The 112320-nt window shown below is 62.6% G+C and carries 107 protein-coding genes, 5 tRNA genes, 2 pseudogenes and 1 other annotated feature (2 of these 115 cut by a window edge); of the genes and pseudogenes, 49 read left to right on the forward strand and 65 right to left on the reverse strand.

What is annotated here, in order from left to right; translation table 11 throughout:
- The 5 genes from EL255_RS09700 to EL255_RS09725 all read left to right on the forward strand — a co-directional run.
- Positions 1 to 661 carry the 3' portion of an aldo/keto reductase gene (locus EL255_RS09700; RefSeq protein WP_042653767.1) on the forward strand. 323 nt of this gene lie to the left of the window's left edge, so the window shows 661 of its 984 coding nt (coding positions 324-984); its start codon lies off the left edge, out of view; the stop codon is at positions 659 to 661.
- 102 nt (positions 662 to 763) lie between these two features.
- Positions 764 to 1792, forward strand: coding sequence for an MBL fold metallo-hydrolase (locus tag EL255_RS09705; RefSeq protein WP_042653704.1), 1029 nt, complete (start codon positions 764 to 766; stop codon positions 1790 to 1792).
- Positions 1793 to 1819: 27 nt separating this feature from the next.
- Complete coding sequence (locus tag EL255_RS09710) at positions 1820 to 2290, forward strand: (R)-mandelonitrile lyase (RefSeq protein WP_042653705.1); 471 nt, start codon at positions 1820 to 1822, stop codon at positions 2288 to 2290.
- Positions 2291 to 2631: 341 nt separating this feature from the next.
- Positions 2632 to 3693 (forward strand): alpha/beta hydrolase, encoded by a 1062-nt coding sequence (locus tag EL255_RS09720; protein ID WP_042653706.1) that lies wholly within the window; start codon positions 2632 to 2634, stop codon positions 3691 to 3693.
- A 128-nt stretch (positions 3694 to 3821) separates the two neighbouring features.
- Positions 3822 to 4673, forward strand: coding sequence for an aldo/keto reductase (locus EL255_RS09725; RefSeq protein ID WP_042653707.1), 852 nt, complete (start codon positions 3822 to 3824; stop codon positions 4671 to 4673).
- Positions 4674 to 5562: 889 nt separating this feature from the next.
- On the opposite strand, the gene EL255_RS09735 is transcribed toward EL255_RS09725, so the two are convergent.
- Positions 5563 to 6051 (reverse strand): tetratricopeptide repeat protein, encoded by a 489-nt coding sequence (locus tag EL255_RS09735; protein ID WP_170176004.1) that lies wholly within the window; start codon positions 6049 to 6051, stop codon positions 5563 to 5565.
- A 472-nt stretch (positions 6052 to 6523) separates the two neighbouring features.
- Here EL255_RS09735 and EL255_RS09740 point away from each other — a divergent pair, with 472 nt between their 5' ends.
- Entirely contained in the window at positions 6524 to 7096 is a 573-nt protein-coding gene (locus EL255_RS09740) for an NADPH-dependent FMN reductase (protein WP_042653708.1), read from the forward strand.
- Between the two features lie 234 nt (positions 7097 to 7330).
- Here EL255_RS09740 and EL255_RS09745 read toward each other — a convergent pair whose 3' ends face one another.
- The gene (locus EL255_RS09745; protein WP_042653709.1) at positions 7331 to 7990 is read right to left on the reverse strand and encodes a beta-class carbonic anhydrase; all 660 of its coding nucleotides are present in this window, start codon (positions 7988 to 7990) and stop codon (positions 7331 to 7333) included.
- A 363-nt stretch (positions 7991 to 8353) separates the two neighbouring features.
- On the opposite strand from EL255_RS09745, the gene EL255_RS09750 reads away from it, so the two are divergent.
- Both EL255_RS09750 and EL255_RS09755 read left to right on the forward strand, forming a co-directional pair.
- The gene (locus EL255_RS09750) at positions 8354 to 9739 is read left to right on the forward strand and encodes an FAD-binding oxidoreductase (RefSeq protein ID WP_042653710.1); all 1386 of its coding nucleotides are present in this window, start codon (positions 8354 to 8356) and stop codon (positions 9737 to 9739) included.
- A gap of 76 nt (positions 9740 to 9815) precedes the next feature.
- Positions 9816 to 10202 (forward strand): cupin domain-containing protein, encoded by a 387-nt coding sequence (locus tag EL255_RS09755; protein WP_042653711.1) that lies wholly within the window; start codon positions 9816 to 9818, stop codon positions 10200 to 10202.
- 112 nt (positions 10203 to 10314) lie between these two features.
- Here the strand turns inward: EL255_RS09755 and EL255_RS09760 are convergent, their stop codons facing one another.
- Positions 10315 to 11208 carry a LysR family transcriptional regulator gene (locus EL255_RS09760; RefSeq protein WP_042653712.1) on the reverse strand — a complete coding sequence of 298 codons (894 nt, stop codon included), beginning with the start codon at positions 11206 to 11208 and terminating at the stop codon, positions 10315 to 10317.
- 160 nt (positions 11209 to 11368) lie between these two features.
- Between EL255_RS09760 and fdhD the strand changes: the two genes are divergently transcribed.
- The 3 genes from fdhD to EL255_RS09775 all read left to right on the forward strand — a co-directional run bounded on the left by fdhD (position 11369) and on the right by EL255_RS09775 (position 15835).
- On the forward strand, positions 11369 to 12154 hold the full coding sequence (fdhD, locus tag EL255_RS09765) for a formate dehydrogenase accessory sulfurtransferase FdhD (protein WP_042653713.1): 786 nt from the start codon (positions 11369 to 11371) through the stop codon (positions 12152 to 12154).
- Positions 12138 to 14429: an FdhF/YdeP family oxidoreductase gene (locus tag EL255_RS09770; protein ID WP_042653714.1), complete on the forward strand. Its 2292-nt coding sequence runs from the start codon at positions 12138 to 12140 to the stop codon at positions 14427 to 14429. Before fdhD ends, EL255_RS09770 begins: the two co-directional genes overlap by 17 nt.
- A 275-nt stretch (positions 14430 to 14704) precedes the next feature.
- On the forward strand, positions 14705 to 15835 hold the full coding sequence (locus tag EL255_RS09775; RefSeq protein ID WP_232018934.1) for a BamA/TamA family outer membrane protein: 1131 nt from the start codon (positions 14705 to 14707) through the stop codon (positions 15833 to 15835).
- A gap of 16 nt (positions 15836 to 15851) precedes the next feature.
- Here EL255_RS09775 and EL255_RS09780 read toward each other — a convergent pair whose 3' ends face one another.
- Together EL255_RS09780 and EL255_RS09785 are read right to left on the reverse strand one after the other, a co-directional pair.
- A complete protein-coding gene (locus tag EL255_RS09780; protein ID WP_042653715.1) occupies positions 15852 to 17429 on the reverse strand; it encodes a sensor domain-containing diguanylate cyclase in 1578 nt (525 codons plus the stop codon).
- A 229-nt stretch (positions 17430 to 17658) separates the two neighbouring features.
- Entirely contained in the window at positions 17659 to 18561 is a 903-nt protein-coding gene (locus tag EL255_RS09785; RefSeq protein ID WP_042653716.1) for a LysR family transcriptional regulator, read from the reverse strand.
- A 166-nt stretch (positions 18562 to 18727) separates the two neighbouring features.
- Here EL255_RS09785 and EL255_RS09790 point away from each other — a divergent pair, with 166 nt between their 5' ends.
- On the forward strand, positions 18728 to 20164 hold the full coding sequence (locus tag EL255_RS09790; RefSeq protein ID WP_042653717.1) for a glycoside hydrolase family 1 protein: 1437 nt from the start codon (positions 18728 to 18730) through the stop codon (positions 20162 to 20164).
- 158 nt (positions 20165 to 20322) lie between these two features.
- Here the strand turns inward: EL255_RS09790 and EL255_RS09795 are convergent, their stop codons facing one another.
- The gene (locus EL255_RS09795) at positions 20323 to 21081 is read right to left on the reverse strand and encodes an SDR family NAD(P)-dependent oxidoreductase (protein ID WP_042653718.1); all 759 of its coding nucleotides are present in this window, start codon (positions 21079 to 21081) and stop codon (positions 20323 to 20325) included.
- Between the two features lie 127 nt (positions 21082 to 21208).
- On the opposite strand from EL255_RS09795, the gene EL255_RS09800 reads away from it, so the two are divergent.
- Positions 21209 to 22132, forward strand: a complete 924-nt coding sequence (locus EL255_RS09800) for a LysR family transcriptional regulator (RefSeq protein WP_042653719.1) — start codon at positions 21209 to 21211, stop codon at positions 22130 to 22132.
- Here the strand turns inward: EL255_RS09800 and EL255_RS09805 are convergent.
- The gene (locus EL255_RS09805; protein WP_042653720.1) at positions 22112 to 23122 is read right to left on the reverse strand and encodes a helix-turn-helix domain-containing protein; all 1011 of its coding nucleotides are present in this window, start codon (positions 23120 to 23122) and stop codon (positions 22112 to 22114) included. The two genes, EL255_RS09800 and EL255_RS09805, sit on opposite strands and share 21 nt — an antisense overlap.
- 228 nt (positions 23123 to 23350) lie before the next feature.
- Between EL255_RS09805 and EL255_RS09810 the strand changes: the two genes are divergently transcribed.
- The 3 genes from EL255_RS09810 (at position 23351) to EL255_RS09820 (ending at position 27441) form a co-directional block, all read left to right on the forward strand.
- Positions 23351 to 25375: a glycoside hydrolase family 3 protein gene (locus tag EL255_RS09810; protein WP_042653721.1), complete on the forward strand. Its 2025-nt coding sequence runs from the start codon at positions 23351 to 23353 to the stop codon at positions 25373 to 25375.
- Positions 25376 to 25572: 197 nt separating this feature from the next.
- Entirely contained in the window at positions 25573 to 26418 is an 846-nt protein-coding gene (gene nfo / locus EL255_RS09815) for a deoxyribonuclease IV (RefSeq protein WP_042653722.1), read from the forward strand.
- 21 nt (positions 26419 to 26439) lie between these two features.
- Entirely contained in the window at positions 26440 to 27441 is a 1002-nt protein-coding gene (locus tag EL255_RS09820) for a Gfo/Idh/MocA family protein (RefSeq protein ID WP_042653723.1), read from the forward strand.
- A 69-nt stretch (positions 27442 to 27510) separates the two neighbouring features.
- On the opposite strand, the gene EL255_RS09825 is transcribed toward EL255_RS09820, so the two are convergent.
- Entirely contained in the window at positions 27511 to 28425 is a 915-nt protein-coding gene (locus EL255_RS09825) for a LysR substrate-binding domain-containing protein (protein ID WP_042653724.1), read from the reverse strand.
- Positions 28426 to 28529: 104 nt separating this feature from the next.
- On the opposite strand from EL255_RS09825, the gene EL255_RS09830 reads away from it, so the two are divergent.
- The 4 genes from EL255_RS09830 to EL255_RS09845 all read left to right on the forward strand — a co-directional run bounded on the left by EL255_RS09830 (position 28530) and on the right by EL255_RS09845 (position 32991).
- Positions 28530 to 29519: a TDT family transporter gene (locus EL255_RS09830; RefSeq protein WP_042653770.1), complete on the forward strand. Its 990-nt coding sequence runs from the start codon at positions 28530 to 28532 to the stop codon at positions 29517 to 29519.
- Positions 29520 to 29784: 265 nt separating this feature from the next.
- On the forward strand, positions 29785 to 30774 hold the full coding sequence (gene lpxM / locus EL255_RS09835) for a lauroyl-Kdo(2)-lipid IV(A) myristoyltransferase (RefSeq protein WP_042653725.1): 990 nt from the start codon (positions 29785 to 29787) through the stop codon (positions 30772 to 30774).
- A 152-nt stretch (positions 30775 to 30926) separates the two neighbouring features.
- Positions 30927 to 31922, forward strand: a complete 996-nt coding sequence (locus EL255_RS09840) for an LpxL/LpxP family acyltransferase (protein ID WP_042653726.1) — start codon at positions 30927 to 30929, stop codon at positions 31920 to 31922.
- Between the two features lie 208 nt (positions 31923 to 32130).
- The gene (locus EL255_RS09845) at positions 32131 to 32991 is read left to right on the forward strand and encodes a PA4780 family RIO1-like protein kinase (RefSeq protein WP_042653727.1); all 861 of its coding nucleotides are present in this window, start codon (positions 32131 to 32133) and stop codon (positions 32989 to 32991) included.
- Between the two features lie 164 nt (positions 32992 to 33155).
- Here the strand turns inward: EL255_RS09845 and EL255_RS09850 are convergent, their stop codons facing one another.
- The 3 genes from EL255_RS09850 to EL255_RS09860 all read right to left on the reverse strand — a co-directional run bounded on the left by EL255_RS09850 (position 33156) and on the right by EL255_RS09860 (position 35369).
- Positions 33156 to 33464, reverse strand: a complete 309-nt coding sequence (locus EL255_RS09850; RefSeq protein ID WP_033131953.1) for a hypothetical protein — start codon at positions 33462 to 33464, stop codon at positions 33156 to 33158.
- A 133-nt stretch (positions 33465 to 33597) separates the two neighbouring features.
- Positions 33598 to 34476 carry a pirin family protein gene (locus EL255_RS09855; protein ID WP_042653728.1) on the reverse strand — a complete coding sequence of 293 codons (879 nt, stop codon included), beginning with the start codon at positions 34474 to 34476 and terminating at the stop codon, positions 33598 to 33600.
- A gap of 80 nt (positions 34477 to 34556) precedes the next feature.
- Positions 34557 to 35369, reverse strand: coding sequence for a hypothetical protein (locus EL255_RS09860; protein ID WP_048823134.1), 813 nt, complete (start codon positions 35367 to 35369; stop codon positions 34557 to 34559).
- Positions 35370 to 35557: 188 nt separating this feature from the next.
- Between EL255_RS09860 and EL255_RS09865 the strand changes: the two genes are divergently transcribed.
- Positions 35558 to 37969 carry a DNA polymerase II gene (locus EL255_RS09865; RefSeq protein WP_042653729.1) on the forward strand — a complete coding sequence of 804 codons (2412 nt, stop codon included), beginning with the start codon at positions 35558 to 35560 and terminating at the stop codon, positions 37967 to 37969.
- A 126-nt stretch (positions 37970 to 38095) separates the two neighbouring features.
- On the opposite strand, the gene EL255_RS09870 is transcribed toward EL255_RS09865, so the two are convergent.
- The 7 genes from EL255_RS09870 to EL255_RS09900 form a co-directional block, all read right to left on the reverse strand.
- Positions 38096 to 38172: transfer RNA gene (locus EL255_RS09870), tRNA-Val, on the reverse strand.
- Positions 38173 to 38207: 35 nt separating this feature from the next.
- Positions 38208 to 38284: transfer RNA gene (locus tag EL255_RS09875), tRNA-Val, on the reverse strand.
- A 64-nt stretch (positions 38285 to 38348) separates the two neighbouring features.
- Positions 38349 to 38425, reverse strand: a tRNA-Val gene (locus tag EL255_RS09880).
- An 18-nt stretch (positions 38426 to 38443) separates the two neighbouring features.
- Positions 38444 to 38520: transfer RNA gene (locus EL255_RS09885), tRNA-Val, on the reverse strand.
- A 13-nt stretch (positions 38521 to 38533) separates the two neighbouring features.
- Positions 38534 to 38610: transfer RNA gene (locus EL255_RS09890), tRNA-Val, on the reverse strand.
- A 183-nt stretch (positions 38611 to 38793) separates the two neighbouring features.
- Entirely contained in the window at positions 38794 to 40173 is a 1380-nt protein-coding gene (locus EL255_RS09895; RefSeq protein ID WP_042653730.1) for an MATE family efflux transporter, read from the reverse strand.
- Positions 40174 to 40325: 152 nt separating this feature from the next.
- Positions 40326 to 40532 (reverse strand): YaeP family protein, encoded by a 207-nt coding sequence (locus EL255_RS09900; RefSeq protein WP_042653731.1) that lies wholly within the window; start codon positions 40530 to 40532, stop codon positions 40326 to 40328.
- A gap of 137 nt (positions 40533 to 40669) precedes the next feature.
- Between EL255_RS09900 and EL255_RS09905 the strand changes: the two genes are divergently transcribed.
- Entirely contained in the window at positions 40670 to 41287 is a 618-nt protein-coding gene (locus tag EL255_RS09905; protein WP_042653732.1) for a riboflavin synthase, read from the forward strand.
- Between the two features lie 648 nt (positions 41288 to 41935).
- Here EL255_RS09905 and EL255_RS09910 read toward each other — a convergent pair.
- The 4 genes from EL255_RS09910 to EL255_RS09925 all read right to left on the reverse strand — a co-directional run bounded on the left by EL255_RS09910 (position 41936) and on the right by EL255_RS09925 (position 45689).
- Positions 41936 to 42139 (reverse strand): CPXCG motif-containing cysteine-rich protein, encoded by a 204-nt coding sequence (locus tag EL255_RS09910; protein WP_017412080.1) that lies wholly within the window; start codon positions 42137 to 42139, stop codon positions 41936 to 41938.
- Between the two features lie 644 nt (positions 42140 to 42783).
- Positions 42784 to 43443 (reverse strand): hexitol phosphatase HxpB, encoded by a 660-nt coding sequence (hxpB, locus tag EL255_RS09915; RefSeq protein ID WP_042653736.1) that lies wholly within the window; start codon positions 43441 to 43443, stop codon positions 42784 to 42786.
- Between the two features lie 105 nt (positions 43444 to 43548).
- Entirely contained in the window at positions 43549 to 44727 is a 1179-nt protein-coding gene (gene purT / locus EL255_RS09920; RefSeq protein WP_042653737.1) for a formate-dependent phosphoribosylglycinamide formyltransferase, read from the reverse strand.
- 71 nt (positions 44728 to 44798) lie between these two features.
- Positions 44799 to 45689: a DMT family transporter gene (locus tag EL255_RS09925; RefSeq protein ID WP_042653772.1), complete on the reverse strand. Its 891-nt coding sequence runs from the start codon at positions 45687 to 45689 to the stop codon at positions 44799 to 44801.
- Positions 45690 to 45914: 225 nt separating this feature from the next.
- On the opposite strand from EL255_RS09925, the gene EL255_RS09930 reads away from it, so the two are divergent.
- Positions 45915 to 46502, forward strand: coding sequence for an FMN-dependent NADH-azoreductase (locus tag EL255_RS09930; RefSeq protein ID WP_042653738.1), 588 nt, complete (start codon positions 45915 to 45917; stop codon positions 46500 to 46502).
- A 103-nt stretch (positions 46503 to 46605) separates the two neighbouring features.
- Here the strand turns inward: EL255_RS09930 and EL255_RS09935 are convergent, their stop codons facing one another.
- The 4 genes from EL255_RS09935 to EL255_RS09950 form a co-directional block, all read right to left on the reverse strand.
- Positions 46606 to 46782 (reverse strand): hypothetical protein, encoded by a 177-nt coding sequence (locus EL255_RS09935; protein ID WP_126623314.1) that lies wholly within the window; start codon positions 46780 to 46782, stop codon positions 46606 to 46608.
- A 159-nt stretch (positions 46783 to 46941) separates the two neighbouring features.
- Complete coding sequence (locus EL255_RS09940; protein ID WP_042653739.1) at positions 46942 to 47130, reverse strand: DUF4250 domain-containing protein; 189 nt, start codon at positions 47128 to 47130, stop codon at positions 46942 to 46944.
- The gene (locus tag EL255_RS09945; RefSeq protein ID WP_042653740.1) at positions 47127 to 47597 is read right to left on the reverse strand and encodes a MarR family winged helix-turn-helix transcriptional regulator; all 471 of its coding nucleotides are present in this window, start codon (positions 47595 to 47597) and stop codon (positions 47127 to 47129) included. Before EL255_RS09945 ends, EL255_RS09940 begins: the two co-directional genes overlap by 4 nt.
- 150 nt (positions 47598 to 47747) lie before the next feature.
- Positions 47748 to 48980, reverse strand: coding sequence for a UPF0149 family protein (locus EL255_RS09950; RefSeq protein ID WP_042653741.1), 1233 nt, complete (start codon positions 48978 to 48980; stop codon positions 47748 to 47750).
- 271 nt (positions 48981 to 49251) lie between these two features.
- On the opposite strand from EL255_RS09950, the gene EL255_RS09955 reads away from it, so the two are divergent.
- The 3 genes from EL255_RS09955 to EL255_RS09965 all read left to right on the forward strand — a co-directional run bounded on the left by EL255_RS09955 (position 49252) and on the right by EL255_RS09965 (position 51527).
- Complete coding sequence (locus tag EL255_RS09955; RefSeq protein ID WP_042653742.1) at positions 49252 to 50130, forward strand: CvfB family protein; 879 nt, start codon at positions 49252 to 49254, stop codon at positions 50128 to 50130.
- Positions 50131 to 50442 carry a DUF1289 domain-containing protein gene (locus tag EL255_RS09960; protein ID WP_042653743.1) on the forward strand — a complete coding sequence of 104 codons (312 nt, stop codon included), beginning with the start codon at positions 50131 to 50133 and terminating at the stop codon, positions 50440 to 50442.
- 122 nt (positions 50443 to 50564) lie between these two features.
- Positions 50565 to 51527, forward strand: coding sequence for an IS1595 family transposase (locus EL255_RS09965; protein ID WP_126623316.1), 963 nt, complete (start codon positions 50565 to 50567; stop codon positions 51525 to 51527).
- Positions 51528 to 51533: 6 nt separating this feature from the next.
- Here EL255_RS09965 and EL255_RS09970 read toward each other — a convergent pair whose 3' ends face one another.
- On the reverse strand, positions 51534 to 51857 hold the full coding sequence (locus tag EL255_RS09970) for an HI1450 family dsDNA-mimic protein (RefSeq protein ID WP_042654857.1): 324 nt from the start codon (positions 51855 to 51857) through the stop codon (positions 51534 to 51536).
- 158 nt (positions 51858 to 52015) lie between these two features.
- Here EL255_RS09970 and EL255_RS21685 point away from each other — a divergent pair, with 158 nt between their 5' ends.
- The gene (locus EL255_RS21685) at positions 52016 to 52147 is read left to right on the forward strand and encodes a hypothetical protein (protein ID WP_256351777.1); all 132 of its coding nucleotides are present in this window, start codon (positions 52016 to 52018) and stop codon (positions 52145 to 52147) included.
- Here EL255_RS21685 and mtgA read toward each other — a convergent pair.
- The 5 genes from mtgA to minC form a co-directional block, all read right to left on the reverse strand.
- Positions 52144 to 52851, reverse strand: a complete 708-nt coding sequence (mtgA, locus tag EL255_RS09975; protein WP_126623490.1) for a monofunctional biosynthetic peptidoglycan transglycosylase — start codon at positions 52849 to 52851, stop codon at positions 52144 to 52146. The genes EL255_RS21685 and mtgA overlap by 4 nt on opposite strands.
- A 53-nt stretch (positions 52852 to 52904) precedes the next feature.
- Positions 52905 to 53231 (reverse strand): HI1450 family dsDNA-mimic protein, encoded by a 327-nt coding sequence (locus EL255_RS09980; protein WP_042654855.1) that lies wholly within the window; start codon positions 53229 to 53231, stop codon positions 52905 to 52907.
- Positions 53232 to 53424: 193 nt separating this feature from the next.
- Positions 53425 to 53691, reverse strand: coding sequence for a cell division topological specificity factor MinE (gene minE, locus EL255_RS09985; protein WP_005311265.1), 267 nt, complete (start codon positions 53689 to 53691; stop codon positions 53425 to 53427).
- A gap of 2 nt (positions 53692 to 53693) precedes the next feature.
- Positions 53694 to 54506 carry a septum site-determining protein MinD gene (gene minD, locus EL255_RS09990; protein WP_042654854.1) on the reverse strand — a complete coding sequence of 271 codons (813 nt, stop codon included), beginning with the start codon at positions 54504 to 54506 and terminating at the stop codon, positions 53694 to 53696.
- An 18-nt stretch (positions 54507 to 54524) separates the two neighbouring features.
- On the reverse strand, positions 54525 to 55241 hold the full coding sequence (gene minC / locus EL255_RS09995) for a septum site-determining protein MinC (protein WP_042654853.1): 717 nt from the start codon (positions 55239 to 55241) through the stop codon (positions 54525 to 54527).
- Between the two features lie 106 nt (positions 55242 to 55347).
- Here minC and EL255_RS10000 point away from each other — a divergent pair, with 106 nt between their 5' ends.
- Complete coding sequence (locus tag EL255_RS10000) at positions 55348 to 55626, forward strand: YcgL domain-containing protein (RefSeq protein WP_042654852.1); 279 nt, start codon at positions 55348 to 55350, stop codon at positions 55624 to 55626.
- The gene (locus EL255_RS10005) at positions 55626 to 56585 is read left to right on the forward strand and encodes a lytic murein transglycosylase (protein WP_042654851.1); all 960 of its coding nucleotides are present in this window, start codon (positions 55626 to 55628) and stop codon (positions 56583 to 56585) included. Before EL255_RS10000 ends, EL255_RS10005 begins: the two co-directional genes overlap by 1 nt.
- 143 nt (positions 56586 to 56728) lie before the next feature.
- Here the strand turns inward: EL255_RS10005 and EL255_RS10010 are convergent, their stop codons facing one another.
- The 3 genes from EL255_RS10010 to ppnP form a co-directional block, all read right to left on the reverse strand.
- Positions 56729 to 58099, reverse strand: coding sequence for an L-serine ammonia-lyase (locus tag EL255_RS10010; protein WP_042654850.1), 1371 nt, complete (start codon positions 58097 to 58099; stop codon positions 56729 to 56731).
- A 286-nt stretch (positions 58100 to 58385) separates the two neighbouring features.
- The gene (locus EL255_RS10020) at positions 58386 to 59768 is read right to left on the reverse strand and encodes an L-serine ammonia-lyase (protein ID WP_042654849.1); all 1383 of its coding nucleotides are present in this window, start codon (positions 59766 to 59768) and stop codon (positions 58386 to 58388) included.
- 168 nt (positions 59769 to 59936) lie between these two features.
- Positions 59937 to 60221, reverse strand: coding sequence for a pyrimidine/purine nucleoside phosphorylase (gene ppnP / locus EL255_RS10025; protein ID WP_042654848.1), 285 nt, complete (start codon positions 60219 to 60221; stop codon positions 59937 to 59939).
- Positions 60222 to 60491: 270 nt separating this feature from the next.
- Here ppnP and EL255_RS10030 point away from each other — a divergent pair, with 270 nt between their 5' ends.
- Positions 60492 to 61730 carry a dicarboxylate/amino acid:cation symporter gene (locus tag EL255_RS10030; RefSeq protein ID WP_084228415.1) on the forward strand — a complete coding sequence of 413 codons (1239 nt, stop codon included), beginning with the start codon at positions 60492 to 60494 and terminating at the stop codon, positions 61728 to 61730.
- Between the two features lie 145 nt (positions 61731 to 61875).
- On the opposite strand, the gene EL255_RS10035 is transcribed toward EL255_RS10030, so the two are convergent.
- Positions 61876 to 62271 (reverse strand): MerR family transcriptional regulator, encoded by a 396-nt coding sequence (locus tag EL255_RS10035; protein WP_042654866.1) that lies wholly within the window; start codon positions 62269 to 62271, stop codon positions 61876 to 61878.
- Positions 62272 to 62404: 133 nt separating this feature from the next.
- On the opposite strand from EL255_RS10035, the gene EL255_RS10040 reads away from it, so the two are divergent.
- On the forward strand, positions 62405 to 63568 hold the full coding sequence (locus tag EL255_RS10040; protein ID WP_042654847.1) for a thiolase family protein: 1164 nt from the start codon (positions 62405 to 62407) through the stop codon (positions 63566 to 63568).
- Between the two features lie 448 nt (positions 63569 to 64016).
- Positions 64017 to 65321 (forward strand): outer membrane protein transport protein, encoded by a 1305-nt coding sequence (locus EL255_RS10045; RefSeq protein ID WP_042654846.1) that lies wholly within the window; start codon positions 64017 to 64019, stop codon positions 65319 to 65321.
- A gap of 95 nt (positions 65322 to 65416) precedes the next feature.
- Here the strand turns inward: EL255_RS10045 and EL255_RS10050 are convergent, their stop codons facing one another.
- From EL255_RS10050 to EL255_RS10100, 11 genes are all read right to left on the reverse strand, one after another.
- Positions 65417 to 66640 carry an EAL and HDOD domain-containing protein gene (locus EL255_RS10050; protein ID WP_042654845.1) on the reverse strand — a complete coding sequence of 408 codons (1224 nt, stop codon included), beginning with the start codon at positions 66638 to 66640 and terminating at the stop codon, positions 65417 to 65419.
- 115 nt (positions 66641 to 66755) lie between these two features.
- Positions 66756 to 68012 carry an outer membrane protein transport protein gene (locus EL255_RS10055; RefSeq protein WP_042654844.1) on the reverse strand — a complete coding sequence of 419 codons (1257 nt, stop codon included), beginning with the start codon at positions 68010 to 68012 and terminating at the stop codon, positions 66756 to 66758.
- Between the two features lie 252 nt (positions 68013 to 68264).
- A complete protein-coding gene (locus tag EL255_RS10060) occupies positions 68265 to 69548 on the reverse strand; it encodes an outer membrane protein transport protein (RefSeq protein ID WP_042654843.1) in 1284 nt (427 codons plus the stop codon).
- Positions 69549 to 69956: 408 nt separating this feature from the next.
- Positions 69957 to 70706 (reverse strand): DUF3379 domain-containing protein, encoded by a 750-nt coding sequence (locus EL255_RS10065; protein WP_042654842.1) that lies wholly within the window; start codon positions 70704 to 70706, stop codon positions 69957 to 69959.
- Positions 70699 to 71289 carry a sigma-70 family RNA polymerase sigma factor gene (locus tag EL255_RS10070; RefSeq protein ID WP_084228414.1) on the reverse strand — a complete coding sequence of 197 codons (591 nt, stop codon included), beginning with the start codon at positions 71287 to 71289 and terminating at the stop codon, positions 70699 to 70701. The genes EL255_RS10065 and EL255_RS10070 overlap by 8 nt, the downstream gene beginning before the upstream one ends.
- Positions 71290 to 71329: 40 nt before the next feature.
- On the reverse strand, positions 71330 to 72769 hold the full coding sequence (locus tag EL255_RS10075) for a BatD family protein (RefSeq protein ID WP_408608800.1): 1440 nt from the start codon (positions 72767 to 72769) through the stop codon (positions 71330 to 71332).
- A 134-nt stretch (positions 72770 to 72903) separates the two neighbouring features.
- Entirely contained in the window at positions 72904 to 74373 is a 1470-nt protein-coding gene (locus EL255_RS10080) for a VWA domain-containing protein (protein WP_042654840.1), read from the reverse strand.
- Positions 74374 to 74394: 21 nt separating this feature from the next.
- A complete protein-coding gene (locus EL255_RS10085; RefSeq protein ID WP_042654839.1) occupies positions 74395 to 75369 on the reverse strand; it encodes a VWA domain-containing protein in 975 nt (324 codons plus the stop codon).
- A complete protein-coding gene (locus EL255_RS10090) occupies positions 75366 to 75884 on the reverse strand; it encodes a DUF4381 family protein (RefSeq protein ID WP_042654838.1) in 519 nt (172 codons plus the stop codon). Before EL255_RS10090 ends, EL255_RS10085 begins: the two co-directional genes overlap by 4 nt.
- Entirely contained in the window at positions 75869 to 76753 is an 885-nt protein-coding gene (locus tag EL255_RS10095) for a DUF58 domain-containing protein (RefSeq protein ID WP_042654837.1), read from the reverse strand. Before EL255_RS10095 ends, EL255_RS10090 begins: the two co-directional genes overlap by 16 nt.
- A gap of 106 nt (positions 76754 to 76859) precedes the next feature.
- Positions 76860 to 77810, reverse strand: a complete 951-nt coding sequence (locus EL255_RS10100) for an AAA family ATPase (protein ID WP_042654836.1) — start codon at positions 77808 to 77810, stop codon at positions 76860 to 76862.
- A 181-nt stretch (positions 77811 to 77991) separates the two neighbouring features.
- Here EL255_RS10100 and fadI point away from each other — a divergent pair, with 181 nt between their 5' ends.
- From fadI to EL255_RS10125, 5 genes are all read left to right on the forward strand, one after another.
- The gene (gene fadI, locus EL255_RS10105) at positions 77992 to 79302 is read left to right on the forward strand and encodes an acetyl-CoA C-acyltransferase FadI (protein ID WP_042654835.1); all 1311 of its coding nucleotides are present in this window, start codon (positions 77992 to 77994) and stop codon (positions 79300 to 79302) included.
- The gene (fadJ, locus tag EL255_RS10110) at positions 79302 to 81449 is read left to right on the forward strand and encodes a fatty acid oxidation complex subunit alpha FadJ (protein WP_042654864.1); all 2148 of its coding nucleotides are present in this window, start codon (positions 79302 to 79304) and stop codon (positions 81447 to 81449) included. Before fadI ends, fadJ begins: the two co-directional genes overlap by 1 nt.
- Before the next feature lie 297 nt (positions 81450 to 81746).
- Complete coding sequence (locus EL255_RS10115) at positions 81747 to 81887, forward strand: TIGR02808 family protein (protein ID WP_084228413.1); 141 nt, start codon at positions 81747 to 81749, stop codon at positions 81885 to 81887.
- 180 nt (positions 81888 to 82067) lie between these two features.
- A complete protein-coding gene (locus EL255_RS10120; RefSeq protein ID WP_042654834.1) occupies positions 82068 to 82625 on the forward strand; it encodes a YaeQ family protein in 558 nt (185 codons plus the stop codon).
- A gap of 8 nt (positions 82626 to 82633) precedes the next feature.
- Entirely contained in the window at positions 82634 to 83536 is a 903-nt protein-coding gene (locus EL255_RS10125) for an AEC family transporter (protein WP_042654833.1), read from the forward strand.
- Between the two features lie 82 nt (positions 83537 to 83618).
- Here the strand turns inward: EL255_RS10125 and EL255_RS21830 are convergent.
- Positions 83619 to 83711 (reverse strand): annotated as a pseudogene (locus EL255_RS21830) (glycine zipper 2TM domain-containing protein); the annotation flags it as partial.
- 9 nt (positions 83712 to 83720) lie between these two features.
- Here EL255_RS21830 and EL255_RS21560 point away from each other — a divergent pair.
- Both EL255_RS21560 and EL255_RS21565 read left to right on the forward strand, forming a co-directional pair.
- The gene (locus EL255_RS21560; protein WP_456297959.1) at positions 83721 to 84059 is read left to right on the forward strand and encodes a phage tail tube protein; all 339 of its coding nucleotides are present in this window, start codon (positions 83721 to 83723) and stop codon (positions 84057 to 84059) included.
- Positions 84060 to 84080: 21 nt separating this feature from the next.
- On the forward strand, positions 84081 to 84221 hold the full coding sequence (locus EL255_RS21565) for a hypothetical protein (RefSeq protein WP_232018936.1): 141 nt from the start codon (positions 84081 to 84083) through the stop codon (positions 84219 to 84221).
- 64 nt (positions 84222 to 84285) lie between these two features.
- On the opposite strand, the gene EL255_RS10135 is transcribed toward EL255_RS21565, so the two are convergent.
- Together EL255_RS10135 and EL255_RS10140 are read right to left on the reverse strand one after the other, a co-directional pair.
- The gene (locus EL255_RS10135; RefSeq protein WP_042654832.1) at positions 84286 to 85290 is read right to left on the reverse strand and encodes a DUF2806 domain-containing protein; all 1005 of its coding nucleotides are present in this window, start codon (positions 85288 to 85290) and stop codon (positions 84286 to 84288) included.
- 235 nt (positions 85291 to 85525) lie between these two features.
- A complete protein-coding gene (locus EL255_RS10140) occupies positions 85526 to 86209 on the reverse strand; it encodes a hypothetical protein (protein ID WP_126623319.1) in 684 nt (227 codons plus the stop codon).
- Between the two features lie 103 nt (positions 86210 to 86312).
- Between EL255_RS10140 and EL255_RS21570 the strand changes: the two genes are divergently transcribed.
- Both EL255_RS21570 and EL255_RS21575 read left to right on the forward strand, forming a co-directional pair.
- Positions 86313 to 86738, forward strand: coding sequence for a hypothetical protein (locus tag EL255_RS21570; protein ID WP_042654831.1), 426 nt, complete (start codon positions 86313 to 86315; stop codon positions 86736 to 86738).
- Positions 86739 to 86883: 145 nt separating this feature from the next.
- Positions 86884 to 87177: a hypothetical protein gene (locus tag EL255_RS21575; protein WP_042654830.1), complete on the forward strand. Its 294-nt coding sequence runs from the start codon at positions 86884 to 86886 to the stop codon at positions 87175 to 87177.
- An 82-nt stretch (positions 87178 to 87259) separates the two neighbouring features.
- Here EL255_RS21575 and EL255_RS10150 read toward each other — a convergent pair whose 3' ends face one another.
- From EL255_RS10150 to EL255_RS10160, 3 genes are all read right to left on the reverse strand, one after another.
- Positions 87260 to 87799: a glycine zipper 2TM domain-containing protein gene (locus EL255_RS10150; RefSeq protein WP_042654829.1), complete on the reverse strand. Its 540-nt coding sequence runs from the start codon at positions 87797 to 87799 to the stop codon at positions 87260 to 87262.
- Between the two features lie 264 nt (positions 87800 to 88063).
- Positions 88064 to 88603 (reverse strand): glycine zipper 2TM domain-containing protein, encoded by a 540-nt coding sequence (locus EL255_RS10155; protein WP_042654828.1) that lies wholly within the window; start codon positions 88601 to 88603, stop codon positions 88064 to 88066.
- 256 nt (positions 88604 to 88859) lie between these two features.
- Positions 88860 to 90386, reverse strand: a complete 1527-nt coding sequence (locus EL255_RS10160; RefSeq protein ID WP_042654827.1) for a YfcC family protein — start codon at positions 90384 to 90386, stop codon at positions 88860 to 88862.
- A gap of 661 nt (positions 90387 to 91047) precedes the next feature.
- Between EL255_RS10160 and EL255_RS10165 the strand changes: the two genes are divergently transcribed.
- From EL255_RS10165 to EL255_RS10180, 4 genes and pseudogenes are all read left to right on the forward strand, one after another.
- Positions 91048 to 92670, forward strand: a complete 1623-nt coding sequence (locus EL255_RS10165) for an acyl-CoA synthetase (protein WP_042654826.1) — start codon at positions 91048 to 91050, stop codon at positions 92668 to 92670.
- Between the two features lie 141 nt (positions 92671 to 92811).
- Positions 92812 to 93399 carry a TetR/AcrR family transcriptional regulator gene (locus tag EL255_RS10170; protein ID WP_042654825.1) on the forward strand — a complete coding sequence of 196 codons (588 nt, stop codon included), beginning with the start codon at positions 92812 to 92814 and terminating at the stop codon, positions 93397 to 93399.
- Between the two features lie 101 nt (positions 93400 to 93500).
- A pseudogene (locus tag EL255_RS10175) lies at positions 93501 to 94127 on the forward strand (CatA-like O-acetyltransferase).
- 2 nt (positions 94128 to 94129) lie between these two features.
- Positions 94130 to 94768, forward strand: coding sequence for a pentapeptide repeat-containing protein (locus tag EL255_RS10180; RefSeq protein ID WP_048823231.1), 639 nt, complete (start codon positions 94130 to 94132; stop codon positions 94766 to 94768).
- Positions 94769 to 95121: 353 nt separating this feature from the next.
- On the opposite strand, the gene EL255_RS10185 is transcribed toward EL255_RS10180, so the two are convergent.
- From EL255_RS10185 to hisG, 12 genes are all read right to left on the reverse strand, one after another.
- Entirely contained in the window at positions 95122 to 95421 is a 300-nt protein-coding gene (locus EL255_RS10185; RefSeq protein ID WP_042654824.1) for a hypothetical protein, read from the reverse strand.
- 107 nt (positions 95422 to 95528) lie between these two features.
- Positions 95529 to 95819: a hypothetical protein gene (locus EL255_RS10190; protein WP_042654823.1), complete on the reverse strand. Its 291-nt coding sequence runs from the start codon at positions 95817 to 95819 to the stop codon at positions 95529 to 95531.
- A gap of 246 nt (positions 95820 to 96065) precedes the next feature.
- Positions 96066 to 96701 (reverse strand): bifunctional phosphoribosyl-AMP cyclohydrolase/phosphoribosyl-ATP diphosphatase HisIE, encoded by a 636-nt coding sequence (hisIE, locus tag EL255_RS10195; protein WP_042654822.1) that lies wholly within the window; start codon positions 96699 to 96701, stop codon positions 96066 to 96068.
- Entirely contained in the window at positions 96694 to 97467 is a 774-nt protein-coding gene (hisF, locus tag EL255_RS10200; protein ID WP_042654862.1) for an imidazole glycerol phosphate synthase subunit HisF, read from the reverse strand. Before hisF ends, hisIE begins: the two co-directional genes overlap by 8 nt.
- A gap of 199 nt (positions 97468 to 97666) precedes the next feature.
- On the reverse strand, positions 97667 to 101086 hold the full coding sequence (locus EL255_RS10205; RefSeq protein ID WP_042654821.1) for a PAS domain S-box protein: 3420 nt from the start codon (positions 101084 to 101086) through the stop codon (positions 97667 to 97669).
- A gap of 117 nt (positions 101087 to 101203) precedes the next feature.
- A complete protein-coding gene (locus EL255_RS10210; protein WP_042654820.1) occupies positions 101204 to 102313 on the reverse strand; it encodes a response regulator in 1110 nt (369 codons plus the stop codon).
- A 127-nt stretch (positions 102314 to 102440) separates the two neighbouring features.
- On the reverse strand, positions 102441 to 103190 hold the full coding sequence (hisA, locus tag EL255_RS10215; RefSeq protein WP_042654819.1) for a 1-(5-phosphoribosyl)-5-[(5-phosphoribosylamino)methylideneamino]imidazole-4-carboxamide isomerase: 750 nt from the start codon (positions 103188 to 103190) through the stop codon (positions 102441 to 102443).
- A gap of 5 nt (positions 103191 to 103195) precedes the next feature.
- Positions 103196 to 103822 carry an imidazole glycerol phosphate synthase subunit HisH gene (gene hisH / locus EL255_RS10220; protein ID WP_042654818.1) on the reverse strand — a complete coding sequence of 209 codons (627 nt, stop codon included), beginning with the start codon at positions 103820 to 103822 and terminating at the stop codon, positions 103196 to 103198.
- Between the two features lie 79 nt (positions 103823 to 103901).
- Positions 103902 to 105035, reverse strand: a complete 1134-nt coding sequence (gene hisB / locus EL255_RS10225) for a bifunctional histidinol-phosphatase/imidazoleglycerol-phosphate dehydratase HisB (RefSeq protein ID WP_042654817.1) — start codon at positions 105033 to 105035, stop codon at positions 103902 to 103904.
- Positions 105036 to 105046: 11 nt separating this feature from the next.
- Entirely contained in the window at positions 105047 to 106117 is a 1071-nt protein-coding gene (gene hisC, locus EL255_RS10230) for a histidinol-phosphate transaminase (RefSeq protein WP_042654816.1), read from the reverse strand.
- The gene (gene hisD, locus EL255_RS10235) at positions 106114 to 107439 is read right to left on the reverse strand and encodes a histidinol dehydrogenase (RefSeq protein ID WP_042654815.1); all 1326 of its coding nucleotides are present in this window, start codon (positions 107437 to 107439) and stop codon (positions 106114 to 106116) included. Before hisD ends, hisC begins: the two co-directional genes overlap by 4 nt.
- 11 nt (positions 107440 to 107450) lie before the next feature.
- A complete protein-coding gene (hisG, locus tag EL255_RS10240) occupies positions 107451 to 108347 on the reverse strand; it encodes an ATP phosphoribosyltransferase (protein WP_042654814.1) in 897 nt (298 codons plus the stop codon).
- A 24-nt stretch (positions 108348 to 108371) separates the two neighbouring features.
- Positions 108372 to 108500 (reverse strand) — a sequence feature (His leader region).
- Positions 108501 to 108685: 185 nt separating this feature from the next.
- Here hisG and EL255_RS10245 point away from each other — a divergent pair.
- The 4 genes from EL255_RS10245 to EL255_RS10260 all read left to right on the forward strand — a co-directional run.
- Complete coding sequence (locus EL255_RS10245) at positions 108686 to 108928, forward strand: hypothetical protein (protein WP_042654813.1); 243 nt, start codon at positions 108686 to 108688, stop codon at positions 108926 to 108928.
- 144 nt (positions 108929 to 109072) lie between these two features.
- Complete coding sequence (locus tag EL255_RS10250; RefSeq protein ID WP_042654812.1) at positions 109073 to 110983, forward strand: DNA repair helicase YoaA; 1911 nt, start codon at positions 109073 to 109075, stop codon at positions 110981 to 110983.
- A 179-nt stretch (positions 110984 to 111162) separates the two neighbouring features.
- Positions 111163 to 111876 carry a tRNA (adenosine(37)-N6)-threonylcarbamoyltransferase complex dimerization subunit type 1 TsaB gene (gene tsaB / locus EL255_RS10255; protein WP_042654811.1) on the forward strand — a complete coding sequence of 238 codons (714 nt, stop codon included), beginning with the start codon at positions 111163 to 111165 and terminating at the stop codon, positions 111874 to 111876.
- A 48-nt stretch (positions 111877 to 111924) separates the two neighbouring features.
- A protein-coding gene (locus tag EL255_RS10260) for a Slp family lipoprotein (protein ID WP_042654810.1) crosses the window boundary here: on the forward strand, positions 111925 to 112320 show its 5' portion. It continues 120 nt past the right edge of the window; the window shows 396 of its 516 coding nt (coding positions 1-396); the start codon lies at positions 111925 to 111927; its stop codon lies off the right edge, out of view.

The following is a 112320-nucleotide window of genomic DNA, read 5'->3' on the forward strand; positions in this document are numbered from 1 at the left end:
GCTGCGCCGCCTCAACACCGATGTGATCGATCTCTTCTACCAGCACCGCGTCGATCCCGATGTCCCCATGGAAGAGGTGGCTGGCACAGTGCGAGATCTTATCCAGGAGGGCAAGGTGCGCCACTTCGGTCTGTCCGAGGCCGGTGTCGACTCCATTCGTCGCGCCCATACCGTGCAGCCGGTGGCGGCGTTGCAGAGCGAATACTCCCTCTGGTGGCGCGAACCGGAGCAGGCCATCCTGCCGTTGCTGGAGGAATTGGGGATCGGCTTCGTCCCTTTCAGCCCCCTCGGCAAGGGCTTCCTGACCGGAGCCATCAAGCCCGATACCCGTTTCGATGACTCGGATTTTCGCAACATAGTCCCACGTTTTGCCGAGGCGGCGCGCCAGGCCAACCAGCATCTGGTCGAGGTATTGAGCGACCTTGCGGCCAGCAAGGGGGTGACGTCTGCCCAGATTGCGCTCGCCTGGCTACTGGCACAAAAGCCCTGGATCGCCCCCATTCCCGGCACCACCAAGCTGCATCGGCTCGAGGAGAACCTGGGTGCAGCTCGGGTTTCACTGAGCGCCGCCGATCTGGGAGACATCCAGCGTGCCCTGGCCGGGATCAAGGTGGAGGGGGATCGCTATCCGTCACACCTGCAGCACAACGTGGGTCGCTAAGGTCGGATCGTCAAAGGAGTCTCATGAATGCAGAACCCCTCTGTGCTCTCTCGCGCCGTCCCAAGGGGCCGGCGTTCTCTCTGGTTGCTAACAGGAGCCGTGATGGCAGGCATCTTTTCCTATGTATTGAAACCGGGCCTGCCCGCGCACCCTGACTCTTCCCAGTATCAGGCGGGTCAGTTCAGCAATGCCGTGACACTGCCGCAGCGCAGCACCTGGGAAGGGGTACGGCTCTGGTGGGATTTTCTGTTCGCCAAGCCTGATGGCACAGTGCCGGATCGCGCCATCCCGGTGCAGGCCATGAGCCGTGAGGGGCTGATGGCCGCCTCGGATAACAGTGTGTGGCGCCTCGGCCACTCCAGTCTGCTGTTCAAATTGCAGGGCAAGTTCTGGCTGACGGATCCCGTGTTCAGCGAGCGCGCCTCGCCGGTGCAATGGTTTGGCCCCAAGCGCTGGCACGCACCGCCCATCACCTTGGATGCGCTGCCCCCCATAGAGGCGGTGATCCTCTCCCATGATCACTACGACCACCTCGACCATGACGCCATCCTTGCGCTGCAAGAGAAGGTCAGCCACTTCATCACGCCGCTCGGCGTGGGGGCGCGCCTGGTTGCCTGGGGTGTCCCCCGGCACAAGGTCAGGGAGCTGGATTGGTGGCAGAAGGCCCGGGTCGGCGGCATTGAGTTCATCGCCACCCCAGCCCAGCACTTCTCCGGCCGTGGCCTTGGCGATGGCAATCAGACCCTGTGGGCCTCCTGGGTCATTCGCGGGGAGGGAGCCAATCTCTTCTTCAGCGGTGACAGCGGTTACTTCGATGGCTTCAAGGAGATCGGCAAGCGTTTCGGCCCGTTCGACGTGACCTTCCTCGAGACCGGGGCCTACGACAAGCGCTGGGAGTACGTGCACATGTTGCCGGCGCAGACGGCGCAGGCGTTTCACGATTTGCGCGGGCAGTGGCTCTATCCGATCCACAACGGCACCTTCGATCTGGCCATGCATGGGTGGGATGACCCGCTCGAGCAGATAATCCGTCTGGCCGCCGAGCAGCAAATCCCATTGACCACTCCGGTGATGGGGGAGCCCCTGAACATGCTGATCCCCCATGAGGGCAGCGCCTGGTGGCGCGATTGACACATTTTTAAAACGCAGGAGTCGACAATGAACCCAATATCCGCAACCACGCTTGCCCAGGCTGAGGCAAAGGATCAGACGATACAGGTATTTTCCCCGGGGCTGGTGCCTGCAACCCAGGGTGCCAGCGAGTTCTTCGTCGGGGATGTCTATGTGGATCAGCGCTACCAGGGCACGGCGCCAGCCGCTATCTCTGGCGGTCTGGTCAGCTTCACGCCGGGGGCGCGCACCGCCTGGCATACCCATCCTTTGGGCCAGACCCTCTACGTGGTCAGCGGGGTAGGGCGGGTGCAGATGGCAGAGGGCCCTGTCCAGGGGATCCGGCCAGGGGATCTGGTCTGGATCCCGGCTGGCGTGAAGCACTGGCATGGTGCGGCACCAGATACTCCTATGACCCACCTGGCGCTGGCTGAACGGCAGGATGGCCAGGTGGTGACCTGGCTTGCGCAGGTGAGCGAGCGTGATTATCGCGCCTCCGTCGCTGGGGACCGGAATTGAGCATGCAGGGGAATAATAGTCAGCCCGATCCCCAATCAGTGCACCTTGATACCGCTGGCGGGTAAGCGGCTCGTTCCTTTCATCACCCACGGTGGCTATGGCATCGGGGATAGCGAGGCGGTACTCGCCAGACTGGCGTCAGGTGCCCGGCGAGATGCACCACTGATCATGGAGTGCGATCAGGAGAGGCGAACGACCGAGACAGTAGCCCGGTGGCTGGAGGCCAGAGGGACTTGATCTCATCTTTGGGCGAGGCAGACAGGTCATCGTCGTGATGGCGACAGGTGACGTTCATGACGTAAACAGGATTGATGCTTGATGCCAAACAAGGGAACACAACCATGAAGAGACTCAGTAAATCATTGCTTTTTTGCATGCTGGCAGAGGTGCTTGTGGCCCCCGCTCATGCCGATCCCCTGGTTATTCAGGAGCAAGGCAGCTTTGCCGCGGGGGGCGCCGTCGTCACCGCACCCGGCAAGTTTGACCGCAAGAAACCACTGGAGCCTGCCGGTCAGACCTACCATGGGGATCACGCCAGCGTCTTCTATCAGATCCCGTCCAACCCGCACAAATATCCGATCGTCATGCTCCACGGTGCCGGTCAGTCTTCCCGTACCTGGCAGACCACGCCGGATGGCCGGGAAGGTTTCCAGACCCTGTTCCTGCGCCGGGGTTTTGCGACCTATCTGGTCGATCAACCCCGTAGAGGCAGCGCGGGTCGCAGCATGGTGGAGGGGACGGTGGCCCCCAAGCCGGATGAGCAGTTGTGGTTCAATCAGTTCCGTCTTGGCGTCTGGCCGGATTATTTCAAAGACGTCCAGTTTTCTCAGCATCAAGCGGTGCTGAACCAGTATTTCCGCCAGATGACGCCCAACACCGGGCCCTTTGATGTCAATGTCATCGCCGATGCCATGGCGGCGGTGGTGGACAAGAGTGGTCCGGCCATCCTGTTCACCCACTCTCAGGGGGGCGGACCTGGCTGGCATACCGCCATAAAAAGCAACAAGGTGAAGGCCATAGTCGCGTTCGAACCAGGCAGTGGCTTCCTCTTCCCTGAGCAGGCGTTGCCAGCCCCTATGCCGAGTGCGTTCGATACCCTGAAGGGGGAGCCGGTGGCGATGGCGCAGTTCATGAGCCTGACCAAGATCCCGGTGCTGATCCTGTATGGCGACAACATCCCAAGCCAACCGACTGCCATGCCCGCCCAGGACAGCTGGCGAGTACGGCTGGCGATGGCCCGCCAATGGCGGGATCTGGTCAACCAGCATGGAGGGGATGTCACTGTGGTTCATCTGCCCGAAATCGGCATCAAGGGCAACACCCACTTCCCCTTCTCCGATCTGAACAATGTGCAGATCGCCGATCTGGTGAGCGAGTTCCTGAAAGAGAAAGGTCTGCAATAACCACGGGAGACAGCAAGGGTGATGACGCGATTCATGAATATTGCTAATAAACCCTAGCAAGATCCCGGGTCTAATCTAGTCAATCCCCTTGCGTTATGCTGGGCACACATTATTGGAAGGATATAGTCATGCACACAGTCAGACTCAATAACGGTATCGAAATGCCCCTGCTGGGCTTTGGGGTCTTTCAGATGACAGACGCGGCAGAGTGCGAGCGTGCCGTCATCGAGGCCATCGACAGCGGCTATCGGCTGATCGATACCGCCGCCTCCTATCAGAATGAGACCCAGGTCGGGAACGGGATCAGGCAGAGCGGCATCGTGCGCCGCGAGCTCTTTGTCACCACCAAGCTCTGGTTGCAAGACGCCAGTTACGAGGGAGCCAAGGCGCAGTTCGAGCGCTCCTTGAATCGCCTGCAGCTCGATTATGTGGATCTCTATCTCATCCATCAGCCCTACGGGGATGTCCACGGTGCATGGCGGGCGATGGAAGAGTTGCTGCAAGCCGGCAAGATCCGGGCAATTGGTGTCAGCAATTTCCAGCCGGACCGGCTGGCGGATCTCATGGCGTTCAACAAGCTGGTGCCTGCCGTCAACCAGATAGAGGTGAACCCCTTCAATCAGCAGTTGCATGCCGCGCCCTGGATGCAGAGTCGACACATACAGCCACAGGCGTGGGCTCCCTTCGCAGAGGGCAGAAATGGTCTGTTCCAGCACCCGGTGCTGACCGCCATCGGCGCGAAGCGGGGAAAGAGCGTGGGGCAAGTCGTGTTGCGCTGGATCTTCCAGCGAGGCATAGCGTCGCTGGCCAAATCGGTGCGCAAGGAGAGGATGAAGGAGAACCTCGATATCCTCGACTTCGAGCTCAGTCAGGATGAGATGGTGCAGATAGCCGCGCTGGATACGGCAACCAGCGCCTTCTTCTCTCACCGCGACCCCGCCATGGTGGAATGGTTGACCCAGCGCAAGCTCGACGTCTGACAAGGGCAATCAGCAATGGCGCCGGGAGATGACAGACGGTTGGTGGCGCGGCGCGCCGCCAACCGTTTTTCCTGCTGAGGGAGCACAGTGCCCACGGTCGGGGAGGGACAGGGATCATGTCCGCTGGCGTAGTAAAATGACAACGCAAAAAAGTAAGAAACAGAGGTCGACGCCACGTTATGTCAGCTTATGGGTAAATTTTATGTCTGCTTATAGGTAAAGTCATGGATGTAAGTTGCTGATTAATAATGGTGTGTCATGTCAACTTATGGGTTAAGCGACACAATAAGTTACGACTAATAGCCCCCTTCAGACCTCTTGGTAATCCACTTTGTGTGGATGGATCAGGAGTCTTCATAGTGAATCTCTGGCTCTCTCCGCAAGGTATCTGGTACTACCGCAAGGTCACCATGCTCCCCTGTGGGCGCCGCAAGGACATCAATAAATCTCTCCGTGCTCGGGACAAACTCGCCGTACGTGAAAACGTGGCTCAGTTGCTAACCTGCGCTCGTTCTCGGGTAAAGCCTGAGTCTATCCAGCTAGAGCCTTAGTCAAACTCCCTGCCGGTGCCTCCGCAGCTACAACAACAGAGACAACCTGCGGCCCATCCTGCCCCTCAGTCAGCCCCTGTGGGACCCTCTGCTATTACATCCCCTGTACTCTCAGAACTCAGTGAGCGTTATCTGAAAGAAAAGGCTCTGTCATGGGCCCCCAAAGAACTCAGTAATCAGAAGAACTACATCGGCTACTTCATCACGGCGCTGTGGGGTAGATCTCCCACCGCGTACAGCAAGGTCGATGTGGTCAAGTTCAAGGACGAGCTACTGAACTCAGGCAAGAGCCCTACGACCATCAACAAGTATCTCCAGAAGCTATCTCTGCGGTATGGTCAGCTTTTCCGATACAGTTCGAAATAGCCAAACGCCAGTTTTTGCGCCTCTACCAGTGCGGCAGGGGCTAGTTTCTTAACCATCTTGTCACGCGATACTATGGCTGCGTGATCACCCTTGGTTGCTGCGAGAGAAAACCACGCATAAGCCTGCCTGTAGTCCTGTTCTACTCCAAAGCCATTTTTATAGAGGTATCCAAGGTGGCGTTGTGCCTCTTTGCCCCCCTGTTCGGCGGCCTTGCGATACCAGACAGCCGCCTGTCGGTAGTCCTGTGGCACCGTCTCCCCCTTCTCACACATCATGCCGACGTTTAATTGGCAGTCTGCATTGCCCAGTTCGGCCCCTTTCTGAAACCAGAAACAGGCCTTCTGCCTGTCTTGCGGCCCATCCAATCCCAGGCCAGTGTCATACGCATGTGCCAAACAGATAGCAGCAGTCACATCGCCCTGTTCAGCTAGCTCAATCAAGGTTTCAATCGCATCGTTCATCTTAAACACCTCCTGCAGCTGGCTCATCCTGCGTCAGATATCTGTACCGTATTTGGCAGATATCCGAGTGGTATGATTCAACCTCTCCCGCCATTTCAATTTAGCCCTAAAAACACCCCTTAAGAGGGCCGCATTGAGTGCGCCCCTTGTGGGTGGGCGTCTTGTTATTACTGATGGGGATAGGGTAGGGGGCTGCTGAAAATAATCCTCCATTTCGCGATGACTAGGGAGGCTGTGAACACGCATCCTCTGTGAGGAGACTGGGAGGTTTAGTTATTTTAATTCAACAAATTACAGGGTAGCGACTCAAGGTGATGTGGCGATGATCTCACGTCAGGGACTTGTCCGCGCCTTCCTTGGTTTATCGACTATCCTAGAGCATCTCCGATTTGTTCAACAGCATCAAGACTCGGCTATAGGCGAAGCATGATGGCTTGGATTCGGATGGGTTAACTCTACAAAGGAGATCTTCATGGTTAAATACAAAGTTGGTTATTTCGTCGGTAGTCTCTCCAGTACATCAATCAATCGATTGCTGGCCGAGGCGCTGGTGCGTTTGGCACCACCCGAGTTGGAGTTGATTGAGATCCCCATTCGGGACTTGCCCCTGTACAGTCAAGACTATGATGCGGACTTCCCCCCGGTGGCACGAAAATTCAAGCAGTCCATTAGCGAAGTCGATGCGGTGTTGTTCGTGACGCCGGAATTCAACCGATCCATCCCAGGTGGCCTGAAAAATGCGATCGACTGGGCCAGCCGGCCGTGGGGCCAAAATTCGTTCACACGTATGCCTTCGGCAGTAATAGGTACGTCGCCCGGTGCCATTGGCACCGCGGTCGCGCAACAGAGCTTGCGTGGAGTGCTGTGCTTTTGCAATTCGCCACTGATGAATACGCTGGAAGCCTACATTCAATTTAAACCCGGTCTAATCACCGAGGGCGGACAGGTCACGGACGATTCGACAGCTGACTTCCTGCGCAACTATATGAATGAGCTGCATGCATTCATCGTGCGGGTGCTGACCGTGTTGCCGCGCAATGCCTGAGCCGTTACCGATAATTCAGCGGCCAGGGCCAGTAGAAGTACCATTTCGTGACTGGCGCCAAGGGGATCGCGCACACCTAGGTGGAGGGCAACGTCAACAGCAATGATGCAGCCGACTTCCAGATCGACCTAGTTGGCACACATGGTGCTGACCGATAGTGACTTCATCGAGAACAAGACACCGGCCTGAGGCCGGTGTCTTGTTTATGTAGCTGTCGTATCTGCTTAGCCCAATTCAGTCGAACGAGCCCATTGGCCCGGGGTAGGCCACCTCTTCGAGCATCCCGGTATCGACATCGTAGATGAAGCCGCGCACGCTGACCGCATCCGAGCCGCTCGTCGGTATCCAGGGGTGGTTCAGGACGGCCGACATGCCGCGCCGCACATCCCAGGCGAGGCGCTCCATGTTTCGCTCATCGCGAGGAGAATCAAGCGGCTCTATTTGCCCACGGAACGCGTGGAATGCCGACGGCGTGGCAGAAGACTTCTTGCAGCTCGTGAACGCGCGGCCGGTGGCTTGGCCGAGCAGTGCCTCCGCCCTTGGGTCCCCTTCCAGACCGGCTTTGAACAGGTCGTCGGTGAAGGCGAGCATGCCGCAGCGAGTGTGATGGATCAGGATGATTTCGTCGGTGTTGAGCAGGTGATGCGAGATGATTAGGCAGCGAATGGTGTCATCACTGACCACCCCGCCGGCGTTGCGGATGATGTGGGCGTCCCCTGTCTGCAACCCGAGCAGGTCCTCCACGTCGATCCGCGCATCCATGCAGGTCACGACCACTACTCGCCTGGCCGGCTGGATCGGCTGTTTGCCCGGATAGAGAGGCTGGTGCACGGCCTCACCCTGCGCATACCTTTTGTTGTTCGCCAGATACTGATCCGTTTTTGACGTTGCCATGTTCGGCCCTCCGTTTCGCAATGACTGGGCGCCATCTTCAGGCTCCAGAGACGATGTGCTCTTTCACGGCTCGCACGGACGGGGTCAACAGTTTTGCGGGGAGGAAAGAATCTGTGCAGCTATGAGTGTAGCCAAGGCGTCTGGCCCTATTGGTAAAGGCCCTTTATCACCCAGATCCTCATGCAGGGGCGCGAACACACGGTGGCTGCCCGTGGATCGAACAGATTCGTTTAGCCACCGCTCATCTTCCTGATCGCCTCGGTTTGGGTCATGACAGTTTGCTGCCGCGCCCACCCATCAGCTGAGCACCTTTGGGAAAGGGCACCATAATCAGTTGTCAGGTGCAAACAAAAAGGTGGCGCCATGAAGCCGTTACGAAATGCCAATATCGACGAGTTCAAAGCGCACTTCCGGGGGGAGGTGCTTCTTGCTGCAGACGCGGATTACGACGAGGTGCGCCAGATCTGGAACGCCATGATCGACCGCAAGCCCGCGCTGATCGCCCGCTGCACCTCGCCCGAAGATGTCATGCAGGCCGTCGAGTTCGCGCGAAAACACGACCTCCTCGTCTCGATCCGAGGGGGTGGACACAATATCGCGGGCAATGCCGTGTGCGACGGTGGTCTGATGATCGACCTCTCATTGATGAAGAGTGTGCAAGTGGACCCGGCCACTCGCCGGGCCAGCGTCGAGCCCGGCTGCACCCTCGCCGACGTCGATGCGGCCGTACAGGCCCACGGCCTCGCCACGCCCCTGGGCATCAACTCGACCACGGGGGTGGCCGGTCTGACGCTCGGCGGCGGGTTCGGCTGGCTGAGCCGGAAGTTCGGCATGACCATCGACAACCTGCTCTCCGCGGAAGTCATCACGGCGGATGGCCGCCAGCTGCATGCCAGCGCAACGGAAAACGCGGATCTCTTTTGGGGGCTGCGGGGGGGAGGTGGCAATTTCGGTGTCGTCACCCGCTTCGAGTTCCAGCTCCATCCCGTCGGGCCGGATGTACTGAGCGGGCTCATCGTCTTTGCGTTCGATCAGGCGAAGCTCGTGTTGACGCGGTTCGCCCGTTTCACCGAGACGATGCCGGACGAGCTCAGCGTCTGGATGGTCACGCGCAAGGCGCCTCCGCTGCCCTTCCTGCCCGAAGACGTGCACGGCAAGGAGATGGTCGCGCTCGCCCTGTGCTATGCGGGCGATCCCAAAGAGGGGGAGAGGCTGATCGAACCGCTGCGCGGGTTTGGCACCGTGCTCGGCGAGCACATCGGGGTACAACCATACGTCGCCTGGCAGCAGGCATTCGATCCGCTCCTGTCGAAGGGGGCGCGCAACTACTGGAAGTCGCACAACTTCTCGCAGCTCAGCGACGGCGCGATCGACGCCATCATCGAATACGCCGGCAAGTTGCCGTCGCCCCAGTGCGAGATCTTCATCGGCACGATCGGCGGCCAGACGGCCCGCGTCGCGCCCGAGGCGATGGCCTACTCGAGCCGGGATGCCAACTATGTGATGAACGTGCACGGTCGCTGGGAGTCGGCCGGCGAGGACGAGCGCTGCATCGCCTGGGCGCGCGAGTTCTTTACCAAGTCGCAACCCTTTGCCAGCAGCGGCGCCTACATCAACTTCCTCACCCAGGACGAGACCGACCGCATCGCCTTCGCCTACGGTGCGACCTACGATCGGTTGGTGGAGATCAAGAAGAAGTACGACCCGACCAACCTCTTCCGGATGAACCAGAACATCAAACCGGTATGAGCAGCGATCATGCGCCATGCAACCTAAGCCAGAGATCGTTATTCGACCTCCACAACCACCATCGAGGAGCGTAGATATGCGTATTTCCAAGCAGGACGTACCCGTCAGAATCCAGGTGCCGGGCGCCATCGCGCGGCAACAGACCGAATTTGGCGACGCGACCGGATACGGCATGATCAGCGGCGAATACTTTTCCCTCGGCGCGGGCACGGATATAGCACCGCTGCTGCAAGGGCTGAAGGACGATCTGTGCCAGGCCCCGCACTGGGGCTATGTATTGCAGGGCGAACTGTCGGTCACCTATGGGGATGGTTCGAGCGAGGTGATCAGCGGTGGGGATCTGTTCTATTGGCCACCCGGGCACACGGTGAGGGTCGGTCAAGACGCCGAGGTCGTTCTGTTCAGTCCGCAGCACGAGCACAGTGAGGTGATCGATCACATGCTCCACAAGCTGGGCAGCTGAGTCAGTTCTCACTATTCAATCGAGAGGACCATCATCGGTGCGATGATGGTCCCTGAATTTCCCCCAGTTCCAGACCCTCCAACGCGTTCAAATGAGACAATCCCCTCAGGGATTACGACTCATCCACTTCCGCCATATCGAGAAACGCGCGCATGGCCGGGGTGACGCTCTGCTTGCGGGTGATGAAGGCGGTGGTGCCCGCCGTCGCGTCCTCCAGCGGCTGGCAGTGCACCTTGAACAGCTGGTTGGCGGTGCTGGCGATGCCGGCGCTGACCACGGCGCTGCCCAGACCATGGCTCACCGCATTGACCAGGTGGAACAGGGAGTCGGTCTCGAGCACCACCTTGAAACTCAGCTGCTGGCGGGCGGCGGCCTGCTCGAAATGGTGGCGAAACTGCATGGTCCTGCTCGGCAGGATCAGGGGGAGGGGTTGCAGATCGGCCAGTTTCAACGGGCCCTGGTTGGCGGTGCCGCCCGCCGCGGGCCGGGGGCTGAGCACCGCCATCGGATTGGGGCGGCGCAGCTGCACGTCGAGGGAGCGGCGCTGGCCGTCGGTGAGCGGCTCGTCAAAGCCGAGCCCGATGTCGGTCCGGTGCAGGTCCAGCTGCTCGAGCAGGGTGCCGTGGGTCATCACCGACAGGCGCAGAGTGACGTTGGGGTAGAGGGTATTGAAGCGCTTGATGAGCGGCATGATGTCAACGCTCGACTGCGGCACTATGCCGATGCGCAGGGCGCCACTGAGCTCGCCGCTGAACAGGCTCAGCTCCTGGCGCATCGAGTCCTGCTCCAGCAGCATCCGCTCGGCGTGGCGCAGCACCACCTCGCCGGCCTGGGTCAGCGCCACGAACTGGCTGTTGCGCACCACCAGTTCGGTGCCGAGGGATTTCTCCAGGGTAGTGATGCTGGCCGACAGGGTCGGCTGGGTGATGAAGCAGGCCTTGGCCGCCCTGGCGAAGTGGCGGTGCTGGGCCAGCTCGTAAAAGTAGCGTAACTGATTGATATTCATTGAAGCTATGCGGATGGGTACCATGAATGGGCGACAAACTTAATCAATCGAGCCTCCGTCCGCAATAGGATTGTTCTATTGGTGAATAGATTTGTTTCATTGGTTTTGCCGCCATGACTTCTCTAAACTTGGTTCTCGGATACATTTTTAAGCGTGTCGTATGGACCCTTTCAATGCATGGTTGCCCAGGCTGGACGAGCTGGTGGAAGAGGCGGCCCTGTCAGTCAATATCAACGGCATCAACCATGCCGTCATGATGGTGACCCCCGACGATCTCGATGATTTCGCCATAGGTTTCCTGTTCGGCAACGGCATCATCGCGAGCAATCAGGATGTGCACGACATCCAGACAACCTCCTCCGAGCAGGGTATGGTGCTCGATGTGACCATCGCCAACCGTTGCCTCGCCGCCCTGAGCCAGCGCAAGCGCCGCCTCACCGGCGCCACCGGCTGCGGCATCTGCGGGGTCGAGGCCATCGAACATGCCTTGCCCGCCCTGACCCCTCTAGCACCGCTGGCACCACCTGCGGCCGTGAGCCTTGCCAACTTGCGCGAGCGCATCGCCCCCTGGCAGTGCAAGGCCCGCCAGAGCGGCGCGCTCCATGCCGCGCTGGCGCTGGATGAGCAGGGTGAGATAGTGGCCTGCCGGGAAGACATAGGCCGGCACAACGCCCTGGACAAACTCATCGGCATGCAGTTGCGCCAGCCCGTGCGCGCCAGCACCCTGGTCATCACCAGCCGCTGCGGCAGCGAACTCATTCACAAGGCCGTGCAATTTGGTGCCGCTCACCTGATAAGCCTCGCATCCCCCAGCCAGCTCGCCGTGCGACTGGCCCTGAAATACAACCTGAACCTCATTCATGTGCCCAGGTTTGACGCCCCGGTCTACTATTCCCATGGCCGGCCCTCAGACCAGATCGGAGAACCCAATGTCCAGTCATATTGAGAAACCAGCCAAGGCCGGTGGATTTTCTTCTCTGCAATCCACCTTCAAGCAGGTGCTGCGCAGCCAGAAGACCCGCCAGAACATCAAGAACCTGCTGCGGGTCAACCAGACCGATGGCTTCGACTGCCCGGGCTGTGCCTGGGGTGACAACAAGCAGGGGGCCTTCCAGTTCTGCGAGAACGGCGCCAAGGCGGTGGCCTGGGAGTCGACCGGCAAGACGGTGGGGGCCGCGTTCTTTGCCGAGCATTCGGTGCGCCGCCTCGCCAGCCAGAGCGACTACTGGCTCGAATATCAGGGCCGTCTGACCGAGCCGCTGCGCTACAACCCGGCCAGCGATCACTACGAGCCGGTAAGCTGGGACCAGGCCTTCGCCATCATCGCCGCCAAGCTGCAGAGCCTGGCCAGCCCGGACGAGGTGGAGTTCTATACCTCGGGGCGGGCGAGCAACGAGGCCTCCTACCTCTATCAGCTGTTCAGTCGCCTCTATGGCACCAACAACTTCCCGGATTGCTCCAACATGTGCCACGAGGCGAGCGGCGTCGGCCTGATCCAGTCGGTCGGGGTGGGCAAGGGCACTGTGGTGCTGGAGGACTTCGACGTCGCCAAGGCGATCTTCGTGTTCGGCCAGAACCCGGGTACCAACCACCCGCGCATGATGAACGCCCTGCGCCAGGCGGCGCGCCAGGGCTGCCAGATTGTCACCTTCAACAACCTCAAAGAGGTGGCGCTGGAGCGCTTCGCCAGCCCCCAGAGCCCGGCCGAGCTGCTGACCCAGGCGGCCACCCGCATCAGCCACCAGTACCTGACCCCCAAGCTGGGCGGTGACATGGCGGCGGTGCGCGGCATGGCCAAGTACATCCTGGAGGAGGAGGGCGGACGCATCGATCTCGCCTTCATCGAGCAGCATACCGCGCACTTCGATCAGTACCTTGAGCAGGTGCGCGCCACCGACTGGGCCCAGATAGAGGCCCAGTCCGGGCTTGGCCGGGACGCCATCAGCCAGGCGGCCAGGATCTTTGCCCAGAGCGACAGCGTGATCAGCTGCTGGGCCATGGGGATCACCCAGCACAAGCACTCGGTCGACACCATCCGCGAGATCGTCAACCTGCACCTGATGTGCGGCCAGATTGGCAAACCGGGGGCGGGGCTCTGCCCGGTGCGCGGCCACAGCAACGTGCAGGGCAACCGCACCATGGGCATCAACGAGAAGCCGAATGCGGCCTTCATCGACCGCCTCGAGCGCCGTTTCTCGGGGCTCAAGCGCACGCCTGGGCACAACGTCTACGAGGCGCTCAAGGCCCTGCACGCAGGCCAGAGCAAGATGATCGTCTGCCTCGGCGGCAACCTGGCGGCGGCCGCGCCGGACACCGAGTTCACCTATGAGGCGCTGCGCAACAGCGAGCTGAACGTGCAGATCAGCACCAAGCTCAACCGCAGCCACTTGATGGTCTCCCGGGATGCGCTGATCCTGCCCTGTCTCGGTCGCACCGAGCTCGACCGGCAGCGCACCGGCATCCAGAAGATCACCGTGGAAGACACCTTCAGCATGGTGCACGCCTCGACCGGCATGAACGATCCTGTCTCCCCGCTCTGCCTGTCCGAGATCGACATAGTCGCCCGCATGGCCGAGGCGACCCTGGGGAGCGAGCGGGTCGACTGGCTGGCCCTGCGCGATGACTACGGACTGCTGCGGGATCTGATCGCCGAGACCATCGCCGGCTTTGACGACTTCAATCGCCGCATCGAGGAGCCCTGCGGCTTCCACCTCGAGAACGCGGCGGCCAAGCTGCGCTGGAATACCCGCAGCGGCCTCGCCGAGTTCAGGCCGAGCCGGTTGCCGGACTCCATCCTGCCCGACTGCACCCGCCACGCCGAGCAGATGGTGGATCAGCCGGTCTTGCTGCTGCAGAGTCTGCGCTCCCACGATCAGTACAACACCACCATCTACGGCATGGACGATCGCTATCGCGGCATCAAGGGGCGGCGCAACGTGGTGTTCATGAACGAGGCGGATGCCCGCGCGCTCGGGTTGGCCGAGGAGCAACAGGTGGACATGGCCGCCATCTGCAACGACGGGCGCGAACGGGTGGTGCGCGGCTTTAGCGTCATCTTCTACGAGATCCCGCGGGGCAACATCGCCGCCTACTACCCGGAGACCAACCCGCTGGTCGCCATCGAGAGCATAGGCGAGGGCTCCTTCACCCCGACCTCCAAGTCCATCCCGGTGCTGGTGAGCCCGACCAGGGCGCCGGCCAGCCTCGCCGTCAACCTGTAGCCTGTCGCGCCATCCCATTCGACCCCTGCCATCGGCAGGGGTTTTTTCATCTCTGGCGTTCGTGCTAACCCAGAGTGCGGCGAAGCTGTATGGCGATTGTACGGCTAACCATCTTTGGGTAGCTGGGGTCCGGGCTTGCCGATATGCTTGCCCCCCTTTCCTGGTCGCCCGTGATGAATGTCAGCGGCCGGCAACCTGAATACGGAACACGCCTGCGAAGCTGGGTGGCCCAGCGCCGCCGCAGTACCGCGCGTGACCCAGTGCGGATCCCATACATGCGTAACTCGACCTCCCCTCTGCTGGCCGGCCTGGCCCTCACCATGACCCTGGCGGCGGCCCCCGTGACCGCGGCAGAACCCGCCAACGAGGATGCGAAAGCCGGCCAGGATGGCAAGCAGGGCGAGGAGACGGCGAAGGCCGATCGTTCCCCCTGGCTGTTCGTGCCCCTGCTGAGCTCCAGCCCCAAGCTGGACACGGCGGCGGGCCTGATGGTGGGTTATCTGCACCAGTTCGATGAAGAGTCGCGTCCGTCGCTGTTCACCCTCTCGGCCAAGTACACCACCTCCGAGTCCCTGATCGCCAGCGCCTTCGCCAAGACCTCGTTCGGGGCGGATCACCACCGTATCGTCGGTGGCATCATCTCCGGCGACATCAACAACAGCTACGAGGACTACCTCGGCACCGGCCGTGCCCTCGAGACCAATGACAACTTCCGCTCCGCCTTCTTCCGTTACTTGTACCGGGTGGAGGGGGACTGGTTCGTCGGCGGCATGGCGGCGTACTCCAACTACGAGATGCAGGGTCAGGATCCGCAGTCGGATCAGATCCTCGACGAGCTGGGACTGGAGGGCTTCACCTCGGGGGGGCTCGGGCTGGTGGTGCAGCATGACTCTCGCGACAGCGACTTCAGCGCGACCAAGGGCTGGTACCTCAACGTCAACAACCTGGCCTATCGGGAGGGCTTGGGGGGAGAGCAGGACTTCGACATCTACCGGGTCGACTACCGGGGCTACTGGAGTCACGGGGAGGGTAACGTGCTCGCCTGGCGCAATCGCAACCAGTTCTCGCACGACGCGCCGAGCGGATCCTATTCCCCCATCTATCTGCGCGGCTACACCCCGGGCGAGTACTTGGCCCAGAACATGTCGGCGGTCGAGGTCGAGGAGCGCTACAAGCTGGCGGATCGCTGGACCCTCACCGCCTTCGCCGGGGTGGCCTGTCTCTACGGCGACGCCGTCAACGGTGAGTCACTGGACTGCTCCGACAGTGACAACATCTATCCCGCCTGGGGGGCGGGGGTCCAGTATCTGCTCAAGCCGGAGGCGGGCATAGTCGCCAACCTCGAGTATGCGATGGGCAAGGATGACAACTCGGGCATCTATCTGAAGATGGGTTACAGCTTCTGACGCTGGGCCCCGCCCATCAACACATTCCCACCACCACGCAATTCCTGCCTTGGTGCTTGGCTTCATAAAGCGCCTTGTCCGCACACTTGAGCACCTCCCCCAGGGTGGCGCTGGCATGTTCGGGCCAATGCGCCACGCCGAGGGAGAGGGTGACTCGTCCCACCCTGGCCATCTCATGGGCCGCTACCTTCAGCCGCAGCCGCTCGGCGATCGCCTGGGCCTGCGACAGCGAGACCCCGGGTAGCAGCAACAGAAACTCCTCACCGCCGCTGCGGAACAGGGCCGCATCCGGCCTGATCTCCTGCTGCATCAGGCCGGCCAGGGCGATGATCACCTCATCCCCGACGTCGTGACCGAAGTTGTCATTGATGGCCTTGAAGTGATCGATATCCAGTGCGATGACGGACAGGGCCCGGCGCTCGGCCTGATATTCATCCAGCATCTGCTGCATCGCCCGCCGATTGAGGAGCCCGGTCATGGGATCGGTGTGACTGTCGTTGTGCAACTTGTCGATCTTGGTATTGAGCAGGCCCAGCCCCTTGAGGATGGCCTGCTTCAACTGGGCCGCCTCGAAGTACCAGGCGCGGATGCCGGCGATGTTGGAAATCGCCTCCTGCTGATCCATCAGCCTGGCCCGGTTGGCCAGCTGGCGCAGCGGCCGGGAGATGAAGGTCGCCGAGAGCCAGATGACGAAGAGGATGAAGAGGGTGAGAGGGACCATCTGCATCAGCACGCCGGACAACTGCTCGTCGAGCCCCGCCAGGGTGGCGCTGCGCGGGCGCTGGGCGACTATGCCCCAGCTCGCGCTGGCAACCGGTGCGAAGCCGGCCAGCATGTCGGTGCCCCCGGAGTTGATCACACTCAGCGCCCCCTGCTGCCCGTTCAGCACCTCGTCGACCACCTGGTTGTCCTCGATCTTCTGGCCGATGCGCTGGGGATCCGGGTGGTAGATCAGCGTCTTCTCCCGATCGACCACATAGAGGTAGGAGCCATCCTGGTAGTAGTGCTGGCCCAGCATGCTGGAGAGGATGCTGGCCGACTGCAGGTAGATGGTGCCGGCGACGTAGCCGAGATAGCGCTGATCGGCCGCAAACACCGGGTAGGAGAGGCTGATGAGGTAGTTGCCGGAGAGCGAGACGAAGGGGTCCGAGATCAGCGGCTGCTGCAGGTTGAGGGCTTGCCGGGAGATGGGGGAGCTGAGCTTGGCCCCCTTGAGCTGCAGCGTCTCGGGGGAGACGGCGACTATGGTGGCGTCGCGGTTGACGATGACCACCGAGTTGAAGGTGTTGGTCTGCAGGCGCAGGCGGCTGACCTCCTCGTCGAGGCCCCCCAGGTCCCTGGCCTGCAGCAGCGGCGCCAGCAGGGAGGCGCTGTAGGCCAGCTGCCCCTGGGCGGATTGGAGCATGGCATCGGCGGAGGCGGCCAGCTTGGCGGCATAGACCCGGTTGGCCTCCAGGGTGCTGGCGATCAGCAGCTGTCGCTGGGCCTGGTGGACGGCGTAGAAACTGTTACCAAAGGTGGCCAGCACGCCGAGGACGGCCAGGGCCAGGATGAGGCGGTGCAAATCGAATTTCAGCAGCCAGTGAGGTGGCATGGGGGACAGGGATCCTTGTCGGGCGGCGCATCGAGCGCCGGGGTCTATGGGGAGATTCTAATGGGCTTGTCCGCCGAAAAGCTACTGCTAATCAGGCGGCGCGCCCATGGCGCTCAGCACTTTCTGGCCACCCGAGCCTCTTTCATCCCGAATCCATCCTTCCGTTCAGCCGTCGAGCTCCGCCTTGCGCAACGAGGCCGACCGCAGGCTCAGCCGGCAGGGCGCTACGCTATCGACTCTGAGCCAGGGCCATGTCTCGGCCGCGGAGCTCGGGATCCCCGAGTTCGGCCACCGTCTGCCAGAAGGCGTCGATGAGCGGGTTGTCGCCCTGGGGCGGGCGGGTGAGGCCGATGATCCAGCTCGCCTCGGGCTCCATGAGCGGCAGGGCGATCACGTCCGGGTGCTCTATGGTGGTGGAGGAGGGCACCAGGGTCCAGGCGATGCCCGCCGCCGCGGTGGCGATGCCGGCGGCGAAGTCGTTCACATACTGGATGTCGCGAAAACGCAGCCCGCTCTGGGCCAGGTAGTGCACGAATTGATCGTGGAAGGAGGGGGCTTTGTCCCGGCGCAAGATGGCCAGCGGCTTGTCCACCAGATCCGCAAAGCCGCCTATCCCGCGGTAGCTGGCGGGCAGCACGGCGACGAAATGGGCGCGCACCACCGGCAGGAAGTGCCAGCCCCTGGGGGCGGGCAGGCGGCAGAAGCCGAGATCCAGCTTGCCCTCGGCGAGCGCCATCAGCTGGTGATGGGTGGAGAGATCGTTGAGCTCGATATTCACCCGGGGGCGGGTCGCCCGAAAGCGGGCGATGGCGGCGGGCACCAGCAGCTTGGTGGCCACCCCGAAGCCGATGCGCAGGCTGCCGCCGCTGCCCGCCAGCACGTCGCGGGCGGTGCGGCCGAGCTGCTCGCTCTGCGCCACCAGGGCGCAGGCATCCGCATAGAGCGCCCGCCCGAGCAGGGTCAGCCGGGTGCTGCTGGCGTTGCGCTCGAACAGTTCGCCGCCAAACTCCGCCTCCAGCCGCCGTATCTGCTTGCTCAGGGCCGACTGGGTGATGTGCTGGCGCGCCGCCGCCTGGCCAAAGTGCAATACCTCCCCCAGGGTGACGAAGGCCTTCAGGTCTCTCAGCTCCATCGCTGCTCCTTCATTCCTGTTTGGAATGTTGAATGGTCAAAATTGTCATTGGACGGAATTTTAAAACTGTTCGATGCTTATGCCAATTCATTCGGGGTGCCTATCTGATCGGCACCCGTTCATTCGAGGTGGCCAGCGCCATCGCAAGCAGAAGGAGACACACCAGATGCATCATCCCAAGATCAATGACTTCCCCAAGGACTTCCTGTGGGGGGCCGCCTCCGCCGCCTATCAGGTAGAAGGGGCCTGGAAGGACGATGGCAAGGGCCCCTCGGTGTGGGACGTCTTCACCAAGCTGCCGGGCAAGACCTTCCAGGGCAGCAACGGCGACGTGGCGGTGGATCACTATCATCGCGTAGAGGAAGACGTGGCGCTGATGGCCGAGATGGGGCTCAAGGCCTATCGCTTCTCGGTGAGCTGGCCGCGCATCTTCCCCACCGGTCGCGGTGAAGTGAATGAGGCGGGGCTCGCCTTCTACGAGCGGCTCATCGACAGCCTGATCGCCCACGGCATCGAGCCGGTGCTGACGCTCTACCACTGGGATCTGCCCCAGGCGCTGCAGGAAGAGTACGGCGGCTGGGAAGACAGGCGCATCATCGACGACTTCGAGCGCTACTGCGTCACCCTCTATCAGCGCTTCGCCGGCAAGGTGAAGTACTGGGTTTCCCTCAACGAGCAGAACTACAACCTGACCAACGCCTACCAGCTCGGCACCCATCCGCCCGCGGTGCAGGACAGGAAGCGCTTCTTCGCCGCCAACCACATCGCGTTTCTGGCCAACGCCCGGGTCATCAAGGCGTTCCGCCAGCATGTACCCGGCGGCCTCATCGGCCCGAGCTTCGCCTATTCCCCCGCTTATCCGGCATCCTGCTCGCCCAGCGACATGCTGGCCTATGAGAATGCCGAGGAGTTCACCAACCTCTGGTGGCTGGATGCCTACTGCTTCGGTCGTTACCCCCAGGCGGCGCTCGCCTACCTGAGGGAGACCGGCGAGGCCCCCGAGATCCTGCCGGGGGATCTGGCGCTCTTGCGAGAGGGGACGCCGGATTACATCGGGGTCAATTACTACTACACCCTGACCTTCACCGACAACCCGATCGGCGGCCAGACCATGCAGCGCATCAACACCACGGGCCAGAAGGGCACCACGCCGTCGAGCGGTGTCCCCGGTCTCTACAAGACCACCCCGAACCCGCACCTTGAGACCAGCAACTGGGACTGGGCCATCGATCCCACCGGGATGCGCATCGCCCTGCGTCGGCTCTCGTCCCGCTACGGCCTGCCGCTGATGATCACCGAAAACGGCCTCGGCGAGTTTGACAAGCTGACCGCGGACGGCCGGGTGCACGACGACTACCGCATCGCCTACCTGCAGAGCCACCTGAAGGCCTGTCAGGAGGCGCTGCAGGACGGGGTCGAGCTGCTCGGCTACTGCGCCTGGTCCTTCACCGACATCCTGAGCTGGCTCAACGGCTACCAGAAGCGCTACGGCTTCGTCTATATCGAGCGGGACGAGCAGAGCAGCGGCTCCTTGCGCCGCATCAAGAAAGACAGCTTCCACTGGTATCAGTCGGTGATCGCCTCCGGCGGCAAGACGCTGTAAGGCGTCGCCCCGGCGCACGGACGGTGCCAGCCCGCTGGGCCAGTCATGCAAGCGGTCAGGTAAAACCGGGCAGACACAAAGAGGCCCCACCTTATGGTGGGGCCTCTTGTTTTTGCGCTCTCCAGGGCTCCCGAGACGATGGGGTCCGGGATGGACACTCAGATAAAGATGCCGCCCGAGACCTCGATGCGCTGGGCGTTGAGCCAGCGGTTGTCATCGGAGAGCAGGGCGGCGATCACGCCGCCGACGTCGTCGGGCTGGCCGACCCGCCCCAGCGCGGTCTGGCTCGCGATGCGCTCGTTGACCGCCTTGTTGTCGCGCACCAGGCCGCCGCCAAAGTCGGTCTCGATGGCGCCGGGGGCCACCACGTTGACGGCGATCCCCCGCGGGCCCAGCTCCAGGGCCAGATAGCGGCTCAGCACCTCGATGCCCCCCTTCATGGCCGCATAGGCGGCATAACCCGGCAGGGCGAAGCGGGTGAGACCGGTGGAGAGGTTGACGATGCGCCCGCCGTCCATGATCAGCGGCAACAACTGCTGGGTCAGGAAGAAGGTCCCCTTGAGGTGGATGTTGAGCAGGGTGTCGAACTGCTGCTCCGTGGTCTGCTCGAAGTCGGCGTGGATGCCGATGCCGGCGTTGTTGACCAGGAAGTTGAAGCGCTCGCGCTGCCACTCCCGTTGCAGCAGCTGGCGCACCTCGTCCGCAAAGGCCGTGAAGGAGGCGCTGTCACCCACATCCAGCGCCAGCGCCTGGGCCTTGACCCCGAGCGCCCGCGCCTGGGTCACCACGCTGGCGGCCTCGTCGGCCTGACTGCGGTAGGTGATGATGAGGTCGACCCCCTTCGCCGCGAGGGCCAGGGCCGAGTGTTTGCCGAGGCCGCGGCTGGCACCGGTGATGAGGGCAATGGGGTGGGTCATGCTGTGACTCCTGTCTGGGGGATGTAAGGGGGTGTGTTGAACTTACCTCTTCACTCTATTGGTGCTTTCATGCGAGATAAAGAGGGTGATAATGAATGCACTGTTCCGTTTGAAAGGATAATAGCCCATGGATCAACTGGATGAGATGAGGCTCTTCATGCGGGTCGCCGAGCTCGAGAGCTTCAGCCGCAGCGCCGAGCAGCTCGGGATCCCCAAGGCGACCCTCTCCGCCGCCATCCGCCGGCTGGAGGAGCGAATGGGCACCCGCCTGCTGCAGCGCACCACGAGGCGGGTGCAGCTGACCACGGATGGTCAGCTCTGTTACGCCCGCTGTCGGGATCTGCTGGCGGACATGGAGGAGTTCGGTGGCCTGTTTCGTCAGGAGGGGCAGATCTCGGGGCAACTACGGGTGGACATGCCGAGCCGGATGGCGCGCCATCTGGTGATCCCGGCGCTGCCCGCCCTGCTGGCGGCCCATCCCGCCTTGCAACTGATGCTGAGCAGCACGGACAGGCGGGTCGATCTGGTGCGCGAGGGCTTTGACTGCGTGGTGCGGGTCGGAGCGCTGGAGTCCTCTAGCCTGGTGGCGCGCCCCCTCGGCCAGTATCGCCAGATCAACTGTGCGAGCGCCGGCTACCTGGCCGCCCACGGGCTGCCCCAAAGCCTGGCGGATCTGAGCCGTCACCGGCTGGTGCACTATGGCACCGGGCTGGGGCGCAGCGAGCCCGGTTTCGAGTACCTGGCCGAGGATGGCAGCCGCGCCCTGTTGCCCATGGCGGGGGCGCTCACGGTCAACGACAGCGAATCCTATCTCGCGGCGGCGCGGGCGGGGCTTGGCATCATCCAGATGCCGCGGGTCGGGGTGGAGCCACTGCTGGGCAGCGGCGAGCTGGTGACTATATTGCCTCGGTGGCAGGCGCCGCCGCTGCCCATTCACGCCCTCTATGCCCATCGTCGCCAGCTGGCCCCCAGGGTGCAGCTGTTCATCCGCTGGCTGGCAGAGTTGCTCGAGACGGCCCTGGCCACCGAGTCAGGCTCGGCTGCGCCTTGAGCGGTACTGACTGGGGGACTGGGCGAAGGCCCCCTTGAAGAAGCGGCTGAAGCTGCTCTGGCTGGCGAAGCCGAGCCGTCCACCCACCTCCTGCAATTGCAGGCCAGGATCCTGCAGCAGGCGGCAGGCCTCCTCCCGTCTGACCTGATCCAGCAGCGCCGAGAAGTGGCAGCCCTCCTCGCGCAGGTAACGATTGAGGGTCCAGCGGGTCAGCTTGAGCGTCTCGCAGAGCTCGCCGAGCAGCCGGTGGGGCTCGCCGTCCCCCTGCCAGAGCCGCAGCCGGATCAGCTCCAGCACCCGCTCACGGTAGCGGGTCGGCGGGTGGAGCAGGCTCATCTGGTTGCCAAGCTCCCCCAGCAGCAGGGGCTGCAGGGCGAGGTTGTGGCCGGCATAGGCGAGATCGAGCAGGGCGGCGGGGAAGCGCAGCTCAAAGCCCGTTCCCAGTTGCAGCCGCCCTCCCAGCCAGGCGGCCAGCTCGCGCCACAGCTTGGGGCGCACCGGCGTCGGCAGCACCAGCTGGCCCTGCCCCGGGTGGTAAAACTGGAGCAGGGCATAGAGGTGGCAGAGGTTGGCCAGGCTGCTGATGGCGATCACGTCCGGGTGAGCGGACTCCGAATGGTAGCTGAGCCTGGCTTGTCCCTCTTCCTCCCGCAGGAGGATCCGGTCGCACTCGCCGATCAGGGGGCGGTAGGAGAGGAAGAAGTGCAGCGCCTGGCGCAGGGTGGCGGCATTGCAGCAGAGGCTGGCCAGGGGCAGGAAGTCGGCAAACAGCCCGGTCAGCGAGGGGGGCGCCCAGCCGCGGGCGAGATCCGCATGGGGGGCGACCTGGGCCAGCAGCCGGAAGTGGCGCTGGGCATCGATCCTGCCCTGGGGCAGCTGCAGCTCTTCTCTGGCTATCCCGGCGGCGAGCAGGAGCTGGGCCGGATCCCGCCCTTGAGTCTGCCAGTGGGCGAGGCAATGCTGGGCTATCCGGTTGGAGACTGTCTTCACGGCGAAATCCTTGTCGGCGGTGGCCCACCATGATCCAGCACCGGCCACAAATTGCTGTGACTCAGGTGCGGTTAATTGTTTCAATATTGTAACCAAGGGTAACCCTGCAACCCTTTTCACAGTTTTGCATGCTGCTCCCAGCGGGCAATTTCCTGCACCCGGCGGGCAAGTGAAGGGGCTGGCTTTTCCATAGAGTGGCCTGACCTACACACATGGAAGGTCACAATAATGAAATACCACCGTCTCGCCCTGACCATAGGCGCCCTGCTGCTGGCAGGGTGCAACAATGACAACGACTCCACCCCCAAGCCCGAGCAACCCGACCTGGGGCACCGCTCGGTGGCCCTGATCGAGCAGGATGGCCTGCAATTCAAGGATCTGGATGCCAGCGGCGACCTGACCCCCTATGAAGACTGGCGCCTCGGTGCCGACGAGCGGGCGCGGGATCTGGTGGCGCGACTCACCCTGGCCCAGAAGGCGGGGCTGATGATGCACGGCACCCTGGTGCTAGACGGAGAGGGGCGGGTCAATCTGGCCGCCATGGACAAGATGCTGAAGAGTGATGGGGTCAACACCTTCATCACCCGCATGGCCGGCGATCCGGCGGCGATCGCCGAGGACAACAACCGGCTGCAGGCGCTGCTGGAGGGGGTCGGCCTTGGCATCCCGATGACGGTCAGCACAGATCCGCGCAATCACTTCACCCATGATCCCAATGCCACCAGCATCGGCGCCGGCGCCTTCTCCCAGTGGCCAGAGACACTGGGTCTCGCCGCCATCGGCGATGCCGCCCTGGTGCAGCGCTTCGGCGACATCGCCCGCCAGGAGTACCGCGCCGTGGGGATCCAGGAGGCCCTGTCACCCCAGGCGGATCTTGCGACCGAGCCGCGCTGGGGCCGCATCAACGGCACCTTCGGCGAGAACAACCAGCTTGCCAAGTCCCTGGTCAAGGCCTACATCGAGGGCTTCCAGCAGGGGAGTGACGGCATAGGCCCGCAGAGCGTCGTTACCGTGGTCAAGCACTTCGCCGGGGCCGGCCCGCAGAAGGACGGGCTGGATGCCCACAACCCCTGGGGCAAGGAGCAGGTCTATCCGGGGGGCCAGTTCGCCTACCATCTGGTGCCCTTCGAGGGAGCCTTCGAGGCCAAGGTGGGGGCTGTCATGCCCTACTATGCCCTGCCGGAGGGCTTGACCCATGAGGGACAGGCCATCGAGGAGGTGGGCTTTGGCTTCAACCGCCAGATCCTGACCGAGCTGTTGCGGGGCCACTTCGGATTCGAGGGGGTGGTGCTCAGCGACTGGGGCATAGTCAACGACTGCAACGCCCGCTGCGAGGAGGGGTTGAGTCAGGAGGAGGTGGCGGCCGGCGTCAGCCCCTGGACTGTGCCCTTTGGCATGTCCTGGGGGGTGGAGAACCTGACCAAGGCCCAGCGCTACGCCAAGGCCATCGCCGCCGGGGTGGATCAGTTCGGTGGTGTTGAGGATCCGGCCCCCCTGCTGGCGGCCGTGCAGGCGGGTCTGGTGACCGAGGCGGCGGTGTCGAACTCGGCCCTGCGCATCCTCGAGCAGAAGTTCGCACTGGGACTGTTTGAGAACCCCTACGTGGATGCCCAGGCGGCGGTGACCCTGGTCGGCAACAGCGCCTTCCAGCAGGAGGCCCAGGCGGCGCAGGCGGCGGCCCACGTGCTGCTGAAGAATGACGGCGCCTTGCTGCCACTCAAGGCCGAGGGCAAACGGGTCTATCTCCATAACGTCAATGCCGAGGTGGCGACGGCCAATGGCTATACGGTGGTGACGGATCTGGCCCAGGCCGATCTCGCCATCGCTAGGGTCAATGCCCCCGGCGAGCAGGATCCCCGCTTCCCGTTTGGCAGCATCCACTTCGGTCAGCTTGGCTTCGCCAGCAGCGATCAGGTGGAGCAGGAGACCGCCCATGAGGGGGTCTACCATGGGGCGGACGAGCTGGCCGCCATCCAGGCCATCGAGCAGGCCGGGGTGCCGCTGGTGCTGTCGGTCTATCTGGACAGGCCCGCCATCCTGACCGAGGTGGCCCCTGCGGCCCAGGTGTTGCTGGCCAACTTCGGTGCCCTGGATCAGGCGCTGTTCGACGTCATCAGCGGCAAGGCCAAGGCCAGGGGCAAGCTGCCGTTCGAGCTGCCCTCCAGCTGGCAGGCGGTGCTGAACCAGCAGTCGGATGTGGCGAGCGACTCTGCCAGCCCGCTCTACCCCTATGGTGCCGGGCTTGACTACTGAGCCTTGGCTGACCACCATCCTGAACGAGGCGCCTGCGGGCGCCTTTTCTATGGTGGCCATCGACAATCCCGGTTTGGCGCGGGCGGGGGGCTTGGGCATAATGGCGCCTCACAACGCAGACCCCATGAGGCGCCGCATCGGACGTTCAGCTTGGCGCGGGTCTGCCTGATGACGGTTCACAGTGCAGAGGAGATGTTATGAAATTTATCGGAGCCCACGTCAGTGCCGCCGGCGGGGTGGAAAACACCATCGCCCGCGCGCAGGCCATCGGGGCCAATGCCTTCGCCCTGTTCACCAAGAACCAGCGCCAATGGCAGGCGGCGCCGCTCTCCGAGGCCAGCATTCGCGCCTTCAAACAGGCCTGCGACAAGGCGGGCTTTAGCCCCGAGCAGATCCTGCCCCACGACAGCTACCTCATCAATCTGGGTCATCCGGACCCCGATGCCCTGGCCAAGTCCAGGGATGCGTTTCTGGACGAGCTCAAGCGCTGCGAGCAGCTTGGCCTCTGCTACCTCAACTTCCATCCCGGCAGCCACCTGAAGCAGATCCCCGAGGCCGTCAGCCTGAAGCTGGTGAGCGAGTCCATCAACTGGGCGCTGGAGCGTAGCCAGGGGGTCAGCGCCGTGATCGAGAACACCGCCGGGCAGGGCACCAACCTCGGCTGGTCGTTCGAGCACCTGGCCACCATCATCGACGGGGTGGAGGACAAGAGCCGGGTCGGCATCTGCTTCGACACCTGCCACGCCTTCGCCGCCGGCTACGATCTGCGCAGCGCCGAGAGCTGTGCCCAGGTGTTTGCGGATTTCGATCGCATCGTGGGCTTTCAGTACCTGAAGGGGATGCACATCAACGGTGCCAAGTGTACCTTCGGTAGCCGGGTCGACCGCCACCACAGCCTGCTGCAAGGGAATCTGGGGGAGGCGGTGTTCCACCACATCATGAACGATGCGCGCTTCGACGGCATTCCGCTGATCCTGGAGACCATAGACGAGACGATCTGGGGTGACGAGATCCGCTGGCTGCGCAGTCTGGTCAAGGCATAACCGGTGCAGGAGAGAGAACGGATGCAAACAGAGGAACTGACGGGGGCGCCACTGCGCTGGGGCATCGCCGGGGCGGGGGCCATAGCGCGCCGTTTCTGCCAGGATGTGAACCTGCACGCCGGCGCGGGCCGGGTGGTGGCGATCGCCGCCCGTGATCAGGGGCGGGCGAACGCGTTTGCCCGGGAGCAGGGACTGGCGCTGGCCTATGGCAGCTACCAGGCGCTGGCCGAGAGCACCGAGGTCGATGCCGTCTATGTGGCGGTGATCCACCCGGAGCATGCCGGGCTGATCAGGCAGATGTTGCTGGCAGGCAAGCACGTGCTGGTGGAGAAACCCGCCGTCACCCGGGTGGCGGATTGGGATGCGCTGGTGGCGCTTGCCCATGAGCGTGGCCTCTTGCTGCTCGAGGCCATGAAGGTGATGTGCTTCCCGGCCATGCGCGCCCTGCTGGCGCGGCTGCCCGCCTTGCCCGCTCCCCGCTCGCTGCGGGCGGCGTTCGGCTCGGTGCAGGAGCGAGGCGGCAAGCTGTTTGATCCTGGCCTGGACGGCGGTGCCGGCTGGGACGTCGGCGTCTATCCGCTCTGGCTCTATGCCGCCTTCTGTGAGCGACTGGGGCTGGCGGCGGGAGAGCCCGAGCTGCGTCTGGTGCGGGCCGAGGGGGAGGTGGATCTCGCGGCGCACTTCGTGTTTAACGGGCCCCTTGCGGCCGAACTCGGCGCCTCCATAGTCGAGGATCTCGACAAGAGTGCCTATCTGAGCGGAGATGTGAACGGAGAGCGCTGGGAGCTGGTACTGGAGGGCAAGTGGTGGAACCCGCAGCATGTTCGCCTGCTATCCGCCGGGCCCCTGGCCCATTGGCCTGAGGATATTCACCTGCCGGTGCTGGGGGGCGGCATGCAGCATGAGGCGGATCACTTCGCCGATTGCGTCCGCCAGGGGCTGCTGGACTCCCCCTGGCTGCCCCAGGCCCTGAGCCGCCGGGTGCTGGGCTGGGTCGAGGCGGGGCTGCAGATCGGGCGCTGAGTGGCCCGCTGCCATCCTGTCTGACCGAATGAAAGAGGGCGCCACGGCGCCCTCTTCGTCATGGGGTTATCAGGGCTTCAAGGCACCGGCTCGTGCCTGCTCAGGGCCTTGCTGGCTGCGGCAAAATGCCAGGAAGCGGCGCAGGGCGGCGGAGTGGTACTTCTGCTTGTGCCAGATGAGGGAGAGTCGGCGGGGGAAGGACTGGCTGAGGGAGAGCGCCACCAGGCGGCCGCTCTGCAACCGATCCGCCACCGCCAATCGGGAGACGAAGGAGAGGCCGAGGCCATGCTCCACCGCCAGCATGACGGCCTCCAGGGTGTTGAGCTCGAGCCCCGCCCGCCAGTGCGGCAGCCTGGGCTGGAGCTGCTGCTCGAACTGCTCGCGGCTGCCGGACTGGGGTTCGCGCAGCACCCAGGTTTCGCCGTCTAGCCGCTCGGGGGAGAGGGCGGCGTGCGCGGCAAGGGGGTGGGTTGGCGGGGCTATGATCAGCATCTCGTCCTCGAGCCAGGGCTCGGTCACCAGATCCGGGTGATGGTTCTCTCCCTCGATCAGCGCCAGATCCAGCTCGAAGTTGGCGAGGGCATGGCACAGCAGATGGGTGTTGGCGATGGTCACCCTGGGGGGCAGCCCCAGCTCGTGGGCGCTGTCGGCCAGCAGGCTCGGCAGCAGGTAGTTGCCTATGGTCTGGCTGGCGCCGAGCCGCAGCTGGCCGCTGGGCTCGGCATCCGGGCGAAACAGCTGCTCTATCTCCTGCATCCGGGTCAACAGCTCCTCGGCGGCCGGCTGCAGCAGGCGCCCCTCGTTGTTGAGTTGCAGCCGCGGATGCACCCGGTCGAACAGCGGGGTGGCGAGCTGGCGCTCCAGCTCCTGCAGCGACTGGGAGACGGCACCCTTGCTCAGGCAGAGCTCGCCCGCCGCCAGCCCCAGGTTGCCGTGGCGGGCTATGGTGGCGAACACCTTGAGTTGTTGCAGGGTCAGCTTCATTTTTGTTTGGTTTTCCTGAACGCTTAATTCAATTCATTTAGATATCGTAAACGATAGACCCTCATTATCCTATGCACATCGTCATCAATAAGAGGGTATCAGACATGATCGCAAGAACCCGCCGCTCCCTGGCCGCCGCCCCGACCCCCATGGCAGGGCTGGCACTCGGGATCGCCAGCCTTGGCTGGTGTTGGGAAAACGCCGGTCAGTTCGATGGTCGCCTGCAACTGCTGGGCGGGGCCATCGCCGCGGCCCTGCTGCTGATCCTCACCTGCAAGTTCGTGCTGCACCCGCGGCTGCTGTGGCAGGATCTGGCCCACCCCGTGGTCGGCAGCGTGGTGCCCACCTATGCCATGGCCACCATGGTGGTCTCCAAGGCCGTCGGGTTGCTGGCGCCGGCGCTCGGCCAGGGGCTCTGGCTGTTTGCGGTGGTGCTGCACCTGCTGTTCCTGGCCACCTTCATCTGGCACCGGGCCAAGGCGTTCGAGCTCCATCACATGGTGCCGAGCTGGTTCGTGCCGCCGGTCGGGATCATAGTGGCGGACGTCGCCTATCCGGGCGGCCCCTTCGCCGGGCTGGCCAACGGTCTGCTCTGGTTCGGCATGATCTGCTACGGCCTGATGCTGCCGTTGATGCTCTATCGCCTCATCTTCAGCCACGAGGTGCCGGATGCCGCCAAGCCGACCATCGCCATCCTGGCCGCCCCCGCCAGCCTCTCCTTGGCCGGCTACCTGACCGTGAGCCAGGATCCGTCGCTGCTGCTGGTGGCCACCCTGCTCGGGATAGCACTCCTGATGACGGGCATCATCTACCTGGCCTTCGTCAAGCTGCTGCGTCTGCCGTTCTCGCCAGGGTTTGCCGCCTTCACCTTCCCGCTGGTGATAGGTGCCACCGCCCTGTTCAAGGTGGCTCACCTGCTGGCGCAGTGGCCTGAGGCGGCGCACTATGCGGCGCAGATCACCCGGCTGGCCTATGTCGAGCTCGGTGTGGCGACCCTGATCGTCGGTTACGTGGCGCTGCGTTACCTGATGTTTTTCTTGCCCCTTGGCCAGGCGCGCATGACGGTGGCAAACCCGCCTCTGGCGCGTCGCTGAGGGCGCTGTCGGACTTAGGCTGACCGTCCAATCTTGTCATCGGCAAAACACCCCCTCATGCGGGGTGTTTTGCATTGTACATGGCCGGCTGAGTTGCTTTTCTGAGCGGGAGAGGTCCGCCCTCGGGGGAGGGGCGCCAGGCCCCTTGGCCAGAGGCGTGAGCGGGATCAGGAAGCCGATGATTCAGGTGACATTAAGATAGCTTTAACTGGTATTACCTGTCAGGATTGCCACAATTGCCCATTTTCATCATTCGATAGTATCCATGTCCTCCCAAGATCCCGTTTTTGACTCCTCTTTTCAGCCCCGTTTGCTGCATCCCCGTTACTGGCCGAGCTGGCTGGCCCTGGGTGCCCTCGGCGTGTTCGCCTTCGTGCCGCCGCGCTGGCGCGACAGGCTGGCCGACGCCCTGGCGCCGCTGGTGCTCAAGATCTCGAAGAAACAGGTCTATATCGCCAGGACCAACCTCGCCATCTGCTTCAAGGAGAAGAGCGAGGCCGAGCGGGACGCCATCCTGATGGCCTCCATCCGGGTTGGCCTCAAGAGCCTGCTTGGCTTCGGCGAGTTCACGGTGCGCAGCCCAAAATACCTGATGACGCGGATCCAGGTGAGCGGCTGGGAGTACATAGAGGCAGAGCAGGCCGCCGGCCGACCGGTGATCCTGGTGGTGCCCCACAGCTGGCCCATCGATGCGGCGGGTTACTACTTCTCCCAGCGTGGCGTGCCCATGTGCACCATGATGAAGAGCGCCCGCAACCCGGTGTTCGACTGGCACATCAACCGCGAGCGGGCCAAGAATGGCTGCCGCGTCTATGAGCGCAGCGCCGGCATCAAGCCGGTGATCAAGGCGGTCAAATCCGGCCTGAGTTTCTTCTACCTGCCGGATCAGGATCATGGCCGCGAGGCGAGCATCTTTGCCCCCTTCTTCGACTATCCCAAGGCGACCCTGCCGGCCCTGCCACGGCTGGTGAAGCTGACCGGCGCCAAGGCGGTGCCGGTACTGGCCTGCTATGACGAGGCGGCGCACTGCTACAAGCTGGAGATAGAGGCCCCCTTCGCCGACTACCCGAGCGAGGATCTGCTGGCCGACACCTGTCGCATGAACGATTGCGTCGAGCGGCAGCTGACCCGTCACCCCGGGCAGTACATGTGGTTCCTCAAGATCTTCGATACCCGCGAGGGACAGGAGGGGCCGGACGGCCTCTACGAAGAGGGGATCCGGCGCATTCGCCGTGGGCTCTCGCCCCATCCCTGAACCCCAGCTTAATGCGCAGTTGCGAATGGCCCCAAGTGGGCCATTATTTATTTCTAACTAGTCTGATCAGTGACTTGGCGGCGGCTCTGGGCGGCCTTGGAGTAGAAAAAAATGTCAGGATCACTAAAATAACCCTCTGTTTTGATGATTCGATGGCGACCATGTCCTCACAAGATCCGGTGTTCGACACCTCATTTCATCCGCGCCTGTTGCACCCGCGTCTGTGGGGAAGCTGGCTGGCACTCGGCCTGCTCTCCCTGTTGGCCTGGACACCGGCCCGCTGGCGGGACAGGTTGGCCGACGGGCTGGCGCCCGTGCTGCTGCGGTTTTCCAAGAAACAAGTCTATATCGCCGAGACCAACCTCAAGATCTGCTTCCCCGCACTGGATGCGGCCGGGCGCAAGCGGCTGTTGCTCAAGTCCATCCGGGTCGGCCTCAAGACTTTCATGGGCTTTGGCGAGCTCACCTGGCGCGGCAAGACCTTCCTCAAGAGTCGCATCAAGGTGCGTGGCTGGGAGCATATAGAGGCCGAGCTGACCGCCGGACGCCCCATGATCTTGGTGGTGCCCCACACCTGGGCGGTGGACATGATAGGTCGCTACCTGACCGATGAGGGGGTGCCGCTCTGCACCATGATGAAGAGCCCCAAGGATCTTGTGTTCGACTGGTATATCAACCGCGAGCGCAGCAAGGGCGGGCGGGTGTATGAGCGCAGCGTCGGCATCAAGCCCGCCATCAAGGCCCTGCGCGGGGGGGACAGCTTCTTCTACCTGCCGGATCAGGATCATGGCCGCGAGGCGAGCCTGTTCGTGCCCTTCTTCGGCCACCCCAAGGCCACCCTGCCGGCCCTGCCCAAGCTGGTGAAGCTGACCGGTGCCAGGGCGGTGCCCATCCTGGCCTGTTATGACGAGGATGAAGGCTGCTATCGGCTGGAGGTGGAGCCGCCCTTCGACCCTTATCCCACGGCGGATCTGGTGGCGGACGTCAATGCCATGAACCGTATGGTGGAGCAGCAGCTCAGCCGCTTCCCGGAGCAGTACATGTGGTTTCTCAAGATCTTCGAGACCCAGGAGCATCAGGAGGGGGAAGACGGCCTCTATGAAGAGGGGATCCGGCGCATCCGGCAGGGGCTGCCCCCCGAGCCCTGACCGGTGCGGCCCTCACAAAGGTGGCTTGGCGGGCATGATAGTGTCTCATTTGTCGCCATTTTCTGCGCCCTCCGGCCGGTCCGGACGGGAAGAGGCGGGGGATAGCGACGCCAGAGGGATATGGGATGGGAAAACGAGGCTGCGCCGGACTGTCTTGTCCTACGCAAACAAGGTGCAAACAAGGTGCAAATAAGGTAAAAGGGCGGTCATGAAAATTCCAAATCGAATCCAACCTCTGGTTGATGACGGCCTGGTCGACGATGTCATCAGCCGGCTGATGAGCGGCAAAGAAGCCGACGTCTATGTGGTGCGCTGCGGCGACGAGATCCGCTGCGCCAAAGTCTATAAAGAGGCGGCCAAACGCAGCTTCAAACAGGCCGTGGTGTATCAGGAAGGGCGCAAGGTGCGTAACAGCCGCAGCGCCCGTGCCATGGAGAAGGGCTCCAAGTACGGTCGCAAGCAGCACGAAGAGGTGTGGCAGAACACCGAGGTGGACGCCCTGTTCAAGCTGGCCGCCGCCGGCGTGCGGGTGCCCAAGCCCTATGTCTGCCTCGATGGCGTGCTCCTGATGGAGCTGATCACCGACGAGGAGGGCAATGTGGCGCCCCGCCTCAACGACGTGGCGCTCAGCCCCGAGCAGGCGCTGGCCGATCACGCCAAGGTGATCCGTTACGTGGTGCGCATGCTCTGCGCCGGCCTCATCCACGGGGATCTCTCCGAGTTCAACGTGCTGGTGGATAGCAAGGGCCCCGTCATCATCGATCTGCCCCAGGTGGTGGACGCCGCCGCCAACAACCAGGCCAAGGCGATGCTGGAGCGGGATGTCAACAACATGCGCAACTACTACGGCATGTATGCGCCCGAGCTGCTCCAGACCCGTTATGCCAAGGAGATGTGGGCGCTGTTTGAAGATGGCAAGCTCAGCCCGGAGAGCGAGCTGACCGGTCTGTTCGAGGAGAGCACCGAGGCCATCGATCTCAGTGCCGTGCTGCACGAGATCGAGAGTGCGGAGGAGGAGGCGATGGAACGCCGTGCCCGCATGAATGCCGAGCAGGAAGAGGAGTTCTGATGCGAACTTGAGGTGCTCCCTCTGCCTACACCCCCTGTGTTGGGGTGCCGGTCTTTAGCAGGCTGGTTGTGGAAGGGTACTGCAATAATGATGAGGGGCAATGTGCCCCTCTTCGTTTAAACGGCGGACCCAGCCGGGAGCCTGAGCCCACTGAACAAGTCGGGTCAGCAAGCCAGCCGATTGGCGCGGCGCGCAACCACAAACACCAGCGTACACAAGACGATCGGCACCAGAAAATCCAGAACACTCCCCAGTTCCCAGACTCTGGGATCGAATCCGCCCCACCAGGGCATGTTGGCCCTCCGCCCCTGGCCGAACAGAGCTATCCACCTGTATTCCGCCTGTGTCTGCTCCCGTGCCACAAACCATATGCACCCAATGAGGCCGCCATATCCCCAGTGCCCCAGACGATATCCGATCAGAGCCTGTATCGAGACCGCTGCGCTGGCGTGATAGAAGGGAGATAAATCCATAAGCAATCCTTGGTACTCACCGAGAGAGCCCGCCACCTGCTTTGTGTAAACGGCCTGTGCCAATGCGGGTAAGCGGGTCTGCGGGCAGCTTTTTGTAGATATATGCCGTTACGACATGCCTGCCTCGCCGGGATCAGAGCCCGGCAAGGGGCGGGGCGATGAGACGGGGGCCGGGGTAACCTGTCACCTCACCGAAGCGCGGATGACCGCTCTCCCAATCCAGGGCGGCGCTGCGGATCTCCTCCCTGTCGAAACTCACGAAGTTCCACCAGATCTGCAGCGGCTGGGTCAGGGGCTCGCCGCCGATCAGCAGCAACCGGGCGCCGGCCGCCAGCTCGACCTCCAGGCTCTGCGTACCCGGCAGCAGGTAGATGAGCTGCTCGGGGGCGAGGGGCTCCCCGGCGATGCTGACCTGACCCTGCAGGGCGAACAGGCCGTGCTCGAACGCGGGATCGAGCGCCAGCCGCAGGCGCTGCGCCTGGCGACTGTGCAGGTCCAGCCCCAGGATGGGGGAGAAGCAGAGGGTAGGCGCGCTGCGGGCCTGATAGTCACCGATCAGCAGGGTGAAGCGGGTCTCGCCCTCCTGCCAGCTGGGCAGCTCGGGGTAGTGATCGAAGCGGGGACGGGTATCCTTGTCCGCCTCGGGCAGGGCGATCCAGAGTTGGGCGGCATGCAGATCGGGGTGGCCCGCCACCGACTCCTCGGTGTGCACTATGCCGTGACCGGCGGTCATCAGATTGACCTGCCCCGGGCGGATAAGTTGCTCGTGCCCCAGGCTGTCGCGGTGCAAGATCTCCCCAGTCAGCATCCAGGTGAAGGTCTGCAGACCGATGTGAGGGTGGGGTCCCACGTCCAGGCCCGCATCCCCGGGGGCAAAGCGGGTCGGCCCTATGTGGTCGAGAAAACACCAGGGGCCTATGGTGCGCCGCTCCTTGACCGGGATGGCGCGGGCCACCGGGATGCCGCCCACGTCGGTGAGGCGGGAGGCAATGCGTTGCCACTGTTGTTCCATGTCATGCTCCTTGCTGGGCGGTGTTCCTGCTGCATCAGGATAGTGTATCCCTCACGCTCGCCGAGAGGGATGGGTCAGGGCTAGCGGCGGCGACCTCCACCTCCGAAGCTGCGCATGGGGGTGAAACTCGGCCTTATCGCCGGTCTGACGGTGGGTATGCGCACCGGGGTGACCATGGAGCGGGGAAGGTGCGGTCTGGCATCCACCCTGGACGGGGTCCCGGGGGTCAAGATGCCGTTATTTGTCTTGGGCAGGGTGGAGGGCGTCAGTGCACCATTATTGACCCTGGGCGGGGTGGAGGGCAGCAGGCCGCCGTCGACCTTGGGCTGTGCCCCGGGTGTCAGCAAGCCATTATCGACCTTGGGCTGTGTCCTGGGTGTCAGCAAGCCGTTGTCGACCTTGGGCCGCGGCGTTGGCGCCAGCATGCCGTTCTCCCCCCTGGGGAAGGTGCCGGCTCTATAGTCCAGTGGCGAGCGGGGGCCTTTGTCGGGGTTGCTCAGGCTCGGTCTGTTCTGGCGGTTGTCACGCAGGGCCTGTTTCTGCTCCGGCGTCATGGCATTCCAGCGCATCGCCAGCTCCCCCCGCAGCGCGGTCAGATCCGGCTGGCCATTGTTGTCCTGCCAATCCTGGTACTTGTCCTTGATCTCCTGCTGGCGCTCTTCATCGAGCCCGCTCCACCATTTCTTGATCAGTTCGTCGAAATCCCCCTCGTTATCACAGCACCAGGGGTATTGGTCATCCCAGTAATGGTAGTAATCGTCATACCACCAAGGATAGGAGCCATAGTAGCTGCCATAGGAAACACCGACGCCAGCAGTGCCGACCGTTGACGAGGTCGTCGAGCAGCCTGCGAGGCCGAGGGCCAGCAGGGGGACAAACAGGGCGATACGCATGGGGACTCCGCAACCTTGAAATGACGCAATGAACTGATGATAAAGTAAATATGCACTAATCCCGGCCCCGATGGCAGGCCCTTGCCGGATAAAACGGCCGCCTCCTCCCTTCGCCACCTCGCGATAATTGCGGCCTGGCACTGTATGAACGTACAATAGTGCCATTCCAGAACCAATCCCTAGCCTGCATGACTGCGACTCAGACCCTAGCCCCCCTCAGCCCACCCGTAGATGGCTTCATCCTGACCCGCCATGGGCGGGATGTGCGCGGCCGCACCGAAATCGTGATGTGGCTGTGGAGCGAGCAGGGGCCGGTGCGACTGGTGGTGCCGGGGCAGGAGCCGGTGTTCTTCCTGCCGGAGCGCCACATGGAGGAGGCGGCCCTGCTGTTCAAGGGATCCGGCGTGCGGGGCCGGTTTCGCCGGCTGCCCATGCACACCTTCGACGGCAGCAAGGTGGTGGGGTGCTATTTTTCCACCCTGAGTGCCTTCCACCGCGCCATCGAGCTGCTGCTGATCCGGGGGCTCGAGCACTTCGAGGCGGATATCCGGCTGCCGGAGCGCTTCCTGATGGAGCGTTTCATCACCGCCGGGGTGCGCTTCGGCGGCAAGACGACGCGCAAGGGGGGCAAGCAGGGTTACTGGGAGGTGAGCGAGGCGCGCTGCGCGCCCCAGGCGGTGACGCCGGCGCTCTCCTGGGTGTCGCTGGACGTGGAGTGCGCCATGGACGGGGCCCTGTTCTCGGTGGGGCTCTACAGCGAACGGGACGCCAGGGTCATCCTGATCGGGGAGCCCGAAGCCGGCTCGGATGAGTGGGAGACTTGCATCGAGTGGGTGGCGGACGAAAATGCCCTGCTCGGGGCGTTGGAGCGCTGGTTCAGTCAGCACGATCCGGATCTGGTGATCGGCTGGAACGTGGTGAACTTCGACTTTCGTCTGCTGCTGCGCCGGGCCGAGCTCAACGGGCGGCGACTGCGGCTGGGGCGGGGGCGCGAACTCTGCTTCTGGCGCTCGTCGCGCAACGATCCCCAGACCGGCAACGTCATCATCCCGGGCCGCATGGTGCTGGATGGCATCGACACCCTGAAGAGCGCCACCTGGCAGTTTCCCAGCTTCAGCCTGGATGCGGTGGCGAGCGAGCTGCTCGGCCGCGGCAAGGACATCGAGGATGTGGCGAACCGGGGGGAGAAGATCACCGAGCTGTTCCACTCCGACAAGGAGGCGCTGGCCCGCTACAACCTGGAGGACTGCAAGCTGGTGTGGGAGATCTTCGATCACTGCCACCTCATTGCCTTCGCCATCGAGCGTGCCTCCCTCACCGGGCTGGAGCTGGACAGGATCGGCGGTTCGGTGGCGGCCTTCACCAATCTCTACCTGCCGAGGCTCCACCGCGGTGGCTACGTGGCGCCCAATCTACCTGCCGATGGCGGCCTGGCGAGCCCGGGCGGCTATGTGATGGACTCCAAACCCGGCCTCTATCACCATGTGCTGGTGCTCGACTTCAAGAGCCTCTATCCCAGCATCATCCGCACCTTCTGCATCGATCCCATGGGGTTGGTGGAGGGGTTGCAGCAGCCCGCTACCGCCATCCCCGGCTTTCGCGGCGCGCTCTTCTCCCGCACCCGCCACTTTTTGCCGGATCTCATCGCCACCCTGTGGGCGGCGCGGGACAGGGCCAAGGCGGCCAGCAACAAGGCGCTCTCCCAGGCCATCAAGATCATCATGAACTCCTTCTACGGGGTGCTGGGCTCGGGGGGCTGCCGATTCTACGATCCCCGCCTGGCCTCCTCCATCACCCTGCGCGGCCACGGCATCATGCAGCAGACCCGGGAGTGGATCGAGGCGCAGGGCTATCAGGTGATCTATGGCGACACCGACTCGACTTTCGTCCACCTCAACCGGGCGGTCAGCCCGCAAGAGGCGGACGAGATCGGCCGCAAGCTGGCCAGCATGATCAACGAGAACTGGATAAGTCTGATCAAGCGCGAGTTCGACTTGCCCTGCTATCTCGAGATCGAATACGAGACCCACTACCGCCGCTTCCTGATGCCCACCATCCGCGGGCTGGAGAAGGGTAGCAAGAAGCGATACGCCGGGCTGGTTGGCAAACAGGGGGAGGGAGAGGGGGAGCATCTGGTGTTCAAGGGGCTGGAATCGGTGCGCACCGACTGGACCGCGCTGGCCAAGCAGTTCCAGACCCGGCTCTTCGATCTGGTGTTTCACGATGCCGATCCCAGCGGCTATGTGCGCACCATGGTGGACGAGACCCGGGCCGGTCAGCACGACGAACTGCTGGTCTATCGCAAGCGGCTGCGCCAGAAGCTCGAGGAGTATCAGAAGAACGTGCCGCCCCACGTGCGGGCCGCGCGGCTGGCGGATGAGGAGAACCTGCGCCGCGGCCGGCCCCAGCGTTACCAGCACAGGGGCACCATCGCCTATCTGATGACCCTCAATGGACCCGAGCCGCTGGAGTACAGACGCAGCGCCATCGACTACGAGCACTACATCGACAAGCAGCTGCGGCCCATCGCCGACGCCATCCTGCCCTTCATCGGCGAGTCGTTCGATCGGATCTGCGGCCAGCAGCTGGATCTCTTCTAGCGCACTCGTCGCTCCTGGAGCAGGGTGGCAGCAACAGGCGGGCCGACCCTGGTGGCCAGACGCCGACGAGAAGGTGTGATGGGGTAGAATGCAAAAAGCCCGCTCGATGAGCGGGCTTTGCTAATTTGGTGCGTCCTAGTGGATTCGAACCACCGACCCCCACCATGTCAAGGTGATGCTCTAACCAGCTGAGCTAAGGACGCAGGGTGCGCGATGCGGCTTTTTCGTTTGCGAGGAGTGGTGGGTTTAATTGGATTCGAACCAACGACCCCTACCATGTCAAGGTAGTGCTCTAACCAACTGAGCTATAAACCCACATCAGGCAAACCTGTCTATTCACATGAGGTTGAACCGAAAGGGGAGTCAACTCACGGGAATATGGTGCGTCCTAGTGGATTCGAACCACCGACCCCCACCATGTCAAGGTGATGCTCTAACCAGCTGAGCTAAGGACGCATATTCAATGTGCTGTGATGGTGCGTCCTAGTGGATTCGAACCACCGACCCCCACCATGTCAAGGTGGTGCTCTAACCAGCTGAGCTAAGGACGCATCACAGAAAAAGTGGTGGGTTTAATTGGATTCGAACCAACGACCCCTACCATGTCAAGGTAGTGCTCTAACCAACTGAGCTATAAACCCACTGTATGAATCGAGCCGCAGGCCCGCTTCACCACGCCAGCATTGCTGGCGTGGTCGGCATACTACCCATGCCCCCCAAGGCTGTCAACAAGGGACATGCACAAAGGAGACTGTTTGCCCAGTTCTTGCGCAGCCTGTTGATTTTGCAGGCGAGCAGCTCACGGGAGCGGGTCCGGACGTCCGTCACTGGGCCTGGGAAAGGGTGGTGCAGGCCTCGGGACTCGCGAAGCGGCCATAGATGAGTCGCAGCCGGGTGCCCAGCATCAGGGCCGCGCCGGTCAGGCCGACGATGAAGCCTATCCAGAAGCCCTGCGGCCCCATGCGTGGCACCACCCAGTCGGTCAGCCCCAGCATCATGCCGGTCGGCAGCCCCAGTCCCCAGTAGGCGACTATGGTGACGTAGAAGATCGCCTTGGTGTCCTTGTAGCCACGCAGGGCCGCGGCCGCGACCACCTGCACCGAGTCGGACACCTGATAGATGGCGGCGAAGAACAGCAGGGTGGCGGCCAGCGTGATCACCTGGATGTCATCGGTATAGATACCCGCGATATGCTCGCGCAGCAGCACCGTCAGGGCGGCGGTGCCGGCGGCGACCGCCATGCCCAGCATCAGGCCGGTACGGGCGGCGACCCGGGCGTGGGCTGGCTGGCCTTCCCCTATGCTGTGGCCGACCCGGATGGTGACGCCGACGCCAATCGACAGCGGCAGCATAAACACCAGGCTGGAGAAGTTCAGGGCGATCTGGTGGCTCGCCACCGTCTCCGCCCCGAACGGTGCCAGCATCAGGGCCACCACGGTGAACAGGGTCACCTCGCAGAAGATCGCCATGGCGATGGGGAAGCCGAGCCGGAACAGGCGCCAGATCCGGCTGCCGTTGGGGCGCGCGAGCTGGGCGAACAGGTTGATGGTCTTGAAGTGAGGGGAGAGCTTCACGTAGAGGATCATCGCCAGCAGCATGGCCCAGAGCACGATGGCGGTGGCCACCCCACATCCGACCCCGCCGAGCTTGGGCATGCCGAAGTGGCCGTGGATGAAGATGTAGTTGGCGGGGATGTTGACCGCCAGCCCGACGAAGCCTATCACCATGGTGGGCATGGTGTGGGAGAGCCCCTCGCTGAAGTTGCGCAGCACCTGGAACAGCACGAAGGCGGGCAGGCCCCACAGGATGGCGTGCAGGAAGCCCGTGGTCTTGGCGGCCATGACCGGATCCACGTCCATCATATGCAGCGCCAGCGGGCTGAAGTAGAGCGCCAGCATGGCGAAGGGGATCACCATCAGCGCCAGCCAGAAGCCCTGGTGCACGGCCGGGCGTACCTCGTCCCGTTTGCGGGCCCCGTTGAGCTGGGAGACGATGGGGGTGAGCGCCATGATGATGCCTTGCGTCAGCAGGATGATCGGCAACCAGAAGCTGGAGGCGACCGACACCGCCGCGAGATCCACGGCACTGACCTGTCCCGCCATCACGGTATCGACGAAGCTCATGGCGATCTGAGCCACCTGGGCCACCAGAATGGGGCTGGCTAGGCGAACGAGCTGCTTCGCCTCGGTCCAATAACGTTGCACTGACACCTCCGAGTGGATCAGATAAAAGAGAAAAGAACGGGTAAATGAGAAGAGCTTTTGTCTCCTCACCGGGAGGAGACAAAATGCGGGGGTGTCATTCTAGCCTGAAAATCAGCCAACGTGAAACGGTTGGCGGGCCCTGCGTGGGGGGATCAGGCGTCTTCGTGATCGCTGATCAGCAGGTTGGCGGCGGCGTAGGCGGCCTGCTGGCGTAGCTCGGCGGGGACCCGCTCGTCGCTGGCCACGGCGTCGAGTGCCCGGATGCTGGCGGCGATGGCCTGCGGCACATAGCCCTGCTCACCGGACCCAATCTGGTTATAGGCGATGCGAATGGCCTCACAACATTGATATACCTGCATTATTTCATCCTCAATCGACAGAGTGCATAGTTCGCCACTATAGCGATCGGACCGGTGCTTGTCAGCCGGCGCGCTTGTCTGAGCCGGTGGACGGGGTTAACCTGCCAGCGATTTTTTGTCATAGCAGGAGACGAGACATGTTCACCGGCATAGTACAGGGGACCGCCGAACTGGTGGCCATAGAGGCGCTGCCCAACTTTCGCACCCACGTGATCCGCATGCCGAACCCGGCCTGGGGAGAGGGGCTGGCGCTCGGCGCCTCGGTGGCCCACAACGGTTGTTGCCTGACGGTCACCCGCATCGAGGGGGAGCTGGTCAGCTTCGATCTGATGCAGGAGACCCTGGCGGTCACCAACCTCGGCAGCCTGCAGCTGGGGGACAAGGTGAACCTGGAGCGGGCCGCCCGTTTTGGCGACGAGATCGGCGGTCACGCCATGTCTGGCCACATCATGGGCACGGCGGAGGTGAGCGCCGTCATCGACACTCCCAACAACCGCCAGGTCTGGTATCGCCTCGCCCCCGAGCTGATGAAATACGTGTTGACCAAGGGCTACATCGGCATCGACGGCATCAGCCTGACGGTGGGCGAGGTGCGGGGGGCTGAGTTCTGCGTCAACCTGATCCCCGAGACCCTGGCTCGCACCAATCTGGGCTGGGTCAAGGCGGGTTGGCGCACCAACATCGAGATCGATCCCCAGACCCAGGCCATCGTCGATACGGTGGAACGGGTGCTGGCGGCGCGCCAGCCGGCCTGATCCGCCGGAGTTCACGCCTCAACTTCAAAATGGCCCGCATCATGCGGGCCCTGTTCGATCCCGTGAACGGAAGACGAGACGACGCACCAGTCACGGCAGAACGTTCTGCCGTAATGGGTCCGTTCCCCGCGACTCAGCAATGGCACTGCCAAAAAAAGAAGCCCATCGAGCTGACGGGCTTAAAGGAATGAACAGAAGAACCATGTGGCGAGGATGAACGCCATCCCCAGTGTGGCTGTTAAACCCCTGGCCTGCTTGGCCTGACGGACCCTGAGCGTCAGACTCTGGCCGATGGAGGAAACCGGGCCTACACTTCATATGTCTGGCACATCCATGAGCCGACAACCATCACATAAGCGACAAGGCCCCTTGGCGAACTTCAGGATGATTTGAGGTTCTCCGAGGGGCTTTTTTCTATGGGGGAATTGGTTGAGCAGGGACATGTGAGGGGAGGTGGGCATGGTCTCGACGGCATGGCGCCGCTGCCGTCACTCATTGTCTGCGAAGTACCAGCCACAGGACAGGGTGAGCCTGCTGCGACCAGGCTGTGATACGCCCCCCGCAGGCTGTCTGCCATGGGGCGAGCGCCATCATCATGATCGCGTTGACACTGGCCGCCTGATTTAGGCCAGGCCATCGAAAGCGCAATCAGAACATCTGCTCGTCGTCCGCATCCACAAACAGCTGCAGGCAGTCGCGCGCCTCATCCAGGTGCAGACGCAGGTGGATGGGGTTGCAACAGGCCATGCAATCCTCGTAGAACTCCTGATCCCCCTGGCTGGCATCCAGCTCGACCCGGGTGTGATGGCCGCAGTGGGGGCAGACGATGCGCTTGCTGGTGTACTCGATCATGGTGACCTCCTCGGGCCGAACTGGCCGCCTCTCTCCTGATTCTAGTCGGCGAGAGGCGGCGCAACCGCGAGCAGGCGCACGTTTACGGCAGCCCCTGCCGGGCCTGGTCGTGAGGAGGTCGACGTCACTAGGCCTAGCTGGCCAGCTAGGCGGCATCCAGCTCGGCCAGGGTGCGCAGCTGGTGATCGGCGATGGCGGGACGGGGATCCCCCACCAGCGCCGGGCTCATGGAAACGATCAGCACCTCAAGCCATTCACGCTATCCAGTTGGCCAAGGTGGCGGCATCCAGCTCGGCCAGCGATCGCAGCTGGTGATCGGCGATGGTGGGACGGGGATCCCCCACCAGCGCCGGGCTCATGGAAACGATCAGCACCTCAAGCCATTCACGCTATCCAGTTGGCCAAGGTGGCGGCATCCAGTTCGGCCAGCGATCGCAGCTGATGATCGGCGATGGCGAGACGGGGATCTCCCACCAGTGCCGGGCTCATGGAAACGATCAGCACCTCAAGCCATTCACGCTATCCAGTTGGCCAAGGTGGCGGCATCCAGCTCGGCCAGCGATCGCAGCTGGTGATCGGCGATGGCGAGACGGGGATCTCCCACCAGTGCCGGGCTCATGGAAACGATCAGCACCTCAAGCCATTCACGCTATCCAGTTGGCCAAGGTGGCGGCATCCAGCTCGGCCAGCGATCGCAGCTGGTGATCGGCGATGGCGAGACGGGGATCTCCCACCAGTGCCGGGTCCGGTACGATCAGCGCCTGCATGGAGGCCGCCTTGGCCGCCAGCAGACCGGTGAAGCTGTCCTCGATGGCGAGGCAATGCACCGGCAGGACCCCGAGCTTCTCGGCCGCATGGATGTAGACATCCGGGTGGGGCTTGCCGAAGCGCTCCACCTCGGCGGAGTGGACCGCGAGGAAGCGATCCTTGATGCCGAGCTTGCCGAGCACCGCCTCCACCATGTTGAAGGGGGAGGAGGTGGCCAGTCCTATCTTGAGCCCCTGCGCCTCGATCAGGGTCAGTGCCGCCAGCACCCCCTCCTTGGCCTCGCCCTCCTGCAAGATGAGTGCGATGACCCGATCCAGGATGCGCTGCACCACCTCCTCCTGGCTGGGGCCGCTCCAGGGGCGCAGCCGATACCAGTGCGCCACCAGCTGATCGATGCGTACCCCTATGGTGGAGTGGCAATCCTCTTCCGTGTGGGGGTGGCCCAGTTCGGAGAACACGGCCATCTGGGCCCGTTGCCAAAAGGGTTCAGAATCGATCAGAACACCATCCATATCGAAGATCACGGCAGCTAACATCATCTACTCCTGACTAAATTGAACTCTGGATTATAAGCCGGCCGCAGAAATGCAAAAGGGGCATTTCGATGCCCCTTGCGCCCGATCATGCCGGCGTGGCTTTCCCTAGAAGATCACCTCGACCCTGGCGGCGACGGCCTTGGCCCGCTCGACCGCCTCGTCACAGTGCTGACCACGGGCCAGTGCCACCCCGAGCCGGCGGCGACCGGCGATCTCGGGCTTGCCGAACAGTCGCAGCTGGGCACCCGGCACCAGAGACAGCGCCTCGCCAATCCCCTGATAGCGAAGGTCCTGGCTGTGGCCCTCCCGCAGCACCACGGCGGAGGCGCTCGGCCCGAACGGTGTGATGGTGCCGATGGGCAAGCCCAGGATGGCGCGCACGTGCAGGGCAAACTCGGAGAGATCCTGGGAGATCAGGGTCACCATGCCGGTGTCGTGGGGGCGAGGGGAGACCTCGCTGAACCAGACGTTTTCCCCCTGGACGAACAGCTCGACCCCGAACAGGCCGTAGCCGCCGAGCGCCTCGACCACCTTGGCTGCGACCTCTTTGGATCGGGCCAGCGCCAGCTCGCTCATCTGCTGGGGCTGCCAGGACTCGCGGTAGTCGCCATCCTCCTGGCGGTGGCCGATGGGATCGCAGAAGTGGATGCCATCCACGGCGCGGATCGTGAGCAGGGTGATCTCGTAGTCAAAGGGCACAAAGCCCTCGACGATCACCTTGCCACGGCCGGCGCGGCCACCCTCCTGGGCATAGGTCCAGCTCTCGCCGAGCTTGGCGAGGTCGCGCAGCAGGCTCTGGCCCTTGCCGGACGAACTCATCACGGGTTTCACCACGCAAGGCAGGCCGATGGCCTGGACCGCGGCGACAAACTCCTCCTGGCTCTGGGCGAATCGATAGGAGGAGGTGGGCAGACCCAGCTCCTCGGCGGCGAGGCGGCGGATCCCCTCCCGGTTCATGGTGAGCTGGGTGGCACGGGCGTTGGGCACGACCCTGACCCCTTCCTGCTCAAGCTGTGCCAGGGTATCGGTGGCGATGGCTTCAATCTCGGGGATGATGAGATCGGGTTTGACCTCGGCCACCAGGGCGCGCAGGGCGTCGCCATCGAGCATGTCCAGCACATGGGAGGCGTGGGCCACCTGCATGGCGGGGGCGTGGGGGTAGCGGTCGGCGGCGATCACCTCGATCCCGAACCGTTGCAGCTCGATGGCCACTTCCTTGCCGAGTTCCCCTGAGCCAAGCAGCAGGGCGCGGGTGGCGCCGGGGCGGGTAGCGGTTCCAAACATGTGATCTCTCCTGAAGTCGATGTGGTTGATGGCCAAGAGTTAGACAAAAAAAGAGGCACGCATGGCGTACCTCAGGAAACGGATCTGTGGGCACGCTGCTCCAGATGGGTCAGCAGCGTGATGGCGCCAATGATGATGGCGGCGCCCAGCCACAATCGGCCGGGGGGCGCCCAGCCAAACACCAGCCAGCCTGCCAGCACGTTCATCGGCAATTTGGCAAAGTCGAACGGCTGCACGAAGGAGGCCTCGGCCACGCTGTAGGCGCGGGCGATGGACATCTGGGCCAGCGCCGAGAGTACGCCGGAGGCCGCCACCAGCAGCCACTGGGTTTCGCTCGGCCACTGCCATTCCGGCAGGGCCAGCATGGCGTTGAACGGGGTGCTGAAGATGAGCAGGTAGACCACTATGGTGTGGGACGACTCGCTCGCCGCCTGGTAGCGCACCAGCAGGGAGTAGCCGGCCCAGAACAGCGCGGCCGCCACCGGCAGCAAGGAGGCCCAGCTGAAGTCGTCGGTCCAGGGAGCCAGGATCAGCATGGCGCCGACAAAGCCCGCCAGGGTGGCCAGGATGCGCGCCCGGCTCACCTGCTCCTTGAGCAGCAGGGCAGACCCCAGGGTGGCAAACAGCGGGGAGGTCATCAGGAGCGCTATGCCCTGCCAGATGGGCACGGGCACCGCCAGCGCCCAGAGCCAGAACTGGATACCGACGACGGCGAGCAGGACGCGCAGCAGGTGCAACCGCAGCTGGTTGGTCATCAGGGATTGGCGCAGGCCATGGCGGATCAGCCAGGGCAGCAGACAGATCAGGGCAACCAGGTACTGATGAAAGGCGACCTGGGTCGAGGGGAGGCCGAGCTTGAAGCTGACATACTGGCTCAGGCTGTTGACGGCGGCGAAGCAGAGACCTGCCACCATCATCCAGATTGCGCCGGCAAAGGGGGAGTGCCTGCGGGAGGGTTCCATGGGATCCGGGTCGCTGAAAAAAGTGCGGCAAATCATAACGGCAATCGTTTGTTCTGCCAAGGGTGGGGCGCGAGGTCATCGCCCCCTTGGCGATGAAATGAACAATCGTCAAAAATTTTGAATAACTTGAGCATCTATTTTCGCTATCAGGCTTGTAGCTCAATGTTTATAGTGACCTCCATCGACAGTCGTACTGTCCAACTGACAACCAAATGGAGCGTTACCATGGCCAATATCCTCGTACTCAAGTCCAGCATCCTGGGTCAATACTCTCAGTCCAACGCCCTGATCGACGGCTTCCTTGCCGATCACCAGGATGACAGCGTCACCGTACGTGACCTGGCCACCCTCAATCTGCCGGTGCTGGATGGCGAGCTGGCCCTGGGTCTGCGTGGTGGTGAGAACCTGAGCGAGCGTCAGCTGGCCGTGCTGGCACAGTCCGATGAGCTGGTTGCCGAGTTGAAGGCGAGCGATCTGGTGGTGATTGCCGCCCCCATGTACAACTTCAACATCCCGACCCAACTGAAGAACTGGATTGACCTGGTGGCCCGTGCCGGCGTGACCTTCCGCTACACCGAGACCGGCCCGGTCGGCCTGGTGGAAAACACCCGCGCCCTGGTGATCAGCCCCCGTGGCGGCATGCACGTCGGCAGCGCCACCGATCTGGTGACCCCTTACATGCGCACCGTGCTCGGCTTCATCGGCATCAACGAGGTAGACTTCATCTACGCCGAAGGCATGGGCATGGGCCCGGACGCTCAGGCCAAGGGCCTGGAGCAGGCGAAAGAGCAGCTGGAAACTCTGGCGATCTGATAAGACTCTTCGGTGTGTCACACACCGGATGCCGCTAAACAACAACGCAGCCTGATGGCTGCGTTGTTGTTTCTGGAAGGCGAAGAAGAAGAATGTAGAGGGCTCAATCCCAGATGAAGCGGCGACAGCCGCTGCCGACCATCAGGCACACCGCCACCAGTGAGCCCAGCAACAGGCAGCTGAGCCACTGCTCGGCACTCTCGGGCAGATGAGGGGAGAAGAGGCTGATCATGAAGATGGCGCTGAGGATGATCAGGCTGGTCTGTCGGGTCAGGATCATAGTGTCGTCCTTGGCTATGAGGTCTCAGGTAAGGCTAGTCCCCCTGTATGACAACCTGATGTATCCGTACCTCAGGTTTTGGTCGATGCGGGGTTGCTCTCACCTTAGCAGCTTTTGCCGCCAGAGCCAGCCCCCTGCGACAGCTTGTGATCCGGATCCCTATCTGAACTGCTTCTGATCCGGCCGATAGTGAAAATCGGCGCTGGCGAGGCGGGCGATCAGCGCCGCCTGATCGAGATCCTGCGCCTTGCAGAGATCGTCAAGATCATCGTAACGATCACGCAGCTGCATGTTGACCAAGCTCAGCAGCATGTTGACGTCCATGGTGGTGAAGTTGTTCAGATTCATGGCTGTTGCTCATTGTCCAGCAGGTGCAGTTGTTCGATGGCATCGCTGACACTCTGCAGATGCAGTCGAATGGTCTGGCGCGCCTCGCTCGGCAGATAGTCGGTGAGGGTGTGTTGCCAGCTGCCCGCTTCGGTCTTGAGCTGCTGGAACAGCGTGAGCCCCGCCGGGGTGAAGGAGACCAGACTGATCCGCTTGTCCTGGGGGCTGCTCTCGGTGAACAGTATCCCTTTCTCCACCAGGCGGTGGATCTCGCGGGAGATCCGCACCTTGTCCATCCCGCTCGCCTCCACCAGCTCCTTCTGGCTGATGGGGTAGTTGGGACCGAGCACCATCATCAGGCGCCATTGGGGCACCGTCAGCTGGTAACGTTGTTGGTAAAACTGTTCAAAGGTGTCGCGCACCATCTCAGCGGCATGCACCAGCTGATAAGGGGGGTAGTGTGCGAGCAGCTCTATGATCTTTGACATATGACATCCTGCTGTGACGGCTGCATCGGGTGCAGTTTCTCTTGATACTTTGACCTTGATGATACGTAACACAAGGACATTTGTCTGAACAAGTACCAGAGAAATGTGCGGTCGCGCACGTGTTCTGTTTCACCCGGGTCTGTTCGAGGCTTAGTTTGCCTTGGTGACGGCGTGTTTACGTAACCAGATCAAGGCATTGTGGTCGAGCCAGGCCTCGCGACTCTGCAGCGTATAGAGCGCCGCCTCATCGCGACTGCCCGCCTGCCAGTGGCTGGGCTCCTGCCTTGGCAGCTTGCGCTGACCCAGCAGACAGGCCGGCACATGGGGGTTGGCCGCGAGGGCGGCGACCAGATGGGGACGGGCCGCCTCGCTTCCCTCGCAGACAAACACCATCAGCGCCCGGTTGTAGAGCAGCCAGCTGGAGGCCTCATCGAAGCGCAGCAGCAGGGCGCGCAGGGCGGCCCAATCCCCCAGCCTGGCATAGAGGCTGGAGAGGGGATGACGACAGCCCGGCTCATCGGCCTGGCACAGGCGCAGCAGGGCCAGGTACTGCTCCCTTGCTTGCGCCAGCTGCCCCAGTCGCAGCAGGCAGTCGGCCCGACCGGCCCTGGCCGCCAGCAGGGGACGCGCCTCCGCTGCGCCCCAGCCATGGCCCTCATGCTGCTGCCAGAAGGCCTCATCGAGCAGCGGGGCGGCATCGTCAATCACCTTGTCAAACCAGCCGAGGCGATCCTGGGGGTCGCGGCAGGCATCGGCCAACTCGAACCACTGCTGCCATTGCTGACTCTGCTCGGTGTTGAGCGCTTCCTGGGCGGGTGGTGTCGCCTCATCTTCATCCAACTGCAGCAACCGGTTGAGGGCCGTCTTCATCTGCTGGCGCTGGCGCTTGCAAAACGCCATGAAAGGCAGCTCGCTGGCCGCGGCCTGATGCAGCATCCGGGCCATGGGCCTGTCACGAAACAGGCAGAGCTCGGCGGCGAGGCTGAAACGCTGCTGGGTGACGGGATCGTTCAGATCCTGAGGGGGGGGCCAGCGGGTGACGCCCTGGCTGAAGCCGTAACTCCACTGGCCGAGGGGGTGGCTCTGCGCGAACACCTGCTCCGGCGTCTCATTGGAGAGGCGGCATTGGCTTGGCAGCGCGAGCTGGGCGGCGTCGGCCTGGGCCTCCAGCTCGCCGATGAGGTGCCGTAGCGCCGCCGCACTCTCCTCATCCAGCTCGACTTCATGGGACAACAGACCGGTCAGCGGTGCCTGCCAGTCGGGGGCCTGCGGCCCCGCCAGACGGGCACAGAGAAAGCCGTGCAGGGCCGGGTAGCTCATGTCCTGTCCGCTGTGGTGCTGGATCCATTGATTGAGATGACGGGTTCGAGTGGCTGGATTCATCGACGCTTCCTCTGGATTTAACGGCGGCGCAGTCTACCCAAAAATGGGGTCAAATGCAGCAAATCGGCAGCCGAATGCCGATAATATCGCCAACCGGGGGCCGGTTTGACGCGAAAAACGTGCGCGGGATCGGGCAAGGGGCTAGGTCCTGTCACGGCTCTGAGGTAACATGCGCGCCTGCATGAGAAATGAAGCTGGCTGTCATCGTCCACGGGATGACAGGGGCAATGCGCATCTATTTACGGGCACGAAATGCGGGCCCATCCGGATATTGAAAGAAGAGATCACCATGTTACAGATTGGCAAGATGAACACCCTCACCGTCGTTGAACTCGAAGATCGTGGCGCCTGGCTCGCCGCGGGCGAATATGGCGAACTGCTGCTGCCCAAGCGCCAGTTGCCGGAGGGCGTTGCCGAGGAGGGCGAGGTGTCCGTGTTCCTCTATCTGGACGCCGATTGCGAGCCGGTGATCACCACCGACAAGCCGTTTGCCATGGTGGGCGACATCGTCGGCCTCAAGGTGGTCAACGCCAACAAGATCGGTGCCTTCCTCGACTGGGGCATGAAGAAGGATCTGTTCGTGCCAAGCCGCGAGCAGAACAAGCCGATGCAGGTGGGTCACGTCTATCTGGTGCACCTGATGCTGGACAACGAGGGGCGCATGGTGGGCACCAGCCGCCTCGAGCGCTTCCTCAGCACCGATCTGCCTCCCTTCAAGGCCGGTGACGAGGTGACCGCCCTGCCGGGCGAGCATACCCCCCTCGGCATCAAGGCGATCGTCAACGGCCAGTATTCCGGCATGCTGTTCAAGAATGAGGTGTTCGGCCGGCTGATGACGGGCCGGCCGCTGACGGCCTGGGTCAAACAGGTGCGTGAGGATGGCAAGCTGGACCTGACCCTGCAAAAGCCGGGGCTGGATCGGATGGATGATGCCGGTGGCCGTATCCTCACCCGTCTGCAGAAGCAGGGTGGCAGCCTGGCGGTGGGGGACAAGAGCGAACCCGAGCTCATCTACAAGATGTTCAACATGAGCAAGGGCACCTTCAAGAAGGCCATCGGCGGCCTCTACAAGCAGGGCAAGATCGTTATCGAAGACAACTGCATTACGCTAGTCGCGGCAGAGACCACATCGGCGCCGGACGGCGAATAAGTGCCGAGTCCCTGCATCGGCCACTGCCAGGCCAAGGACGGGCTCTGCCTCGGTTGCGGCCGCACCCTGACCGAGATCGGCCACTGGTCAGCCATGGACGGCGACGCCCAGCTGGCGCGCATGGCCGAGCTGGATGGCACCCGCAGCACCCATCGCTGTCCGGGCTGCGGTGAACCGGCCTTCTGCGCCGTGTCAGCCGGCGAGAGCATCTCGGCGTGCTGGTGCAGCCAGTTGCCCGCCTTGCCCATGAGCGAGGCGAGCGCCTGCTGGTGCCGCCGCTGTCTGGCCAAGGCGATCACCGCGCGGCCATGAACGGGGATGTCTAACATCAGAAACGAGAAAGGCGCCTATATGGCGCCTTTCTTATGGCGCTGTCCCAATTACATGTTGAAAGGCTAACCTTGAAGTAGGTCATCACCCTGAGGGCCGTCGTCATGGATACCCAAGCCTTTCAACACCTGCTGTCTCTCTTCCCACAGCTCACTTTGCGCCAGCGCCGTCTCGCAGAGCAGGAACTCACAATCCCCCATCTCATCACCTCGCTTGCCGCTCAACTCCCTGCTTGCCGATGTTGCCCCCACTGTCAGGCCGAGGCCGCGCAATTGGCCCCCTGGGGTTGGAGCCGAGGACTGCGCCGTTATCGCTGCAAGCAGTGTCAGCGCACCAGTTCCGTCCTGACCAAGACGCCCATGACCAGACTGCGCAAGGCCCAATGCTGGGAGGACTACGCCCAGGCACTCATCGACGGGCTTACCGTCCGACAAGCCGCCCTCCGCTGCGGGGTCTGCAAAAACACCGCCTTCTTGTGGCGTCACCGTTTCCTGAAAGCCATGGCAACCCATCAGGCGGTACGGGAAGAGGGTATCGTCGAGGTCGATGAAACCTTCTTCCTGGAATCGTTCAAGGGGCAACGTGGATTACCCCGTCCGGCCCGCCGCCGTGGTGGCAAAGGCCGCACTCGTGGCACAGGGCCGGATTACATCCCAGTGATGGTGGTGCAGGACAGAGCTGGCCATCTGGCCGACTTCCAGCTGGAGCGGCTGGATGCCAGGACCGTCAGGACGGTGCTGCAGCCGCTAGTCGCGCCGGATGCGGTGCTCTGCAGCGATGGTGCTGGGGTGTATGCCAGTTTCAGCAAGTCGCAGGGCATGACCCACCAAGTGGTGCACAACCGTGCGGGAGGGCGAGTGGTGGGGGCGTATCACATCCAGCATGTGAATGGTTACCACCGGCGGTTGAAGGAGTGGATGGAACTGTTCCATGGGGTAGCGACCCACTATCTGAGGAATTATCTGGGCTGGCGTAGGATGCTGGAACGTTATGGGCAGGAAGTGGATGTTCCACATTGCTTGCATGAGGCGCTGGGGCGCCCCATGCAACACGTAATTGGGACATAGCCTTTCTTATGCCTGCTGCTGACGGTGCCAGCGAACATACACCTCGTGCTCGGTCTGACTGCGGGGTAACAGGAAGGTGGCGTAGATCACCTCAAACTCCTCCTGATGATCCAGCAAGCCGACCCACACCTCGGCCCAGCGCTCCATGTCGACCGGCACGCCGAGTTCGGCCGACCAGTCGGCATTGGGCAGGGTCGCCTCGACGGCGCCACGCTGCTCGAACTCGAGGGTGATGTCGACGATTTGTTCGGGGGCCAGCATGTCTGCGGCCTGCTCGAGAAACTGATCATAGGCCCATTCGACCAGCTGATCCGGGGTACGCTGTTCCATGAAATCACTCCAGATACATCCAGGTTCGCCACTGTAGCAATTATTGTGCAGGGCGGCCAGAGTGGGGCTGCAACGAGTCGGCCCTACCCAAGGGGGGCGTCAGGGCATAAGGTTAACAGACCTGTCTTCATCCGGTGGCAGGACGAGGCGTGGGCAGCATGAAACGACGACAGCACAGGCGGCAGATCAAGCGGCGGCGAGAGACCTGGTGGTGGCACTATCTGCCGCTGCATCGGGAGACGATCGGCGGCCACCTGGGGCCGGCGGCCGAGCGTGCAGACAAACCCTAGCCGGCCTCGTGCACCTTGTTCAGGGTGACCTGGCCGAGTTGCCCCATCTGTCGACGGATCCAGGCCGAGCGCTGCTGGACATAGGGGGAGGGGGGCTTGACTCTGTAGCGCCAGGGGTTGGGCAGGGCGGCCGCCAGCAGGGAGGCCTCGTAGCGGGTCAGGCGTGCGGCCGGCTTGCCAAAGTAGTGTTGGGCGGCGGCCTCGGCACCATAGATGCCGGGCCCGAACTCCACTATGTTCAGGTACATCTCGAGGATGCGGGACTTGTCCCAGCCCAGCTCCATCAGCAGGGTAAACCAGGCCTCTATCCCCTTGCGCAGGAAGCTGCGATCGCTCCACATGAAGAGATTCTTCGCCGTCTGCTGGCTCAGGGTGCTGGCGCCACGCACCCGCTCGCTGCGCTGGTTGTGCTTGAGCGCCGAGCTGATGGCATTCATGTCGAAACCGTTGTGCTCGGCGAAGCGCTGATCCTCGGCGGCGATCACCGCCAGCTGCAGCTCCTTCGAGATCCGCTCGAGTGGCACCCAGTCGTGTCTGACCTCGGCCACCTTGGCGGGCGGGAACAGGGCCCGCTCGATGCGCCAGGTCCACATGGGGGGATCGATGAAGCGCAGCAGTGCCACCGAGACGATGGAGAACAGCAGGGCTCCCAGCAGCAGCCTGCCGAGCCAGCTCAGCAGGCGGCGCATCAGCGCCGGCCGCACGGGGTCAGGCTCCGACTCCCAGGCATAGTGGCCAGGATCATCGGGGTCGGGAATTATTGGGGCAGCCATTCGATGTGGCAGAACTTCTCGTCGACGCGGCGGGAGAGCAGCATGCGGGCGAACAGGTGCTCATACTCTTGCTCGTCGTTGCCAAGCCCGATCCAGATCTCGGCGTACTCGGCATCGCTCACGGCAAAGCCCACGTCCGCTTCCCAGTCATCGGCCGGATCGCTCTCGGCCAGCAGGCCGCGGCTGTTGAATTCCTGGTTGAAGCGGGCGATCTCCTGCTCCGGCAGGTTGTCGGAGGCCAGCTCCATGAAGAGTTCGAGGGCGGTATCGAGCAGTTCCTCGACGCTGTGCATTTCGTCGTTCAAAGACATATGTCATCTGTTCCAGATAATAAAAATAAGAAGCCCCGTCGTGAGCGAACGGTGGCGCGCGGTATTCTAGCTGGCCTCTGCGCCCTTGGCGAGATGCAGCGTCACGCCGGGACTCTTGAGGGCAATAAAAAACCGGATCCTGCTACAGGATCCGGTCTTCATTGAGGGAAGGGGTCACGCATGGGGCGTCAGCTCATCCCTTTTTGTCATCGGCGAAGGTGATGTTGAGCTCCAGTACCGACAGCTCGTCACTCTTCTTATCGAGCTGGACGGTGATCTTGTCCGGATCGATCTGCACATATTTGCGGATCACGTCGAGGAGGTCCTGCTTGAGCTGGGGCAGGTAATCCGGCCCCCCTCTGGATGAACGCTCGTGCGCGACTATGATCTGCAACCGCTCTTTGGCCAGTTGTGCGGTGTTTTGTTTCTTGTTGGAACGAAAATAATCCAATAATGACATGTTTAACTCCCGAACAGTCGGCTAAAGAAGCCCTTCTTTTCTTCTTCCAGAAAACGAAAATCCTTGGTGTCGCCCAGCAAACGCGAGACGGCATCTTCATAGGCCTGACCGGCATCGGACTCTTTGTCCAGAATGACCGGCTCCCCCGAGTTGGAGGCGCGCAGCACCGCCTGGGACTCCGGGATCACCCCGAGCAGTTTGATGGCCAGGATATCCTGCACATCCTGCACGCTCAGCATGTCGCCGCGGTTGACGCGGGTCGGGCAGTAGCGGGTCAGCAGCAGGTGCTCCTTGATCGGGTCTTCACCGCGCTCGGCACGGCGGGACTTGGAGGCCAGGATGCCGAGGATGCGATCCGAGTCACGCACGGAAGAGACTTCCGGGTTGGTGGTGACGATGGCCTCGTCGGCGAAGTAGAGCGCCATCAGCGCGCCCGACTCTATGCCGGCCGGGGAGTCGCAGACGATGTAGTCGAACTTCATCTCCGCCAGCTGATCCAGGATCTTCTCGACCCCTTCGCGGGTCAGCGCGTCCTTGTCCCGGGTCTGGGAGGCGGGCAGGATGAACAGATTTTCGCAGCGTTTGTCTTTGATGAGCGCCTGGTTGAGATTGGCTTCACCATTGATCACATTGACGAAGTCATACACCACGCGCCGCTCGCAGCCCATGATGAGATCCAGATTTCTAAGGCCAATGTCAAAATCGATGACCACTGTCTTGTGGCCACGCTGAGCCAAACCGGTGCTCAGGGCCGCGCTGGTTGTGGTCTTGCCAACGCCACCTTTGCCCGATGTAACGACTATGATTCGCGCCATTCTCGCTTCCTTGTAACTCTATTTGATACGGTCTATACGGAGTTGTTCGTTGTCCAGCCGGATATGGACCGGCTCTTGTATCAGGCCTGCCGGCAGAGCATCGCTCAGCTGGAAGGTGCCAGCGATGGAGAGCAGCTCGGCCTGCAATTGTTGGCAATAAATACGGGCACGGGTGTTGCCCTTGGCCCCGGCGATGGCCCGGCCACGCAGGGCACCATAGATATGGATGCTGTCGTCGGCGATGACTTCGGCGCCCGGACTGACCGAGCCCAGCACCACCAGCGAGGTGCCGGCAGCATAGATCTGCTGGCCGGAGCGCACCGGCCCGACGTGGACCTTGCTCGGCACCAGGGGGGCCGGCTCTGTGGCCGGGGTCTCGACAGCGGGTGGGACTGGCACGGGTTGTGGCTCGGGCTCCACCTTGCGGCTCTTGCCCGACACCATGACCGCCAGCCCCGCCGCCTTGGCCGCCGTCTTCATCGCCTCATCGCGCGCCCCCGTGATGCCGACCAGCACGAAGTCTTCCGACTCGACCAACTCCCTGAGTTGCTCGAAGTCCGGGATCGCAGCCAGTCGCTCCACATTGATGACGAGGGGGGCGCAATTAAAAAACTGGGGGGCCAGCGCGACCTTGGCCGCCAACAATTGACGGATCCGCGCCGGATTGCCATCGCTGAGATGCAACACAGAAATAGTGAAGGTAGTCCCTTTCAATTCGTTATCGCGCTCAACCATGAATCTTCCCCGAACCGAGACGGTAATACGTTATTGTTATTCAATTCCTGATGTTATAGTTTGCCACCATCAGAGGCAATAAACCCGTCGGATTATATCAATTTCCATGTTGTGTGCAGTCTATAAAAGTCGCAAAAAAGCCGAGACCTATCTTTTTATTGAAAGAAGAGAGGATTTCTCCCGTGTGCCAGAGGCACTGATGAGTACCTTCGGTCGTCCCGAGCTGGTCTTGATGACCAAGCTGGACCCGGCCAAGCCCTTGGGGATCGCCTCGACCGAGCGCGTGATGGAGGCGCTGCAACGGCAGGGCTTCTATCTGCAGGTCCCCCCACCGCCGGAGAATTTGCTGGAGCAGCACAAGGCGCAATTAAAGGCCTCTGCCTGATGCAGGGTCGGTTGGCGCTGTTATTGCTTGGGGCGCTATTAAGCGCGCCGCTGCAGGCCAGACCCGACTTTGCGCAGTATGTGGCCGGGCTGCGACAGGAAGCGCTCGCGGCCGGGATCCCGGCCGCCACCCTGGACGCCGCCTTTGCCGATATCCGGATCATCGAGCCGGCCATCAAACACGATCAGAACCAGCCGGAATTTAAACTGACGCTGGATACTTATATTCCCCGCGCCGTTCCCCAATGGAAAGTCAATCAGGCGAGAGCCTTATATCGCCGGCATTTGCCGTTGCTCACCAAAATAGGCCATGAATATGGGGTTCAACCCCGTTTTATTGTCGCCTTGTGGGGCATAGAAACCAATTTCGGCAAATTGACCGGACACTTCCCGCTGATATCGTCGCTGACGACCCTGGCCTGGGAAGGGCGGCGGGAGGCCTTCTTCAAGGCCCAGTTGTTCGATGCCCTGCGCATCATAGAGCAGGGGCATGTGAGCCCGGCTGACTTCAAGGGCTCCTGGGCGGGGGCCATGGGGCAGGTGCAGTTCATGCCTTCGTCCTTCCTCAAGTACGCGGTCGATCAGGATGGGGACGGCAGGAAGGATCTGTGGGGCAATCTCGCGGATGTGTTTGGTTCGGCTGCCAATTATCTGCATCAGAACGGCTGGCGCGAGGATGAGACCTGGGGGCGGCGAGTCAGGGTGCCGGCGGCGCTGGACCCCGCCCTGCTCGGGCTGGAGCGGCGCAAGCCGTTGTCGGCCTGGCAGGCGCTCGGGGTGCGCCAGCTCGATGGCTCGCCCCTGCCGCGGGTCCGGATGCAGGCCTCCCTCGTCCGGCCGGACGATGTCCAGGGGCGCAGCTATCTCGCCTACGACAATTATCGGGTGCTGCGTCACTGGAATCGCTCCCACTATTTCGTGGTGGCGGTTGGGACCCTGGCCGATCGCATCGTGGAATAATGGGCCGGGTCTGTGTCGCCTTGGCCGAAATAGCCGAGGCTGGCCGCGCAATATCGGTGGTGGCAGTTTGATCAGCAGGGCCTGAATAACAGGCAATAAAAAAGGCGGGATTTCCCGCCTTTTTTGCATCTCAGATTTGCGATTTATTCGCAGGCAACCTGCATCACCTTGATGGCCAGGCCACCGCGGGAGGTCTCACGGTACTTGGAGTCCATGTCCTTGCCGGTGATGTACATGGTCTCGATCACCTTGTCCAGTGACACGCGCGGCTTGGAGGTGCGACGCAGCGCCATGCGGGAGGAGTTGACCGCCTTCATGGCGGCGATGGCGTTGCGCTCGATGCAGGGCACCTGCACCTGACCGGCGACCGGATCACAGGTCAGACCCAGGTTGTGCTCCATGCCGATCTCGGCGGCTTCACACACCTGCTCCGGGCTGCCACCCATCAGTTCGGTCAGGCCGGCGGCGGCCATGGAGCAGGAGACACCCACTTCACCCTGGCAGCCCACTTCGGCGCCGGAGATGGAGGCGTTCATCTTGTAGAGCATGCCCACGGCGGCGGAGGCCAGGTAGAAGCGGGTGTATTCGTCGCGGCCGACCGGCTGGATGAACTTGTCGTAGTAGGCCAGCACGGCCGGGATGATACCGGCGGCGCCGTTGGTCGGCGCGGTGACCACGCGGCCACCGGCGGCGTTCTCTTCACTCACCGCCAGGGCAAACATGTTGACCCAGTCGACGATGCTCATGGGATCGTTGGAGAGATGCTCGTTGGTGGTCAGCTGACGGTAGAGCGGGGCGGCCCGACGGGGGACGCGCAGCGGGCCGGCCAGGATCCCTTCGGTGCGGCAGCCGCGCTCGATCCCTTCCCGCATGGTGGTCCAGATCTTGCCCAGCTTCTTGTAGATCTCTTCCGGGGTGTTGAAGCACTTCTCGTTTTCCAGCATCAGGGCGGAGATGGAGAAACCGGTCTGGCTGCAGTGGGCGAGCAGCTCGGCCGCACTCTTGAACGGGTAGCTCACCGACATGTCGCCGCTGTCGGCCTTGCCGAAGTTCTCTTCGTCGACGATGAAACCGCCACCGATGGAGTAATAGGTCTTGCTGTAGACAGCCTCATCTTCGATGAAGGCGGTCAGCTTCATGCCGTTTTCGTGCAGCGGCAGGGCCTCGTCATGGAACACCATGGCACCCTGCGGGAAGCTGACGGTGTGGCAATGCAGGCCGATCGGCAGGCGGCCGGTCTGCTCGACACGGGAGATGAATTCGGGGATGCCGTCGATGTCGACATTTTCCGGCAGGTTGCCGGCCAGACCCATGATGATAGCGGTATCGGTATGGTGACCTTTACCGGTCCAGGAGAGGGAACCATAGACGTCGACCTGGATCCGGGTGATGTCACGGATCTTGCCGCCAGCACGCAGATCATCCACGAACTGCTTGGCTGCTTTCATCGGGCCGACAGTGTGGGAAGAGGAGGGGCCAACACCGATTTTGAAGATATCAAAAACGCTGATCATGTAACAATTACCTCAGGGTAGAAGGGGGCGCCATGCCCGCTCGCAGAAAGGGGGTGATCCATGGGACGGGTCTGTCGTCACAAAGGCCAATGAACCAGATAACCGCAGTGTAACGGTTCAATACCTAAAAAAAGTTGAAACAGATCTATTTTTGTTGAATCTCTGGCGCGAGTATAAAATTAATTTTGATGGTTATCCATTTTGTTAAGTGCTTGGCAAACGTTTCGCGAAAAAATACCCGGCCAGGCCGGGTATAGTGGGACGAAGTGGAGTCAATTGGCATTTTTTAACATTCTGTAATGTTAACAGCCAGGCCGCCGCGCGCCGTCTCCTTGTACTTGGTCTTCATGTCGTTGCCGGTTTCCCACATGGTCTTGATCACCTTGTCCAGCGACACCTTGTGTTCGCCGGTGCCGCGCAGGGCCAGCCGGGCGGCGTTGATCGCCTTGACCGCCCCCATGGCGTTGCGCTCGATGCAGGGCACCTGCACCAGGCCGCCGATGGGATCGCAGGTCAACCCCAGGTTGTGCTCCATGCCGATCTCGGCGGCGTTCTCGACCACCCCCGGGCTGCCGCCGAGCAGCTCGGCCAGGGCCCCGGCCGCCATGGAGCAGGCGACACCCACTTCGCCCTGGCAACCCACCTCGGCCCCCGACAGGGAGGCGTTCTTCTTATATAGGATGCCGATGGCGGCGGCGGTGAGGAAGTAGTGCAGCAACAGCTCGTCATCCACCTTGCGCACGAAGCGATCGTAGTAATGCAGCACCGCCGGGATGATGCCGGCGGCGCCGTTGGTGGGTGCCGTCACCACCCGGCCACCAGCGGCGTTCTCTTCGTTGACGGCCAGCGCAAACAGATCCACCCACTCCATCACCATCAGGGGATCCTTGTTGAAGTTGGTCTCGCCGTTGAGCTGGCGATAGAGGCCAGGGGCGCGGCGCTTCACCTTGAGGCCGCCCGGCAGTATCCCCTCGCTGCGACAGCCGCGCTCGACACAGCCCTGCATCGCCTGCCAGATCTTGCGCAGGCCCGCCTTTATCTCCTGCTCGCTGCGAAACACCTTCTCGTTGGCCAGCATCAGGCCGGAGATGGAGAGGCCGCTCTCCTGGCAGTGGGCCAGCAGCTGGGCACCGCTCTCGAACGGGTAGGGGACGGGGTGGGCGGCGTCGAACCTGGCCGCCTCCTCCTTGGCGTTGGCGAAGTGGCTCTCCTCGATGATGAAGCCGCCACCGATGGAGTAGTAGGTCTGCTCGAACAGCAGCTCATCGGCTGCGAAGGCGCGCAGTGTCATGCCGTTGGAGTGGGCGGGCAGGGTCTTGCGCCGGTTGAAGATGATGGCGCCGACCCGGGGGAAATGGCTCGGCTGCTCCCCTGCCAGGCGCAGCGTCTGGCTGTGCTCTACCTGGCCCAGAAAGGCGGGGATGGCCTCGATATCCACCAATTCCGGCTCAAACCCGGCCAGCCCCAGGATGATGGCCTTGCCGGTGCCATGACCCTTGCCGGTCTGGCCGAGGGAGCCATAGCACTCGACCACGACCCGCTCGGTGCGGGAGAGGTGCCCTGCCTGCTTGAGTGCATTGACGAAGGCACAGGAGGCCCGCATCGGTCCCACTGTGTGGGAGGAGGAGGGGCCGATCCCGATGGAAAACAGGTCGAAGACACTGATCATGACGTACTCCGATTATGGATTTCGTCTAAACATTGTAAATTTTTTGTAGTCGATGGAAAGGGGGGAAGCGACGGCTTGTGATGGCGGTGTGGAAATGGGGCACTACAGGCTGGGCTAAAGGAGCCACGGGGAGCGGGTTGGCGCCTCGTGGCCCGCATTGCGCCGCTATCAGTCGAGGAACTCGCACAGATAGGCGGTCGGGGTCTTCACGACCAGCTTGAAGGAGGAGTGGCCGGCCACGTCGAAGGATTGGCCCTGGCCATAGCTGTGCCACTCATCTTCATCGGCCAGCTGGATGGTCAGGGCACCCTTGATCACCGTCATCCGTTCGGGGGCGGCGGTGTTGAACAGGTAGTCACCCGCATCCATCACACCGACGGTGGCTTTCTCGCCTTTCTGCTCGAAACCGATGGATTTAACATTTCCATCGAAATACTCGTTAACTTTCAGCATCTTTTCTTCCCTGTATGCACGTTTGCCAAGCCAACGTAGCACACTTTTTTGGCGGTTGTCATGGTGAAACAGGGAAAAAAACGATTGCTTCTTATGAGTCTTCACTTTGTGGTCACTATGCAAATGTTCGCTACGTTCAGGAATCACGATGTTAAACGGAGAATAAATATGAGATAAAGCGCGCCGCCAGCGTAATGGCGAGGCTTTATGGCCCCAAGTGGTCGATTGCACTGGGAAAGTGTGAATAATTGCTAATTAAAGGAACATTCTGTGTTAACAAAAGGACTCATTAAGAACATTGGCTTCCAGGTCGTGGTCGCCATGGTACTGGGGGCACTGGTCGGGGCGTTCATGGGTGAACAGGCCACCGTCTTCGCACCGCTCGGTACCCTCTTCATCCAGCTGATCAAGATGCTGGTGATCCCGCTGGTGGCGGTGGCCATCTTGTCGGGGGCCGCCAATCTGGGGGCCAGCCCGGCCGCGGGCAAGATCGGCATCACCACGCTCGCCTTCTTCCTCGGCACCTCGGCGCTGGCGGTGTTGCTGGCTCTGGTGATGGGCCAGGTCTTCAAGCCCGGGGTCGGGGTCGAATTCGGCACCATGGCGGAGATGTTTACCGGTGACTACGCCGACAAGGGAGCCCTGCCGGACGCCGTGGCCACCCTGCTCGGCATGATCCCGACCAACGTGTTCCAGTCCCTGAACGAGGCGAACATCCTGCAGATCCTGGTGTTCTGCATGTTCCTCGGCATCGCGCTGGCCAAGCAGCCCCGCGAACGGGCCAAGCCGCTGGTGGACGGGCTCAACACCCTGGTCGACGCCTTCGTCTGGATGATCAACAAGGTGATGCTGATCGCTCCTATAGGGGTATTCGGGTTGATGGCCGATGCCATCGGCACCTACGGCTTCGATGTGCTGACCCTGGTGCTCAAGCTGTTCCTGGTCTATGTGGGCGCCATCCTGATCTTCGGCTTCGTGGTCTACCCGCTGCTGATCGTGATCTTCTCCAACACGCCGGTGCGCAAATACTTCTCGGCGATGAAGAAGCCGCAGATCGTCGCCTTCTCCACCGCCTCTTCCATGGCGACCCTGCCGGTCAACATGGAGACCTGCGAGCAGGAGCTGAAGGTCACCAACGCCACCGCCTCCTTCGTGCTGCCGCTCGGCGCCACCATCAACATGAGTGGCAACGCCATCTATTACGGCCTGGTCGCCATCTTCTTCGCCCAGGTCTATCAGATCGATCTGACCATGGGCGCCTGGGTGGCCATCATACTGACCGCGACCCTGGGGGCCATCGGCCAGGCCGGCGTGCCGGGGCCGAGCTTCCTGGTGGTGGCCGTGCTGCTGGCGGCCGGGATCCCCATCGAGGGGCTGCCGCTGCTGTTTGCACTGGATCGCCTGTTCGACATGATCCGCACCGCGCTCAACATCACCGGGGATGCGGCCTGCGCCATCATCGTCGACCGTTACAGCCCGGATTACGATCCGGATCGCTGGAACAAGTGAGCCTGAGCTGAACTGCCGCCTGCCTCTATGGCAGGCACACCAAAAAGAAGAGGGAGGCCTATGCCTCCCTCTTCTTTTATTCGCGACGAGGCGAACGGCCTGCTCGCCGGCACCTAACAAACCGGCACCGACCGAGCGTCTCTCGCTACTGCAACTGCGCCAGGGCTTGCTGACAGCGCTGCTCGGCGGCCTCGAGCTCCAGCAGCACCATCTTGATGTCCTCCAGCTGCTGCTCCAGCGTCTCCCGCTTGTCGGTCACCAGGCCCAGCATGGTCTGCAGCTGGGTGCGGCTGCTCTTGTCTGCGTCATAGAGATCGAACAGCTCGCGAATGTCCGCCAGACTGAACCCCAGGCGCTTGCCGCGCAGGGTCAGCTTGAGGCGCACCCTATCCTGTCTGCTGTAGATCCGGGTCTGGCCCTGGCGGGTCGGATTCAGCAGACCCTGATCTTCATAGAAGCGGATACTGCGGGTCGTCACATCAAATTCACGGGCCAGCTCGCTGATGCTGTAGGTCCGGGTGTCATCCTTGGATATGGTCATACGGCTGTCTTGGCTGCCATCTTGGTTGTCAATGCAGGCTGGCACCTTACCCAAACGTCAACTTCCCCGCAAGTCTTGTTCCCGCTCCGGCATCAGCATATGTTATCCCTATGTAACAAGGAGAGCGTGACCGATGGATATTGTGATAGTGGCGGCCAAGCGGACCCCCATGGGCGCCTTCCAGGGCGCCTTGAGCAGCCAGAGTGCCCCCGAGCTGGGGGCCTGCGCCATCGCCGCGGCCCTGGCGGCGGCCGGGCTCGGGGGAGGGCAGGTGGATGAGGTCTACATGGGCAACGTGCTCAGTGCCGGGCTGGGGCAGGCCCCTGCCCGCCAGGCGGCGCTCAAGGCCGGGCTGCCAGACAGCGTGCCCTGTACCACCATCAACAAGGTGTGCGGCTCCGGCATGAAGGCGGTGATGCTGGCAGCCGACAGCCTGCGGCTCGGCGAGGCCGAGGTGGTGGTGGCCGGCGGCATGGAGAGCATGACGCGGGCGCCCTACCTGCTCGACAAGGCGCGCGGCGGTTTTCGCATGGGCCATCAGAGCGTGCTGGATCACATGTTCCTCGACGGGCTGCAGGATGCCTACGAGGGGCACCTGATGGGGCATTATGCGCAGGCGAGTGCCGATCGGGCCGGACTGACCCGGGCCGACATGGATGCCTTCGCCATCGCCTCCCTGGAGCGGGCCCTGGCGGCGCAACGCAACGGTGCGTTCGAGGCCGAGCTGACCCCGGTGATGGTGCATGATCAACTGCTGCTGGCTGAGGACGAACAGCCCGCCAAGGCCAGACCCGACAAGATACCCACCTTGAAACCCGCCTTCGGCAAGCAAGGCACCATTACTGCGGCCAACGCCAGCTCGATCTCGGACGGTGCGGCGGCGCTGGTGCTGATGCGGGCCGAGACCGCCGCCCGGCTGGGGCTGCCGGTGTTGGCGAGGATAGTGGGCTATCAGAGCCATGCCGCCCTGCCGGCCGAGTTCACCAGCGCTCCCGTCGGGGCCATCGACAAGCTGCTGGCACGCGTCGGCTGGCGGGTGGAGGAGGTGGACCTGTTCGAGGTGAACGAGGCCTTCGCCATGGTCAGCATGCTGGCCATGTCGGGCTGCAACATCCCCCACCACAAGCTGAACGTGAACGGGGGGGCCTGCGCCCTTGGTCATCCCCTCGGCGCCAGCGGTGCCCGCATCCTGGTGACCCTGATCCATGCCCTGCGTCTGCGAGGCTTGCGGCGTGGGGTGGCTAGCCTGTGCATCGGTGGTGGGGAGGCGACCGCCCTGGCCGTCGAGCTGGGCTGAGCCAGCCAATCACATAGGCGCCTGGCCACCTCGGTTCTTGAGGTGGCAACACTCTTATAGTGCTTGTCATGCTGGCCGCGACGGCGGCCAGCCTATCTGACTCGCGCATCCCGAATCGGCGATTCAGTGCATATCAATCCCCCCTTATCTCTGCCCGGCTCACCCACGCCATTCTTAGTCGCGTCATGGCGGCTAAAAGCCCTGTTATTGGATGGAAAAGGCAGGATCTTGCGCTCATTCAGCCGCGATTAAGCTTGGTGGCCAATTTGGTCACTGGTCTGATTTGTTGGCGGGGGCAGGGATCCCTACCATGCGCCGACGCATTTTGCCGCCCTCATCTCGAGCCGGCTGCCCGCCGACTCAGGGCCGTGCCACGCCAGCCCAGGCTGGCGCGATGATATCTATCCCGAGTGCCCGCCCTGCGGTGGGTACCAACACGAGAATCCCCATGACCACATTATTCAAGAGCCGCGCCCTCGCCAGTACCCTGGCGCTGTTGGCCAGCAACAGCTTCGCCTCCGGTTTCCAGATCAACGAACACTCCGCCGCCGGCCTCGGCCGCGCCTTTGCGGGGGAGGGTGCCATCGCCGACAACGCGTCGGTGCTGGGCCGCAACCCGGCCGCCATGATGATGTTCGACAAGACCGCCGTCTCCATGGCCGCCACCATGGTGGATCCGGACTACAGCGTGGACGGGGCCTTCGTCACCGATCTGCCGGGCAGCCGGTTTGATTCCAGCACCGCCGCCAGCCATGGCAACGCCGGTCCCAATGCGGTGGTGCCCGCCGCCTACCTGATCCACCCCATCAACGAGCAGTGGGCGGTCGGTTTCGCCATGATGACCAACTATGGTCTGGGCACCCGCTTCGACGACAGCTTCGGGGCGGGCAGCAATCCTGCCGCCGGCCTGTTGGCGGGGGAGACCTCGCTGATGAGTGTCAACCTGAACCCGAATGTGGCCTACCGCATCAACGAGCAGTGGAGCCTGGGTGCCGGCGTCAACTACACCATCGCCACCGGTTATGTGGATCGGGTCAATCCCAATGCGAACCCCAATGGTTCCCACAATACCCTGGCCAACTTCGATGGCTCTGGCAACGGCTGGGGCTGGAACATCGGCGGCCTGTTCGAGATCAACCAGGACAATCGCCTGGCGCTGACCTACCGTTCCCAGATCGACGTGGAGCTGGAGGGTGACTACACCGGGGCCGTGGGGGCGCCCGGTTACCAGGCCGATGCCAAGGTCGATGTGCCCATGCCCGCCATCGCCGAGTTCTCCGGCTATCACCGTCTGAACCAGCAATTTGCGCTGCACTACTCGGTGATGTGGACCGACTGGAGCGCCTTTGAGAAGCTGGAGGCGACCAGCGCTCAGTGCAACCTGCCGGGCGGCATCTGCCTGAGCAAGAACGAACAACTGCAGGATGCGATGCGCTACGCGGTCGGCGCGACCTGGTATGTGAACCCGCAGTGGGAGGCGCGCGTCGGCGTCGCCTATGACGAGTCGGCCGTACAGAGCGAGCACGCCACCATGAGTCTGCCGGATGCAGACAAGTGGTGGTACAGCGCGGGGGCGACCTACCATCTGGATGAGACCAAGAGCATCGACTTCGGCATGACCTATATCAATGGGGAAGCGAGTGAGGTGAAGGAAGGGGTTCACAACAACGACCCGGGTCAGCCGTTCTATTTCGAAGGCAACAACGAAGGCAACGCCTTCCTGGCCTCGGTTCAGTTCAACATGCTGTTCTAAATGAAAAAGGTCCCTCTTGAGGGACCTTTTTTCTGGGGCCTGATGGGCGGCGAGGGGCCGATCGCCACCTGCTTGGTTGGCAGCGGCTTCGTCTTTCAGTCAGTCCCCGCCATGGCCTGGATCTGCTCATTGACCCAGGTGGTGGCGGCCAGATAGAGGTGGCTGACCTTCTCCTCAGTGAGCTCGAGCCGGACCGTGCTGGCCGCGATCCGTGGCCAGTTCGCATTCTCATAATCTTCACAAAAGGCAAGGTAGAAACCCAGGCTGCCCTTGCGCTCCAGCAGGGCGGCGCGGATCTCGGCCGTCAGCGGGATGGAGCCGAGCAACTGATCCAGCGGTTGACCCAGCAAGACATCCAGCAAGGAGAACAAGCCGGTGATGAAGGCCTGCTGCGCCTGCCGGGTCGGGGCGTGGCTCTGCGCCAGCAGTTCGCAGAAGCGGGCCCGGATGAGCGACATCTGATAGAGCTCACCACTCTTGTCATGGCCGGCGCTGGTGGCGGCGACCAGGGCCACGAAGCGTTTCAACTGGGCGTGACCCAGGTAGCTGGCCGCCTGGCGAAACGAGGCGATGGGCTGGGGGAAGCGCTTGAGGTGATTGACGTAGCGCAGCAGCTTGAGGGAGAGGGAGACATCCTGGTTCAGCAGCTGCTCTATCCTGTCCAGATCCGGATCCGCCTGATTGGCGACCTCGAGCAGTTGCATCACCACCAGCTGATCCGGCTGCAGGGTGGTCTGTTGCACCATCTCGGGCCGGCTGAAGAAGAAGCCCTGAAACAGCTCGACCCCCAGGCTCTTCATCCGTTCAAACTCCAGCTTGTCCTCCACCTTCTCGGCAAGGTAGGTGAGCGGCAGGTGGCGGTGACTCAGGATGAAACCTTCGATCTTCGCCAGCGAAGTGGCCCGCAAGTCGAACTTGATGATGTGGATGAAGGGCAGAAAGCGCTCCCAGGCGGGGGAGAGGGTGAAATCATCCAGGGCCAGTCGATAGCCCAGCTGGTGCAACTGGCGCACCTTGGCCAGCAGCGCGTCGTCCGGGGTGGCATCTTCCAGTATTTCGATGACCACCTTGTCCTGGGGCAGGCACTCGGCCAGCCCGTCCAGCAGCAGGGAGTGGGGAAAATTGATGAAGCAGAGGCGCCCGCCGAGCAGTTGATCGATGTTCTGTTGCAGAAACTGTTCGGCCACCAGCCTGGCGGTGGCCTGTCGGGCGGAGATCAGGGGGAACACGTTATCCAGACTGTCGCGAAACAGCAGCTCATAGGCATGGGTGTTCAATTCCCGATCCAGGATGGGCTGCCTTGCTACATAGGAATACATGCATCTCTCCAGCATGGGTGCTGGCTTGATTCTATTGGGAAGCGGATCACTATGCCAGCGCTGGTCGGGTTGCACCGGTCAACAACTGGCATAGTGCTTGATAAGATCGGGGCGGTTAGAAGAGGTAGTTCAGCTGCAGGCCGGCCAGCCAGGCGTCCCCCTCCGAGGTGCCCTGGAAGCTCGAGCTGGTCTGCGGCACGCCGGGCTTGAGCTGCATGGTTTCGGTCACATCGACCTTCTTGCCGTCGAGCAGGGTCAGGCCAAGGTCCAGCGAGAGGTTGCGATCCAGCTGATAGCCCAGCCCGGCGCTGTACCAGATCCGGTCCGAGTCGGGGATGGAGATGGTGCGGCGATCGGCGGGTACCGGGCTGCGATCATAGGCAAGGCCCGAACGCAGCTGCCACTGGGGCGCCAGCTGGTAGGTCAGGCCGACGGCGTAGCGCCAGCTGTCTTCCCAGTGCTCATCCTTGATGTGCATGGTGCCATAGTGATCGAGCTCGGACTCCAGCTGGACGAACTTGCTCCAGTTGGTCCAGTTGATGCTCGAATGCAGCGCCAGCGCCGGGGTCAGCTGGTGGAACAGCGCCAGCTCGGCGGTGGCGGGCAGCGGCAGATCCAGGCTGCCGGTGTCGGTGAAGGTGCGTCCCTGCAGATCGGTGCCGATGGCGTCGCCGGACAGGGTCAGGGTCACATCGTGGCGATAGGAGAGGCCGATGCGGGTCGCCTGTGACAGCTCCAGCAGGGTGCCCAGATTCCAGCCGAGCGCCCAGCCATCCCCCTTGAGGTGCTTGGCTATCTTGTTGTTGGAGGGGAAGGTGCCGCCCACTTCCCCCTCGCCCTGAATGGCGGACAACCCGCCCCCCACGGACCAGAGCCGGTTGATGCGATAGGCCAGCGAGGCACCGAGATCCATGGTCTTGATGTCGGACACGTTGCCGAAGTGGCCGGCGTTGTAGTTGGCGGGCATCTCGACGCCGAGGCCATAGTAGGAGGTCGCCGCCAGTCCCAGCCGCCAGCGCTCGTTGAGCGGCACTATGAGATAGGCATTGGGCACCCAGGCGGAGGCGGCGATGTCGTGGGCGCTTGCGTCCAGAGTCAGGGGGCCCATGGCGGTCGGCACCCGGGTTGTGCCCTCGATGTTGACGTCGGGGCGAATATAGATGAAGCCGCCGGAGAAGGCGGTGCGCTCGAAGCGGGTCATGGCCGCCGCGTTGCGGGAGAGCACGCTGGCGTTGTCGGCGATGGCGGCTTCACCGGCGAAGGCGCGCCCCATGCCGGTGGCCGATTGCTCCGCCAACTGGAAACCGGCCGCCTGGGCCTGGCTCGACAGCACCAGCAGGGCGATGAGAGAGGGCTTGATGGAGGGATGCATAGCGTCTTCCTTGGGATGAACTTGTGGTTCATTCTGTTATTTGGTTGGGGGCGGGATTTTATATGGTATGACCAGTAAGGCAATGGAGGCGAGGGCGCTGGCGATAAAACGGGATTAAATGCTGGGGAGTGTGGGGCTAACAGGCTGATAAAAAACGAAAAGCGTACAGCTGTTTGCTACAGCTGTGCGCTGAAAACCGGATCCGGTATAAAAAAAGAGCGCCCTGAGGCGCTCTTTTTGCTGATCCCTGGATCAGAACTTCATGTTGAACTGGGCTGAGGCCAGGAAGGCGTTGCCGTGGGAAGTCCCCTTCCAGCGTAGTAATTCGTTACTTTCTGACAATTTCTCATTCACATCCACTTCCTTGCCATCCAGGTAGGCCATGCCGAAGTCGATGCTCATGTCCTGATCGATATGATAGGTGGCACCGGCGCTGTACCAGACACGGTCGGAGTCCGGGATGCTCAGGCTGCGATACTCCGGCTCGACCGGGCTGTTGTCGTAGGCGAAGCCGATACGGGCTTCCCAGGCCGGGTTGATGTACCAGGTGCCACCCAGGGCATAGCGCATGGAGTCTTTGAACTTTTCTGGTTTGTTCAGGCATTGGCCCGCAGTGCCATCATTACAGGAATTACTAGTAGCTTTCAGCTCCTGGAAGGCGCTCCAGTCGGTCCAGTTGACGGAGTAGTGCACCGCAAACTGCTGGTTCAGACGGTGGTAACCGGCAAACTCGGCCTGGGCCGGCAGATCCAGCTTCAGGTTGCCATCGACGGTCTGGAAGCCAGAGGCCAGGCCCTTGAAATCTCCGTCGAAGCTCAGATCAACCTGGGAGCGGTAGGTCAGGGCGAGGCGGTTGTTCTCGTTGATCTCGTACAGGGTACCGACGTTCCAGCCAAAGCCCCAAGTATCCCCCTTCATATGGCTTACGTTTGTATCTCGGCCAATGCCGGGTACGTTGTTAAGAGGTGGCAATGATGCGAGTACGCCAGCGTAGCGGTTCAACTCGGCCTGGGCATAGACGGCATTGAGCCCGGCACCGATGCTGAAGTTGGAGTTGATGCGATAGGCGACGTTGGGGTTGATGTTGAAGGTCAACAGCTCGGTATCACCGGCAATGGGGCCTGCTAGGTTGTTCTTGGAGTACTCGGTCGCCAGACCGTAGTTGGAGAACAGGCCGAGACCCCAGGCCCACTGATCATTGATCGGTTGGATAAAGTAGGTGGCCGGCACGAAGGCATCCGGCGCTATGTCGCTTTCGCTAGCTGGAATCGCACCTGCAATTTTACCTTCCACTTCCACATCAGGCTTGATGTAGGTACCGGAAACAGACAGTGCCATCTTGTCGAAGGTGGTCATGGCAGCCGGGTTGCGGGACAAGACAGAGGCGTTGTCTGCGATTGCTGCTTCCCCTGCATAGGCGCGCCCCAGACCGGAGGCGGAGTGCTCGTTCAACTGGAACGCGGCGGCAAAGGTCTGGGTGCTGGCCAGGGTCACGGCCGCGGCGATCAGGCTTTTCTTGAAAAAGGCAGTTGTCATAGTGTTCTCTCTTGTAAGCAGATTTTCTGTCGATATCAGGGCTCTTTGGCCGCTATACACGACAAGATCTGTTGTTATGTAAGCTTCTTCCCATTCACTTCTGGCGTGATTCTATGGATCTGGTAGGAGGTAAGAAATCAGACCAGTGACAGCAGAATACATAAAAGTTTCCATTATGTTAATCATTTGTTTTAACTTGGCGTTTTAATAACCAAATTTATCCATTATTGGATAAATAAAAAACAACAAGTTCCGTTTGTGTCATAAAAATAAATTGGGTGCTGTTGTGGGATCAGGAGGGCAATGAGCGGGAAAAATCGCGTAGTTAGGAATGAACAGGCAGACAACTGGCGTGTCTGCCTGTGATGCCGAGGCGGCGGGGCGCCGGTCAGCTCGGGTTAAGTTCTGTTAAATGGACCAGTGCAGCCGTGACTCGAATTGCGCGGCAACCGGTTCGAGTGACTCCTGCATATCACCGATCAACACCATGTTGGCGCCCTTGAGCGGCACTATCTCGCCCTTGAGCTGGCCATCTTCAAAGCTGGGCTGGAGGCTGAGCGGCACATGCTTGGGGACCAGGAACAGGGTGACGGGTCCCATCTTGCCCTGGATCACCATGTGCAGGGCCGGCCCCTGATAGAAGGAGCAGTGATTGACATAGGTCACCTTCATGTCCTGCATGCCCATCAGGGTGGCGCCGTATTTCTCCATCTTGGCATTGATGGTCTGCAGGCTGACCCTCTCATCCACCCCCTTGATGAAGGGCTCCTCCCCGTAGACGTGGGCCATGGCGACCTGCGCCAGGGAGAGTTCGACGGGCGCCGTCGGCGGCCAGCTGATCCAGCGGGTGCTGATGCCGAGCAGGAAGGCGACCGAGGCCGCGATGGCGAGGGGACGCCAGCCGGTGCGTGCAGGCGGGGGCGGCAGGGGGATGACGACATCGTCATCGTCGGCCTCCATCGCCTGCCTGAGCAAGATGCGCTCGGCCAGCCCGGCCGGCACCTCGACCTCCAGGGTCCGCTGCAGCTGACGATCCAGCTGTTTCATCTCGTCCAGGTGCTTGCGATTGGCAGGGGAGGTCTGCGCCGCGTCGAGGAACGCAGGATCCTGATCCATTGGATGGGCGATGGCCCTGCGGCGAAACTCAAGCTCATCCATTAGTGTGTCCTCTCTGTTGTGCTGCTGACTCCATGGCCTCTTTTATCTGGTTGCGCGCCCGAAACAGCCTAGTCATGACGGTGTTCTTGTTCAGGCCCAGCTGGCTTGCGATCTCCTCGCCACTAAATCCCCCCAGTACCTGCAACAGCAGCGGCTCCTGGTACTCGGCGGGCAGGCGGGCGATGTGACGCCTGAGCCACTCGTGCTCCATCTCCTGCTCGCTGTGCAGGGCATCCGGATCGCTCTGGGGATGCTCGTCGAGATCGATGAGATCGAACTGCTTGCGCTCGAAGCGCCTGGCGTTTTCCCGCCGCACTATGGTGATGAGCCAGGCCTTGGCGGCCTTGTCGTCCTGCAGGCTGTCGATCGCCTTCCAGGCGCGCAGGAAGGTCTCCTGCACCAGATCCTCGGCGACCTGCGGGTCCCGACACAGCCAGTAGGCGTAGCGATAGATGTCCCCATGCAGGGCATGCACCAGGGCTTCATATTTGGTTTGTTTGTCTGCCATACCCCCATAGACCGGATCGGTCGCGGGATCCTTTCCCGTCCCTGAGCTTTTTTTTCTGAAAAAACCTAACGCCATTGCGGGGCTTCCTTTTTATCTGCGGTGGCTTGCGGCGGGATCAGCGACTCACCCGCGCCAGTTTCCTGAGGCTATAGGCTATCGCAAAAGTTTCGAAGGCGCACAACCCTTCGGCGAGGGCCTGCCAGCGAACGGGCTCGGCCACGGTTGAGGGGGGGGCGAAGCAGGCCCGATCCAGGCTGTCCAGGGCGGCACCTATGGCGGGATCGCAATGGCAGGGCAGGCTGGTGAGCTGTCGATGAGAGGCGCCCCAGCGCCGATCGGCCCAGACCAGCAGGGCTCCTCTGGCCGAGTCCGGCTCCCTGACCGCCAGGGCCCGTTGCAGGCGATAGAAGGCCAGCCAGCGTGGCCCGCTTCGCCACAGGGCGCGCAGCAGCAAGGCCCCCAGCACCCAACAGAGGCTCTCGCCGCCGGGGGCCCGGCTGTCTGCGGGCGACGAGAGGCCGGCCTCGAACCGCACCGTCTGGGCCGGCAGGCGGGCATGCTCGACGCGACCGCTTTGGGTATTGAACCAGGGCAGATCCACCGGGGGCAAGCTGTAGTAACCCGCCTCGTCTGCCGTCAATGCCTGGCGCCACTGGCGCTCGAAGCGCAGCGCCCCCTTGGCGGTGAACTGCTCGCGCTGTTGCTCTCCATCTGGCCGCAGTTGCAGGCCGGCTGGCAAGCCGAGTGGCGGCAGGGACAGACGGTTGCCATCGCCACCCTCCATCACCAGGGTCAGGGTGCGGATCACCGGTTCCCCGGCCTTGGCGCCCGTCGCCGGGCTGAGCTGCTGGCGCAGGGTCAGCGCGCTCGCCACCGGCTCCAGCGGGGCCTTGTCCACCTTGATAAATTGGGTGGCCGCCCTGGCGGAGAGCGCCTCGCTCTGACCGTCCTCCTGGGGCAGTCTTCCCTGAAAACGGGGGGATTCCAGCGGATGGAGCCCGGGCTCCTTGGCCTGCAGCAGCCATCTGCGGGTCAGTCGTCCCGGCATGCCGGGGCTGGCGGGGGACTCCCACCTGTCGTCGCCGAGGCGGCGGATGGTGAAGCCGTTGCCGGCCGGCTCGCTGAGGTTGGGGGCCTCCAGGTTGGCGGGCAGCCAGAGGCTCAGTTGATAGAGGAAGGGTTGCCCCGGATAGAGCGGTCCCTGATGCAGCACGCTGGCCTGCAATTCGATGGGCGAGAGAGCCGCCGCGGGCGCAGCCTCTGACTCGCTGCGCCGGGGCAGGGGGATCGCTGGAGTCTGCTCTGTGCCCAGCGTGAGGGCGGGAACCTGGTCGGCGTCGTTGGCCACCCGATGCAGCGGGATCTGCCAGCGGGTGAGGCTGTGCACCTCGGTCGTGATGCGACTCATTGTTACCCGGCCCACCGCAAACTGGCGCAGCAAGGGGGTGAGGCTGAGCTCGTCGCTGCGGCGTTCCCCATCGGCCTCGATGATGAGCAGCCAGTCACCCTCGCTCGCGCCTGCCAGCAGCTCGGCCCGTGGCGGGGCGGCCAGCACCTGGCCCGTCAATAAAAGCGTCGTCAATAGAGAGAGGATAAGCAGCCAGCGCTGCCAGGGAGACGCACCTCTTAATAAAGAACCGCCCCCCCGGCGATCATTCTGCAGGGCGGGGCACCTCAACGGCAGCGCCCTCACCAGGGCTCCTCCGGCTTGATCGATTGCGTGGCTTGAGCGCGGCGCTGGGCCTCCTTGCGCAGTCGCTGCTCCAGCAGCAGCACCGGCGGGGCAGGTGGGCGCGGGCGATCCGGCGCGGCGGACTGCTCGGGGGCATCGGCGGGTTGGGGCTGCTGCGCCGCGGGGGCGGCCTGCGGCGGCTGGGCACGCAGCAGGGCCAGGTTGTAGAGCGCATCCTCATGGCCGGGCTCGAGCGCCAGGGTGGTCAGATAGGCCTGCTCGGCGCCCTTGAGATCGCCGAGCTGCACCAGTGCATTGCCCCGGTTGTAATGGGCGGTCGCGCTGGTGGCGCGGCCATAGGCGGCGACGGCCCGGGCGTAGTCACCGGCGCGATACCAGGCATTCCCCTGCCAGACGGGATCCTGGAAGTCGCGGGCCGCCGCCAGGTAGCGCCCCTGCTGGAAGGCCTGCCAGGCTTGCCGATCCTGCCCCGACAGGCCTGGGATCGGCGGGGAGGCGGGGCTCGCCTGCAGGGGCGGGTTGAACAGGCCGACACCCACGCCGAGCAGGAGCAACCAGAGCGCCCCGATGCGGGCCAGCAGTGCCAGCGGCAACAGGGGGATCAGCAGCCAGGGGCCGAGATCCCGCGACTGGTTGGCGGTCAGGGTCTGGCTCATGGGCAGCGGCGCGAAGCGCGGCACCCCGGCCTGCAACCACTGCAGCTCTCCCCCTGACTGGGCCGCAAGTCGTTGCATGGCCGCCCCGTCGGGGGGCGGCAATTCACGGCCAAGCCCCGCACTGGAAGGGGGCAGCTTGGCGGCCTTGCCCCCATTGGCCAGCAGGATGTCGAGACGGGGCGTCGCCGATTGCGGGCAGAGCAACGCATTCTGACAGGGCCACTGGGCGGCAATGCGCGCGATCTGGACGGGGGAGAGCCCATCGGTGATGAGCAGCAGTCGTGCCTGCTGACCGGCGGGGATCTGGCTGAGCGCCAGCGCCACGGCGCGCTCGGGGGCGCTGCCGGGGAGCGGCATGATGGCCGGGCGCAAGTCCGGCAGCAGCAGCGAGATGGCCTGATGATCCCGGGTCGCGGGCATGGCGAGGTAGGCATCGCCGGCAAACAGGATGAGGGCGATGGGGTGGGGCCCGTCCTCGGCCAGCATGTCCTGCAGCAGCAGCCGCACCCGGGTCGCCCGATCCGGCGGCAGATCCCCGGCCAGCATGGAGTCGGAGAGATCCAGCAACCAGATATCGAGCGCCGGGCTGCTGATGGGCTGGCTCTGCTGGCGCAGGGCCGGGCCGGACAGGGCCAGGATCACCGGCAGGCAGGCGAGCCAGAGCCAGGGTCTGGTGCGGCCCTGGCCCGGCAGCAGATAGGCCCCCATGGCGGGGGTGAGCAGGGGCCGCTGGCGACGACGGCGCCACCCCTGCCACAGCCAGGGCAGCAGGGCCAGCAGCCAGAGCGGGCGCAGCAGGATCAGCTCCATAGTGGCTCCTGGCGCAACTGCTTATCCATGAGGCGGCTCCGCCTGCGTGCGCCGCCAGGGCAGCCGGCGCCCGCGCAGGCGAGTCGGCCAGATCAGCAACAGCCAGGCCAGTGCCAGGGGCCAGGGATAGAGCTCCCGGCTGGGGCGATAGAGGGTCTGCGGGCGGGCGCTGGGCTCCAGCCGATCGAGCGTCTGGTTGATGGCCGCGAGATCGGCCTGGCTGCGGGCCCGGAAATAGCGGCCGTGGCCCAGCTTGGCCAACTGTAGCAGCAGGGGCTCATCCAGCTCGGCACTGGGATCGAACCCGCTCTGGGGCTGGGCATCGGCAAAGGTGCCGGGATCGGCGCCGACCCCCAGGGTGTAGAGGGTCATGCCGGCGGCCGCCGCGCGGGTGGCCTCGGTGAGCGGATCCGCATTGCCCGCCGTGTTGCGGCCATCGGTGACCAGCAGCAGGGCGCTGGGGCGAGCGGGATCGGCGTGCTGGCGAGCCAGCTGTATGGCCTCTCCCAGTGCCGTGGTGCGCCCCACCAGATCGAAGTCCAGCTCCTTGGTCAGGGTCAACAGGGCCTGGGTCTCCTGGGTCAGGGGGGAGAGCAGATAGGCGTGATCGGCGAACACCACCAGGGCGATGCGATCGCCGGGGCGGGCCCGGATCAGCTGCCTGAGCTGCTGGCGCACGGCGCTGAGCCGGTCGCGCTGCTCCCCCTCATCCAGCATGTCCTGGGTGCGCATGCTGTCGGAGAGATCCACCGCCAGGATGAGATCCCGGCTGGCCTGATAGTGAATGAGGGGCGCCTCCTGCCATTGCGGGCGGCACAGGGCGAGCACCAGGGCGCACCAGCACAGCGTCATGCGCCAGAGCGGCTGGCCGGCATGGGGCCGCAGGAGGGGGAAGCCGTCGTGGGCCAGGGTCGAGCGGCGCAGGGGTGGCAAGCCGAAGCGCACCAGCAGCGGCAGCACCAGCGCGAGTGCAAACCAGGGCCAGGCGAGGATCATGTCGCCCCTCCGTCATGGCGCCGTCGCCAACCCGTCGCCCTAGTCAGCAGCCGGGGCGGGCTGACGCAGCGGCGTCCCCACCGCAGGTAGCTGCACCGCAGCGCCGCCTGCTGTGTGGCATCGGGCTCTCCCCGGCCGTAGAGCCAGTGGGGCCAGAGTGGGGCAAATTCGGCGAAGCGGCTGCCTCCCCTGGCATCGAGCCAAGCGAGCCAGGCCTCCCCCTGCAGGTGGCGGGCCTCGGGCCAGTGCGCCAGGGCGGCCTGGCGCAGCACAGCCTGCAGCCGGGGCACCAGCTCGGCCTCTTGCCACTCGATTTGCCGTGCCCAGCGGCGCTGGCGCCAGAGTGCCAGTGCCAGGGTGGTGATCAGCAGGGCGCACAGCAGGATGATCAGCAGCCAGCCCCAGCCCAGCAGGCGGGGATCGACGGCGCTGCCGAGGGCGGGGCCCGGGTGAATGTCGCGCAGCTGCGCCGCGAGGGGGGAGCCGGCCAGGGCGGCGCTCAGAGCAGACGGCATCCGCCCTCCTGCCACTGGCGCTGCAAGGACTGGCCGTTGTCGAGCCGGTAGAGACGCTGCACCAGCGGCAACAGCTGCCGCTGGCTCTGCTGGGCCTGGTAGTCGGCCGCCAGGGCATAGTGGCGGGCAAACCCCGGCTGCCCGGCGTCGAGCCAGCCGCTGCGCCTGCCGGCCCGCACCGCCAGCTGCCCCTGTTCGGGCAGCGCCGCCTCCAGCGGATCCCGGATCTGCCAGTAGTGAATGTCGTGGCGCCGGCCGAGCAACTGCAGTTGCTTGGCGAGGGCCTCGTCGCAGGGGCGGTGATCGGTGATGAGGGTCAATTTGGCGCCGTGGGGCAGCTTGAGCCCCGCCAGGGTCTGGGCCAGGCTGCGGGGGACGGGCGTGCGATCCAGCCCCTGCTGGTAGTGATGGCAGAGGGTCTCGAGTAGCGGGATCAGGGTGCCGCGCTGGGACTCTAACCGGGTCTCCACCCCGTGGCAGATCAGGGTGTTGGCCTGTTTCTCCCCCTGCCACAGCAGGGCGGCCGCCAGCTCGCAGCCGAGGCGGGCCTTGAGCTGAGGTCCTGAGCCGAAGTACATGGCGGGGGAGAGATCGAGCAGCAGCCAGTGGGCCTGATCCTGCTCCTCGCTATAGAGTCGGGTGTAGGGGCGCCCGAGCCGGGCGGTGACCCGCCAGTCGATGTGGCGCACCTCATCCCCCGCCTGATAGGCGCGCAGCTCGCGAAAACTCAAGCCCGGCACGCGCCCGAGCCGGCCCTGTTTGGCCTGATGGACGCGGGCCTTGGGGCCCTGACGTGCCCACAGCCGGATGGCCAGCAGCTGGCTCAGCGGCAGGGCTATGTGGGGATGGCTGCGGGGATCCAGGGACATCAGACCCAGCCCCGCAGGCGGGTGGTCGGCGCCTCGCGCTCGAGTGGAACGGTCGTCACCTGAGCAGAGGGCCGTTGTTGGGGCGATGAGGCAGGCTGGCGCCGGCTCAAGGCGAGGGCACCCAGTCCAGCAGGCGGGTGATCAGCGCCTCGCTGTCGAGATTGTCGGCCAGTGCCTGATAACTCGGGATGAGGCGATGGCGCAGCACGGCGGGGGCCAGTTGCTGGATGTCTTCCGGCAGCACGAAGTCGCGCCCCGCCAGCCAGGCGCGGGCGCGGGCCGCCCTGGCGAGGCCGATGCTGGCCCTGGGGCTCGCGCCCACGGCGATGAGGGGTTCCAGCTCGGGACAGAGGCCGCTGCCCGGCCGGGTGGCGCAGACGAGCTGCACCAGATAGTGCTCGAGTCGGGTCTGCATCTGCACCTCCTGCACCGCGGCGCGGGCGGCCAGCAGGCTGGCCTGGCTCAGGGTCACGGGGGGCGGTGGCAGCGCGTCGCCATGGGCGTTGAGCTGCAAGATGGCGAGCTCCATGGCGGGGCTGGGGTAGTCCACCACCAGTTTCAGCAGGAAGCGGTCGAGCTGGGCCTCCGGCAGCGGGTAGGTGCCCTCCTGCTCGATCGGATTCTGGGTCGCGGCCACCATAAACAGCGGCGGCAGGCGCCAGCTCTTCTTGCCGACGGTGATCTGGTGCTCGGCCATGGCCTCGAGCAGGGCGGATTGCACCTTGGCGGGGGCCCGGTTGATCTCGTCCGCCAGCACCAGGTGGTTGAACAGGGGCCCAGGCTGGAACACGAAGCTCGCATCCTGGGGGTGGAACACCTCGCTGCCGGTGAGATCGGCGGGCAGCAGATCCGGAGTGAACTGGATGCGGGCGAAGCGCCCCTCAACAGCCCCGGCCAGCGCCTTGACGGCCCGGGTCTTGGCGAGACCGGGGGCGCCTTCGATCAACACATGTCCTTCACATAGCAGGGCGATCAGCAGCCCGTCGATGAGCGGACCCTGGCCCAGGATCTGGCTGCCAAGATAGTCGCTAAGTTGTCTGAACTCGGTCGCTGCCATGGGATGAACCCGTTGTTTTAATAGGAGTTGCTCTTTTTATACTCCAGATGTCGCAAGAGGGCGAGGGAGGGGGCACAGATGGCGACAATTTAGTTTCAATCAGCCGTATGAAAGTTGTGAGTGGATTGTTAAGATGTGGCGCAATGAGGTCAGACCTCTACCTTTTAACCAAGGAGCCAGGATGAAACAGCCATTGAAACTGACGACTCGCCAGGGCGAACGGATTGCCGTCGTGGCGGGTCTGCGCACCCCCTTTGCCAAGCAGGCCACCGCCTTTCACGGCGTGCCCGCGGTGGATCTCGGCAAGCTGGTGGTGAGTGAACTGCTCGCCCGTACCGATCTCGATCCCAAGCTCATCGATCAGCTGGTGTTCGGCCAGGTGGTGCAGATGCCGGAGGCGCCCAACATCGCCCGCGAGATAGTGCTCGGCACTGGCATGAGTGTCAGCACCGATGCCTACAGCGTCTCCCGCGCCTGTGCCACCAGCTTCCAGGCGGTGGCCAACGTCACCGAGTCCATCATGGCTGGCACGGTCGATATCGCCATCGCCGGCGGCGCCGACTCCTCCTCAGTGCTGCCCATCGGCGTCAGCAAGTCGCTGGCCCGCGCCCTGGTGGATCTCAACAAGGCCCGCAACCTGCAGCAGCGTTTCAACATCCTGCGCCGGCTGCGGCTGAAAGACTTGCTGCCGGTGCCGCCGGCGGTCGCCGAGTACTCCACCGGTCTCTCCATGGGGCAGACCGCCGAACAGATGGCCAAGAGTCACCAGATCAGCCGCGAGGCGCAGGATGCGCTGGCGCACCGCTCCCACAGCCTGGCCGCCGAGGCCTGGGCCCAGGGCAAGCTCAGCGGCGAGGTGTTCACCGCCCATGTGCCCCCTTACAAGTCCCCGCTGGAGCGGGACAACAACATCCGCGAGAGCTCTGACTTGGCGAGCTACGCCAAGTTGAAACCCGTATTTGACCGGCTGCATGGCACTGTCACCGCCGCCAACGCCACCCCGCTCACCGACGGCGCCGCCGCCGTGCTGCTGATGCGGGAAGGGCGGGCGAAGGAGCTGGGTCTCGAGCCGCTCGGCTATATTCGCAGCTTCGCCTTCTCCGCCATCGACGTCTGGCAGGACATGCTGATGGGTCCCTCCTACGCCACGCCGCTGGCGCTGGACCGCGCCGGCATCACCCTCGCCGATCTGACCCTGATCGACATGCACGAGGCCTTCGCCGCCCAGACCCTGGCCAACCTCAAGATGTTCGCCAGCCACGAATTCGCCCGGGACAAATTGGGCCGTGATCAGGCCATCGGCGAGGTGGACATGGACAAGTTCAACGTGCTCGGCGGCTCCCTGGCCTACGGCCACCCCTTCGCCGCGACCGGTGCGCGGATGATCACCCAGACGCTGCACGAGCTGCGCCGTCGGGGCGGGGGACTGGGGCTCAACACCGCCTGTGCGGCGGGTGGGTTGGGTGTGGCCATGGTGTTGGAGGTGGAATGATGAGCACTAATACCTTTGCATTGGATATTCGTAAAGACGGCATCGGCATCCTCACCATGGATGTGCCCGGTGAGAGCATGAACACCCTGAAGGCTGCCTTCGCCGACGAGATCCGCGCCGTGCTGGCCCAGGTGAAGAGCAACAAGGATCTGATCGGGCTGGTGATCGTCTCCGGCAAGAAGGACTCCTTCATCGCCGGGGCCGACATCGGCATGCTGGCGGCCTGTGCCAGCGCCCAGGATGCCCAGACCCTCTCCCGGGAGGGGCAGCTGGTGTTCGCCGAGATCGAGGCGCTGAGCATCCCGGTGATCGCCGCCATCCACGGCCCCTGCCTCGGCGGCGGGCTGGAGCTGGCGCTCGCCTGTCATGGCCGGGTGGTGACCGATCACGCTAAAACCGTGCTGGGCCTGCCGGAGGTGCAACTCGGCCTGCTGCCGGGCTCCGGCGGTACCCAGCGCCTGCCGCGCCTCATCGGGGTGGCCAAGGCGCTGGATCTGATGCTGACCGGCAAGCAGGTGCGCGCCAAACAGGCCAAGAAACTGGGGCTGGTGGATGAGATGGTGCCGGCCTCCATCCTGCTGGAGGCGGCCATCAAACTGGCCAAGAAGGGCAAGCCGCGCCACGCACTGAAGCGCGATCTGCAGGGCAAGCTGCTGGAGACCAACGGACTGGGCCGCAAGGTGCTGTTCGATCAGGCCCGTAAAGGTGTGAAAGCCAAGACCCGCGGCAACTACCCGGCGCCGGAGCGGATCCTGGAAGTGGTGCGCATCGGCGTGGAGGAGGGGATGCAGGCCGGCCTGGCCGCCGAGTCCCGTCACTTCGGCGAGCTGGTGATGACCCCGGAGTCCGCCTCCCTGCGCTCGCTGTTCTTCGCCACCACGGAGATGAAGAAAGAGGTCACCTATCAGGGGGCCGCGCCGCGCAAGGTCGGCCATGCCGCCGTGCTGGGCAGTGGCCTGATGGGGGGCGGCATCGCCTTCGTCACCGCCACCAAGGCCGGGGTGCCGGTGCGGATCAAGGACGTGGCCAGTGCCGGGATCGGCAACGCCATGCGCTACAGCTACGAGCTGCTGGCCAAGAAGCTCAAGCGTCGCCAGATCCTGCGCAGCGAGCTGGAGAAGCAGATGAGCCTGCTGTCCGGCACCCTGGACTACTCCGGCTTCCACCGCGTCGATCTGGTGGTGGAGGCGGTGTTCGAGGATCTGGCGCTCAAGCACCAGATGGTGGCGGATGTGGAGCGCGAGTGCAGTGAACAGACGGTGTTTGCCTCCAACACCTCCTCCCTGCCGATCCACAAGATCGCGGCCGAGGCGGCGCACCCTGAGCGCATCATAGGTCTGCACTACTTCAGCCCGGTGGACAAGATGCCGCTCGCCGAGATCATTCCCCACGCCGGCACCAGCGCCGAGACGGTGGCCACCACCCTGGCCTTCGCCCGCGCCCAGGGCAAGACCCCGATCGTGGTCAAGGACGAGGCCGGCTTCTATGTGAATCGCATCCTCGCCCCCTACATGAACGAGGCGGCGCGGCTGGTGCTGGAAGGGGAGCCGGTGGAGGTGCTGGATGGCGCCCTGCTCGACTTCGGCTTCCCGGTCGGCCCCATCCAGCTGCTGGACGAGGTCGGCATCGACGTGGGGGCCAAGATCTCCCCCATCCTGGAGAAAGAGCTCGGCGGCGAGCAGTTCCAGGCTCCCAAGGCGTTTGACCAACTGCTGCAAAACGATCGCAAGGGGCGCAAGAACGGCAAGGGCTTCTACCTCTACGGCAAGGCTGCGCCGCGCAACCGGCTCACCGGCAAGGAGGGCAAGAAGACGGTGGACGAGAGCGTCTACGCCGTGCTGGGGGTCAAGCCCATGCCTAAGCTCGCCAAGAATGAGATCGCGGAGCGCTGCGTGCTGATGATGCTCAACGAAGCGGCCATGGCGCTGGACAGCGGCGTGGTGGCCTCGGCCCGGGACGGCGACATCGGCGCCATCTTCGGCATCGGCTTCCCGCCCTTCCTCGGCGGCCCCTTCCGTTACATGGACAGCCTCGGCATCGCGCAGCTGGTCGGGCGTCTGGAGCACTACCAGAAGCGCCTGGGTGACAGATTTGCCCCCTGCGCCCGGCTCAAGGCGATGGCGGCGGAGCAGCTGACCTTCTACTGAGGCCCTTCACCGGCATGACAACGGAGGCGACCCAGGGTCGCCTCCGTTTTTTTGCCGGGCCCCTGCCTGCGCTATTGTTGACCAAGCGTGTTCATTAAGGGGTCGAGCGCGGGGTCGGGGGCACCCTTGCCCGGCCAGAATGGGGCTAAATTATTGATCTGGCGCAAACAAGTGCCCTATTTACTACTTTGGTGGCATAGGACTCGGACCGCCTTTGGGGTCAAATAGCCTTATCAGGAGCGGGGAGACAACCCGCCATCGAAAGGGACACTGGTTTCACTGGATGAAGGACACACAATGAGTCTGCTTGAACAAACCATCTGGACTGTATTGGGGTACGGGGTCATGCCCTTTATCTTCCTGAGCGGATTTGTGGCCGTAGCCGTTACCTGCTGTGTGCTGCTCAACGCCTTCGGGGTCCAGTCCGCCCAGAAGTGATCCACTTCTGTCGTTCATACTGCCAAATGCCAGTCTTCGGACTGGCATTTGTTTTTTGCCCCCAGCCACCTGCCTCCAGGCCGAACTGTTTTGCCAAGGTGGTCGAACCCGGCGCCGATTTTGATTACACTGGCGCGCAGTTTTCCGGCGCGTTCGCCTCTTCAAGGTATCAAGGTTTTTATGGCTCTCAAGGCAACCGTATTCAAGGCCCAACTCAGTCTGTCCGACATGGACCGCAATCTGTATCAAGATGTCTCCCTCACCCTGGCCCGTCACCCCTCCGAGACCGACGAGCGCATGATGATCCGGCTGGCGGCCTTCGCCTGGCACGCCGCCGAGCGGCTGGAGTTCACCAAGGGGCTCTCGGCCGATGACGAGCCCGAGCTCTGGTGCAAGAACTACTCCGACGAAATCGAACTCTGGATCGAGCTGGGCCAGCCCGACGAGAAGCGACTGAAGAAGGCGTGCAACCGCTCCCGCCAGGTGGTGCTCTATCTGTACGGTGGCCGTGGCACCAGCGTCTGGTGGAAGCAGAATCAGGGCAAGCTGAGCCAGCATGACAACCTCAGCGTGATCGAACTCTCCGACAGCCAGACCCTGCCGCTGACCGCCATGGTGGAGCGCACCATGCACCTCACCTGCACCATCTCGGATGGCCAGCTCTGGGTCAGCAACGGCACCCTGGAAGTCACCCTCGACCCTGTGGTGCTGATGGGCCGCGCCGCCCGGGAGCTGTAAGCCGTCACATGTTCGCGACCCTGCTCGATATCGTCATTCCCGTGTTTGCGGTAGTAGGCCTAGGCGCCCTCTACGGCCGGCTGCGGTCGGGGGCCGAGCTCGGTTACATCAACCGGGCCAACATAGAGCTGTTCACCCCGGCGCTGGTGTTCTCGGCGCTGGTGAAATACCCGCTGGCCCTTGGGGAGCATCTGCCGCTCGTCGCGGCGGGTACCCTGGTGATCCTGCTGCCGGGCCTGTTGCTCTCCCTGCTCAGATTCAAGGAGATAGCGCGGGCGGCGCTTATTCTGCCCGCCATGTTTCGCAACACCGGCAATCTCGGCATCCCGCTGATGGTGCTGGCCTTCGGCGAACAGGAGCTCGGCGCCATCGTCATACTGTTCGTGCTCTCCAATCTGCTGCACTTCTCGGTGGGTATCTTTATCCTCTCCAGCAGTGGCGGCCAGGGAAGCAGCGACTCCCGCTGGCTCTGGTTGCGGAGCCCCATGCTGTGGGCCGCGCTGGCGGGGCTGCTGGTGGCAAACCTGCAGATCCCGCTGCCCGGCTATATGGTGACCAGCGCCTCCCTGCTCGGTCAGCTGTCGGTGCCCCTGATGTTGTTTGCCCTCGGCATCCGGTTGATGGAAGGGGAGCTCGGCCACCTCGGGCTCGCGCTCAAATACAACCTGCTCTATCTGCTGGCGGGGGGCCTCTCCCTCGCACTCGCAGTCTGGTTGTTGCCACTGCGCCCGGAGTGGATCCCGCTGCTGACCCTCTCGGTGGCGTTGCCACCGGCGGTGCTCAATTACATGCTCTGTGAGCAGTACCAATGCCAGCCGGACAAGGTGGCCAGCATAGTGCTCGGCGGCAATGCGCTCTCGGTGCTGGTGATCCCGCTGGCGGTCTGGCTGGCGCTGCACCTGGGCGGATAAGTGGCTGTGTATGCCTCTGTTTAATGAGAAAGGCCCACCTTAATGGTGGGCCTTTCTTATGGCTGGGCGCAGCTACGGAGGATCAACCCTGCGCCGTGCTCAGCACCAGCTTGCCGTCCTTGACCGGAATGGTAAGGCCGGGATCTTTCTTCATGCGGATCACACCCTGCTGGCCGCCGACTTTATGGGGCTGGAAAGTCCCATCAATCAGGGGGAGGGAACGCTGGTCGATGTGGCGCGGACCCTGCCGGCCCATCCCAAATGGGTGGGCCTGGGCAAGAATAACCTCTCGGCCACCGGTTTGGTGGTGAAGGAGGGAGCCACCGCCCTGGTTCTTGGCACCGATTTCGAGATCAACTACGCCCTGGGACTGTTGCGCGCCACCAAGGCGGGAGCGGTGGCAGACGGTGGGGTGGTGACGGTCAGCGCCAGCTATAACGCTGTGACGGGTTCCCGCATCGTCGGCAACGTGCAGCCGGAGGTGAAAGCCAAGCTTATCCTGGACGGGTGCAGCGTGATCTGAGGGGAGTCCATCGTTCTGACGGTGCCGCGCGCCAGCCTGGCCCCCAAGAAGGCGGTGGATTTCCTCAGCGACAAGCCCATCGAGATCGAGCTGGAGGGGGAGCTGCTGGCCCTGGATGGCAAGACCGCTCCCTTCTATGTGGAGCGGCCGGAGACGGTGTGATGATGGGGAAGTAGAAACGGCGGGGAGTCCCGCCGATTTCAATTTGCCTGAAATTCGATCGAGCCTAAATGGGCCTCTCATTGGCGACACGTATCATTCCACCGATGTTTTCAGTAATGTCAGCAAGGGAAACTGAGAATCCCTCCTTCTGAATTGCTGCGCCAACTTGCTCCAGATACGCGATATTTGGTGAGAACGAGCCGAGTCGTAACAGCTGTTTACCTGTTGTGGTCAGTAAATACACAGGAAGTTCGAGCTTTTTTTGGGGGTCATCATGCTTAATAATGATCGCTTTTCCATGCGAAGTAAGCGCTTTTACGAAAGATGACTGATCACCTGATTTCCATGTGTTGGTAAGTCCAAGTGCCTCCACCCCCGATATGACACCAAGGTCTTGGAAATTCATTAACATAGAGAACGAAACCTCGAGACTGTCATCCCGCCAGATAAATTCCGTGATGGCGAACTGCATTAGATGCTCGATATTTTTTGCTTCTTCTTGCGAGAGGTTACGCAGGAAGTCTAAAGTCCGCATAGAGAATGAACCTGGTGACTTTACTTCACCTGCCAATATCCTTCCCCAAAGAGTTTGCATCGTATCGTTGGATACATCACCAGCATAATCTCGCCACCTGAAAAGCCAATCATCATCAATGTTTTGGCTAGGCGGTTCTTGAGGGTCGTCTTTTAGCGCTTCCTCTGCCTTGCAAATTGCATAAGCAACATTGACTTGACGCCTTACCGAATCTTCAATAGTTTGGCGGTTTGCCACTTCGATGGCTGTGGGAAGATCTATCGTTGGTTCAGTTCGAACTTTTGTAATCGATGGGGTAAGTGAAGCTGTTGAGAAATTCAATTCAGGAGAAAAGTCTTCCAGCTTTTTCTGGCCTGTACGAATGAGTTCGGCATCATTTTCCGTTTGTGCAAGAGCAAGGTGCTCTGCTCTGCGAAGTTCGAGTTGTGCGATTCCCTCACGTTTCATCTGCCATGGTCGGAGAAGTGAGCCAATCCCCTTTTCAGTTAGGGTTTCCCACATTCGAGTTATTAATTGCTCACCAGGTAATTCCATCTTCTCTCCACGTAAAGCCATAGATTCAAACTACGTAACTTACCCAAAAGCTAACGATCCTCCTGTGATGTACCTCTGAAAATCATCACTAGCCATTCTTTATTGGTTATATATCCATCGCATGGCATATCACTCTGAGCATGATATCTTCTAAGATGGGGTGAGTTTTATGGACCGCATGTTCATCAAGAGCGAGCCAGAGATGGTTTGATGTGTAGATTTCAACATGGCGAAATCAGTCAGCCGCTTTATTTTCCTCTAGGTCAAAAACATCTAATGTCACTCGATGTAAAGAGAACCCAACATTAAGCATCCCGACCAGTAATGAGCGATAGCGAAGACGGTAATAGTTTATAAGTGTATCTTCACCAAAAATTGATTCTTGGTGTTCTAATAGCCATGATAGGCTGTTCACCTGAATGATGATTTTTTTAAAATCAATATCTAAAGCATCCTTTACTGATGAAATATGCATGTTAAATTCATCGGAATTATATGCTGTAACACCTCTCATGAATACGATTGCTGTTTCTACATCGTATATTTCACCACTTACATTGCGACCAAACGTAATGTGATGTAAGTCTACAGGTGATTTTAATAAGGTATCTATGCGGTCAGTAGTAGCAGAGATTAATCTTTGCAGATCCTCTGAGCGTCTTTGATTATTGGCTTGCTGTAGCTGTAAGTTTTGTAGTTGATAGGTTTTATATATCCCGATAAATGCCAAGCCTGAAAGTATTGAGCCAACCGTACCACCAATGAAGGAACCAAAGTTTGCCCAGTTATCGTCATTTGCTGATAGATTTAGTTCTGTCGGGTGGGCAAAAATTAAGAAATATAAAATTAATGGAGTGCACACAGCTATAACTGCTAGCGTGGTTAATAATCGTACCGCATTGATTGAATTGTTTTCCATAACACCTATCCAGCCAATATTGAGTAGCAGTAACTCACAATAAATCCTACTATGTTGCCATCTCTTTATCATGAGGCATATCTGAATCTCTCAGGAATGCCCCATGTCCACCTCTTCCCCCCTCAAACTCGCCCTAGAGCTGGAGGCCAAGGTCACTGACCGCGCAGATCTGGCTGCGCTGGCGGGGCAAGTGCAGGAGCTGGGGCCCCTCTCTGACGAGACCGCCGCCGAGACCGAGCGCCTTGCCAGCACCCTGGAAGATTTGAGTCTGCAGCAGACGCTGATCCAGCAATTCCACGAGTCCAAAGCCGTTCTGACCCAGCTCGAACTGGCGACTGTGCTGAGCCGCGACAAGCTGGAGCAACTGCGCCGCGAACAGCAGGCTGGGACGGGGGATGCCAAGGCACTGGCCGACCAGGAACGGTTGCTGGCAGCAGTCTCCATGCCGGCCTCACCCAGGCTGGCCTCGATACCCGCAACCTTGCCCAGAAGCAGCAACGCCTGCAGTGTGAGCTGGTGCAGACGGTGACCCATACCGAGCGACTGGGGCGGGAGCTTGCGCAGAGTGGTCAGCAGTCGAACGGCTTTCAGGGCGCCATCGGCAGCTTGACTGGGCGCCTGGTGGCGCTGGTACCTGGTTCGGCATTCAGACTCTGACCGCGCAGCTGTTCGCCATGTTCAAGACCGGTGACCAGGCCGAGCGCCTCGATGTGCAGCTCAAGGGCGTGATGGGGTCGCTCGCTGGCGGCGCCGAGGCCAGCGCCTGGATCCAGCAGTTTGCCAAAGATATTCCGCTGCAGCTCGGCGAGGTAACTCAGGTCTTCGTGCGCCTCAAGGCGTTTAGCATCGATCCCATGGGTGGCACCATGCAGGGCATCGTCGATCAGGCGTACAAGCTCGGCGGCAATGCGCTCTCGGTGCTGGTGATCCCGCTGGCGGTCTGGCTGGCGCTGCACCTGGGCGGATAGCGGCTGTTTATGCCTCGGTTTAATGAGAAAGGCCCACCTCGACGGTGGGCCTTTCTCATGGCAGGGCGCAGCTTACGGAGGTTCACCCCTGCGCCGTGCTCAGTACCAGCTTGCCATCTTTGACCGGAATGGTAAGGCCGGGATCTTTCTCCATGCGGATCACGCCCTGCTGGCCGGCGAGGCTGTAGGTGACGTCATAGCCCAGGGGGCGGGTGCTGCTGTCTTGCACCGTCTTGCAGCGCTGCTCCTGGGTGGTGTAAGTGTCTTTGGCCTGTCTGTTGGCCTGTGCCTGGCCCCCTGCATAACCACCGGCCACGGCGCCGGCGACGGTCGCGACCTTCTTGCCGTTGCCGCCGCCGAACTGGTTGCCGATGGCGCCACCGATCGCCGCACCGACCAGTTTGCCGGCGACCCTGTGCTCATCCTGCACCGGTTGCTGGTGGGTGACGGTGACGTTATGGCACTCCTGGCGCGGGGTCTTGATGGTCTCGGTCACCGGCTTGCTGGCCAGCACCTCGGCGAACTGGGGCTCGGCGGAAAACATGGATCCGCTGGCGACGGCGGACAGCGCCAATGCGGAGGCGATGCCGACGCCGATACCTGCCAACATGGATTTGTTCATCTCACTCTCTCTACTGTTCGATTGGTCAATTGCAGCTATTGTTGGCGCTTTGCCGTCGTGGCTCAAGGGAAGGGCCCGTCCGTTGCGACAGCGGCTGACGACAGCAACCACCGACTCGCCGACGCTGTGTCTGCAATCGGCGACAAGGGGGAGGTGAGGGATCACTGGGCGGGCGAGGGTCGTCGGCCACCAATGAGTGCCGGCCATAAATGAGAAAGGCCCGCCGGAGGGGCGGGCCTGTTGCTATCGGGGGCAGTGGTGCTATCAGCCTTGCACGTCGTCGATCACCAGCTTGCCATCCTTGACCGGGATGGTGGTGCCCGGCGCCTTGTTCATGCGGATGATGCCTTCCTGACCGGCGAGGCGATAGGTGACGTCATAGCCCAGGGTGCGGGTGCTGCTGTCCTGCACCGTCTTGCAGCGTTGCTCCTGGGTGGTGTAGATGTCCCCGGCCTGCATGTTGCCCTGCACCTGGTTACCTGCATAGCCACCGGCCACGGCACCGGCGGCGGTGGCCACCTTCTTGCCGCTGCCACCCCCAAACTGGTTGCCGAGCACGCCGCCGAGGGCCGCGCCGACCACAGTGCCCAGGATCTTGTGCTCATCCTGCACCGGCTTGCGGTGGGTGACGGTGACGTTGCGACACTCCTGTCTGGGGGTCTTGATGGTCTCGGTCACCGGCTTGCTGGCCAGCACCTCGGCAAACTGGGGCTGGGATGAAAACAGGGATCCGCTGGCCGCCGCCGACAATGCCAGCGCTGAGGCGATACCGATCCCGACACCTGCCAGCATGGATTTGTTCATTTTGAGTTCTCCTGAAATGCATCCTCTGATGCTCATCACGCTTGCGGTCATCTTGGCAGAACGCCGTGGCGGCACAAGCCGATGGCCATGCAGGCACGACAATCCCTGACTTCACCAAAAAGCCCGGCGCCGACCAGGTGTCTGACTTTGGCGACAAGGACGGAGCATGGCTGGGCAACGGCTTGAAACGTATGGGTAAGACGATAAATATGAAAGCCCCCGCAGGCGGGGGCATCGCTGTAGGGCGGGAGCAGGCTCAGATCATCATGACCTGCACCACCAGCATCAGGGCGCCAAAGCCCAGCACGAAACCCACCATGGGCAGCACGAACTTGACCCACTGGTTGAACTGGATGCCGAGCATCTGCAGGGTGACCAGCACCAGCCCGGTGGGCGCCAGGAACAGCATGGCGTATTGCCCCCAGTTGTAGGCGGACACCACTATATAACGCGGGATCATCACGGTATCGGCGAGCGGCGCCATGATGGGCATGGAGAGCACCGCCAGCCCGGAGGAGGAGGGCACCACCAGCCCCAGCAGGGTGAACACCAGCATCTCGGAGACGGCGAACACGGCGCCGTGCATGCCGGAAACCAGCTCGGAGGCGTAAGCCAGTATGGTGTCCGAGATCATCCCCTGATCCAGCACCAGGTTGACCCCGCGCGCCAGGCCGATGATGAGCGACACCGCCACCAGCTCGGAGGCGCCCTGGGTGAAGGCCTCCACCGCCTCTTTCTCCTTCAGGCCCGAGATGAAGATAATGATGATGGCAATGGTGAGGAAGGAGGCAGCCATCTGCGGGAACCACCAGCCGGCCATGGAGACGCCCCACACCATCAGCGGGAAGGCGAGGATGAACAGGGTCAGGATGATCTTGCGGCGCAGGGTGAAAGGCACCCCCTCTTCCAGAGCGCCCCCCTTCAGGAAGCGGGCACGGAAGCTGTCTCTGTCCTCATAGGTATAGGAGAAGGCCGGGTTCGCCTTGATCTTCTTGCAGTACCAATGGAGGTAGGTGATGACCACCAGGGTGCCCACCAGGCAGCCGACGGCGCGAAAGCCCAGCCCTTCGGTGAAGGGGATGCCGGCCGCATTGGAGGCGATCACCACCGAGAAGGGGTTGATGGTGGAGAAGGTGGTGCCCATGGAGGCGGCGAGGAAGATGGCGCCGACGCAGACGATGGAGTCATAGCCCAGCGCCAGAAAGATGGGCACCAATATGGGATAGAAGGCGACCGCCTCTTCCTCCAGCCCGCAGGTGGTGCCCCCCAGCGCCATCACGAAGCAGACCAGGGCCACGAACATGAACTCGTTGCCCCGGGTCTTGCGCGACAGCGCCACCAGCCCGGCATTGAAGGCGCCGGTCTTGTTGATGACGCCGATCAGCCCGCCGAGCACCAGGATGAAGACGATGATGTCCGCCCCTTCTATGGTGCCCTTGACCATGTTGACCGCCACGTCGGCGAGCCCCTTGGGTGATTGGGCCAGCCGCTCATAGGTGCCAGGAATGGCAATGGGTTGGCGTATGGTGCCGCTGGTGAATTGCTCCACCCCGATATTGATGTTGAGTTTTTCCAGTTCGGCCTGAGTGGCGGGTTCCCGGCTTATTTCGCCTTGTGGGCTATTCACCATCAAGGTGGCGCTGGTCGGGCTATAAGAGAGTTTTGAGTAGGCGCCCGCCGGAATTATCCAGGTGAGGGCGATGGCCAGCAACATGATCAGAAACAGAATGGTAAAGGCGGTGGGAAATTGTCTGCGTGAGTGCGTATTCGTCTCGGCACACATAAAATGCTCCTTGATAAAGCAGGTTTGGGCTCGGCGGAATATCGGGTCGATAGGGTTCCATCGTCATAGCAAGCTGTGCGCATCTCTACTGTCGATAGCGCACTCTCTGGCGAGAAATCTGGCCTGATATTGAACATCCGGTAGATTGTTTCACCGAGCAACCATAACGCTCTGAGGTGAGCATGAATACAGAAGGGCGCCTGCTTTATGGGGTAGCTCACAGAATATATTTCCTTGGGCATGGTCGTCTGTGACCATTAAGTTCTGCCTTCCCCATTCAAATAAGTCATAACTATTTCCTGGTTTTTGATGGATATAAATAACAACAAATGCCCATGTGGTAAATATGTCATAGGGAGCGCATGGGCAGCCCGGTCAATGCATATTGTTTGGGGGTTTATTCTGACCGTAAATATATGAGGCGGCATCGCCCTCGATATCATGAAAATACATGCACCCGGATCCGATGTCGGGCGGCGCTCATCGGCGCCCTGTGCCTGCGGCTGACTAAGACGTTTTGCTAATACCTGCCGCCGGTGGCCCCTGATACGCTGCCATTCCCATCAGAAACCCGCCACCGCATGATGCCAGGCGTGGTTTCCCGGCCGCGGTGCGGCCATCGCACGTCAACGCTTTGTGCCACATGTGAGGAAGGAACCCGATGACAGAGCAGAACATCTATGAGATTGGCCTCGACCAGAGTGCTGCCAATTTCGAGGCCCTGACCCCCTTGAGTTTTCTGACGCGGGCCGCCCGGGTCTATCCCGACTATCCGGCGCTGATCCACGGCCCCCTCAGCCGCACCTGGGCCGAGACCGAGGCTCGTTGTCGCAGGCTCGCCTCCGCCCTGCGCCGGTACGGGATAGGCGAGGGGGACACGGTCTCCATCGTGGCGCCCAATATTCCGGCGATGTTCGAGGCCCACTTCGGGGTGCCCATGAGCGGCGCCGTGCTCAACACCATCAACACCCGGCTCGATGCCGAGTCCATGGCCTTCATCTTCCGGCATGCCCAGAGCAAGGTGCTGCTGGTGGACAGGGAGTTTGGCGCCGTGGTCGGCAAGGCGCTGGCCCTGCTCGACGCCGCGCCGCTGCTCATCGCCATCGACGATCCCCTCTATCAGCAGGGGGCGCTGGTCAGCGAGCTCGACTACGAGGCCTTCATCGCCACGGGCGATGGGGCGGAGCCCGGCTGGCTGCCGAGGGACGAGTGGCAGGCGATCTCCCTCAACTACACCTCGGGCACCACCGGCAACCCCAAGGGGGTGGTCTACCACCATCGCGGTGCCCACCTCAATGCCATCAACAACGTGCTCTCCTGGGAGATGCCCAAGCATCCCGTCTATCTGTGGACCCTGCCGATGTTCCACTGCAACGGCTGGTGCTTCCCCTGGACGATGGCGGCCACCGCCGGGGTGAGTGTCTGCCTGCGCCATGTGCAGGCGGGCGCCATCTATGAGGCCCTTCATACCCACAAGGTGAGCCACTTCTGCGCGGCCCCCATAGTGCTCAACATGCTCAACAACGCCGACGAGGCGCTCAAGCAGGGGCTCGATCACCCCATCAAGGTGATGACGGCCGGCGCGGCGCCGCCAGCCACCGTGATCGCCGGCATGGAGGCGATGGGGATAGCCGTGACCCACACCTATGGCCTGACCGAGACCTATGGCCCCTGTGTGGTGTGCGAGCCCCAGCGCAGCTGGCAGGGGCAGGATGCCACCGTCCTGTCGCGGCTCAAGGCGCGCCAGGGGGTGGCCTCACCGCTGCAGGGGGAGATGCGGGTCGCCAATCCGGTCAGCGGCGAGCCGGTGCCCCAGGATGGCAAGACCCTGGGGGAGATCTTCCTGCGCGGAAATGTGGTGATGAAGGGCTATCTCAAGAACCCGGCGGCCAGCGAGGAGGCGATGGCGGAAGGCTGGTTCCGCAGCGGCGATCTGGCGGTCTGGCACCCGGACGGTTACGTGGAGATCAAGGACAGATCCAAGGACATCATCATCTCGGGCGGGGAGAACATCTCCAGCCTGGAGGTGGAGGATGTGCTCTATCGCCATCCCGACGTGGACGAGGCGGCGGTGATCGCCATGCCCGATGAGAAGTGGGGAGAGGTGCCCTGCGCCTTCGTCAAGCTCAAGGAGGGCAGGGAGTTGAGCCAGGCGGAGCTGATCGCGTTTTGCCGCGAGCAGATGGCTCACTTCAAGGCCCCCAAGCGCATCATCTTCACCCCCTTGCCCAAGACCTCCACCGGCAAGGTGCAAAAATACGTGCTGCGCCAGCAGCTGGAGTGAGGGTAATTCATTCCCTTCGGTCATGACGTATAGCTAGACAGTGCAAGTCAACGGTGTTGAATAATCGATGTCAACGCTGTTGACTTGCATGGGTGACATACCTAGAATCGCTCATCATGACGAATCAGAAAGGGGGGGAATATGATCAAGGATGCTATTACAGAGGGGGTGGTGAAATTGAGTGGTGCCGACGCAACCAAAGCCTTGATCACGGATGTTGCCCGGAGACTTTTCTCTTCAACTGGCTATAGAGCGACTTCCCTTAGGGCCATAGCAAAGGAAGTAGGGGTCGATCCGGCATTGATCATTCGCTATTTCGGCTCCAAGGAGGAGCTCTTTCTCGAAGCGCTGGCCATCAGCGACTTTTGTGAAAAAGCACTCACTGGTTCATTGGATGGCATGGGATACCGTATCGTTCTTGAGCTGATATCCGGCGACATTAAACATAAAATGAGTTCCTATGTGTCTTTAGTTCAGGCCTCTGACAGCGAGACGATAAGAACCCGTTTACAGGATGTCGTTAGGACTCGATTCGTTGAGAAACTTGCTCAACGTTTGCCGGGGCAGGATGCTGAGTTGAGAGCACACCTTATTTCTGCCCAGACGGGGGGGCTTATCAATTCATTGGCTGTTATCCAGCACGAAACACTGCTTGCAACGCCGATTGACATCATTGCCAAACATTATGGCGCTGCGATACAGCTCTTGATTGATGGCAAATCAGCTTGAGTGGACTTTGTTCAGATTGGATTGGAATTTTAAGATATCTAAATATAAACAGCTCATGACTTGACGTATTTATTCACCGAGTTTAAATAGGTTTATTTGTTGTGTCAAATTATCTCCTGGTTGATGAAACCAAATGGGGGCGTGCACTCCATTGCAATATTTTCAAGAATTTCAGCAATCCACTCTATGGCGTGACCGTTGAGTTGGATGTGACAAAGTTTATCAATAAACTTCGCAAGCTGGAGACATACTTCACCTTTGCCATGATATTTGTCACGGCCAAGTGTGCAAATGAAGTGGAGGCATTTCGCTACTGATTCTTGGATGGGCGCGTGGTGCTATACGATCAAATCAATACTGTGTTTACTTACCTTGACAAGGAAACAGAGTTATTCAAGGTTGTTGGAGCCCCATTGACGGATACGCTGCAGACCTATGTGTTGGCGGCGCAGCAGGCCGCGCTTGCACAACAGGCGTATTTTACAGCGCCAGCGGGAGGCAATGTTTTTCAATTTTCACCGCTACCTTGGTTCTCATATACGCAACTGTCTCATACATTCTCCGGAGACAAAGAGAACGCCATCCCTCTTTTCAATTGGGGAAAGTATTCCGAGAGAGAGGGCCGTGTCATGCTGCCTTTTTCCGTACAGGTGCATCACTCCTTTGTTGATGGCATTCATATCGGCAGGTTTCTCGAAAAACTGCAAGCAGCACTCAATGAAGACTGAGCGTGAATGACAGAATTATCGCAATAAGGCTCAATATGAAAGATAGAATAGATGACGGCATTGCCGAGTATTACCAAGAAGAGTTCAATGGTCTCAAGTACGCCGACACCCATATCTACGCAAAAGTATTTGAAGACTGTGTCTTTGTGAATTGTTCCTTCAATGGTGCCCATTTTCAACGTTGCAAGTTCGTTGACTGCGTCTTCAAAAATTCAGATCTGAGCAACCTCCGGGTTGATAGCAGCCGATTTTTAGCCGTGTTTTACGAAGAGTGTAAAATTATCGGGGTTGACTGGACAAAAGCCGAGTGGTCAAGGTTTGTGGTGCCTGGTCAGCTCATGTTCAAAAAATCTATTTTAAATGACTCCTCGTTCTTTGGTCTTAAATTTCCTGGGATGATCATGGAGGAGTGCAAGGTAAGGGCAGCGGACTTCAGAGGTGGCGACTTCAGCAAATCCGATTTCTCATACTCGGATTTTACTGAAAGCATGTTCGGCAATACCAACCTGAACGGTACTGATTTCAGGGAGGCGACAAATTACCGTATCGATGTGCGGGACAATCACCTGAAAGGGACTAAATTCACACGGCTTGAGGCAATCCACTTACTGGATGGCTTTGGATTCGAGCTGTTTGATTGAAAGCCAAATGCCAGTCAATGGCTTGTGCCGTGAATGCTTTTTTATTCATGTTGAGCAATAAACCCGGGCATAACCATTATTTGACTGTAAGGTCTTGCTCGGATTTAAAAGGGAGGCATAAGGCCTCCCTCTTGTTTATTTTTAATATCACAAAGACTCACCCCTTTAACTGGTCGAGGCAAGCCGGATGAGCCGTCGGATATCAATACACCGATCATTTGTGATGCCGCTCATGAGGGCGCTGCACCACGTCTTGCAGGGCCCAGCCTTTCGTTCTGCGAAGGCCTGTTGCAAGTTCAACAGGCTCACTGCTTGCTGGGGAAGAGATGGCGGGTCTGTCATAACCTAGCCTCTCAGCGGGGAGGATTGGCGCCCCTGATGCGCTTGCTCAACTCCTCCCACAGGCCGGAGATGAAGTAGTAAAGTCCCCCTGCTTCACTGGCCTTGGTGTACTCGGTGAGCGGCTCTATCATGCCGCTTTTGAACTTGTCGAGGGCCTCGCGATCGTTGTCTGCCTCGATGTAATCCCCCACCACCTCGAAGCCCTGCTCAAGCAGTTGCGCCTTGGCGGGCAAGAAGGAGGGGGATGGCATCAGCAGGAAGGTGACGCTGGCGGGATCTTGTCCCAGGCGGAAGAACTGGTATTTGCTCATAGGGCCTCTGGCGATGGACTGTGTCCCATCATTATCCTTGGGGGCATTCCTGCTGGGCAGGCCCCATTTGCGGCGCCGAAAGGGGCCTTTATTCAGGTCGGCTTCAGTCAGCGCCTTGGCGGTTTGCCCTTGCCAAACAGCCGGGGGGCATGGAGCAGCGTATAAACAAAAGCCCCGGTGGCTGTGAAGCCACCATAGGGGCGGCTGGGATCGGCCATGTTGAGACGATGGGATTTGGCCGCCGCGCGGGCATCGGCGGCCAGTATGGGTTCACCGATGACCTCGAATCCCTGTGCCAGCAAGACGGCCTTGTCTGCCAGAAAGCTGGCCGACGCCATGTCGAGCAAGGTGAAGGCGGCGGGCGCCGCCGGGGTGGAGAAAACCTGAAATTTGTTCATTGAGCCTGGCTTGGGGAGATGAGGGCGGTTCGCCATTATCGCCGCCGACTCAGGGGAGCGCGACTCCCTGTACAGGGGGCTGGATCATGCTCGCGGCCTGTCCTAGCACGCCAGCCCGCTCAGGCGAACGGAGCTAATCCCCGAGAAATAGGCTTGAAAGGCGTCAATCCTCCCACGAGGAGGGTGGTGACGCTGGTGCATAAAAAAACGGGCCAGCGGGCCCGTTTTTTTATATCAGTTCAAAGACTACTTGTTGTGGCGCTCATACAGCCGCTGTACCACATCTTGCAGGCCCAGCCCCTCGTTTTGCAGCAGCACGGTGAGGTGGTAGAGCAGGTCAGCGGATTCGTTGATGAGCTCTTCTCTGTCTTTCGCCATGGCGGCCAGGGCTACTTCTACCCCCTCTTCACCCACCTTCTGGGCGATGCGCTTGGTGCCCTTGCCATAGAGGCTGGCGGTGTAGCTGGTAGCCGGGTCTGCCCCCTTGCGCGAGGCCAGTATCTGCTCGAGCTCGGCGAGGAAGCCAAGCGGCGGCAGCGGGTGAGCGTCGAAGCAGGAAGGGGTTCCCAGATGGCAAGTGGGGCCGACCGGGTCGGCGGCGATCAGCAGGGAATCCTGGTCGCAGTCGGTGCTGATGGCGACCAGCTTGAGCACATGGCCCGAGCTCTCGCCCTTGGTCCAGAGCCGCTGCTTGCTGCGGCTGAAGAAGGTGACCTGGCCGGTGGCCTGGGTCTTCTCCAGGGCCTCCTTGGTCATAAAGCCCTGCATCAGCACCTGGCCGCTCGCGGCATGCTGCACTATGGCGGGGATCATGCCATCACATTTGGCCCAGTCCAGGCGCTCGATCAGCGGGACCTGGTTCATAACATCTTGATTACTCACGGATGGCGACTCCTTCGTTTTTCAGCCAGCGTTTCAATTCGGGAATGGGGATGAGGCCCTTGTGGAACACTGAGGCCGCCAGGGCCCCGTCCACGTCGGCCTGGGTAAAAGCATCGAGGAAATGTGCCATGGTGCCGGCACCACCGGAGGCAATCAGCGGCACCTTGCAGACGGCCCGCACCAGCTTGAGCTGCTCGAGATCATAGCCCTGGCGCATGCCGTCCTGGTTCATCACGTTCAGCACGATTTCGCCGGCGCCACGCTTTTGCACCTCCTTGACCCACTCCAGGGTGGTCCAGCTGGTGGTGCGGGTGCGGCTCTCGTCACCGGTGAACTGCTTGACCTGATACTGGCCGCTCGCCGCATCGAAGTAGGAGTCGATGCCCACCACCACGCACTGCACGCCGAAGCGCTCCGCCAGTCGGGTGATCAGGGTGGGATCGGCCAGGGCCGGGGAGTTGATGGAGACCTTGTCGGCACCAAACTCCAGGATCTGGCGGGCATCCTCCACGCTCTTGATGCCGCCGGCGACGCAGAAGGGGATGTCGATGACCTCGGCCACCCGGCTCACCCAGCTCTTGTCTACCACACGGGCGTCGCTCGAGGCGGTGATGTCATAGAACACCAGCTCGTCGGCACCCTCCTCGGCGTAGCGGCGGGCCAGCTCGACTATGCCGCCCATCACCTCGTGGTTGCGAAACTGCACGCCCTTGACCACAACGCCATCTTTGACGTCGAGACAGGGGATAATACGCTTTGACAACATGCTCATTGCTCCATGTAAAGCACGGTTAACAAATCGATTCGGCCAGCTGACGCTGGCGTTCTCGCGATCCTGGATAAAGCGGGTTGGCATGGTGCAACCGCAGGCCCCATCTGGCGAAGTGGCAAGGCCGGCCGCGGCGGGAGAGCCCACACTATAAGCATGAGTGAGCACCCCGATCCAACCCTTTCTCCGCCATTCCTCAATGCCGGGTGATGGCGCCGGATCCCTCCAAGTGGAAGGCCAGCAGGCCGTCTTCTGTCTGTTTCAGTCCCCTGACGGTGAGCAGGGCACCGTCGAAATCGAATCCTTGTAGTTGCTGTGCCAGCAGGGTGCCCCGCTCGCCGAGACCGGTGAGCAGGGCGCCGGCATGTTGCTCGAACAGCGTGATGGCGGCGGTGTCGCTCTGGGCCAGCAAGGCCTCCAGCTGGCGCAACAACTGCTGTTGCCAGTGGCTGCTCGGCAGAGGGGAGGCGGTATCCTCCGGTTCGTCCTCGCTGCCCAGCCGGTTTGCCAGCTCGAGCAGATCCCGGCCAATACCGCCGATCAGGGCGGCCAGCAGATCCTCTTCGCCTGCCCTCAGGACCCGCTCCAGCTGCAGTCCCTGCTCGGCCAGACTGGTCAGGCCCAGGGTGGCGGCGGCGCCGCGCAGGCTGTGGGCCAGCCCCAGGGCCCCGGCGTGATCGCCCTCGGCCAGACACCCGGCCAGGCGCTCGGTGTCGCCCTGATGCTGGACCGCGAAGAAGCGCAGCAGCCTGAGGTATTTCTGTTGATCCCCCTGCAGCGCCGCCAGCCCCTGCGCCATATCCCAGCCGGGCAGCTCCTGCAGACGGGCGAGGGGAGGAGATAGCTGTTCGACCTGACGGCTGGGGGCTTGCGACGGGGCGCCCGCCGGCAGCCACATCCGCAGTGCCTCGAACAGCCTGGCAGGGGTCACGGGCTTGGTGATGAAGTCGTTCATGCCGGCGCTCTCGCAGGCCTTCCTGTCCTCCTCGAACGCGCTGGCGGTGAGCGCCAGTATGGGCACCTGATCCTGACCCGGCAGGGCCCGGATGGCGCGGGTGGCGCTGTAGCCATCCATCAACGGCATTTGTATGTCCATCAGGATGAGATCGAACGACAGGTCGCGGATCTTGTCCAGCGCCTCCAGGCCGTTGACTGCCGTCTCTATGGTGAGGCCGCTGCCGGTGAGCAGCTCGGTGATCACCTCGCGGTTGATGGCGTTGTCCTCCACCAGCAACAGGCGCGCCGGATGGGGTGAGAAGAAGGGCTGCTTGGGCTGACTCGGCAGCACCGCCGGCAGGGGGATGCTCTTGCCCGGGGCGAGCTGAGCGGTGAACCAGAAGCAGCTGCCCTTGCCGGGGGTACTGTCGACCCCCACTTCGCCGCCCATCAGCCTGGCCAGCCGGCTGGTGATGGCGAGCCCGAGGCCTGTGCCGCCGTACTTGCGGGTGGTGGAGACATCGGCCTGCTCGAAGGCCTGGAACAGCTTCTCGCGCTGGAACTCGGTGATGCCGATGCCGCTGTCCTCTACCTCGAAGCGCAGCAGATAGCCGCTGACCAGCTTGCGCAGCATCCGCACCCTCAGGGTGATGGTGCCCGCATCGGTGAACTTGATGGCATTGCCGGCATAGTTGAGCAGGGCCTGGCGCAGCCGGGTGATGTCGCCATTGAGCCAGACCGGGGTGCCGCCGAGATCGACCTGAATGTCGAGCCCCTTGGCGCTAGCCTGCTCGTCCATCAGGGCGCAGACGTTATCCAGCATGGCGACGAGGGAGAAGTCGTGGCATTCCAGCACCATCTTGCCCGCGTCTATCTTGGAGAGATCCAGGATGTCGTTGATCAGGGTGAGCAGGTGCTGGGCCGCGTTGTCTATCTTCTCCAGCCGATTGTGCTGGGCGATCTCCTTGGCATCCCGCTTGAGCAGGTAGGTGAGGCCCAGGATGGCATTCATGGGGGTGCGGATCTCGTGGCTCATGTTGGCGAGGAAGGCGCTCTTGGCCTGGTTGGCGCTTTCGGCGCGCTGATGGGCCTGCGCCAGCTGCTGGGTGCGCTCGCTGACCATCTCCTCCAGGTGGAAGCGGTACTGATCCAGCTCCTCCCCGAGCTGCTTCTTCTCGGTGATGTCGGCCTGCACCGTCACGAAGTGCGTCACCTGGGCATGCTCCCGTCGGATGGGGGAGACGGAGGCCATCACCTGATAGTGGGAACCATCCTTGCGCCTGTTGGTGAACTCCCCGTGCCAGCGTTGGCCCTGCTTGAGGGCATCCCGCAGGGCGACATGGGTGGCCGGCGGGGTGAGGCCGGAGTCGAACAGCTGGGGGGTCTGCCCCAGCACCTCCTCCTCCTGGTAGCCACTGGTGGCCAGGAAGGCGGCGTTGACATATTCGATGCAGGATGCCGTGTTGGTGATGAAGATCCCGTCCGGGCTCTGCTCCAGGGCCAGCGACAGCTGCCGCAGTTGCTGCTCGGCCAGCTTGCGATCCGTGATGTCCTGCACTGTGCCATACAGCTCCACGATGGCGCCGCCGTCGTCCCGTATGGCGGCGCCACGGGCGATGATCCAGGCGGCCTCCCCGCCGGGGGTGACGACTTCGGCATCACACTCGTAGGGGGTGCCATATTGCAGGCAGCGATCCACCGCCTCGCTCAGGGTGCGCCATGCCTCCTCGGTGAAATAGTCCTTCACCTCGGGATAGACGGCGGGGGGGAGCGCCGGATCCCGGCCATAGATGCGAAAGATCTCCGGGGACCAGTAGTGGGTATCCTGGGCTATGTGCCAGCGCCAGTTGCCGATCTTGGCCAGCCGCTGGGATTCGCGCAGGATCACCTCGTTACGGCGCAGGGCCGCCTCGGTCTCCTTGCGCTGCTGGTGGTCCTCGATGATGGAGATGAAGTAGTCCGGTTTTCCCTGGGGATCCTTGACCAGGGTGGTCGTCAGGGTGATCCAGAATGCCTCGCCCCCCTTGCGCAGGTAGCGCTTCTCCAGGGCGTAGTGCTGGCGCTCGCCGGCTAGCACCTGATCGACATAGCTCTGATCGATGAAGAGGTCGTCCGGGTGGGTGATCTGCTGAAAACTCATCTCCATCAGCTCATCGGCTCGGTAGCCCACCATGTCGCACAGCCGCTGATTGACCCGCAGCCAGCGCCCCGTGGGGGAGACCAGGGCGATGCCGACGGCGGCCTGCTCGAAGGTGGCCTGGAAACGCTTCTCGCTCTGCTGCAGTCGGGACTGGGTGTTCAGCAGCTCCTGCCAGCGCTGGTTCTCCCGGGTGCGGGAGCGGTGCATGGCCGCGCTCAGCAGGCTGATGAGGCAACCGTTGGCGATGAGCAGACCCCACTGCACCTGATCCTGCCCGCTGGCGATGAACAGCTCATAGCGTGGCGGCAGGAGCAGATAGGCGGTCATCAGGGCCACGCTGAGGGTGCTGATGAGCCCCGGCAGCAGCCCTCCCAGCAGGGCGCAGATGATGATGGGCAGCATGAAGAGCACCAGCAGCGGCCGCTCCTCGACGGGAATGGGCAGCTGGAGCCGGATCAGCAAGACGAACAGGGGCATCAGTATGGCCAGCAGGCAGGCGCCTATCCGTTGATGCCTATCCAGAGGGAATGACCACTTCATGGGGCAGGCTCCGCAGGTAGCTTGGGGATCTCGGGGGGTTGGGTGCTTTGTCCCGGCCGGATGGCGAGGAGGTGACGCCGCCGCAGGGGGTATGCAGGCATCCTGAGCGGGAGACGCTTAATCATGGGGTACCTCGTGATCGTCCCGGTAGCGCTCGGCGATGGCGATGAACTGCTCGAACTGTTCGTCGAAGGCGGCCACCACGTCCGGATCGAAGTGCAGCCCGCAGCCCTCGAGGATCAGGCTGCGCGCCTGCTGGTACGACATGGCGGGCTTGTAGACCCGGGCGCTGATGAGGGCGTCGAACACATCGGCCAGCGCCATCAGACGGGCCGACACCGGGATCGCATCGCCGTTCAACCCGTCCGGATAGCCGCTGCCGTCCCACTTCTCGTGGTGCCAGTGCGCTATCTCCTTGGCCAGGGTGAGGAAGGCCAGCGGCTGCTCTATGTCCCGCTCCGCCTCCTCGATGGCGTCGCTGCCGAGCTTGGCATGGGTGCGCATGACGGGCCACTCCTCGGGGGTCAGCTTGCCCGGCTTGAGCAGGATCTGATCCGGGATCCCCACCTTGCCGATGTCGTGCAGGGGGGCCGAGCGGCTCAGCAGCTCTATGTAGGCGGGGGTCAAAGTGTCGGTGAAACGGGGGTGGCTCGCCAGACCGATGGCGAGCTGGCGCACATAGAGCTGGGTGCGCAGGATGTGATTGCCGGTCTCGGGATCCCGGATCTCCGCCAGATGGGCGAGGGCGCGGATGGAGGCCTGCTGGATCAGATCATTTTCCGTCATGCGCCTCGCCACCTCGGCCTCCAGCAGCGCGTTCTGGCTTTGCAGTCCATCCCGTGCCTGCTTGGCCTCCAGCTGGGTGCGCACCCTGGCCTGGACGATGGCGGGGTTGATGGGCTTGGTGATGTAATCGGTGGCGCCGAGGGCCAGCCCCTGCTCCTCGCTGCGAGGATCGGAGAGGGCGGTGAGCAGCACCACGGGAATGGAACTGGTGGAGGGATCTGACTGCAGCCTTCGCAGTACCTCGTAACCGTCCATGTCCGGCATCATCACGTCCAGCAGGATCAGATCCGGCCGGGCCGAGCCGGTGGCGATGCGCAGGCACTTCTCGCCCCCCTGGGCGGCCAGCACACGGTAGGTGGGGGTGAGCAGATCGGTCAGTACCATCAAATTCTCGGGTGCATCGTCGACGATCAGGATGGTGGCGGCTTGGGCTGTGAACATGGCGCCTCCGCGACGCAAATGGGTCAGTCGAGTATAGAGTCGATTGTCACTAAGGGATAAATGATGGCTCAGACCCGACGGCGCGCCAGTCGTGAGCCCGCGGGCAGCGGGCTCACGTTGCCTTCGCTCAGCGGCTGCTGGCCTCGTCGGCCCAGCAGGCGATGGCATCACCCGCCGAGAACTTGCCCTCCAGCAGGGCGCGGCCGAGGATGATCCCCTTGACGCCGGAGCCCTTGAGCGCCTCTATGTCCTGCAGGCCGCCGATGCCACCGGAGGCCTGGAAGGCCACGCTGGGGAAGCGGGCGCAGAGATCCTGGTAGAGTGCGACGTTGCAGCCCTGGAGGGTGCCGTCGCGGCTGATGTCGGTGCAGAGCACATGCCTGAGGCCGGCGGGGAGGAAGCGCTCGATCAGTGCTTCGATGGTCACCCCGCTGTTCTCCTGCCAGCCCGCCACCGCGATCTGGCGATTGCCTTGCGGGTCTATGTTGACGTCCAGCGCCAGCACTATCTGCTCTGGGCCGTATTTCTCCATCCAGCTCGCCACCAGCTCGGGGGACTTGACGGCGGTGGAGCCGATCACCACCCGATTGGCACCGGCGGCCAGCAGATCGGCCACATCCTGCTCGGTGCGCACGCCGCCACCCACCTGTACCGGCGCCTCGGTGGCCGACAGCAGCTGGGTGATGAGCGCGAGCTGGCGCGCCTTGGCATCCTTGGCGCCGTCCAGATCCACCAGGTGCAGCTGCAGCGCCCCCTGGGTCACATACTCATCGAAGCGCGCCTGGGGGCTGCTGCTGTATTCGGTCTTCTGGCCGTAGTCGCCCTGGTAGAGGCGAACGACCTGGCCGTTAATCAAATCAATGGCGGGAATGATCATCCTTGTCACAGCTCCAGAAAGTTTTGTAGCAAACGGGCCCCGGCCGCGCCGGAACGTTCCGGGTGGAACTGGGCGCCGAAGAAGTTGTCTTGCCCGACGATGGCGGTGAAGGGGGCGCCATAGTCGCAGCTGGCCAGGGTCGCCGCCGTCACCTCCAGGGCATAGGAGTGGACGAAGTAGAAGTAGCTGCCGCTGGGGATGCCTCTGAGCAGCGGGTGAGTTTCGTCGTGCTCGATCTGGTTCCAGCCCATGTGGGGCAGGCGCAGGTTGCCCACCTCCATCAGCCGGATCCGGCCCGGTACTATGCCGAGGCAGTCGATCAAGCCCTCACCCGGCTTTTCATTTCCACACATGGTCTCCTCGGAGGTCTGTGCCAGCATCTGCATGCCGAGGCAAAAACCCAGCAGCGGCTGGCGGGCGGCGCGGATCAGCGGCACCAGGTTGCGCTCGTTGAGGTTGCGCATGGCGGCGACTGCGGTGCCGACCCCGGGCAGGATCAGCTTGTCCGCCCGCTCGATATCGGCCGCGTCGCGGCTCACCAGCGGCGTGACGCCGAGGCGCTCGAACGCCATCCGCACCGAGGCCAGGTTGGCGCAGCCGGTGTCGATGATCACCAGTTTCTGATTGCTCATCGGGTACGCCTCCCCATGGATGTCTGCGAGCTTGGCACCATCAAGGCATCATCGGTGATAACGAGGTTCTGGTTAGCCATCACAGCACCCCCTTGCTGGAGGGCAGCTCGCTCCCTTCCACCCGGATGGCCTGGCGCAGGGCGCGGCCGAAACCCTTGAACAGGGCCTCCACCTGGTGGTGGGTGTTGCCGCTGCCGACCTTCATCTGCAGGGTGATGGCCATGGCATCCGACAGGGAGCGGAAGAAGTGGGGCACCATCTCGGTGGCCATCTCCCCCACGCTGTCGCGACCAAAGCCGCTCGGGCAGTCGAACACGAAGTAGGGGCGGCCGCTCAGATCCAGTGCGGTGGCTACGTCCAGCTCGGTGAGGGAGGGGGCGTCAGCGGCTTGACGAGGGCGGCCATCGATCACCGCCTGCACCTCGTCCATCGCCAGCACGAAGCCGAAGCGACCGATGCCGCGCTTGTCACCCAGCGCCTGGCGCAGGGCCTGACCGAGCGCCAGCCCTACATCTTCCACCGTGTGGTGATCGTCGATGTGCAGATCGCCGCTGACTTTCAGCCTGAGGCGGAAACCGGCGTGGGTGGCGATCTGATCCAGCATGTGATCGAAGAAGCCGATGCCGGTGGCGATCTGGTTGCCACCGCTCTTGTCGAGATCCACCGCCACCTGGATGCGGGTCTCCTTGGTGTAGCGCTCCACCTCGGCGACGCGGCCCTTGGACAGCAGCTGATCACGGATGGCGAGCCAGTCGTGATCCTGCGGCTGGTAGCGGATGCCACGGATGCCCATGTTCTCGGCAAGCTGCAGATCGGTCTGCCGGTCGCCTATCACGAAGGAATTGGCAAAATCGATGCGACCCGAGGCGAGATACTCCTTCACCAGCCCGAGGTTCGGCTTGCGGCAGCTGCAACCGTCGGTGGGGAAGTGGGGGCAGATCAGCACCCGCTCCCAGTGAACCCCCTGGGATTCGAACAGGTGCATCATCAGGTCCTGGGGCGGCTGGAAGTTTTCCAGCGGCAGGCTGGCAGTGCCCAGCCCATCCTGGTTGGTCACCATCACCAGCACATAGCCGGCGGCCTGCAGCTCGCGCAGCACCGGGATCACCATGGGCTCGAAGCGCAGCTTGGCGAGGCTGTCCACCTGCTTGTCGGTCACCGGCTCTTCGATCAGGGTGCCGTCGCGGTCGATAAACAAAAACGGGGTCTTCATGAGTTACATCCTTATAAACGAGGGGCGGGCAGATCGCGCAACACGGCGAGCACGGCGTCCATCTCACCCCGATAGCCGATGGTGATGCGGATGCTGTTTTCGAGGCCCGGCTTGGTGGAGAAATCCCGCAAGATGATGCCGGCGGCCTTCATGGCTGCGAATACGGTGGCGCCATCGACGAAGCGCACCAGCACGAAGTTGCCCTTGTCCTCGAAGATCTCGCGCACACAGGGCAGCGTCGTCAGCTCGGCCTTGATGAGGGCCTTCTGCAGGTTGAGCTCAGCCACCCGCTCCTGCATCAGTTCCAGCCCCATGGGGCTGAGGGCCTGGGCCGCGATCTGGGCGATGGGCTCGGGGATGGGGTAGGGGGCGATCACCTTGGTCAGCATGGCGATGACGTCGGGATTGGCCAGGGTGAAGCCGCAGCGGATCCCCGCCAGGGCGAAGGCCTTGGAGAGGGTGCGGGTCACCACCAGGTTGGGGAAGCGTGCCAGCAGATCCACCACCGATGCCTCAGGGCAGAACTCGATGTAGGCCTCGTCCACTACGATGATGGCGCGATCCCTGGCCTTCTCCAGCAGGGCGATGAGGCCGCCGCGGCCCACCAGATCCCCGGTGGGGTTGTTGGGGGAGCAGAGGAACACCAGCTTCACATCGGACAGGCGATCGGCGATGGCGGGCCAGTCCGGCTGGCGGCTGGCCGTCAACGGCAGCTCGACGATGCCCACGCCGCAGGTCTCGGCGCTGATGGCGTACATGCCGTAGGTGGGCGGGCAGATGAGGATCTGATCCTGACCCGCCTCGCAGAAGGTGCGGATCAGCAGCTCGATGGCCTCGTCGGCCCCCCGGCTCACCAGCACCTGCTCCGGTTCTACCCCGGCATAGGCGGCATAACCGTTCACCACCGCGGCCGGCTGGCACTCTGGATAGCGGTTGAGGCGGCTGCCCTCGATGGTGAAGGGGTAGGCCAGCGGCGCCTCGTTGGCGTTGAGCCAGACGTGGCCGTTGCCGCCGATGCGGCGGGCGGATTGATAGGGGGTGAGGGCCCGCACCACACGGCGAGCCAGGTTGGCGATGCTCATGACAAATCCTTCTGCGGCTTATTCTTTTGAGAAATGCTGGCGAGGGCGTTCAACCTCAGGGTGACGGCGTTTTTGTGGGCATCGAGCCCCTCGGCCTGGGCGATGCGCTGGACGATGGGGCCCAGGCCTGCGATGCCCTCGGCGCTCAGCTCCTGCACGGTGTAGCGGCGCTGGTAATCGGCCAACCCCAGGCTGGAGCAGGTGCGGGCATAGCCGTAGGTGGGCAGGGTGTGATTGGTGCCGCTGGCGTAATCCCCCACCGACTCCGGTGTCCACTGACCGAGGAAGATGGAGCCGGCGTTCTCGAGCCTGTCCAGCAGATCCCGCGGCGCCTTGGTCTGCACGATCAAATGCTCGGGGGCATAGGCGTTGGAGATGGCGCAGGCCTCATCCAGATCGTCGCACAGAATCACCAGGCTGGCCCCCAGCGCCTTGGCGGCGATGTCGCGCCGGCTGAGCAGGGCGAGCTGGCCTTTGATTTCCCCTGCGATGGCATCGGCCAGCAGCGGCGAGGTGGTGACCAGCACCACCTGGCTGTCCGGGCCGTGCTCGGCCTGGGAGAGCAAGTCCGCCGCCACGAAGGCGGGGTTGGCGCTCTCGTCGGCGATGACCAGCACCTCGGAGGGGCCGGCCGGCATGTCGATGGCGGCGCCGCGCCAGTCGCGGGAGACCTGGCCCTTAGCTTCGGTCACATAGGCGTTGCCCGGGCCGAAGATCTTGTCCACCTTGGGGATGCTCTGGGTGCCATAGGCCATGGCGGCGATGGCCTGGGCGCCGCCGATGGCGAACACCTTCTCCACGCCGCAGGCGCGGGCGGCAAACAGGATCTCGTCGCTGGGGGGGGACGGGGTGCAGAGCACCCGCTCGCGGCAGCCGGCGATGGCGGCCGGAATGGCCAGCATCATCACGGTGGAGGGGAGCGGGGCGCTGCCCCCCGGCACATAGAGGCCGACCCGGTTGATGGGCTGGGTGCGCAGCTCGCACAGCACGCCGGGCTGGGTCTCGACCCGGATCACCGGCTGTGCCTGGGCGGCGTGGAAGGTGCGGATATTGGTGATGGCGGCGTTGATGGCGGCCTTGATATCGTCATCCAGGCGCGCGCAGGCGGCGTCTATCTCGGCCTCGCTGACCCGCAGCTGCTCGCGGGGGGCGCGCTCGAAACGCAGGCTGAGCTCTTGCAGGGCCTCGTCGCCCCGGCTGCGCACGGCACCGATGATCTCCTTCACCACGGCGCCGATGTCGGCCTCGTCGCCAAGGGCGGGCCGGGTCAGCACGTCGGCCTGCTGGGCGGGGGAGAGGGTCTTCCAGATCAGGGTCTGCATGGTGTCCCCTCCTATTCCATCATCTTCTCGATGGGCAGCACCAGAATGGAGCTGGCACCGAGGGCCTTGAGCTGTTCCATGGTCTCCCAGAACAGGGTTTCGCTGGATACCACGTGCAGCGCCACCTGATTGGTGTCACCGGCCAGCTGCATGATGGTCGGGCGCTCGGCGCCGGGCAGCAGATCGGTGATGGCGGCCAGCTTGTCTTTCGGGGCGTGCAGCATGATGTACTTGCTCTCGCGCGCCTGCTGCATGCCCTGGATGCGGGGCAGCAGCTTGTCGATGATGGCCTGCTTGGCATCGTTCAGCGGATTCGGCGCCTGCACCAGCACCGCCTTGGAGCGGTAGATCACCTCCACCTCTTTGAGGCCGTTGGCCTCCAGGGTCGCGCCGGTGGAGACCAGATCGCAGATGGCGTCGGCCAGGCCGGCGCGCGGCGCCACTTCCACCGAGCCACCCAGCATCACGCTCTTGAAGCTCAAGCCCTGCTCGTCGAAGAAACGCTTGAGCAGACCGGGGTAGGAGGTGGCGATGCGCTTGCCCGCCAGGCTGGCGGGGCCCTGATACTCCACGTCATCGGGAATGGCGAGGGAGAGACGGCAGCCGCCGAAGTCGAGCTGCTTGAGGGTCTTGACCGCGAAAGGCTGACCCTGGGCGGCGCGGATGAGCTGCACCTCTTCGAGTACGTTCTCGCCTATGATGCCAAGATCGACCACCCCTTCCATCACCAGGCCCGGGATGTCGTCATCGCGCACCCGCAGGATGTCGATGGGCATGTTCTCCACGTGGGCGATGAGACGCTGTTCGCGCAGGTTGATCTTGAGGCCGCAGCTCTTGAACAGGGCCTGGGAGTCCTGGCTCAGGCGACCGGACTTTTGCATGGCGATGCGTAGACGTTGTGTTTCCATTGCTCGATTTCCTTCTAGTCAAAAACGAAAAAACCCTCGGAAGTGTGTGCTTCCGAGGGTTTATGAATCTTGCGGTCCTTTTGGAAGTCACCAGTTAAGTGTCTTCCAGCAGTCAACCTCCTGAAAGACTAGTCGGGATGATGATGGTGATGATGAGTCTTCAGCAGGGTGAACTTCATGTAATCAATCCTTTACAAATAAGATGTCGTAGTTGACGCCTGATTTAAACTACCTGCCTTGACAGAAAATGCAACCTGAAATTGTGATTTACCCGATTAAAGTGGAGAAAACGGTTTTCTGGTCGATAACTAAACAAGATAGCCTGAGGAGTGATCACTATGCCCAGCCAGGACCTGTTATTCCCCATCTTGCCGCGGGCACCGGCCGCGCCGAGCCCGGACGACATCAAGCGGGAGGTGACCCAGATCAGCCAGAAGCATAAGTTGCGCAAAACCAGCGCAGACGGCGAAGGCTCCCAGCCACGGCAGCAGCCTCAGTCGCAGGCAAAGCATGATCAGAAGGGGGCTAAGAGCGATGATCACAAACCCGATCCCGAGCATCGCATCGATCTCTTCGTCTGAGCCTGGTCAGCATTCCGCCTCTCCCGCCCAGAGGAAAGGGAGCATGAGCGCCCCTAGGGGGAGACCCAGAATCGGGATGAGATTTAGCGATCCCGCTTTCCCCGCTCTTTTGGCATAATGCCCGCTTTTGCGCGGGATACCCCTTTGACCATACAGACCCTGTTCAAGCCTGACGGCCCCCTGGCCAGCCACATCGATGGCTTCGTCGCCCGTGCGCCGCAACTGGCCATGGCCGAGGCGGTGGCCCGCGCCATCCAGAGTGGCGGGCGCCTGCTGGTGGAAGCGGGAACGGGGACGGGCAAGACCTATGCCTATCTGGTACCGGCGCTGGAGTCCGGCAAGCGGGTGGTGATCAGCACCGGCTCCAAGAATCTGCAGGAGCAGCTCTTCTACCGGGACCTGCCCACCATCACGGCGGCGCTCTCCTACACCCCGCCGGTGGCCCTGCTCAAGGGGCGCAGCAACTACCTGTGCATCGAGCGGATGAACCGCCTGCTCGGGGAGTCCCACCTGCAGAAGCCGGAGGTGCTGAGCGATCTGGTCAAGGTGAAGTCCTGGTCCACCGCCACCGAGACCGGCGATGTGGGGGACATTCCGGGGCTGCAGGAGAACGCCGAGATCCTCGCTCACGTCACCAGCACCAACGATAACTGCCTCGGTCGCGACTGCCCCTATTACGATGACTGCCACCTGGTGGTGGCCCGCCGCCGCGCCATGGATGCCCAGGTGGTGGTGATCAACCATCACCTCTTCTTCGCCGACATGGCGGTGAAAGACACCGGCTTCGGCGCGCTGGTGCCCGAGGCGCAGGTCTATGTGTTCGACGAGGCGCACCAGCTGCCGGAGATCGCCACCAACTACTTCGGCAAGTCGGTGGGCAGCCGCACCATCCTGGATCTGGCGCAGGACATCCAGCTTGCCTATCGCGCCGAGGCCCACGACATGGGGCAGCTCGGCAAGGCGGCGGACCGACTCGCCATCGCCAGCCAGGATCTGCGCCTCGCCTTCGGGGTGGATGGCGGTCGTGGCAACACCCGCGACATGCTGCGCCTGTCGCTCTGGGCTCAGGCGCTGGCCCGGCTCAACGATGCGCTCGGGCTCTGCTACGAGGTGCTCAAACTCGCGCTGGGACGTGGCGAGCAGCTGGATCATGCCTTCGAGCGGATCTGCGAGCTGCGCACCCGCCTCGGCGAGGTGCTGGCCATCAACCAGACCGGCTTCTCCTACTGGTATGACTGCTCGCGGCTGCACTTCTCCCTCAATCTCACCCCCTTGTCGGTGGCCGAACGGTTTGGTGCCGAGGTGCTGCGCCCCGAGGTGGCCTGGGTGTTTACCTCGGCGACCCTGACGGTGGACAACCGCTTCGATCACTTCAAGACCGAGTTGGGGCTCGCCGGCAGCGCCGAGCTCATCCTCGACAGCCCGTTCGACTATGGGGAGCAGGCGCGGCTGTGCGTGCCCCGCTTCTTGCCTGAGCCCAATGCCTTCGGCCGGGGCGAGGCGCTGGCCCAGCTGATGATCCCGCTCATCAACAAGACGCCGGGAGGTTGTTTCTTCCTCTGCACCAGCCATCAGGTGATGCGGCAGGTGGCCGAGGTGCTGCGCCGGGAGATAGGCCGCACCGTGTTGCTGCAGGGGGAGGACAGCAAGCAGCGGCTGCTCAAGACCTTCGTGGAGAATGGCCGTGCCGTGCTGGTGGCCACCAGCAGCTTCTGGGAGGGGATAGACGTACGGGGGGCCGCGCTCTCCTGTGTTATCATCGACAAGCTGCCGTTTGCCAGCCCAGACGACCCGCTGCTCAAGGCGAGAGTCGATGATTGCAAGCTCAAGGGCGGCGATCCCTTCGCCGATATCCAGCTGCCCAAGGCGGTGATCGCCCTCAAGCAGGGGGTGGGGCGGCTCATCCGTGATCGCACTGATCACGGCGTACTGGTGATCTGTGATCCACGCATGGTCAACAAACCCTATGGCGCCACCTTCATCAAGAGCCTGCCCGCCATCCCCCGTACCCGGGAGCTGGCGACCCTGGGTAATTTCTTCGAGCGGGGCGAGTGAGCCTGCCGGTGACGAGCCCTGTATCAGGGCGTAGGGTCCTAGGGCGCCTTCCTTAATCGGCCCAGGATTTGAATGAGTCACTGTGGCCTGCTTGGTAAAAAGAGACAGATTTGAACAACCGCCGAGCATATGTTGCTTGCCGATTATGTAATTGACTGATTTTATAGAGATTAGAGAGCATGAACGAGTTGAAGATCCTGGCCGTTGATACCGCCACCGAAGCCTGCTCCGCCGCGCTGCTGGTGGGCGACAAGCTGTTCTCCCGCTGGGAAGAGGCGCCGCGGGATCACACCCGTAAAATCTTGCCCATGGTTCAGGCTGTGTTAGACGAGTCCGGACTATCGTTGAACCAACTCGATGCCATCGCCTTCGGTCGCGGCCCCGGCTCTTTCACCGGGGTGCGGATCGGGATCAGCGTGGCGCAGGGACTGGCCTTCGGCGCCGGGGTGCCGCTCATCGGCATCTCGACCCTGGCGGCCATGGCGCAGGGGGTCTATCGACTGGAGGGGGCAGATAGCGTGCTCAGCGCCATCGATGCGCGCATGAACGAAGTCTACTTCGGTCGCTATGAGCTGCAGGCCGGTTGCATGCGGCTGGTGGGCGAGGAGGTGGTGAGCGATCCGGCCCGGCTGGTGAGCGAGCTGACTGGCGAAGGTGCCCTGCCGGGGCGCTGGCTGGCGGTGGGTACGGGGTTCGAGACCTATGGCGAACAGCTCAATGGGCTGGCCGAGGCGCTGGTCATCAGCCAGCAGGTGCGTTTCCCGGCGGCGCTGGACATGTTGCCGCTGGCGCGTGCCGCCTGGCTGGCCGGTGAGGCGGTGCCGGTGGAGCAGGCCAGCCCTGTCTATCTGCGTGACAAGGTGACCTGGAAGAAATTGCCGGGTCGCGAATAGTATTGGACCGCGGGCGAGTCGCCTGAGGATCCGGATGAGGAGAGGCGAATGATGAAACGCACGATCATGTTGGGGATGATGGGGCTGCTGCTCAGCGCGTGCAGCACAGTGCCCAAGGAGCTGGCCTATGAGCCGGCGGATCAGCTGGTGGCCTATCAACCTGCGCTGCAGGGCATGGATGGCAAGCCTGCCCGCTGGAGCGGGGTCATCTCGGCGGTACACAACGAGCAGGATCAGAGCGTCATCGAGGTCGTCTACCTGCCGCTCAAGGCCAACGGTGTGCCGGAGCAGACCGAGCAGAGCCCTGGCCGCTTCCTCGCCATCATGAAGGGCTTCGTCGATCCGACCCTGTATGCCAAGGGGCGCAGCCTGACGGTGCTCGGCACCCTGGCGGCGCCGGTGGACAGCCAGATCGGCAGCCACAAGTACCGCTTCTCGGTGCTC

Origin of the sequence: Aeromonas encheleia (assembly GCF_900637545.1) — a bacterium.
GTDB lineage: Bacteria > Pseudomonadota > Gammaproteobacteria > Enterobacterales > Aeromonadaceae > Aeromonas > Aeromonas encheleia.

Bases quoted from the DNA above. Each gene is read 5' to 3' on its own strand.
- EL255_RS09830 (WP_042653770.1), top strand. From the start codon at position 28,530: ATGATCGCAAGAACCCGCCGCTCCCTGGCCGCCGCCCCGACCCCCATG.
- EL255_RS10205 (WP_042654821.1), bottom strand. From the start codon at position 101,086: ATGAAGTGGTCATTCCCTCTGGATAGGCATCAACGGATAGGCGCCTGC.
- minC (WP_042654853.1), bottom strand. From the start codon at position 55,241: ATGGTTGAGCGCGATAACGAATTGAAAGGGACTACCTTCACTATTTCT.
- EL255_RS09720 (WP_042653706.1), top strand. From the start codon at position 2,632: ATGAAGAGACTCAGTAAATCATTGCTTTTTTGCATGCTGGCAGAGGTG.
- EL255_RS10095 (WP_042654837.1), bottom strand. From the start codon at position 76,753: ATGTCCCTGGATCCCCGCAGCCATCCCCACATAGCCCTGCCGCTGAGC.
- EL255_RS09820 (WP_042653723.1), top strand. From the start codon at position 26,440: ATGCAAACAGAGGAACTGACGGGGGCGCCACTGCGCTGGGGCATCGCC.
- EL255_RS09970 (WP_042654857.1), bottom strand. From the start codon at position 51,857: ATGGAACAGCGTACCCCGGATCAGCTGGTCGAATGGGCCTATGATCAG.
- EL255_RS10100 (WP_042654836.1), bottom strand. From the start codon at position 77,810: ATGGCAGCGACCGAGTTCAGACAACTTAGCGACTATCTTGGCAGCCAG.
- EL255_RS09740 (WP_042653708.1), top strand. From the start codon at position 6,524: ATGGTTAAATACAAAGTTGGTTATTTCGTCGGTAGTCTCTCCAGTACA.
- EL255_RS09950 (WP_042653741.1), bottom strand. From the start codon at position 48,980: ATGAATCCAGCCACTCGAACCCGTCATCTCAATCAATGGATCCAGCAC.
- EL255_RS09860 (WP_048823134.1), bottom strand. From the start codon at position 35,369: ATGCGTATCGCCCTGTTTGTCCCCCTGCTGGCCCTCGGCCTCGCAGGC.
- EL255_RS10010 (WP_042654850.1), bottom strand. From the start codon at position 58,099: ATGATCAGCGTTTTTGATATCTTCAAAATCGGTGTTGGCCCCTCCTCT.
- EL255_RS10085 (WP_042654839.1), bottom strand. From the start codon at position 75,369: ATGATCCTCGCCTGGCCCTGGTTTGCACTCGCGCTGGTGCTGCCGCTG.
- EL255_RS10190 (WP_042654823.1), bottom strand. From the start codon at position 95,819: ATGAACAAATTTCAGGTTTTCTCCACCCCGGCGGCGCCCGCCGCCTTC.
- EL255_RS10080 (WP_042654840.1), bottom strand. From the start codon at position 74,373: ATGGAGCTGATCCTGCTGCGCCCGCTCTGGCTGCTGGCCCTGCTGCCC.
- hisH (WP_042654818.1), bottom strand. From the start codon at position 103,822: ATGAGCAATCAGAAACTGGTGATCATCGACACCGGCTGCGCCAACCTG.
- EL255_RS09735 (WP_170176004.1), bottom strand. From the start codon at position 6,051: ATGAACGATGCGATTGAAACCTTGATTGAGCTAGCTGAACAGGGCGAT.
- EL255_RS09980 (WP_042654855.1), bottom strand. From the start codon at position 53,231: ATGTCTTTGAACGACGAAATGCACAGCGTCGAGGAACTGCTCGATACC.
- hisG (WP_042654814.1), bottom strand. From the start codon at position 108,347: ATGGAAACACAACGTCTACGCATCGCCATGCAAAAGTCCGGTCGCCTG.
- fadI (WP_042654835.1), top strand. From the start codon at position 77,992: ATGAAACAGCCATTGAAACTGACGACTCGCCAGGGCGAACGGATTGCC.
- EL255_RS09710 (WP_042653705.1), top strand. From the start codon at position 1,820: ATGAACCCAATATCCGCAACCACGCTTGCCCAGGCTGAGGCAAAGGAT.
- EL255_RS09925 (WP_042653772.1), bottom strand. From the start codon at position 45,689: ATGGAACCCTCCCGCAGGCACTCCCCCTTTGCCGGCGCAATCTGGATG.
- EL255_RS10020 (WP_042654849.1), bottom strand. From the start codon at position 59,768: ATGATCAGTGTCTTCGACCTGTTTTCCATCGGGATCGGCCCCTCCTCC.
- EL255_RS09965 (WP_126623316.1), top strand. From the start codon at position 50,565: ATGGATACCCAAGCCTTTCAACACCTGCTGTCTCTCTTCCCACAGCTC.
- EL255_RS09840 (WP_042653726.1), top strand. From the start codon at position 30,927: ATGGCGACCATGTCCTCACAAGATCCGGTGTTCGACACCTCATTTCAT.
- EL255_RS10185 (WP_042654824.1), bottom strand. From the start codon at position 95,421: ATGAGCAAATACCAGTTCTTCCGCCTGGGACAAGATCCCGCCAGCGTC.
- EL255_RS21560 (WP_456297959.1), top strand. From the start codon at position 83,721: ATGGGGCTGGAAAGTCCCATCAATCAGGGGGAGGGAACGCTGGTCGAT.
- EL255_RS10140 (WP_126623319.1), bottom strand. From the start codon at position 86,209: ATGGAAAACAATTCAATCAATGCGGTACGATTATTAACCACGCTAGCA.
- purT (WP_042653737.1), bottom strand. From the start codon at position 44,727: ATGTTTGGAACCGCTACCCGCCCCGGCGCCACCCGCGCCCTGCTGCTT.
- EL255_RS10135 (WP_042654832.1), bottom strand. From the start codon at position 85,290: ATGGAATTACCTGGTGAGCAATTAATAACTCGAATGTGGGAAACCCTA.
- EL255_RS10065 (WP_042654842.1), bottom strand. From the start codon at position 70,706: ATGGATGAGCTTGAGTTTCGCCGCAGGGCCATCGCCCATCCAATGGAT.
- EL255_RS10035 (WP_042654866.1), bottom strand. From the start codon at position 62,271: ATGACCATATCCAAGGATGACACCCGGACCTACAGCATCAGCGAGCTG.
- hisF (WP_042654862.1), bottom strand. From the start codon at position 97,467: ATGTTGTCAAAGCGTATTATCCCCTGTCTCGACGTCAAAGATGGCGTT.
- EL255_RS10165 (WP_042654826.1), top strand. From the start codon at position 91,048: ATGACAGAGCAGAACATCTATGAGATTGGCCTCGACCAGAGTGCTGCC.
- EL255_RS10150 (WP_042654829.1), bottom strand. From the start codon at position 87,799: ATGAACAAATCCATGTTGGCAGGTATCGGCGTCGGCATCGCCTCCGCA.
- EL255_RS09790 (WP_042653717.1), top strand. From the start codon at position 18,728: ATGCATCATCCCAAGATCAATGACTTCCCCAAGGACTTCCTGTGGGGG.
- EL255_RS10245 (WP_042654813.1), top strand. From the start codon at position 108,686: ATGCCCAGCCAGGACCTGTTATTCCCCATCTTGCCGCGGGCACCGGCC.
- nfo (WP_042653722.1), top strand. From the start codon at position 25,573: ATGAAATTTATCGGAGCCCACGTCAGTGCCGCCGGCGGGGTGGAAAAC.
- EL255_RS09865 (WP_042653729.1), top strand. From the start codon at position 35,558: ATGACTGCGACTCAGACCCTAGCCCCCCTCAGCCCACCCGTAGATGGC.
- EL255_RS10040 (WP_042654847.1), top strand. From the start codon at position 62,405: ATGGATATTGTGATAGTGGCGGCCAAGCGGACCCCCATGGGCGCCTTC.
- EL255_RS09795 (WP_042653718.1), bottom strand. From the start codon at position 21,081: ATGACCCACCCCATTGCCCTCATCACCGGTGCCAGCCGCGGCCTCGGC.
- EL255_RS09825 (WP_042653724.1), bottom strand. From the start codon at position 28,425: ATGAAGCTGACCCTGCAACAACTCAAGGTGTTCGCCACCATAGCCCGC.
- EL255_RS09770 (WP_042653714.1), top strand. From the start codon at position 12,138: ATGTCCAGTCATATTGAGAAACCAGCCAAGGCCGGTGGATTTTCTTCT.
- EL255_RS09800 (WP_042653719.1), top strand. From the start codon at position 21,209: ATGGATCAACTGGATGAGATGAGGCTCTTCATGCGGGTCGCCGAGCTC.
- EL255_RS09850 (WP_033131953.1), bottom strand. From the start codon at position 33,464: ATGGATTTATCTCCCTTCTATCACGCCAGCGCAGCGGTCTCGATACAG.
- EL255_RS10120 (WP_042654834.1), top strand. From the start codon at position 82,068: ATGGCTCTCAAGGCAACCGTATTCAAGGCCCAACTCAGTCTGTCCGAC.
- EL255_RS21570 (WP_042654831.1), top strand. From the start codon at position 86,313: ATGTCCACCTCTTCCCCCCTCAAACTCGCCCTAGAGCTGGAGGCCAAG.
- EL255_RS09935 (WP_126623314.1), bottom strand. From the start codon at position 46,782: ATGATCCTGACCCGACAGACCAGCCTGATCATCCTCAGCGCCATCTTC.
- EL255_RS10000 (WP_042654852.1), top strand. From the start codon at position 55,348: ATGTTGTGTGCAGTCTATAAAAGTCGCAAAAAAGCCGAGACCTATCTT.
- hisB (WP_042654817.1), bottom strand. From the start codon at position 105,035: ATGAAGACCCCGTTTTTGTTTATCGACCGCGACGGCACCCTGATCGAA.
- tsaB (WP_042654811.1), top strand. From the start codon at position 111,163: ATGAACGAGTTGAAGATCCTGGCCGTTGATACCGCCACCGAAGCCTGC.
- EL255_RS21685 (WP_256351777.1), top strand. From the start codon at position 52,016: ATGAAACGACGACAGCACAGGCGGCAGATCAAGCGGCGGCGAGAGACC.
- EL255_RS21575 (WP_042654830.1), top strand. From the start codon at position 86,884: ATGTTCAAGACCGGTGACCAGGCCGAGCGCCTCGATGTGCAGCTCAAG.
- EL255_RS09780 (WP_042653715.1), bottom strand. From the start codon at position 17,429: ATGCCACCTCACTGGCTGCTGAAATTCGATTTGCACCGCCTCATCCTG.
- EL255_RS10060 (WP_042654843.1), bottom strand. From the start codon at position 69,548: ATGACAACTGCCTTTTTCAAGAAAAGCCTGATCGCCGCGGCCGTGACC.
- hxpB (WP_042653736.1), bottom strand. From the start codon at position 43,443: ATGTTAGCTGCCGTGATCTTCGATATGGATGGTGTTCTGATCGATTCT.
- EL255_RS09910 (WP_017412080.1), bottom strand. From the start codon at position 42,139: ATGATCGAGTACACCAGCAAGCGCATCGTCTGCCCCCACTGCGGCCAT.
- EL255_RS09900 (WP_042653731.1), bottom strand. From the start codon at position 40,532: ATGCAGGTATATCAATGTTGTGAGGCCATTCGCATCGCCTATAACCAG.
- EL255_RS10155 (WP_042654828.1), bottom strand. From the start codon at position 88,603: ATGAACAAATCCATGCTGGCAGGTGTCGGGATCGGTATCGCCTCAGCG.
- fdhD (WP_042653713.1), top strand. From the start codon at position 11,369: ATGGACCCTTTCAATGCATGGTTGCCCAGGCTGGACGAGCTGGTGGAA.
- EL255_RS10005 (WP_042654851.1), top strand. From the start codon at position 55,626: ATGCAGGGTCGGTTGGCGCTGTTATTGCTTGGGGCGCTATTAAGCGCG.
- minE (WP_005311265.1), bottom strand. From the start codon at position 53,691: ATGTCATTATTGGATTATTTTCGTTCCAACAAGAAACAAAACACCGCA.
- EL255_RS10055 (WP_042654844.1), bottom strand. From the start codon at position 68,012: ATGCATCCCTCCATCAAGCCCTCTCTCATCGCCCTGCTGGTGCTGTCG.
- hisC (WP_042654816.1), bottom strand. From the start codon at position 106,117: ATGAGCATCGCCAACCTGGCTCGCCGTGTGGTGCGGGCCCTCACCCCC.
- EL255_RS09845 (WP_042653727.1), top strand. From the start codon at position 32,131: ATGAAAATTCCAAATCGAATCCAACCTCTGGTTGATGACGGCCTGGTC.
- EL255_RS09750 (WP_042653710.1), top strand. From the start codon at position 8,354: ATGAAGCCGTTACGAAATGCCAATATCGACGAGTTCAAAGCGCACTTC.
- EL255_RS09760 (WP_042653712.1), bottom strand. From the start codon at position 11,208: ATGAATATCAATCAGTTACGCTACTTTTACGAGCTGGCCCAGCACCGC.
- EL255_RS09940 (WP_042653739.1), bottom strand. From the start codon at position 47,130: ATGAATCTGAACAACTTCACCACCATGGACGTCAACATGCTGCTGAGC.
- EL255_RS09810 (WP_042653721.1), top strand. From the start codon at position 23,351: ATGAAATACCACCGTCTCGCCCTGACCATAGGCGCCCTGCTGCTGGCA.
- EL255_RS10125 (WP_042654833.1), top strand. From the start codon at position 82,634: ATGTTCGCGACCCTGCTCGATATCGTCATTCCCGTGTTTGCGGTAGTA.
- EL255_RS09755 (WP_042653711.1), top strand. From the start codon at position 9,816: ATGCGTATTTCCAAGCAGGACGTACCCGTCAGAATCCAGGTGCCGGGC.
- EL255_RS09930 (WP_042653738.1), top strand. From the start codon at position 45,915: ATGGCCAATATCCTCGTACTCAAGTCCAGCATCCTGGGTCAATACTCT.
- EL255_RS10170 (WP_042654825.1), top strand. From the start codon at position 92,812: ATGATCAAGGATGCTATTACAGAGGGGGTGGTGAAATTGAGTGGTGCC.
- EL255_RS09745 (WP_042653709.1), bottom strand. From the start codon at position 7,990: ATGGCAACGTCAAAAACGGATCAGTATCTGGCGAACAACAAAAGGTAT.
- ppnP (WP_042654848.1), bottom strand. From the start codon at position 60,221: ATGCTGAAAGTTAACGAGTATTTCGATGGAAATGTTAAATCCATCGGT.
- EL255_RS09725 (WP_042653707.1), top strand. From the start codon at position 3,822: ATGCACACAGTCAGACTCAATAACGGTATCGAAATGCCCCTGCTGGGC.
- EL255_RS10070 (WP_084228414.1), bottom strand. From the start codon at position 71,289: ATGGCGTTAGGTTTTTTCAGAAAAAAAAGCTCAGGGACGGGAAAGGAT.
- hisA (WP_042654819.1), bottom strand. From the start codon at position 103,190: ATGATCATTCCCGCCATTGATTTGATTAACGGCCAGGTCGTTCGCCTC.
- EL255_RS10045 (WP_042654846.1), top strand. From the start codon at position 64,017: ATGACCACATTATTCAAGAGCCGCGCCCTCGCCAGTACCCTGGCGCTG.
- EL255_RS09855 (WP_042653728.1), bottom strand. From the start codon at position 34,476: ATGGAACAACAGTGGCAACGCATTGCCTCCCGCCTCACCGACGTGGGC.
- EL255_RS09705 (WP_042653704.1), top strand. From the start codon at position 764: ATGGCAGGCATCTTTTCCTATGTATTGAAACCGGGCCTGCCCGCGCAC.
- EL255_RS10160 (WP_042654827.1), bottom strand. From the start codon at position 90,386: ATGTGTGCCGAGACGAATACGCACTCACGCAGACAATTTCCCACCGCC.
- EL255_RS09945 (WP_042653740.1), bottom strand. From the start codon at position 47,597: ATGTCAAAGATCATAGAGCTGCTCGCACACTACCCCCCTTATCAGCTG.
- hisD (WP_042654815.1), bottom strand. From the start codon at position 107,439: ATGCAGACCCTGATCTGGAAGACCCTCTCCCCCGCCCAGCAGGCCGAC.
- fadJ (WP_042654864.1), top strand. From the start codon at position 79,302: ATGAGCACTAATACCTTTGCATTGGATATTCGTAAAGACGGCATCGGC.
- EL255_RS09785 (WP_042653716.1), bottom strand. From the start codon at position 18,561: ATGGAGCTGAGAGACCTGAAGGCCTTCGTCACCCTGGGGGAGGTATTG.
- minD (WP_042654854.1), bottom strand. From the start codon at position 54,506: ATGGCGCGAATCATAGTCGTTACATCGGGCAAAGGTGGCGTTGGCAAG.
- EL255_RS09775 (WP_232018934.1), top strand. From the start codon at position 14,705: ATGCGTAACTCGACCTCCCCTCTGCTGGCCGGCCTGGCCCTCACCATG.
- EL255_RS10050 (WP_042654845.1), bottom strand. From the start codon at position 66,640: ATGTATTCCTATGTAGCAAGGCAGCCCATCCTGGATCGGGAATTGAAC.
- EL255_RS10090 (WP_042654838.1), bottom strand. From the start codon at position 75,884: ATGCCGTCTGCTCTGAGCGCCGCCCTGGCCGGCTCCCCCCTCGCGGCG.
- EL255_RS10115 (WP_084228413.1), top strand. From the start codon at position 81,747: ATGAGTCTGCTTGAACAAACCATCTGGACTGTATTGGGGTACGGGGTC.
- EL255_RS10210 (WP_042654820.1), bottom strand. From the start codon at position 102,313: ATGTTCACAGCCCAAGCCGCCACCATCCTGATCGTCGACGATGCACCC.
- lpxM (WP_042653725.1), top strand. From the start codon at position 29,785: ATGTCCTCCCAAGATCCCGTTTTTGACTCCTCTTTTCAGCCCCGTTTG.
- EL255_RS09905 (WP_042653732.1), top strand. From the start codon at position 40,670: ATGTTCACCGGCATAGTACAGGGGACCGCCGAACTGGTGGCCATAGAG.